This window comes from Aquimarina acroporae (assembly GCF_023195925.1).
Taxonomy (GTDB): Bacteria; Bacteroidota; Bacteroidia; order Flavobacteriales; family Flavobacteriaceae; genus Aquimarina; species Aquimarina acroporae.
In genome coordinates this window covers 115343-230685 of the sequence record NZ_JALPRE010000006.1, presented here as the reverse complement: position 1 = coordinate 230685, position 115343 = coordinate 115343, and the positions used below count along the sequence as shown (strand labels likewise).

The following is a 115343-nucleotide window of genomic DNA, read 5'->3' as shown; positions in this document are numbered from 1 at the left end:
CTAGAACTACAATCAATTCTTAATAGTATCTTCATTTTTATCATATTTTATCTTCACTTATTAGACAAAACCAAGGATAAAAATGTGACCGATATTATCAAAAAATCAATTTAAAAAAACAAAAAATGGAATCTAAAAACATGTTATCTACGATACAACGTTTTTTAATTTGACAGGATCAATAACAGAATTAATGCTGTAAATTTTTCCCTCTTCATCAAAGGAAAATATCTGACAAGCCATAACTTTAGACTTGTTTAAATAAAGTAATGCTGGGTGATGATTTACTTCTATAAACTTAATACTCTGTTTCCTTTGAAACTTTTTATACACTTCTAACATAAGTAAAATACAATTTTTCACCCCTGTAGTTACATTGCTAATAACTTTAACTTTCTCTCCTCCATCTGCTACTACCTTAATATCTTCACAAAACAATTCTTCTAATTTTTCTGTATCTCCATTTCGTATAGCCTCAACATACTTTTTCAAGTATGCACTTGCTTCTTTATTAGATATTTTTGAGGTATCTCTAACCGTTGGATTAATTTTTGCTTTTGCTCTACTCAATAACTTTCTAGAGTTTTCACTAGTACTCGAAATGACTTGTGCAATTTCTTCATGAGAATAATGAAACGCCTCTTTTAAAACAAATACTGCTCTTTCTTTTACATTAAGTTGCTCCAACAAAACCAACAGAGAATATTTTACAATATCTTTCAAATGCGTTTCAATATCAGATTCTTCGGTGGCAATAGGTTCTGGTAATCGTTCCACATCGGAGGAAAATTTATTTTTTCGTTTTTTACTATTTATAGAGTGATTAACTACACTGGTGATCAAGTAGTTTTTTTGATTTACAATTTCTGTTGTAGATACATTCAGTGTAAAGTGCTTACTCAAAACGTCTTGGACTATATCTTTGGCTTCTTCTACCGATCCTATGATATTGTATGCATAAGGAAATAAAACAGAGCTAAAGTTTTGTATTTGTTCATTAATTTTTTCCATCTCCAACAACGATTAAAATTGAATTGCATTTTCTTGATCTTGTTACGGCTTATTATTTTTTTTGATTAACTGCTTTATACTCGCTAGCAGAGCTATTAAAACTAAAGGCACTATAACAGATGGTAACCAAACAAATGGGAAGTAGGTCACTCCAATATTAGGTTGTTCAAAAGCCATTTGCTGAAAAGGAGTTCGCGCACTTAAAATTGCGATGATCAATATATTTATAAGAAGTCCCAGACTAATAAAATTCCATAGCAACAACAACTTTCTTTTCATTGTGTTATTTCTGAAAACTATCACATAAATGAGTGGTGCAGTTATTCCTGATATAATATCCAGGTTTTTGCCTTCATATGTCATATCTATAGGAACCAGTGTAGCTACAAATAAAAAGTATAGCACAATCTCAACAGGTACTCTTACTGTATGCAATAAAGTCAACCATTTTATATCCAAAGCCTCAATAAAACTCCTTCCTCTTTTTGTAAAAAATAATACTGCTGTAACAAGAAAACCAGGTCCTAATAAAAATATAAATCTTGGCGGAATAGCTTCAAAATTACTGTAAAACCCAGTTAAGCCAATAACGGCTTGAATTGCCATCCATCCGAAGAGGAAATATAATACCTTATTATTTTTTCTGGTAGCCAACCAAAAAACTACAATAGTAATAATAGTAGTTAGAATAAATAAAACCTGAGTAAAGAATGATACGTTGTCCATAGTTTTTATAAATTGGTTTTAAGGTATATATAATACGACAAAATACCATCTCAAAATGTGACATTCTTACTGCATTTTTTTAAAAACTATTCTAAAACAGCATTCTTTGATTTTACTATTTATTGTTTTTGGTATACTCGAATATAATCTATAATTAAGTAAGCAGGATATTCTGAAGATATAGGAGCTACCGGGAGGTTCCCCCCTACAGATAGATTCATTATAAGAAAGAATTCATCATTAAATGGATATGGTTCACCGCTGGTATCTGATGGAGTTATAGAATGATAAGGGTTATCATTTACTAACCATGTTATTTTATCTTCTTCCCAGATAATAGAAAAAACATAATATATCTTATCAAAATTTTCTCCGGTAGCCTGATATTTCACAGAATTGAATCTATGGCTTCCCAAGTTTCTCCCATAATGCGCTGTACCAAATACCTTTGACTTATCTTCTCCTAAATACTCCATAATGTCGATTTCTCCACCTTTTGGCCACCATTCTGCAGGGTTTTGAACTTCGTAGTTCTTATTTAACAACCATAACGCTACCCAGGTACCAGTCGCAGATGGCATACTGGCTCGAATATCTATTCTCCCATATTTAAACTCAAACTTATTATCGGTATGAATTCTTGAGGATGAATATTCTTTACCAGAAATATTTTCATTTCTTGCTTCAATAATTAAATTACCTTCTTTAAAATATAGATTCTCATTTTTCTCTGTGTAATACTGAAGTTCGTTATTTCCCCAACCACATAAATTTGGGCAACCATCTTTGAGATGAAAATCCCATTTGTCGCTAGAAAGATTCTCACCATCAAACTCATCGCTCCAGATCAGGTTGTACCCGTCATAAGAACGAGGGGCATCATATCCAGAAGTTGGTAGTATAACAGATTGTTGAGGACATTCAGGACATTGATCTCCTCCACAATCTACTCCGGTTTCGTTTCCGTTTCTCAAGCCATCACTACAAGTTGGTAATGGAAGAGGTTCGCCTATAAGTATTGGTTCTTCGTCTTGTGGAGAAGAACATGCATAGAACATACTTAAAACTAATCCTATATAAATTAGCCTATTCATCTTTCGTTTTTTTATTGTAAACCATATCATTCCCTACATATTCAAACCAATCAAACAGGGCATAATTCTCAGTTTTATTCCTTAAAGAGGTTGTATACATTCCATAAATACATCCTACAAAACCGCCTGCAACTTTTGTACTTAAAAATCTTGCATCTACATTATCTATTAATGTTTTCCAAGGTTTATTTTGTTCTGCATATAAAAAATTATAAGTAGTATTATTTGCTCGAATTTTAAGCTTAATCGGGGTATTAGAAGAAAGGTATTGTGAAGCTAATTCTTCAAGGGATTTACCCGAAGATTTGAAAACTTGAATAACGGGTTTGTTATTCTTAATTGATGTACATAGGTAGTAATAGTGAGATTCATTCTGAAAAACTATTAATCCAGACTTTTCTGACTCTTGAGTAGCTTTAAATTCCATTTTAACACTTACACTACCTTTTGAATGTTGTTGCCTGTGACCAATAAAGCTTGGATTACCAGTACCTGAGCAACTTGGAACTCTGGTTTTCATTTTTAATTTGCCTTTATCAAGGCTATACCATTTTTCCTTGGGAGTACGCAAAAAGAGCCAATTGAAACCTAATACAGTATCTTCAAATTGGTCTCTAAAAATAAAATTATTACTATAGAATATATTGCCTTTTTCCAATTTTACATTACCCGGAGTAGGATACTTATATTTTACCTCTTTTGTACCTAAATCAAATCTCGGCCAACCATTCTCCCAGGTAACCGGTGCCATAAAAGTTTCTCTACCTGTATTGTAAAAATTACCCTCATATGGTCTACAGCCCAAAAAAACACCATACCATTCTCCATTTTTCGTTTCTATGATATCTGCATGCCCCGTCGAGGTTATAGGATGTTGTCTATTTGAATCTAGATCACGTTGAGTAAGTATAGGGTTTTCGTCATAGCTTTTATACGGCCCCCAAATATTTTTACTTCTAAATACAACTTCAGAATGTTCTTCGCTAGTACCTCCTTCAGCTGCTATAAGATAATAATACTCATTGCGATGATATATATGTGGTCCTTCTATCCAAACTGGTTTTTTCGAAATATCTGTTCCTCCATTTATTAATATTTTTTCTTCTCCAATTACATGCATTTTTTCTATGCCGAATTCATACATTTTTATGGTTCGATGCCCATCATATAAAGATTCATTATTAGGAGGACCGCTATTATATATGATATATGATTTTCCATTGGCATCAAAAAACATTGAGGGATCAATACCTTCAACTTCGGGAATCCAAATAGGGTTAGACCAAGGTCCTTCGGGATTAGTTGAAGTCACTACAAAATTATTTTTACCATCAACAATGGTGCATGTCACATAAAATAATCCTTGATGATAATGAATGGTTGGAGCAAAAATACCCCTAGAAACTCCTAGTCCTTCTAAATCTAACTGCTCAGGACGATCCAGTACATTTCCTATTTGTTTCCAATTCACCAAATCTTTGCTTCTAAAAACAGGGATACCAGGAAAATAAGCAAACGTTGAGTTTACCATGTAGTAATAACCATTTGCTTTACATATACTAGGATCAGGATAAAATCCAGCTAAAATCGGATTTGTGTATGTATGTTGTCCTTTAACAACAAAGCATACTACGATGAAGCATAGAAAAAACACCTTTTTAAACTTCATAGACTCATTAATTTAGTGCTTCTTTAAAAGCGTAATATGCGGGTTTAGGTTCCAGATTATCATCAAAAAGGCAAGGCCAATCATCTATATTAAAAAAACTACGTACCCAAGTATCACGATCTGTAAACCCCCAAAAAGTAATACCATATTGCTGATTTTTTGGCACAATTTCTTTGTACATTTTTACTAGGTTTTTATATTTCTCGGCTTGAGCTATTTTCATTTCTTCGGTTAACTCCTGGTATTTTTGTACTCCTCCATTTTTTGAATCATCATGTTTGTTGAAGATGATATCAACTTCAGATAGATGTATCTGCAATCCTGTTTCTACAGCTTTTTTAAGTGAATACTCAATAATCTCATCAGGAACATCTACCCTTATGTGCATCTGAAATCCAATTCCTGAAATAGGTACATTATCATTTTTTAGATCATTGACCATCTTAAGCATTGCATGCAGCTTTGCCGTATCTCTTTCTATATTAAAATCGTTATAAAAAAGTTTTGCAGCCGGATCTGCCTCATGAGCATATGAAAATGCCTTTGCGATATATTCTTTTCCCAGTACATCGTACCATAGTGTTTTTCGGTAATTACCACCTTTGGTGTCGAAAGCTTCATTTACTACATCCCATCCGTCTACCTTACCCTTATAGCGTGATACGTATTCGAAAATGTACGTTTTTAAAAAATTATCCAACCATAATGTATCTTTTCTCCCCTTTTTCTCCACCCAATCTGGTGTACCACTATGCCAAATAAGCGTATGTCCAAAAATTCTCTGTTCATTGGTATCTCCATAGGCTATAACCTTATCTACTTTTTCCCAGTTATACTCTTCTTCATTAGGTTTCACATTATACATTTTCATATCATTCTCTGCGGTAATGCTATTGAAATTATGAATTTGTAATTCTTTTAATTTGGCATCAGATTGTAGTTGATCTACCCTTACCGCCGTACCTATAGGAAAAGTGGTAAGTTCTTTTAAACCTTTATTTTCAACATTGAGATTCTCAAAAGAGAATAAAACAGATAGGATTACACATCCTAACAACGTATATAAAAAGTATTTTTTCATTTTGAAGTGGTGTAAAGAGATTATACTAAAGAAGTAATCTAGAGATAAAAAACCCTGTAAATCTTGATGTTTACAGGGTTAAAACTGATTTTCAAGAACACTAAATAGTTTTATTGTAACCCTTCTAAGAAACCTTGACGTGCTTCTTTAGGATTAAAACTTGCATCAAAAAGTAGAGGCCAATCGGGAACTCCCCAGAAATCTAACAACCATGATTCATCATCCTTTATACCCCAAATGGTAAGAGCAAACTTATTGGCTTGAGGTATAGCATCATAAATTTCTGCTACTTCCTTAAATTTATCACTTTGAGCGATCGCTCTTTGAGAACTTAATGCGCTTACATTAGTATCACCTTCTGGGTTGGCTCTAATGTCAAGTTCTGCAAAATGCATTAGTAAACCTCTTGATACGGTACCATCGACGACACTTTGTATTTGCTCTTTTGTTGGGCCATTATAGGAGATATGCATTTGTGCTCCAACTCCATCAATTAGTCCTTGAGCTTTGAGGTTATCTACAATAGCGAACATTGCAGCTTGTTTACCAGTGTCAAAAGTTAAATTGTAATCATTATAAAATAGTAACACATCGGGATCGGCATTTCTGGCAAACTGGTAACATTTTTCGATATAGTTATCACCCATTTTCTGCCTGAACACACTATTTCTCAACTCATTACTCCCATCTTCTATAGCTTCATTTACGACATCCCATGACCTTACTTTACCTTTATATCTGGTTAAAGTAGTAGTTATATAATCTTCTACCATAGCTTCAAACTCTGCATCGGTACCCGAAAAATTCTCTACCCAATCGGGTGTAGCATTATGCCATATTAGTGCATGACCGTGAATATTCATATCATTACTCAGACCGTAATTGACAATTTCGTCTGCCGGGCCAAAATCATAATTCCCTTGTGAAGGATACATGATATTCATTTTCATTTGATACTCTGCAGTAAGATTATTAAAATCTGCTCTCATGATTTCGTCGTATTTCCCAGAAAGTCTTCCTGCTTGTACAGCAGTACCAATAGCAAAACCGTTTGCCGCTCCTTTAAGGCTCGCTACATCGCCACCTGGATCACTTCCGCAGATATTATTTAGACAAATACCATTACTATCAACTTTAATAACCTCTTCTGCGATGGTAAATCCCGCTGAGTTTGTTACAATAAGACGTACTCTATATTCTCCTGCATTATCATATTCAACCATATCTAATCCTGGTTGATCTACTACAAATGCTTCTCCTTTCCCGAAATCCCATTCACTTTTATACTCTCCCTCTCCTTGGGTAGTATTTTCCAGAACTAATATATTGGGATTACTTTCAGAAATTGAATATTTGAATGCGGCCTGAACCTTGGTTACTGTATTTCCTCCTTCGTCTGGACCTCCTTCATCTGTGTCATCACTGCTACAAGCATAAAAAACGACAATCATGAATAAAGCCAGAAGTTTAGCAATTTTAATAGTTTTCATTTAAAAGAATTTAAATTAGTTATTCGGGGTTTGCATTAGTATTTAAATGGTTTGTCTTAATCTTTTACAACCTTAATATCATCTACATAAAATATACCTCCAGTGGTTCCCATATCTAAAGCGATGAGGGTGGTGTCTGAATTTGCTGTAAATGTCCAGGAATACTTCGTCCAATCTGCTGTTACGGTATAATCACCTGCATATTGATCTCCTCCAACTCCAGGATTTGTAGAAAAACGAACCACTACAGGATCTCCTTTCATCCACATTGAAACTGTATAGCTATCTCCATTTACGGTATCAAAAGCGTCGCTTACAAATTGTGTTTCCCAAGGGTTCCCATCTGCAGGGTTTTCTACTTTCAGTGCGCGTGATCCTCCTAAAACTTCAACTGTTTCTTCGGTAATTCTATCTTCTCCATTAAACTTTCCCCAGTTTGTAAAATCATTACCGGTTCCTTCTTCTAATCCACCATTAAGTAATTCGCTATTATTTGATGGTAAAGGAAGAGCACTCTCACCAGGCACCAATTCTACGGCATCTATAAAGAAATCTCCCGCTGTAGTTCCCATATCTAGTGCTAATAGCGTTGTTGCAGAATTTGCTGTAAATGTCCATGAATATTGAGTCCAATCACCTGTGACCGTATAATCACCGGCATATTGATCTCCACCAACTCCCGGATTTGTAGAGAAACGAACCACAACTGGATCTCCTTTTATCCATACAGAAGCTGTATATTTTTCTCCATCTGTAGTCGGTACTTCGTCTGCTACGAATTGAGTTTCCCAAGGGTTTCCATCTACAGGATTACTTATTTTGGCTGCTCTAAACCCTACTTGCACCTCGCTGGTTTCTTCGGTAATTCTATCTTCACCGTTAAATTTTCCCCAATTGGAAAAATCGTCCCCGCTACCTTCGGCGAAATACCCATTATGTAATAAATTTTCAGGATTCAATAAAAACCTAGTATCGTCTGGTAACGGCAAAGTCACCGTTATATCTTCAGTAGCAAATGCAGAACCATTTCTTCCCACAACGGTAAGCACAACGCGTCTAAAACCTTCTTCTTCAAATTTACGTTCTATTGGTCCATTAGCATCTGCAAATTTGGGCCCACCAATATCGAATTGCCAGAAGTTGTAAAAGTTTTCTTTTCCAGGGGTTGTATTTTCAAAAAAATACACGCTACTATCATCTGGAGATTGTTGTACCGTAAATGATGGTTCAATAATTTCTGTTACCGAGTCATCATCACTGCAAGACCATAACAGAACGCAAAAAAAAGACGCAAATAAAACTCTTAGTTTTTTCATCGTAATAGTATTAAAAATAGTTACTTATTAAATTTTAAAGCTTTTAATAGTAATCTTGAGAATCTTGTTCAAAACTTATTTTTCCCTAATTATCAAAACACTTAAACCTTAACACTTTATTTATGTTAATCTCAAAATTAGGTTTTACCTATTACGAAAGATGTAAAAAATGTGTCGTTTGATAGTACAAATGAAGCTTTTTGGCAGATTTGCAAGGCGATACCGGCAGATGATAAAAATTAAGCCGTTTACTTGGATAACAACACCGTAATTTTAGTCATAATTGTTTATAAACCTTTTATACCTAATATAATCCGACGCCATTCTAGCACTTATCAAGGGAGGATAATCATAATTTTCTATTTCTACTGTATTATATTGTAAACCTGCTACCGAAGCAAAAGAAAAAAGTCGTTTAAAATCTATTTTACCACTGGCTCCTAGTTCTTTTATGTCTTTTACATGCCAGCTAAGAAATCTACTAGGGTATTTTTCAAAGTAATAGACAGGATCGACTTTGGCGGTATACATCCAAAACAAATCTGATTGAAAGTATACTACTTCTGGATCTGTATGATCAAGAAGGTAATCATAGATGATCTGGTTACCAATTTTTTTAAATTCATCTGTATGGTTATGGTACAAAAACTTTAAACCATTGGCATTACATTTTCTACCAATTTTGTTAAAGTATGAAGCGTATCTTTTTAGTCCATCCTCTTGTTTAAGAAGTTCCAGATTGATATTTGTGGTGGTGAGATAACTTACTTTTATTTTTAAGTGATCCTCGATACACCTATCCCACCATTTCATTGACTGGTCTGGATTATCAAAGTCTAAATCTTTAAATACCATTGACCCTGCTAGATGAAGATTATTTTTCTCTAATACCATATGAAATTGTTCGGGTGTTAACCCATAAAACTTACCATTATCATATCTATGCGTTTCTACATAAGAATACCCCATTTTTCCTATTTTATCGATAGTTCCTAAAGGATCTTTTCTCATTTCAGAATCTACAGAGACCAAATGAATTCCAAAGTTTTTATTGTGGGTTTTAGTTTTAAAAAAAACACCTTCCCAATCATATTCATCATCTGGAGCATCTCCAGTTAGCAATAATCTCCCATCTTCCTCAAAATGAAATCTAACTTCCTGAACAAAATCCCCCTTAAAATCATGATCTCGCATGGTAAGTTTATCGTATGAAGAGAAAAAACCTTTACCTATAAAGTTTTCGGCTTCTGGGTTAGTTCCCAATGCTACAATTTCATTGGTATTGGCATCATAACTTATCATTTCGGTCAGGATCACAGCCCATTGATTTACTTTTTTTTGAGATACTTCAACCCAAAAAGAAACTCCATCCATTTTGGGTGTAACCAAAATCCTGGTATTAGGATCTTTACTAACCTCTTTCGCATTTATGTTATCACCATTTAACCATTCACCAACATATTGCCAAAGAAGGAATTCTTGGTTTTCTGCTTTCCCATTAGTTTGACTAAAAGACAATTGTGTGATCACACAACATAACATGAGCATATATTTCATTGATAAAATTTTTATTGATTTAAACTGAAACTATCAGAATTGAAAAAATTCAACATATTTATTAGTTCTTAAGATGCACTATATATTGAAGGCTATCGTTGTTTTTTGCTGCAATGATGTATGACGTATCTTTCACCTTTATCATCTTCATATCTTTTACATCCCCTGGAACATAAAAACCACTTTCTGTTGTACTTATGGGAGAAAAATTTCCTTTCCCATTTCCTTTTAGAAATAATCCATACCCGGCATCATTACGAGGGGTCTCCACTTCTGAAGAAAACAGATTACCGGCTATTAGTACGTCTAAATGCTTATCCTTATCGTAGTCATCTACCAAAATCTGATTAATACTAGAAATTTGTGCCAGTTTGGGAAGTTCATGCATAACAAATTTACCACCAGTGTTTTCTAAAAAAACACTGGCAAAAGAACGAACACTATAGTGTAAAGAGGAGTTCAAGGTTTTTTGGGAATATACATCGGTTAAGGTAGCGTTGGCAAAGCTTTCATAATTCTGGAATTTTTGTTTGATTCCAGGTACTTGTTGTGAAGAACATTCTCTACCTCTTACTGGATATTGTTTACCCTCATTATAATAGCTTAAAACAATATCATTATGATCATTATTATCAAAATCATTAAAAAAGATATCAAAAGTTTCCTCCTCGCTAGCCTTATATTTATAGTTTAATCCGTTATTTCCAACTATATAATCCATATCACCATCATTATCAAAATCTCCTTCTTCTATACTCCACCACCATGAAGTGGTTTTTTCTAGTCCTAGCTCTTTGGTGACTTCCTTAAATTTACCTTTTGTATTTTGAAATGCCCGAATCTGCATCCACTCTCCTACCACAATTACATCTGGCCAATTATCATTATTAAAATCTGTGATTACAGCATCTGTTGCCATTCCCAAACCAGTAAATTCTTCGGGTTGCATTTCATGAGAAAAATCAAATTTTATTTGATTGTGACTACTTCTGTTTTTTAATATAAATGTGTTTGCGGGCATCGGATATTTTCCAGGAACCTGTCGTCCTAAAACCAATACATCTTTTTTACCGTCTTTATCAAAATCTGCTGTATCTACTTTTGATCCGCTTGTTCGCATTTTTGGCAACGCATCTATAGATTCAGAAAAATTACCATTTCCATGATTTATATAAAGTCTATCTTGTAAGTTTTCAGAATCTTGAGCAAATTCGTACCCTCCGCTAACTACATAAAGATCATTATCTCCATCGTTATCTGCATCAAAAATTGTCGCCCCTATGTCTTCACTATTTTTATTTTGCTCTAAGACCGGAAGTAACATCTTTTTAAAACCTCCTTCATGCTGTAAAAATATACTTCCAGCATATCCCTTTGCCCCTCCAACAAAGTAATCTTCTAATCCATCCCCATTTAAATCCCCAATAGCCAATGCTGGACCAAAAGAAGACATTTTATGAGGTAATAATATTTGTTTTGAAAAGTCGTCGAACTGATTTTCTACATGGGCATGGTGGGGAAAGATCATATTAGTTGTAGCAAAAAGATGCGTATTCAATTTGATCTTTTCATTTTTTTCTTTAGCCGCATCTTTAGACTTAACTACAATACTTTGATTTGCTTTTATGTTTTGAAGTATTTGTGTATCACCATTTGGCCAAATAATATTAAGTTCATCAACTACATCGTATTTACCTAAACCAAAGATCATTTCTGGGGCTACCGAAGATTGAAACCCTCTGGTCATTGTTAATTCTTGTAATTGTGTTTTTTTGCCGGTTACAACGTTTACTCTGGTACCGATGCCGAATTTATTATCATTTACATCTTCAAATTTAATTTTTAGATAGTTATTTACCTTTGAACTTGTATTTTCAAAGAAAGAGGCAACATCATCAATATTGTTGGTAATAATCTCTAAATCTCCATCATTATCAAAATCGGCATAAACCGCTCCATTAGAAAAGCCCTTATCTCTTATGCCCCATTGATCATTGACTTGTTCAAAACTTAGGTCACCTTGATTCTTGAACATAAAGTTATCTATTGGCTCTGAAGGAATTTTGAGACTTAATGGTAATAACGAATCTTTGCTAACACTATTGAATTCATCTAATTTATTAAAATAGTCATTATTGTTTATTTCACGTCGCGTTCCATTGGATACGAACAAGTCTTTTAATCCATCATTATCAAAATCGGCAATGAGAGGAGCCCAACTCCAATCGGTTGAAGAGGTACCTGTGATTCGAGAAATGTTTGAAAATTTTGGAATTCCTTTTTCTATGACACCTGTATGAAGTTGTAGACAGTTTTGCATATATTGATAGTGAAAACCTGCATTAACCACGTTCCTAAATAACGGAATATTCATACTGGCCATATTTGCTTTTTTTCTGCGATTACTTTTTGCATCCATATCTACCTGAAAAATATCTAAGTACCCATCATTATTAAAATCTGCTATATCTACACCCATTCCATAGAATGCAGTTTGCGAGGTTGCATTCTTAAGTACTTCTCTAAAAGTTCCATCCTGATTATTGAGGTACATATAATCTGGAGAGCTAAAATCATTTGACACATATATATCAGGCCAGGAATCATTATTAATATCACCAACAGTGGCGCTTAGTGAAAGTCCGAAGCTTTTTACTCCCGCTTTTTGTGTCACATCGATAAAGATTCCGTTTTGATTTTCATATAGATGATCAGACTCATGATCTTTCACATTTTTCATTTTGTTTTGATATACAAATACCGGGGAGTTAAATTTTGTAGGCGGATAATTTGCTACATAAACATCTAAATCTCCATCTTTATCATAATCAAAAAAAGTAGCTTGAGTACTATTTCCTGAATCGGCAAGACCAAGTTCTACAGCTTTTTCAGAAAACGTTGCGTCGCCATTATTTATAAACAATTGGTTTTGTTTTGGTTCAAATTTCCCTCCTACTGAACAATAGATATCCAAAAAACCGTCTCCGTTAACATCAGACATTGTAACTCCTGTATACCATCGCCTATCTCCACCTACTCCTGCACTTTCTGTAATATCTTCAAATTCAAGATTTCCTTTATTTAAATACAATTTGTTGGATACCTGGTTTCCAGTGAAATAAATATCCAAAAGCCCATCATTATTTATATCTCCAACGGCTATTCCTCCACCCATGTAGATATATGGATACGTAAAATAATTTAAGGTATCATTTTCGGTTAACCGATTGGTAAACGTTATTCCTGTCTTTTTTGAATCTAACTTCAAGAATACTTCCGAAGTCTTCTCTTTTTCTGGTGAAGAGCAACCTACGAGAAAAAGAAAAACTACTACAAAATATATCACAACTACTTTCATAAATTCTTTCTTACTTCAAAATCTACTTTTTAAATATGGATAGCATATCATTATTATTTCCTACCAAAAAACAGGTATCATCTCCTATTTTTATTTTGTTGATTGCTTTTGAATTTTTACCCACATAAAAATTAACATCTTTGAATGGTTGTAACTCGCCAGTTGGGTTTCCTAGAAGGATATAACCATTATTTGCATCATAACGTATTGTTTCTACTTCTGCTTCATATATTGCACCGACACCTACGACATCAGGAAAACCATCATTATTTATATCTGTTATTTCAAAATCCATTGTTGGGCCCAATTGAGCAATAGAAGGCATTTTTTTGAATTCAAAGGTATTATCTCCATTATTGATGATATAGGCAGTGCCTAATTCGTAGGCTACTTTATGGTAGGATGTTTTCAGTTCTTCCTTCCCATAAATATCATTCATTGTAGATAAAGCAAAATCTTTATAGGTGGCTATTTTTTCAGCTATAAAAGGATTTTGTTCTGAAGAGCATTCTTTTCCTCTTAGCGGAACTAAATTTCCTTTATAACTCTTACTCAACACCATATCATAAGTATTATTGGCATCAAAGTTTTTACTATAAATATGCAGGGGGTGTTCTTGGGTGGGATGAAATTTATTATTGTCTCCCAAGTTACCTATGATATAATCTTTATCGCCATCTTTATCGATATCGATCTCCTTAACGGTGTTCCACCAACCTTCTGTGTCCTTGAGACCAGGAATATTTACTTTATGATAAGTCCCTCCATTATTTTTGAATATGGTTATAGGTATCCAATCTCCAACCACTATTAAATCAAGGTCATTATCATTATCAAAATCTGAACATATGATATCATTAACTATTCCAATTTCGGAAAACTCAGGAGCTATTTTTTGAGTTACATCTTCAAAAACACCATTATTATTTTTTAGAATGTAAGATGTCGAAGCCAAAGGGTACATTCCTGGTTTAACATGTCCTCCAATAATTAGATCCAGATCTCCATCTTTATCTAAATCAGCCGCTACTACTCTTTTTGTATTATTCTTTAATTTGGGTAATCTATGATTACTTCTTTTAAAATTACCTTTACCGTCGTTTATATATAATCTATCAATAAGCATACGGTTATTGTCTGAAACTTCATACCCCCCGCTCGACACATACAGATCCAGGTCATTATCTTGATCGGCGTCAAAAAGTAACACTCCATTATCTTCATATTGTGCATCTTTGGTAAAAGCTTCTTGGGTATTCTCCTCAAATTTTTTTCGCTTTTTTTGAATATATAAGGCTGCTTTTTGGTTTTTGGCTCCTCCGATAAAAAAATCGTCCAGACCATCACCATTAACATCACCAACAGCTATAGCTGGACCTTGTTGGGATAATTTCTGTGGTAATAAAACCTGATTCTCAAAATCATTATATTCATTTTCTTTATGACTATAAGTAATCCCTAGCGATATGGGATTAATTGGTGTAAGAATTCGGTGTGTTTTTTTCTTTATTGGAGTCCCGCTCTTGGCTTCTTCAAAATTTATATGTATTCGCTGGTTTGCCTCGACATTTTCCAGAACCGAAATCACTCCATTTGGCCAAACAACCTCTATCTTATCCACTTTTTTATGCTCTCCAATACCAAAATTCACAATATTAGATACCGATGATTGGAATCCCCTACTAACATATAATTCCTGGTATTGTTCATTATCTTTGGTAACTACTTTTATCTTTGCTCCTATACCGGACGTATTTTGAGAGCCTCCTTTCAGTTTTATTGTAATGTAATTTCCCGTTGTATTATTCCTGTAAATAGTTGCTTTATCAGACATGTTATTAAAGACTATGTCTAAATCTCCATCATTATCTAAATCTCCATAAGCAAATCCGTTAGAGTTATATTTTTGATCTAACCCCCATGCTATCGTAGTATTAGAAAATGTCAAATCTCCATTATTTCTAAACGCATAGTTTGCTATTTTTTCTGATGGCATCATCTCGATTACCTGCATGAAGGTCATTTCAACATTCTGATCTATATTCTTCTTTACTTCTCTTATGTAGTCCTGGTTGCCAAAATTCCGCTCTATTCCGTTGGTAATTATCAAATCTTTACATCCGTCATTATCAAAATCTGCGATTAGCGGACTCCAACTCCAGTCTGTTTTTGAGATGCCTGCTAACTGCCCCATATCACTAAAAGCCCCATTCCCATTATTGAGTTGAAGTACATTGGTCATATATGGGTAATGATACCCTGAATTCACTATTTTATCAAAACCATCAACGTTCATCGTAGGCATGTTTTCTTTGCTACGAATATGATCCTCTGCCGACATTTCTAAAACGACTAGATCTGGTAAAAAATCGTTATTAATATCTGCATAATCAGACCCCATACTATTATATGATATGTGTTTAAAACGAGTATTAATTTGATTTGAAAATGTGCCATCTCTGTTATTGATATACATAAAATCTGGAGCGATATAATCATTCGCCACATATATATCTGGCCAATTATCATTATTATAATCTCCTATTGAAGCACTTAATCCCCATGCGTTATTTATCACTTTTGAAGGTAATGTTACGTTGGTGAAAAAAAATCCATCGTTTCTGTATAAATGATCAGAAGTTTCAGGATAAAACTTCTGATTTTCTTTTTTCTCTATTCTGAGCGTATTCTTGAAATCGACTCTATGATTTACCAAATACATATCAAGATCTCCATCTCTGTCATAATCAAAAAAATAAGACTGCACCGAAAACCCATCATTGTCTAACCCCCAGGATTTTGCATCTTCCTTAAAAGAGCCATCCTGTTGATTGATAAATAACTTATTTCTTCTGTGCTCGTTGTTGCTTAATGAAGCCGATTTACAAACATAGATATCTAGCCAACCATCGTTATTTATATCTATCATAGATACACCCGTGGTCCATCCTTGTTCATCACTAACTCCTGCAGATTTGGTAATATCTTCAAATTTAAAATCTCCTTTGTTAAGATAAAGTTTGTTTGAAGTTTGATTAGCAGTAAAATAAACATCATCGAGTTGATCATTATTTATATCCCCAATGGCAACTCCCCCTCCATTAAAGGCGTAGGTATACTTTAGACAATTAAAATAATTATCCTGTTCCACCTTATTGATAAAATCAATACCCGTTTCTAAATCTGGAACCAACGTAAACAGCGTTTCTGCTTTTTGTTCTTTTTTAGGTGACCGATGGTCCTTACAACTGCATGAAACAAGCACAAACAAAACCAGAGATAGTATACTTTTTGAAGATCTTATTTTCATATTTACATTGAGCAAAAAACAGCTTGTATCGGTTTTACAAGCTGTTTTTGCTAATTCAAACTAATCTAATCTACTTTATCATTATAACTTCTAATATCCAGGATTTTGATCTGCCGGTCCTATATTGGCATTGGTACTAATCTCATTATCTGGTATTGGCCACAATATATGTTTAGAGGCATCAAATCTATTATCTGATAACCCTGGTAAAACAGAACCTGCAAGTCCCCAACGTAATAAATCGTCAAATCTAACTTGCTCACCCGCCAACTCTACTTTTCTTTCATGAATAATCGCTTGAAACACCTGATCTTTTGAAAGCGTTGTTGCCAAATCTGCCAAGCCAGCTCTGGCCCTTACCTGGTTAATTAGACCAACCGCAGCAGACTGGCTTCCTACTTCATTTTCACATTCTGCCATCATCAGTAATACATCTGAATACCTTATTATTTTTGCATTAATCCCTGATTCTTCATTCTCAGAGGTTTGCTTGTAGTAATTCTGATATTTCTTCCAGGCAGCAGGACGAATGTTTCCTCCATTTTCGGCAAAATCACCTTCTACAAACGTATTATTACCGTTATTGTAGGTGTCACCTACCACATAAAAACTCCCTTGAAATCTATTATCTCCAGCTTCAAATTCATTTCTTAAATCATCAGACGGATATACATTGAACCAGTTGAGTACACCATAATCCTGGCCTCTAAATGTAGCATGATTTGCTCCCGTTGCTTGATTGGGATTATCCCATTTGTTTCCTGTTCCTAAATTGATATTGTATTCTACTTCAAAAACTGATTCTATTCCGTGCTCTGTTTCTTCTCTGAAATTATCGAAATAATCGGTCTCTAAACCATATCCAGACATTTGGCGGAAAGACGTTAACGCTTCTCCATATCTTCTTTCATAAAGTAACACTTTACCCAAGAATGCTTGAGCAGCACCTAAATTGGCTCTTCCTTTTTGTTCTTGAGCTTTAGGCAATAAATTAGCTGCAGCAAACTGCAAATCTTCGATAATTAAATCTATAATTTCTGACTTTGGGCTTCTGGGAAGCCCTTCCGGAGTCGATCCATCAATTCTTTTTGGTATGTCTCCAAATCTATTCACCAACAACCAATAATAATATGCTCTCAGAAAATGAGCCTCACCCAAAAACTTTCTTTTTCGTTGAGGAGTAATTATAGCATCAGATATTTCATTGATTCTATCCTCATTATTTAATACAAAATTGGCTTTATTTACCCCTCGGTAACAACTATCCCAATAATCTGCAATAAACTGATTTGTAGAATCATAGGTGTATTCTGCAAAAGTTCTTTTATCTGCTTCTTGCTGTCCATTACCCGCATTCTCCTGAGACATATTATCTAACATATACCAAACTAATCTTCCATATAAAGAATGTGGTTGCATATTGGCATATGCTGCATTCACAGCAGATTGCACTTGCTCTTCGGTAGAGAAAAACGTATCTGGAGATAACGTGTTCGGATTTACAAGCCCCAGATCTTCTTCGGAACAGGAATTTATAGATAAAAACCCCAGCAGCACTGTTGTAATTAATATTATTTTTTTCATCTGTTTATGTTTTTTCTTTTCTTTTCAGATGTAATTCGCATACATAACAATTTCAAATTACACTTCATTAGTTATTAAAATGAAACCTGCAGTCCTAGCAAAAATGATCTCGGCTGCGGATAAGCTCCTCTATCTATTCCTTGATCACCATCAAGTCTAAGTTCTGGGTCTAAACCTGAATAATTGGTAAATGTGTATACGTTCTGCCCACTTAAATATATTCTTAGCTTTGAGAAATATTCATTGAATATATCATTTGGTATAGTATACCCCAATGTGACATTTCTAATTCTGGTAAAACTACCATCCTCTACATATCTGTCTGATATCACATAATTCTGTTCTGCACCATTTACTCTTGGTTCTGTACCATTGGTATTGGTTGGGGTCCACCGGTTATCGAAATAATCTTGACTAACGTTGAACGGACGACGCGTTCCTCCATTAAGGTCTACTAGATTCGTATTGAATATTTCATTACCATAAAAACCTGAAACCAATATCCCGAAGTCAAAATTCTTATAATTAGCATCAATACTTAGACCGGCAATGAGATCTGGATATGGATTCCCGATATCTACCCTATCATCTGCATTTATAACTCCATCATTATTTTGATCTACATATCGTACATCTCCAGGTTGTACACCTGCAAAACCATCGGCATCTACCTCAGCCTGATTGCTATAAATCCCATTACTTTCTAAACCATAGAAATAAAATAGAGGATCTCCTTCGGTAACTCTACTAATATTACCTCCTATTCCTCCTCCTCGTATTCCAAACCCATAGAATGGAATCTCATCTTGACCGGCAATAGAAATCATTTTGGCCTTACTATGCGATAGGTTTAGGTTTGCAGACCAAGTAAAGGCACCTTCTCTATCATTATATCCTAAAGTAATTTCGAAACCTTTTACCTCAGATTCTCCAAGATTTACGGCTTGTCCATTGTTTTGGTTACCGTTAGATAAAGGTGTTGGGATGTTTATTAATAAGTCTTCACTATTGTTTTTGAAATATTCAAACGTTGTAGTAAACTTTTCATTAAAAATTCCTAGGTCAAAACCAACATTTAAAATTTTCTTTGTCTCCCATTGTAGATCTGGGTTTTCGTTTCCTTCTTGAGTAACTCCTACTCCTACTACATTGTCAAAAGGGTATTGAAAACCGCCTGTAAGAGCAGGAGCAAATCTGTAATCTCCGATATTATCGCTTCCGGTGGTACCATAACTACCTCTTAGTTTTAAGGTGCTGAATGCAGTATTTTCCATGAATTTTTCTCTGGCTATGTTCCAACCAGCAGAAGCCGAATAGAAATTACCCCACCTTTTGTTTTCTCCAAATCGTGAAGAAGCATCACGCCTGTAAGATGCAGAAAAGATATATCTATTATCATAGTCATAGTTAATTCTGGTCATGAATCCTAATTTGTTGGTTTCACCAGAACCACTACCCGCTACCAAAAACTCATTGTCTACAATTTGATCTACTTCATCGGTTACAAGGTTTCTGCTACCAGCTCCAAAATTCTCTGATTTGGATTCAAATTTCTCAGCAAGTGCCAATACCTCAATATCATGATAATTATTAATTGTAGTTTTATACTTCAAACTATTGGTAAACATGATGGTTTGCCCCTGTTGCGTAAACCTTCCTATTTCAGCAAAATTACGTGCATGCGTAGTACTACCTGGAACGCTATCATCGTCATATGAAGGGATAAAAGATCTATTATTAAACTGGAAATAGTCTAAACTTACTTGCGATCTGAAACTTAATCCAGGAAGAAACTCATACTCTCCGTAAATATTTCCTATAATACCCAAAGACCTATTTATAGCATCACCATGTGTCTGAACCCGAACAGGGTTTTCTGCATCCTGACCATCTGCCGAAGATGATGGTCCTTGAAATCCTCCGAGATTATTAGGATTAAAAACTGATAGATATGGAGCAGCTTTAATAGCATGTTCTATCAAAGTTCTTCCTCCTCCTTGTCGTTCTGGTCGCTGCTTAGAAAAAGCTATAGACATGGTTTGACCAACTTTAAGCTTTCCGAATGTTTTTGATCCTGATCCTCTGAAAGAATATCTTTCAAAGCCCGTTTCAATAATAACACCTTCTTGTTTTTGATAACCACCTGAAAACAAATAATTACCTGTTTCTCCACCACCCGAATAACTTACATTATAATCCTGTATAAATGCTGTTCTAAAGATTTCATCCTGCCAATCTGTATTGGTTCTGAATGTTTCAACAGGTCTATTAGGAAAAACTCCGTATTCAGATACATAATTTAAGTAATCGACCGTTTCTAGAACATCATAACGTTTTGCAATACTTTGTACACCGGTATATGTATTAAACGACAATGTTCCCACCCCTTTTTTACCCTTCTTGGTAGTAACCACTATTACACCATTGGATCCTTGTGCTCCATATACGGCCGTAGTAGAGGCATCTTTTAACACAGAAATAGATGCTATATCACTTGGGTTAAGTCCAGATAGGTTCCCTGTGATCACACCATCTATCACGAATAAAGGTGTATTGGCACTCAACGTAGATAATCCTCTAATCTGTACAGAAGGAGTACTCCCAGGAACCCCAGCATTTGCAATTGTTAAACCAGCTGCTCTTCCTTGAAGCGCAGATTCTGCATTTGTCACTGGTGGAATTTCATTTAGATCGGTTAATTCTACGGTTGAAATTGCACCTGTTACATCTACTCTACTTTGTGTTCCATATCCAACTACAATGATCTCATCTAAGGACTCTGCTGAAGATTCCATAGATACATCTATCGTACTCTTACTTTCTACAACAATTTCTTGCGTTGTCATACCCAAATAAGTAAATACAAGAACATCTGTAGTTTTTACATTATTTAGGGTATACATCCCATCAAAATCAGTTGAAGCTCCATTGGTAGTTCCTTTTACCAGTACTGACACTCCGGGAAGAGGAACTCCTGAATCATCGGTTACGGTTCCACGTACACTGACTTGAGAGAAAACTTGCTGTGTCCCAATTATAATCAATCCAATAATTGCGATTTTAAGCTTAATCATATAATATTGTTTTTGTTTGTTAATAAATTGTTTTGTAGCAACTTTTATTTACTATCCATCAAAGTTTTATTCTAAAACTTCAGGAAGTATCAGCGTTATTTCGTTACGTTTTTTTGTTTTCATTTGGCTATTATTTAATTGTAATTGTTTTCGTTAAAACCTGAGTTGTCTCTGCATCAACTGCTTTGTTTAAATTGGGTTGCTTTCCACCTGTAAAAACCTGAATTGATTCGGGGACAATATTATTATGTCCTTCGTTGTCAAAAAATGAATATTGTTTTGGAGTAATCTTAAACTTCACTGTTCTTGCTTGCCCGGGGTCAAGATTGATTCTCTTAAAACCAACAAGTACATGTTTTGGGTCTCCTTCAGCTTTAGTTTCTTTAGAGATGTATAGTTGAATCACCTCATCTCCATTCACTTTCCCAGAATTTGTTACCTCAACAGAAACTTGAATTTCTTCACCCTTTTCTATTTCATCAGATATCTCAAGTTTTGAGTATGAAAAATTTGTATAGGATAATCCATGACCAAACGGAAATAAAGGCTCCCCTGTAAAATACTTATAGGTACGGTTAGTCATGTCATAAGACTTAAAATCGGGTAAATCTTCTACCGATTTGTAGAAAGTCACGGGTAATCTTCCTCCTGGATTGTAGTCTCCAAATAGAATATCTGCAATTGCTTTTCCTCCAAACTCCCCTGGATACCAGGATTCTAAAATTGCAGGAACATTATCATTGGCCCAATTTACTGCCAATGCACTACCGTTCATTAAAACCAAAACTACCGGTTTACCAAGTGCATGAATTTCTTTCATTAATGTAAGTTGTGATTGAGGAAGAGAAATCTTCGATCTATCTCCTTTATCGAAACCATCCAATAATACAGGCATTTCTTCACCTTCAATGTCTGGAGAAAGTCCTAAACATAACACTACAACATCAGATTTTTGGGCGGCCTCAATTGCAGGGCTTAGTAAATCTTCATCTAATCTTGCCCATAATAATTGTGCTTGTGGATCAGTGTGATAGTTGTAATACTCTATTTTGATATCATATGTTTTTTCTTTGGCAAGATCAATATCGAAGTATCTCATTTTGGGTTCATGATCATCACTAAATTTAAATTTCAATTCATTATTGAGGTAAAATTTGGCCGCACTGCTCGCTCTTAAACCAATACGATACTTCCCTGCTTTGTTAGGTATCAATGTACCTGTCCATCTTACCGAAAACGAATCTGAAATCAAGCTATCTATTGGCTTTTTAGGCATCCAGACAAAATTGACAACACTATCGTTTCGAATGAATTTAGGTTCACCTTTCCATTGTTGATTATCGAAGTATTCTCCCTTAAGTCCTATATCATTTCCGTTTTTAAGTACTGAAGAAGGAATCATTTCCATTAGCGGCCAACCATTGGCTATATCACTTCCCTTTGCATAATGAACTTTTGCATTGGGAAGTTTTTGTTGTATAGCCTTTAATGGGGTAATACTATTATGAGGCGTACCGTGGTAATTACCTAATAATACTTGTTTGGCATTTGCATTGGGGCCAATAATAGCAATTGACGAAATATCTTTCTGCAAAGGAAGGAGTTGGTTTTCATTCTTTAATAATACCATAGATTCCTTTGCGGTTTTTTCTGAAAGTTGGTAATGCTTTTCACTAGCCACCACATCATAAGGTATAGACGACCAAGAAACCTGTTCCTCATCATCAAACATACCCAGCTTAAATCTGGCTGCCATAAGTCTAGATAGAGCTCTATCTATTTCACCTTCATTAATAAGTTCTTTTAATACTGCTTCATTCAAATTTGGATCAAAAGCATTCCCACAATTCAAATCGGTTCCTCTATTTACTGCCAAAGCCGATGCTTCTGCTGCAGTTTCTACTAACTCATGCTTGTTGGGCTCCCAGAAATCGTTAATTGCCCAGCAATCGGAAACCACATATCCATCAAATCCCCATTCTTTTCTCAAAATATCATTAAGTAACAAGTTACTTCCGCAACAGGCCTCATCTCTATATCTATTATAGGCACACATTACAGACTGCACGTTGGCTTCTTTGATTGCAGCTTCAAAAGCGGGTAAATAGGTTTCTCTTAAATCTTTATTTGATGTTTGATAATTATCTTCGTGTCTGGATTTTTCTGGCCCGCTATGTACTGCAAAATGTTTAGCAGTGGCGATCACCTTAAGGTATTTGGGATCATTTCCTTGAAGTCCTTTTATAAAGTTGACCCCCATTCGGGAAGTAAGGTATGGATCCTCTCCATAGGTTTCTTGTCCTCTTCCCCATCTAGGGTCTCTAAAAATATTGATGTTTGGAGTCCAAAAGGTTAACCCTTGATATATTCCTCTTTTATTTTCTTTGACAAATCGATGGTGTTTTGCACGAGCTTCATCAGAAATAACCGTACCAACTTCATTAATTAAAGACTCATTAAAGGTAGCTCCTATTCCTATTGCCTGAGGAAAAACTGTAGCTTCACCAGCTCTGGCCACCCCATGCAAACATTCATTCCACCAATTATATGCAGGAACTCCTAAACGCTCTATGGCAGGAGCATCATACCTCATCTGAGATACTTTCTCTGCAAGTGTCATTTGATTAACCAAATCTGTAGCTCTCTCCTCAACAGATAACTTAGGGTCCTGAAATTTATACTCATATTCTCTTTTGGCCATACACCCTGTGTTTAGCTGTAATACCATTGATATGATTACCAAGCTACTTAAACCTGAACGTCTTTTCATCGATCTTAATTCGTTTCGTATTATTGTTAGTATTGCTGTTAAGAATTGCTATGACATGATATTGAGGATGAGAACAAATAATCCTAATACGACCCCTATTAAAATTATCTCTGCTAAAATTTTTAATTTAGAATACCTCTTTCCTGCCATTAACAAATCTTGAATTTTTTAACAATTTAGAAACAGGAATAACAAATAAGTGCAACAAAAAAAGCATTTACTATAATATATGTAGCATCTACCTCTAAAACACTGTACACAACACATTTGAGCTATTTGAAGCAACATTATTTCTAAGTAAAATCCAATTTAAAGCCGTAAAACCCTTGAATAATTGGCTCTGAAGTATAAATGAGAATCTAAAAAAGTAAGAATACCGGAACTCCTACTAGACCTGCAAAAAACAATAACTCTTTTACTGCTTATGAATTGATAAAGTAGACTAGTACTCTCTAGAGTAACAAAATCATTTACTAGGAGTTTAATATTCTAAACACTGTTGGATTTTTATGAGTCTTCTGACTCGATTTCGGTTGGTAGTACACCAAAATGACTTTTGAAGCACTTTGTAAAATAAGAAGGAGAAGAAAAACCAACTTGATAGCAAACATCACTAATGTTGTTATATCCTTTTTCTAAGATTTGTTTTGCTCGTTGTAGTCTAATATTTCTCAGAAATTGATTCGCGGTTTGTCCCGTGAGTGTTTTTACTTTTCTATAAAATTGACTTCTACTTAAATGAAGTTGAGAAGCCAGAATTTCGACACTTAAGTTAGGATCGCTAATACTTTCATTGATGTATTTTAAAACCTTTTCTATAAACTCCTTGTCTAGTGAAGTTGTATTTTCATTTATTTCTGATTCGCTTATAGCACTAAAATATTTATTGAACAGAACCTGTCTGCTCGATAATAGTTGTGCCAATCTAGATTTTAGCACCCTAAGATCAAATGGTTTGCTCATATAAGCATCAGCCCCAGATTCTATCCCCGTAAGTCTATCATCATGCTGCGTTTTTGCGGTAAGCATAAGCAACGGAATATGACTTGTTCTTATATCATCCTTGATCTTTGCACAAAAATCAAAACCATTCATTTCTGGCATTATAACATCTGTGATGATGATATCTGGAATTTCTTCTTTGGCTTTAATTAATCCTTCACGCCCATTTGAAGCGGTGAACACTCTATAGGTATCGACTAATTCATTTTTTAGATAATTTCTTAGTTCTACATTATCTTCAACAAGAAGTAATCTATTCTTTTTTGATTCTTCTTCTACATGTTTTCTTTTGCTCTCTATCTGAGCTGGCAACTCAACTTTGGTTTTTAAAACAGTATTTAGATTTTCTTGCGTAACTATAATTTCATCATCATTGAAATGTGCAGCCCCTAACGGTAATAAAATCTTAAATGTAGTTCCTTTATTGAGTTCGCTATCTACCGTTACCGTTCCTTTATGTAATTCTACAAAACTTCTTACCACTTCTAGACCTATACCAGTTCCTCCATAATACCATTGGTTTAGATTATTCACCTGGTAAAACCTCTCGAAGATTTTCGACAACTGTTCTTTTTTTAATCCTGGGCCTGTATCACCCACCTGAATTTCAAAATTATTTCGAGTTTCTCTTTTATATCCGTCTAAAGAATGAGAAGGAACATCTGAATTAATTCTTACGACAATTTCACCCTTCTCGGGCGTAACTTTAAATGCATTAGATAATAGATTAAATATAATTTTTTCAATCATACTTTTATCTACCCAAGCCATTATTTGAGATACATCGCATACTACTCGTAAATCTATTTTTTTATTTAACGCCTCTTCATCAAAGTAACTTACAATATCCTTTACAAAATCTACAATGTTTATTTCTTGAGCTTTTATCTTTAATTTATTCCCTTCCAATTTCCTGAAGTCCATTAACTCATTAATCAACCTTGAAAGTCTATTGGTATTTTTATATATGATGTAATGTTTTTCTTTAATTTCTTCTGGAAGGGTATATGTTTTGTTTTTAATAATATCTATCAACGGATTGATAATTAAAGTAAGTGGCGTTCTAAACTCATGAGAAATATTAGTAAAAAACTGAAGTTTCTTTTTGTGAAGCTCTTCTTCTTTCAGTCTTTGCTCTCTTTCATTTTTCACCAATTCTTTCTCCTTAATTCTTTCTTTGGTAATTTTATTTAACAGATAAATACTTAAGAAAAATAACAGAACATACATAAAAATTGCACTATTTGTTTTCCACCAAGGAGGTAGGATATTTATTTTGAGGCTTAGGGAATCTTCACTCCAAATTCCGTCATTATTTGCAGCTTTCAGTTTAAAAGTATAATTCCCATAATCTAGGTTTGTGTATGTAGCACTTCTAGTATTTCCAACATAATTCCAGGATTTCTCAAGTCCTTCAAGATAATATGCATATTGATTTTTCTCTGGTCTTGTGTAGTTTATTCCAGTAAACTCTATTGTAAAAACAGATTGTTTATGGGTTAACGAAATACTATCTGTTTCAGAAATCACCTTTTTGAAAGGGGAATCCTCAACATTTGGAAGTACTTTTTTATTAAATAACCTGAATCCGGTAAGATATAGTGATGGTAAGGCTTTGTTTATGCTAATATCTTTTGGGTCGAAATAATCTACTCCCTGATATCCTCCAAAATAAATATTCCCTTGTTTATCTTTATGAACAGCATTGAAATTAAAATCATTAGACAGCAAACCGTCATTAACATTATAGTTTACAATATTATCGCCCTCAAATTCTATTTTATGTAAACCTTGATTTCCACTAATCCAAATGTTATGGTTTTCGCTTTCTATGATAGCTGTAACATTTTCCTCTTGCAATCCATACAATTCGTTATACCATACGAAGGTATCTTTATTTTTATCATATCTACATAAACCAGCACCTCTGGTTCCCACCCATAAAGATTTATCGGAACTCTCGTAGATCGATAAAATGTGATTTGCATTTAAAGGATTCTGATATTTACCTGTTAATTTATCCCACATAGAAGTAACTCTAAAACTCTCATCATCGGTAGTAGTAAGCTTAAATAATCCTATAGTGGAACCAATCCATATATTGTTTTCAGAATCGACCAAAACTTTTCTAACTGCACTGGTATGAATCCCGTAGTTTACAAATTCTTTAGATTTATGATGCCTAATTTTACCTTCCTGAGGATCATAAGAAGCTACACCTCCGTAAAAGGTCCCTATCCAAATTCTTCCATGAGCATCTTCGGCAAAGCTCAATACACTATTGGTTATAAGTTCTCCATTGGTATTTTCAATATTAAAATTTACGAATTTGCTCTGCCCATTCCTGAGTAAGTAAATTCCATTATTCCAACTACCTGCCCATATATTTTGTTTACTATCAATAAAAACTGTTTGTATATCTCTGGCCGACAAACCACTATAGAGTTTACTATTTTCATTGATATGCGTAAAGGTATTGGCTTTAGGGTCATAAATATCTATACCACCTCCATCCATTCCCATCCACAATTTCCCAGATTGATCCTGAGCTATAGCAGTTACAGAACTCACTTCCAATGAGTTTACGTTATTCGGAAGACTTTCAATATTATTAAACTTATCGTATAACTTGTCATAAACACCTATTCCGCTATTATAATATCCCATCCAAATCCTTTCATTCTTATCTAAATACAGAGACCAAATAGAGTTTGAACGTATACTATTTTTATTGGTTTTATCGAAAGTATATTTTTTTATTAGTGTTCCCAGTTTATCTAAGTGAATAAGACCATCATTTTCTGTTCCACATAAAATAGTTCCATCTGGGATTTCGAGTAGTGATAAAATACGTTTTGATGTAATTGGAAAATGTGAAACAATTGCATTGTTTCCATCTACATTATCAATCTTGAATAAACCGGCAGCTAATCCTCCTATCCAGATGTTATTTTCTTTATCTATATATAAAGATTGGATAGGCTCATTTATGGTTATTAGTTTATTTTTAGATTGAAATTCATAGGGTTCTAGAGATTTTGATACGGGACTGTAGCGCTTAAGACCAATATTTGTTCCCGCATAAATATTACCTTTTTTATCAACTTTTAAGCTATTTATATTGAGAATCCCTGAAGAAGCACTAGAACCAACATTAGGCACATGATGAGCAACTAGTGTTTTCATATCTAATCTAAACAGTCCTTTTTCGAAAACTCCTACAAATAAATTCCCTTCGTTATCTTCGGTAATACTACTTACCGATATATCTGAGTTACAATCACCTTTGTTATTACCATTTAAGCATATTCTATTAAACTGATCCTGTTCTCTATCGTACAGATTTAATCCGTTTTCGGTTCCAACCCATAGTCGGTTCTTTTTATCCATATAAGAACAAAAAATCATACTGCTACTTAGCGATAGAGAATCTTTTAACTCGTGTTTATAAGATATATATTCCATCCCATCATATCGATGTAGACCTGCTCCATTGGTACCTATCCAAACAAAGCCATAATGATCTTGAAAAATGGTAGATACTGCAGTTTTTGAGATCCCGTCTTTTATGTTTACAAAGTTGAATTCTTTGAATTGACCCTGAGACCACAGATCATTCTGTATTCCAAAAAAAATGATCAATACTAGTATGTATTCTTTTATTTTCATTACATCAATTCTCTTATTCCGGAACAAAATTAGCATCAGTAGTCATCAACCACTTATCCATTTCAAATCCGTCTTCTCTCATAGAAAACATCACAATATGTTCTCCTGGAGTTTCAATATCTAAATATATAGTATTGTTAGTTCCACAATGATTTTCGGGAACCCTTTGAGCTGAAGACCAGGTCCATTCATTTTTCCCTTCACACCATTGTAAACGAGCTCCACTTTCTGGCCAAACACCATCTATACCAACATGAACTCCATTATCTTCGGTACCCATCGAAAATGCTCTTGCCCAAACAAAATATCTTCCTGGAGTTGTAATATTAACTTTATATCCAACTATCCCTCCTTCCCCAGGAACCGGATAAAAATTCTCACCCTGTACAAGAGGATCATCATGGGTTATTCTAGTATCTGGAAGAACCTCTATATATGCTCTAGCTCCGGCATCATGATAATGTGATTCTTCTTTATAGTCTTCCAACTTCAAAACATGGTGCTCTGATCTAATATACCAATTTCTTTTTTTACCATTTGAAAAATTGTAATGATACTCTTCTGCTTCTACACTTACTAGACCATTTGCTTCATTAAAAGGAATCGTTCCTTTCATTTGTACGTCGATAGACAGATCTACAGGAATAAATTCTATTTGGCTCCATCTGCCTCTTGACCAAGCTGTACCTCCTTTTTCGGGAATGCGTTTATTGGTATCTGCTACTGAAGATATCTCTATGATATCGCCCTTATTTAAAAACCAGGTATTTAAATTGAAATGTAAAGCTTTAAAGCTTTTATTAATTTCAGGATTTGTAAGCGAATCTCGAATAGTTCCATTGACCTTTAGTGTATATTTTGATTCACCATCATTTTCTGCAATTGAGGTAAAAATGGTATTATACATTCCTTTGTCTCCCTGAAAAATAGCAACTGCACTTGCAAATTCATTTCTTTGATCTTTATCCTCAGTATTAATAGCAACTGCATTATTCTGTTCATCGTGGTAGTATTTGGCTTTACTTTGTGAAAATTCAGTGTCAAAATCATTCAAAGCTTGCAGGACCACCTTATTAAATGTCATTTTTTCAGAAGGCTTTTCAGTTTTTAAGGCTTTTATTAAGGCTACCCAATCTCCTGTGTTATCTGGAGGCAAACCGATTGAAGTCATACCCCCTCCTTTAATTATTTTTTGTGTCCCCACTTGTAAATCTCCTCCATTTTTAGGGTCATACCAATGCACCGTAAATGTTTTGGTATTTCCGTATAAATTGATGAAAGTTTCTACTACTTCAGGTACATAGACGGCATAGATACTCGCATTTTGAGCAAATACATAATCGTCTTTATTTTTGGTAAGTTCATCTGCCGATTCCATTTCATAAAAAGGGAGATGTTTTTGAAAAAAATCTAACGCAAAGTGAGTTTGCTCCCATAACTTATCTCTTGATCTCCAATCCTCACAATTAAGATCATTATGATCATATTTATACCCAAAATACCATTCTACTCCTGCTCCTCCCGCCATTAAATTTGCCCAAAGTACTTTTGATCGCATTTCAAAATGATCTTCGTCTTCCGAATCAGGTATAGCACCAGTATCTGCAGGACCAATCTCATCCTGACATATCACCCATTTCCTACCATGTTCTCTAGATTTACTGACCCAATGTTTTGTAACCTCATGAACCTCATTTGGATGATGAATTTGCATTGATGGACCGTCTAGATTTGTGTTCCCTAACATAGGAGTCAAGAACTGTTTTTGCTCTTGTTGAATTGAATGGGTATGAAGTGCTATAAAGTTCTTATAAGGATCGGTCTTTTTAATATAGGCAGCCATTGTTTTTCTATCTTCATCGCTTTGCCCCTTCGGCGACCAATGCACAGGCCCATTTTCTTCTCCCAAATTCCAGGTAAGGGCAAGATGGTGTGAAAATCGAGCTATTAGTTCTCGGTAATATAACTTACGTTGAATACCTAATGATCCTATGTCAAGTAGCAATTCATTTTCTGTTTCTTGAGTTACGATATGTAACATAAGCCCTAGTCGATCCATATGATCAAATACAATTTCCCACTGATCTAATTTGCTACAGTCAAAACGATATCTTTCATTGTTATCATTCCATGGCCAAACATCTTTACCATCTCCCTGAACGTTCATAGTTAAAAAATACACCGAGTTCATTTTTTTGGAAGCAAGGTAATTGAGTGCTCCAATAATATTCTTTCCTTTCCCTCCTTGCCAGGAAGGATCCCCAAGATTCCAATCTTTTTGGTGAGGTTCGAATTTATGAGAGGCAGGAGTATTGTCAAACTCATAATACCCTAAAAAATTTTCTGGGCTATCTGCTCCTCCTTTTAAAAAATATTGTTTGGTCCCTATAAATTGTAAATAACCATTTGGAGTATATTGCAACCTACCTTTGGCTCTAAAATCTTCTCCCTCTTTATAAGAAGGTTCAACAACAAAACTCCCTTTTAGACCATCAAAATCAACTACATTTCCTGCAGTAGGATCATCATTGACCGCAATGTCGCGTCCTTTTCTAAAAGAAACTTCATATTTCCATTCTCCAATCTCATCTGGTCTAAACCGAACCTGCCAGACATTTCCTGATTGAGCACTAGTTTCCGCAGCATTACCATCGGCAGCATAAAACCCAGGTACTACATATACCTTTTTTTTATGCGTAAATGTAACATTAAGCCGATAGTTCAAAAAAGGATTTTCTTCATCATACTCTCCTAAGTCCTTACCATAAAAATGCAAGGTAATTTTATGCCATTTCTTTACTTCTCCTTCAACTTTCACTTGCGATTTCTGAGCAAATGATACGTTTAAAGAGAGTACAAAAAAAGATATTTGAACTAGTATACTTTTCATCCTGTAAAATAGGTTAATACAGCAATGACCACTACTACTAACAAAACAGATAATATTACATCTGCCCAGGTAAAACTATCTTTGGCTTCTTGTTTCTGAACATCGGTTAATGTTCCAAAAGCTAAACCTTTAATCGTTTGATAATTTGGTGGAGCTGTTAAAAGACTCGTAGAGACACAAACAATGATCGAAAATACAAACATAAATATGGCCATGTGGGCAAAATTGATAGTCGCAAATTCATGAGCAAAGCCTGATAAACTACCCTTTCCTATTTCTGCTGCTATACGTAAAGCTGCTACTACAAGGCCCGAAAAAAGAGTAACGATAGCCGCCTTAGAATTTACACGTTTCCAAATTATTCCTAAGATAAATACCGCAGTAATTGGAGGTGCAATGTATGATTGAACACTTTGTAAATATTGGTATAATACTCCTCCGCCAATTTTGTTCATAATCGGAATCCATATGATACCTAAAACCACCACCAAAGCCGTAGCAACACGTCCTATATTCAATAGCTTTTTCTCTGGGGTCTCTGGTTTCAGTTTCTTATATATGTCAATAGTAAAAATGGTAGAACAAGAATTAAAAACAGAGGCCAAAGAACTCATGAGTGCAGCCATAAGACCTCCTGCAACCAGTCCTTTTAATCCGGTTGGTAATAGTGTTTTTACTAATACTGGAAATACTTCATCTGCTTTTTCATAACTCAAAACTCCTTGTTTTGCCAAAGCAAAAGCGATAATTCCTGGTATAAGAAATATGAATATAGGTAATATCTTAAGGTATGCGCCAAAAATAGCCCCACGTCTTCCTATTTTTATATTATTTGCAGCTAGTGTTCGTTGCACGATGTATTGATCAGTACACCAGTACCAAATTCCTACTATCGTTCCTCCAAACAATAAACCTGTCCAAGGAAAATCAGGATCAGACATTGGACGCCACATATTAAAATGATCAGAACCTGCAGTAGCTCTTAAATTCTCCCATCCCCCAATTTCCTGTAGCCCTAGGTAGGTAATTATAATTGATCCTGCAATCAACACAATGGTTTGTAATGTTTCGGTATATATAACTGCTTTCATACCCCCTACGATAGTATAGGCTCCAGTAAAAACAACAATCCCTATGGCTCCATACCAAAACGGTATACCTAATAATTCTGAAACCACAATACCTCCAGCATAAATTGTTACAGATACCTTGGTTATAACATAACCAGCCAAAGAGAAAACAGATAAAAACCAGCGTGATTTGCTATCAAAACGTTTTTCTAAAAATTCGGGCATGGTAAACACTTTACTTCTCATATAAAATGGCAAAAAGAGCCAACCTAGAAGCAATACAATCCAAGCATGTAATTCATAATGCGCCATTGGCATACCAGATTCAGCTCCTGTACCTGCTAGACCAACAACGTGTTCAGAACCAATATTAGAAGCAAAAATAGAAGCTCCAATAACAAACCACCCTACATTTCGACCTGCTAAAAAATAATCTGCTGTATCCTTGTTTTTTTGAAGTATTACCCAAACTGCTACTCCTATTAGTGCCAAAAAATAAGTTCCTAACACTACCCAATCTAATTGTCCTAAGACTGATTCCATAATCTATTTTTAGTTGTTTATATTTCTATAGTATTGATGTAATTTTTTGAATGTTTTATCACTAACTCTTTTCTACTAATAATGAACAGTATATCTAGTTTACGTTTAGAAAAACGATATCCCAAAGCAGTAAAAATCAATAATCAACAGTTATTCGAAAGTCTACCTATAGAATCACTGTATTTTTTCTTAAAATTTTATTAAAAGTTAAAAGTATCGCAAGACACGGCAATCGCATGGAAAATTTGAAGCAAATTCTATCACATATGAAGCATACTATAAAATATGGTCATTAATCACAAGCATGGGCTATTTTGGGCTATATCAAACTTTGAAGAGGGCTAAACCAAAAAAGGAGTATATTAATAGATTCTTTGTCTTAATAAAGGTTTATCAATTTTTGACAGTTAACATCAAATTATTTTCTTATTACATTTAAATTTCGATATTAACAATATCCTAATGTATTTAACAAAAATCTGAATAATGTTTATTTTAAATGTATAAATATTGATAAAACAAAAACACCAAAATCTAAACAACTATTTTTTCTATAGAAACCTTATCAAATTTGAAACATTTGAAGCAAATACTATTACATATGTAGCATTTGTAAGTTTGCTAAAGGATTACTAAAAATTTTGGAATATCTTCATTAAAAACACTACAAAAAACATGTTCATATTAGAGTAGAAGACTGTAAATCAATAGTCTGAAAAAGGATATTCTATTACATTGTTCTGTAGCTTTTAATGCCCCTCTTTTTACAAGGTGTATTTTTTTAATGATATAGAATTAGATATGAAAAGAAAAAGAATAACACTCAAGGATATAGCCAAAGAATTTGATGTTTCTATTGCTACGGTTTCAAAATCTCTTAGTGATAGTTACGAAATAAGCACTAAGACCAAAGAAAAGATTCAGAAGTATGCGAAGGAACATCACTATAAACCAAACTACAGTATATTTTTAGACGACAAAACCAAAAACACCAAAACAATCGGGGTCATTATACCCAATATGCTCAATCATTTTTTTACCAAAGTTTTTGTTGGAATAGAAAAGATAGCTACTGCAAATGGGTATAATTTAATTACCTGTATTTCTAATGAATCCCGAGAAAAAGAAGCCAGTGTGATGGAGCTCCTAAAAAACTCATCCTTAGATGGTTTCATTTTATCTGTTGCAGAGGAAACTCAGGTTAAACAAGATTTTAGTCATTTACAAAACGCTATTAACCAAGGAATTCCAATCGTTATGATAGATAGAATTACTGAAGAAATTGAATGTGACAAAGTGATTGTAAATGATAAAGAAGGAGCATACCACGCCACTAACCATTTTATTGAAACTGGATGTAAAAACATTGCTATCGTCTCCAATATTCATAGATTAAGCGTAGGTAAATTAAGATTAGAAGGCTATAAGAAAGCTTTAACAGAGGCTAATATGCCTGTAGACGAAGCTTTAATTTTGAAAATTGATGAGTTTCACGACATCGAAACATTGTTAAAAATTGTATTAGGTTCGAAAAAAGTGGATGCCATTTTGTGTCTAGAAGAAGATTCTGCTATCGACACTTTAAAATTAGTTAAGTCTAAAGGTTTCCGAGTTCCTGAGGATATTTCGATTATAGGTTTCACCAATGGTATTTTACCCCGTTATGTAACTCCCGCTATTACAACCATAAGCCAGCATAGTACTTATTTGGGAGAGATTGCGACAAAAATGCTAATTGATAAAATTGAAAACAAAAACGTAGAAGCTTCTTATACTACCAAAGTTATTAAAACGAATTTAATAGAACGGCAGAGCACAAAACCACTACCTACATATTGTTAAACCTTTAAGTTTTTATCTCGGTTTTTAGATATAGTAAGTTTTACTTTAATCTTTATTTCGACAAATGCGAAACCCCTGATCTGGCCCTACACCATTTGCCTCAAAATAATCTCTATCGCTTACTTTCATGTAATTTTCAACTCCGATCCAACCTCCTCCTCTTTGTGAACGAAATTGACCAGAAGGAACCTCATAACTCTCAAACCAATCTTCGCACCATTCTCTCACATTACCGGTCATATCATATAAACCAATTTCGTTTGGTTTTTTGGTTCCAACGGGCCTGGTTCTACCATTATTATTTTCAAGAATTTTGTAATTCCAGTTCTCAGTCAGAATAGTGTCTCCGCAATTACGCCAATACCACGCCACATACTCAATAGTATTACTTCCGCTGTACAAATTACTTTTGCTCAATTGCCCACCTCCGGCAGCATATTCCCACTCAGCTTCGGTAGGAAGACGATAACCATTGGCTTTAGGTATTATTCTTACTGCCAACTTAAGACTATCGAATTGAGATGTGTTAAATACATCAACAGAATCTGTATAGATCTCGTAGTAGGGTTCTAATCCGTCTAATAAGCTCTTTTTAATACAAAACTCAATACAATCATACCAACTTACCATCTCTACTGGAAGATCTTTTCCTTTGAATCTAGATAAATTCGTAGGCATAACTTTTTCCCATTCTTCTTGAGTAACCTCTGTTTTAGCCATATAAAAGTCATTTATAAATGCGTTTTTTCCGAATAAATTAGAATTTTCATTTATAAAAACTCCTCCTTTAACCATAACAAAACCTTCCAATTGCGAAGTATCACTATTCTTAAAACATGAACTAAAGATGAGTAGATTTATAAGTACAAGGGCTCTTTTTATATTCATTTAAAATTGCATTTGTAGTATTCAAAAGGAAAAGATCGTTAAAGTATAACGATCTTCTTCTTTTCGATTTTTGTCATTGATTCTTTCTACCAAACAGTAGCATTAATTTTCCCCCAACCTCTACTAAAAGACTCTATTCCAAAAACTTGATAATCAAAGTTTCTTAAATTACCCCATTGTGGTCTAAGTCCTCCATGTTGATTCCAATGGTTAATATGAGCTTGCATACTTACCTGTTGGTTTCTTCCTACCGGAGCATCACCTCTGTTCTTACTGATGTATTGATAAAATGTTTTAGTACCTAGTATAGATGGTGCATTTTCACGCACTTGTCTTCTAAATTGATAGTTTTTACCATTGGCACTAAAATTTTTATTTAGATTTTGGCTGGGAATATTACCTCTTTCAACTACATAATATTCTACAAGAGGAGTTCTTGTCCATCCATAAACCCCTACAAAATCATATGACCCCTGTAGAAGCCCTATATTATAATTCACGGTTCTTCCACTACCGGTTCTCCAACCTTTACCTCCTACTATATCTTTATTATTATTGTATTCTATTTGAAAATTCCCTGCGTATTGATTAGCATACGGAAAGGTGAGTCTCCCCCAACCCCCTTCTTTATAGATGGTCCAAAAATACCCTCTATTATTTCCATCGGTACGATCATCACTTATATACCCATTGGCATCAATTGATTTTTGTACTACTTGTTCATCCCGAAGCAAATTGTCATTATCCAAATCATCAGAACAACTGATGCCTAACAACATGACAATTACTGAAATACTTACTACTTTTCTCATAATTAGGTGATTTAAATTAGAATAATTCAAAAATTCAGCATCGGTAATTAATATTTATGCAATGCAGATAAAAAATTACCAATACCGTTATGTTTGTGTTAAAAAATTAGTTTAACATCAAAATTAGGGTTCAAAAACTAAATACTTGATAACCAAAGAGTTTTAAAGGCAGAAATCACGAAAAACATTTCGTAAATACACAAAAAAATAAGTTTCTGGTTATCAATACCGTACATCTCATTTTAAATTATCTTGGCATATAATCAAAAATAAACTGCCACCACTTTTAGATGATGGCAGTTTATGCGAAAAACAATCATTATCTGTATAACAAATAGTGATTATTGCACTATGAGTTTACTTAACATAGTTTCATTAGAAGTTACAACCTCAACGATATACATTCCTTTTGCTATACCCGTAAGAAGAATAGTATTATTATCAAATTTGGTGATTTTTTTAATCGTTCTTCCACTAAGATCATATAATCTCAATCTTTCAAGTTTAGATATACTCGGAAGTATTATATTAACCTCACCAGTACTAGGATTCGGAAACATTTTAAAAGTACCTTTTGTGTGTTTCAAAGAGCTATTTACTCTTGCATTAAACGTACCGCTATATTCTATGTATCCATTACAATGTAACATTTCGCTGTTAGTCCCGCCGCAGGAACTATTTTGCCATACTCCTGTATTATTTGATTGGTTTTCCGACTGAAAGCGTGTTCCATTTTTATCGAGATAATCTATTTCGACATCGCGTCCTCCAGCGTCATTTATGAATTCGATTCTGGCATTACCATTCGCAGAACTCGAAGCCGTGTAGGTTTGAAAGGCATTGGTTAAAGCAAATGTTTGCACCAAAGTTCCATTTACTGTTAGTTGAACCTGTTCTAAACCTGATGTTCCTCTAGCACGAAATGCATAATTATCATTCCCAGAAGGTGGATTTGTTGTATTCTCTGAAAAACGTATCCAATTCACATTAAAACTACCACCAGAGAAATTTAATCTAAGTACTTTATTCGCACCACCTGATACATCCACATTATTTATACTTAACGTGGTCCAACTTTGCCAACCTCCAGTATTACCAATAGATACCGAACCCAGGTTTTGATTATCTAATAATACGTTTACTCCTTTGGTATTGCCATTATTTGCTGCAACTCTTATTTCGATATCATAATTTCCCGAGTTCACATTGCCTATAGTATATTCTAACCATTCTCCATTAGCAATCCATCCCACATTGGTTCCTCCACCATTATCAGTTGTATTTTGGATGTCTACTCCTTGATCTGTTCTTCCCTGGCCTCCATTATTGTTGGTGTTTGTGTCATTGTATGCGATGCCTTGTCCGCCATTATCATAATTCTCTACTTGAATGGTTCCTGGGATTTGGTGAGTAACATACGCAGTCTGTTCTGTAGGGTTTGGCACAACACTCCCTTCTTGTACTGTAACTATCCCTAAATCTATAGGGCAACTATTATCACCCCAACGTACCCAAACATCATAACTTCCAGGTGACAAACTTGAGAAAGTTGCAGAACCAGAATCATCTGCTACGTTGAGAGGGAAGGTACTTCCTCCATCATTACTAAATTCTATAGCACTCCTTCCAGAAACATCAGAGAAAGTAAATACAATGCTTCCATCGTTTTCACCTTGCAGAGTTTCATTATTTACAGTAACCGTAGCACTAGGAAAAGGAGTTCCATTACAATTATCGGGCGGAGTAACACCTCCTTGCGATAATGCTTTAAACTGACCTGCCAAATGCATGAAGCTCATCATGTATAATAAGCCATCGTAATACCTATATTGTCCCGATGGAATAGGAGTATCGAATAATTCATCTACAAATGGCCATACCTTCGCATCTGCCAAAGCCAGAGCCCCAACCGCATTACATGCTACCAAACCTGGTGAATGATCACTGTTTCGGCTACTTGTTCCATCTAGAGTCCATAAAGACGAATATCCTGGTTTGTCTTTAAAGAAGTCTATCTGCTTATTAATTAAAGGCTGAATACTATTTGTGTTTTTTTGAAACCAAGCAAAATCAAATCCCATATTCATAATATTCCTCCATGCATCAAACTCAAAATTACCATGATTTCCTTGATTCACAGGTCTTCCGTCAAACTCAGAATAATCAGGCATTAATCCAGTGATGGGGTGCGCCGCTCGTGGCAATAAATAGGTTCTACTGGTTGTGGCCATATCACGCCAAAGCTGATTATTGTTTGCTGCTTCTCTTGCCCATATTTCATAAAAAGCAGGTAAATGATACGACGGATCAGTAAAGGAAGCCGAATTACCACATATTCCAAATACTATTTGTTTTTCATTTTTATCAACCAAACCTGTTGGACAAGCCCCAGTACTAGGCTCTGGTTTATTAATCATATTATCCAGTATATAATCTGCTTCAGCCCGATAATTTATTTCACCGTTACTGCCCCAAATTGCATCAGCAAAAAACAATGCGGTAACAAAGTACTCTTCCCCATCAGGAGCAGAATTCTGATCTATCATAGAAAAATTCGTCCTGTTCAATTGCCAAGAAAATAAACCTTGTCGATCAGTACCTATTGGGTGTTGACTGTATTGCTTTGCAAAACGCCATAATTTATCAAATTGTGTTTTTTTTCCGAGCTGTACACAGATCATCATTCCATATGACATTCCTTCAGATCTGATATCATTATTTCCAGTATCTAAAATATAAGCCATATTACTCCCCACTTCATAATACAACCTTTCATTATTTATATCTCCATTCACAAAATATTGATTCCAAATAGCATCTACCTTTTGCTGTACCTCAGATACAGATTTCCCTGATTCTACAAACATATTTCTATAAATTCCCGATTCAAAAGACGGAACAGAAGGAATAACAGGAGCTTGCCTAGGTGGTGCTGGCGCACCTAAATAGGTAAAGGTTATTTGATCTATAAAAGTATCGTTAGATCCATTATCGGTTTGTAACTCCAATTTTACCATAACTGGATTGGTGTCGTTTATGGTAATTTCTTTTGAACTTATTGAACCTGAACTTCCGGAAAAACCAAATGTTCCAACATTAGAACTACCAACCTCAAGGTTAATTTTAGCTTCACTGGTATCACTAGATGCCCCTCTAATATCAACTGCATATCTCCCGGGTATTGTAGGTAAATTAACCGTTCCTGTTACTAGATCAGAATTGCCATAAAATGCAACTCCATTAAAAGGTGAATTGATTGGCCCGGCATACGGACCACTAATGTTCAGATTTTCCGCTTGCAATGTTACTTGCCCTAAAACTAGTACTGTATGTAGTAATAGTATTTTTAAAAAGATGATGGTTTTCATGAGTAAAATTTGTGTTAAATCCCATGTAAATTATCAAATTTTTAAATCCAGTTCATCTAACACATATAATATTCAAAAACACTGTTAAATTTTAAACAATTTAATAATCATAAACAAAACAAATAACCCCTAAAAAGACACCATAAATAACTGACTCATAATAAATTAACTTAATTCTCAAATTTAAGCTTTCTACGAAATGTTTTTCGTAAAAAGCTACTCGCAATTTTGGTTAATTCGGATAAAAAGTACTCAAACGTTTTCGTTTTAAGTATTTCATCTGTTTACACCGCTATTTTTAATAATTCTTCATGTATTTTTCGATGTAAGATGTAATAAATCAAAATTACCGAAGTTCTACATTTCTTTTCACTTTGTTAATAATTTATTAATTTGAGATATTCATAATTAAGGAAATGAAACCCCACTGTAGTCTAATGGAAGGACCACCATCTAAAATATTATCTTTTTGTATACTAACAATTTGTTTCTTAAATGTATTCCACATTCCGAATATTTTTTCTCAAGGGAAATGGAAAAAAGTGACAGAAGTAACCAACTATACTAACGAAGATATTGGCAAGGCTGCTACCAAAACCTATGATATTGTTCAAGACGATAAAGAACGATTATATTTTGCCAATGAGTATGGTTTAATAGAATACACAGGTAATTCATGGAAGGTTTTATTACAACCAAAAAATAGATCTTCTATTAATGCTTTATTATCTTTTGAAGATCGAATCTATATCGGAGGAAACAATGAAATAGGTTATGCAGCAAAAAATACATTTGATCAAACGTACTACACTAAAATAGATCATGCAACTTCTAGTAATTGCAAGGAGTTTTTTCTAGTTTGGGAAATAATCGAAGTGCAAAATACGGTTTATTTTTTCACTAATAATCAGATTATAAGTTACAAAAGCGCTGAAAATAAAACGCAATGTATTAGAAACCAAAATGACATACGATTTGCTACCAAAATTAATGGAATTATATATTTTGTAGATCAAACTAATACCATATTTACACTAGATGAAAACGGCATTAAAACTTTATTCAAACCAGAAATACCGGAAAACGGTGGAATCAAATTGATATTACCTCATAGCAAAGATTCATTTTTAATTTTCACTACTGATAACAGAATCTATAAGATTAAAGACGATCAATTATTTTCCTGGGGTACCTTTCAAAACTCAGAAATGTTCGATTCAGATATTTCAACGGCTGTTCTTCTCAACAATGGTGGGTATTGCATAGGGACTACAAATAAAGGAATATTATTTGTGGACAAAGAAGGGAACTTGCTTCAACAATTAGATCGCAACAATGAATTACTTAGTAATACCATATTAGATCTTTATGTCGATAAATCGAATAATTTATGGGTTGCACTAGACGGGAGTATAAGTTATATCGAACTAAAAGCTCCTTTTTACACAATATCAGAAAATGAAGGCGTTTTTGGCTCCACCTATGCTATAAAAATGTTGGATGATATTTTGTATATAGGAACTTCAGATGGAGTATATTATAGTAAATGGCCTCTCGATGATTACAATAAGAAATTTAATCGGTTACCTGGTATAGAAGGTCAAATATGGGATCTTTCAGTAATAGATAAAAAGTTATTTATAGGAGGGCATAACGGATCATTCCTGGTAGAAAATGATGAAATTATTCCTTTAAGTCAAATTAATGGAGGATGGAACTTCGTTCAATTTCCTGAAAACGATAAACTTATTCTCCAAGGAACTTATACCGGCTTGGTAGTCTATGAAAAAATTAATGAAGCCTGGGTATATCGAAATAAAATAGAAGGTTTTGAGGAAACCGCACGAGAGGTTTTAATTCGAGATAATGAAGTTTGGATTTCACATGGGTACAAAGGTGTATATCGATTAAAATTAAGTACCGACTACAAAAATGTTATCGAACAAAGGCTTTATGATCAAAAAAACGGATTTCCAGGAAACTTGTTTATCAGTTTATTAGATGTTGATGAGAATGAACTACATTTTGGGACACAATTAGGTGCGTATAGTTATAGTAAAGCATTGGATTCAATGATCATTAACAGAAGATTTACCAACACTTTAACCAATCACAATCTAATAAGAAAAGTAACAAATCTCTCAGATAACAAAACGTTATTTATACAAGGTTACGACCGGGATGACGATATCGGAATCATTCATTATGCTCCTAACGGAGATGAAACCATACAAAGAATTCCATTCCAAAGATTAAAAACCAAGCTTATTCCTGCATTCGAAGAAGTCTTGATTTTCGATAACAATGATATAGGTTTCACCTCAAAAAAAGGAGTAATTATATATACAAATAACACAAACACACCACGTAACACGCCTTTCAACACATTGTTGAAGAATGTAAAAATTAAAGATTCTATTATCTACGGAAATGTAAAAGATTATGTCATTAATATTAGAAAAGATTCTACAATTGATCCCATTCCTTTTAATTTAAACAAGTTAAGTTTTCAGTATTCTACACCATTTTTTGAGCAGCCTGAGTCTATTACATACAAAACCTATCTAGAAGGCTTAGACGAAGACTGGTCAGACTGGAGCAAAGAATCTCAAAAAGAATATAATTTTTTACCAGCAGGCTCCTATACTTTTAGAGTAAAAGCCAAAAATATTTACGATAACATTGGCAATGAAGCTATTTTTAAATTTGAAATAAAGCCACCATGGTACAAGTCTTTACCAATGTATGCCGTTTATCTTATATTACTTATACTCATTATATATCTCTTTATTAAAGTTAAGAATAGGCAACGCAGAAAAAGTCTTGAAAACTTAAAGACTGCTCATAGAAAGGAGATCGAACTTCAACAAATAAAGTTTGAAGAAAAAAGACTGAAGGCTAAAAATGAAAAAATAAAGAAAGACAATAAGTTTTTAAAAGAGAATCTTGAGGCTAGAAATAAAGAACTTGCTTCTTCAGCCATGCAAATGGTGCAGGTAGATAATCAACTTTTACAATTGAAAAAAGCTCTTGATGAGATCTATCAGGAATCTGATGGAGTACTCAGAAAAAAAATAAGACAATCGGTTAAATTGCTCGAAAACCAAATAAAAGGGGATAACAACTGGAAGCACTTTGAAACTCATTTCAACCAAATTCATGATAATTCATTAGAACGTCTTAGAGAACAATATCCAGATCTTAACCACAGAGAAATAAGGCTTTGCGCCTATCTTAAACTTAATCTTTCAAGCAAAGAAATTGCTCCTCTTATGGGAATTTCATATAGAGGAATTGAATCCTTACGCTTTAGAGTGCGTAAAAAAATGAACTTAGATACCACAGTTAATCTTACCGATTATATCATTAGATTTTAGGTGAGTACACCATTATTAAAAGACCAATTTTACAATTAATAAGATTTGCGTAGTAAAACTGTAGTCTTTTAGTATCGCTACAGTAGTATGGTTTAACATTTTACAAAATACACATCATAATTTTGATATATCGCCAATGATACTACTAATTTTTTGCATTGGCTTTAATCAAAAACACAATTATCATGCTCACATTTAACACAAACCGAATACTACTATTGCTGCTAACTTGCATAGGGTATACATCACTATTTTCACAAAACACCATCCCAGGTAAATTTGCTCCTGTTGACGGAAAAACTATGTTAATTATTGGTCAGGATTTAGGCTCTGTTGCAGGTTACGTAAATTCAGGCCAATTTCCTACTCCTGCCGGAGTAACTATGTATACCGATTTGTACACCATGGCAGGCTTAAATGATATTACCAATTATGACGCTGGAGATATTGGTCTTCAAGAAGCTATGAATCGATATCCTAATTCTGGACTTTCTGTTGGCTTTTGGATGCGTGAAGAAGCAGATGGTCAAGGAGAAGATCATCCTAACGGGCTTACCGAATTGGTAAATGGATTACATAATGACGAATTGGACAAATTCGTAGACTTCGCCAATAGAAATAGTCCTCGTCCCATATACTTGAGAATAGGATATGAATTTGATGGTCCCTGGAATGGTTATGACCAAAACAGATATAAAACAGGTTACCGATATATTGTAGACTACCTTAATGGGAAAGGAGTTACCAATGTAGCATATGTATGGCAATCTGCTACTTGGGGAGATAACGCCCCAAATATTATTGACGGGTATTACCCTGGAGATGATTATGTAGATTATGTAGGGCTATCTTTTTTCTTTTATTCACAAGATTTCAATGCTGAAAACTTGGAATATGCATTACAATTTGCCAGAAATAAAAACAAACCTATGATGGTAGCTGAAGCCTCAGCACAATACTATGAATTTGATCAAGGAACCTATCATTTTAATGGTGTTACAACACTAGGGAGTCAAGGGATATGGAATCAGTTTTTCAGAGACCAGTTGATCCCGTTTATTGATGATAATAGAGATGTGATTAGAGCCGTTGCTTGGATTAATGCCGATTGGCAATCACAACCTTTGTGGGCAAATTCGGGAGTGCATTGGGGAGATACGAGAATTGAAACGGATCAATTGATTACCACAAACTGGAATAACTATATTAATAATGGAAATTTCCTTCATGGAGGACCTAATTTATTAAACGATTTAGGTATTACCAATACTCCTCCCCCTCCTGCTACGTGTAATGATGGTGAACAAAATGGAGATGAAACAGGCATCGATTGTGGTGGAAGCTGCGCTCCTTGCGATACCGGAGGTGGAGAAACAACTACTAAAATTGAAGCCGAAGCTGCAAGTCTTTCTGGGCAAGCACAGTTTTATACTGATGGATCTGCAAGTGGAGGTCAAGGTGTAGCCTATCTTGACCAACAAGGAAATGGCTTTACTATTAATAATGCACCCGCAGCCACCAAAGTTGAGCTGATCTATGCTTCTCAAAATTCTGGAAGTATTTCAATCATCGTGAATGGGCAGGATCAAGGAAACCTAAATTTTAACTCTAATGGAGCTTGGACCGGATCATATATTACAGCGTCTATCGATGTCAATATATCTGCTGGAGCCTCGTTTCAGGTAGTAAACCAAAATGGTGACCAGGCACTTAATGTTGACTATCTAAATTTTATAAATAATAGTGATCCTGGAGGAAATCATCCTTGTACTGGTGATGATATTCCAACAGCATCTGTAAGCAGTACTAAAGAAAATACTCCAGGTGCTAATGACGGAAGCATAACCTTTACATTCTCAGACAATGCTGGAAGATCTAATATAGAATTTAGTATCGATGGAGGAAACACTTATCCCTATAATGTTCCAGATAATAGCGGATCTACAACTGTATCTAATTTGGAGCCGGGCAACTACTCAACTTATGTAAGATGGGGTAATAATGAATGTGCACGAAGCCTACAACAAATTAGCATAGAGGCTGCATCAGGTGGTTCCGACTGTACAGATTGTATAAATTTTAACCAAACTGGAACTTCTTCATTTAGTAATCAAGATGGAGCGGCAAATATTAATATTCAAGATAACGGACTTACAGCATTTTTAAGCGACAATACCTGGAGAAGAACCAATACTACCTATAACGTAACAGCAAATACTGTCTTAGAATTCGAATTTCAGAGTGCATCTCAAGGAGAAATTCACGGTATAGGCTTTGACAGTGATGAGAATTTATCTGCTACTCAAATCTTTCAATTATATGGAACCCAAAACTGGGGGAACAGAGATTTTGACTATACACAATCAGGATATCAGTCATTTAGCATACGTGTAGCAGATTATTATACTGGAAACAATATGTATTTGGTTTTGATCAATGACAAAGACCAAAATCCGACAGGTAACACTAGTTATTTCAGAAATGTTAGAATCTATGAAGATGGAACTGGAAATCAACCTTGTGGACCAGGAGATGTACCATCAGCTACTGTATCGTCAACAAACGAAACTCAACAGGGAGCTAACGATGGTAGTATCACCTTTAATTTTAATGATAACACAGGTAGAGGTAATATCGAATTCAGTATAGATGGAGGAAATACGTATCCATACAATGTGCCTGACAACACTGGTTCTACCACAATTTCTAACTTATCCCCAGGCACTTATAATCTTTTTGTAAGATGGGGTAATGATGAGTGTGCGCAGAGTCTTAACTCCGTTACCATTGCCGCAGGAAATTCTAACCCACCTGGTGGTACAACAGGGAGCTACTTGGAGCCAAGTACTGGTGAAAAAATGATTTTTATTGGTCAAGATTTATTATCTGTATCAGATTATATTAGTGACTGTTCAAATTGCCCTACTCCGACTGGAATAGCTACTTATGTAAACCTAGCGAATGTTTTATTGTCTGGAAACAATGGTGCTCTTGGTTGGGCGCAAAACGAGCAACCTCTCGGAATTGATATAGATTGGGGAGGTGGACCCTTAAATGCTCATAGCGCAGCTATAGGTTTTCCTAACTCTGCAGTACAGATAGGATTATATCTAGTTGGTGAAACCGATAATATAGCTGGTGGTGGTAGAGATACCGAAATCAGACATATGGCAAGTTTCTTTAACGCTTTGAGCGATACTGCTTTCTACCTGAGAGTAGGGTATGAATTTGACGGACAGTGGAACGGCTATAGCGGTCCAAGTTACATCAATGCATATAGAAGAATAGTAGATATTCTAAGACAAGAAGGAGTATCAAATGTTGCATATGTATGGCAATCTTGTACTTCTCCAATAGATGATATCCTAGACGGAGGTAGAGAGAATCTTTTGAATTATTACCCAGGAGATGATTATGTAGATTGGTTCGGAATGTCATGGTTCTTGAGACCTAATGAAACAGCTACTGTTAATAATAATACTCCTTCAACCCAATTATTTCTGGCTAATGAGCTAGTGAGTCTTGCGAGAGAAAGAGGAAAAGCTGTAATGATTGCTGAAGCTGCCAACCAAGGATATGACAATGAGCAATTGACCAATTCTAATATAAGTAGTGTTTGGGACGGGCAAGAAGCTCAAGGAACTGTTAGTAAATCTGGTACTCAAATATGGAATGAATGGTTTGTCCCATATTTCGATTTCATTAACTCTAACGATGATGTCATTAAAGCCATTACTTATATTAATGCGGATTGGGATTCTCAAGGTCTCTGGGATGCACCATATGAGCAAGGTTATTGGGGAGATACAAGAGTTCAAGTGAATAGTACTCTTGAAAATAATTGGGTAAATCAAATCACTCAATCAGGCTGGATACATGGAAGTAGCAATCTAAATTCTATTATCGGTTTAAGCTCTAAACAATCTCCTGATGTAAATGATTTATCATCTAATAAGATTCTTGCATATCCTAACCCAAGTACTGGTATACTCTACGTAAGAAATCAAGGTATAGTTAAATTACAAGTATCAGATACAAACGGAAGAGTGGTTAAAGATCTTGATATTGAAAGTAACAAAAACCTTCCTGAAATCACATTAAGATTAAATGACTTACAAAAAGGCATGTATATTATTAGCACTTGGAATAAAAACCATCATAAAAGCTATCAGAAGATAATCATTGAATAAATGAATAATTTGTAGAGTAATTAAAAAAAGAGTCCGGAAACATCTGGGCTCTTTTGTTTTTAATATAGCCTTACATTTATATTTTGGATTTAAGATAGGGTGCTAGTTTTTCATACATAGGAATAAATACCTTCTCTTTGATATTTTCTGCATCTTGGGGGTAATATACTTTATGCACAGCATAGCGCTCTTTACCTAAGAGTTGATGCATGTGTAACATTTTAAAATCGACTACTTCCATTATGTTACTCCCCAAATTATCACAACCAAAAACACCTGGTGTATTGGGTACAGAAAGTAAAATATTTCTCAACTGTTCATCCTCCTGTGCCAAATCATGTAACACCATAAGAAAAATTTGCTCATACAAATCACCGGCACCAAGACTCCAATCGGTCTTAGGAGTCTCTTCCTTGGCCAATGTACCTAAGGAAAAAGATTCTTCAGGATCTATTTCTAGCATATCGAAAATATCATGTAGTTTTCCATCTTTTCCACCAAGTCTAGAAACCAGAGTAGTTATTCTTTCTTTGTCAGACCTACTTAAAATACCATTTATCATATACTCATAGCCTAATAACAAAAGTGTTTCCCTTATTTGTTTATAAACAATCGTATTTCCTTTTTTCATTCTTATAAAAACCCCTCTTGCTGTTGCCGTACCCATGGCCATATTCGAGACCAACAATTCTGCTCCAAAAGCATGATTCGCAATTCGTCGTATTCCTCCCGAAGTTAGTTTTTGGTCTGACCATTCCAAAAAATCAAATCGATCAGAAAATGTTTTCCCTTCCTTTATCTCATTCATTCTTTCAGCATGTCTGAACGATAACGCCTCTCCATTGGGGCCTGCAGCTTCATTATCGCCAAATACACCTGGCCAATCCATATTAGTTCCCCAAACAGGCCTAGGATTATCACCATGACAACGAATACAGGATTCTGGCTTAACATGTAGTTTGGGAGTACTCCCAGTAAAATCAAATTGAGAAAAGTCCCAAGTACCATCATTTTCACTAAGTATTGCAAAATCTAACAAGTCATGCTTTGGGTCATCTGGTTTCGTGCTTATATTCATTAAAAAGGTACCATCAGAACCAAATAATACTATTCTGGGGTACTTCAAATTAGATTCCCCCTCTCCTTTGGTATGTTCTACCAATGAAAAATTATTTCTGTGATGTTTTGGCATTGCATTTAGTAATCCTGTGATGGTGGTAATATTATTTTTCTTCATAAAAATCATCATCCCGCGAGCAGTCATTTCTGGTTCCTTATTTCCTGTATCAAGTTTCAAACTATCCAATTCAACAATAACATCATTCACCGCCATTGGGCACAAAATTTTTCCTTGCAGATTTCCTCCACTACTGATATAACTTTCGCGAGAAATAGTCACGTACTCCTCCTTTTTATCCTTTGCTAAAAAATCACAATTACTAAAAAAGCTGAATATTAAGACCAAACTTAAGGCATTATATAGAGATTTCATTTTATGTAGTTTTTTTGCAAAAAAAACGAATTATATACAAATAAATGACCTCCTAATTGCATTTAGCCTAAAATGCGTGGTAAAAGTGTAGGAACAAAGAACTACTGAAGTAACCGGATTATCTATATTCGCTACGATTTTATTGAAATTAGCGAAAACGATTGAGGTCGTTTAAATGACACAAACTAAAAGCAAAATTTAAAACTAATTAACATGAAACGTTTATCGATTTTATCCATCTTATTAATATTGTTTTTCGGTCTGTTTGCAGCTTGCGAAACCGAAGAATTTGTACAAGATGGTTCTGTATCTAAAATAATAACTCCTGATGGGAAGGCAAGTTGTCCAAATTCTCATCCTTACGAAGCATGTGGAGCATGTTGGACAGATGCTAACCAAGCACAATCTGGAGGGTGTAATGATTCAAGTGGAGGAACAGATACTGGTGATAATAATTCTGGCGGAAATAATCAAAGTAACGACTGTCCTTCGTCTCACCCTTATTCTGCCTGTGGTCAATGTTGGACTGATGCTAATCAGGCACAAGCTGGAGGATGTGCTGATACCGGAGGGAATAATGGAGACGGAAACAACGGTGATGGAAACAATGATGGCGGTACCCCATGTGGAAGTTTCAACTACAACCCTAATAACACAGCGTGTGTAACCTCTGTTGCCAATGGAAGTGGTTGTATTAATAGCGATGGCCTGTTTGTAAGTTCAAGAGGGGTAGTGAGTAATCCTTGCAATACTAAGGAAGCAGTATTAGATATCGAAAGAAACCTCGGAATCGAAATTGATGATAATTTTATAGCACAGAGTGGTTATCAAGGTGCTGTACCTTCTATCAATCCTACTATGACCAAAAGCGATTTCTTAATTTATATGAAAGAACTACTTAAAGGGATTAACATTAATGGTAAGACTGGTGATGAATTTGCTGTAGAATTCACAAACCTACTAGATACCAATAATGATGGTATTTTAACAAGAAATGAAGCTAGTCAGGCAAAAGGTTCAGACCCAAGACAAGTTTTAAACCTAGAACCTATCTTCACCATCAATGGAGGGCTTGCAACGGATGATGTTTTGGCATATGTAGGATTATATCTTGGTGATGGTGCCTTAGACAAATATGCTGGTGATCTTCCGCAAGTTGTACAGGACAATATGGCGAGCTTCACCAGAACTTGGCAGCCCGGTGTAAATGCGGCTTCTAGAAGATACAATACAGGTAAATAAATTGCCGATTTAATATTTAAAGAATACTAAATTTAACAATAGGTAAAGGGTTTGGTTTTAACACCAAACCCTTGTGTATTTTTCAACTTTTTGTTAAGATTTTTCAATTCTTTCTTATAAATTGAACCTTAGATTTTATACAATGCCACGAAAGAAAAGAATAACATTAAAAGATATTGCGACCGAGTTTAATGTTTCTATCGCTACCGTCTCTAAAGCACTAAACGACAGTCATGAGATTAGCACCAAAACGAAGTCTAAAATTCAGCAATATGCAGAGGAGCATCATTACAAACCCAATAGTATTGCCCTTAATCTACAGAACAAAAAAACCAAAACAATAGGTGTAATCATTCCCAATATTCTTAATCACTTTTTTACCAAAGTATTTGTGGGAATCGAAAAAATAGCTACCGAGAAAGGATATAACCTTATTACCTGTATTTCTAATGAATCCCACGAAAAGGAAGTAAGTGCTATGGAGCTGCTCAAAAATTCTGCTCTTGATGGTTTTATACTATCTATTGCAGAAGAAACTCAGATTAAACAAGAGTTTAGTCATTTTCAAAATACCATAAATCAAGGTATTCCTATCGTGATGTTTGACAGAGTCACCGAAGAAATCGAATGCGATAAAGTTATAGTTAACGATAAAGAGGGTGCTTACAACGCTACTAATCATTTTATTGAAACGGGTTGTAAACAAATTGCCATTGTTTCAACCATTCATAATTTAAGCGTTGGTAAGCTTAGATTAGAAGGATACAAAAAGGCTCTACAAGAGGCTAACATTCCTATTGATGAAGCTCTTATTTTAAAAGTTGATGAATTTAATGATATAGATACTTCCCTCAAGATTTTACTCGGGTCGAAAAAAGTCGATGCTATGCTTTGTCTTGAAGAAGACTCCGCAGTTAATACCCTACGATTGTTGTCTTCAAAAGGGTATAAAGTACCAGAAGACATTTCTATTATTGGTTTTACAAATGGTGTATTACCAAGACATGTAACACCAGCCATAACCACAATTAGCCAGCACGGAATCTATCTTGGTGAGACCGCCACAAAAATGCTAATTGACAAACTAGAAAATGAAGAAAGTGAGACTTCATATACCACCAAAGTCATCAAAACCAATTTAATCGAAAGAGAAACTACCAAACCTCTTCCTTATTGATCATCAGCAGTCTTGAACTTTAAAGACGTATAATTTTCATAGTGCTCATTTGCTTTCAAAACACTTGATGGGAAATTTAAATGATTAGGTGCATCGGGGTAATTTTGAGTTTCAAAACATATGGCAGGAAATTTACCATAGGTGGTATCGTTTTTGAACTTCCAATCTTCAAATTTTTTAGGAGTAAATATCACCACTGATGGTTGATTTGTTTGCACTGCCATACTAATCCCAGTTTTTGGTGAAAAAATCACAGCATTATTGCCATTAATTCTATCTTCAAAAACCAAAGTATCATCAATAATCCCAGTTTCTGAGAGCTTTTTCAATTCTTTTGGTTTTCTATAATCGAACCTAGTGTTTTCAACATTTTTCAAACTACCCGTAGGGATCTGTTTTTCATCAACTTCTAAATAGTTTGAACAATTTAATTGTAATACATGATCCAAAACAGAACCTTCTCCATTTAGATTATAATAGGCGTGATTGGTCAAATTAATTACCGTATCCTGATCTGAAACCGCCCTATAGGTTATTCTAAGCTCATCGTCATCCGTTAATTGATAGATTACTTTCACCCATAAATTTCCAGGGTAGCCTTCTTCAAGGTGTTCACTAAAATAAGAGAAGGTCACAGCTTGATTATCTTCATCTATATATTCGATATCCCAAACTCTTTCATCAAATCCATGCTTACCGCCATGCAAATGTACCCTTTGTTCATTATAAATAGGGTAATGCACATTATTTACAGTAATACCATCTCCTGAAATTCGACCAGAATATCTTCCTATAGAGGCTCCTAGAAATCTGGAGACCTTATCTACTGATTTTTCTACGTAGTCATTCAAATCATCAAAACCTACAACAACATTAGTAAAACCCCCACTTTTATTTTTAACCTCCATACTCATAATGGATGCAGCGAAATTAGTTAGTGAGAGCTTTGACCCCTTATTGTTACTTACAGAAATAGCAAACAATTCTTTATTTGCGTGAAATCCTAATGATTTCTGTTTTATACTTTGTGATTTGGTTTTCAAGAGTATTAGATTTTAGTTTTTCGAGTTCCAGAGATTATCATAAAGATCGGGAGAAGATTTGATATATTTTGGTTTTGAAGTCTCTTTTCTCCAACGCTTACTTATCGTATCACTTAGGTGTAGTCTAGCATCAACTCTTTTAAAAGTTGGGTTATCAAACCACATTCTATGAGAATCCCAGTGACAATTTATGTAATGTACCGCTTTTATCACATCGGGATTATCATCAATAGTTTTAAAGAAAGGCACAAACCATTCGTTCCAGGCTTCTTCCGCTTGAGCAGGATTATCAAGTTGTATTTCTTTTGTATTTCCGGTGTTTTTATCAAAATCTGGATGTGTAATGGTTGGAGAAGCTTCAGCTATAAAGACTGGTTTTCCCTTTTTTCGCGCAAAATCTATCATTTTTTGTTCTGCCCATCTATTAAAGAAAGAAAAACCTAGCCAATCTACATATTCATCTCCCGGATACCATGACTCTAAATCTCCTTCATTGGGCGACATAAACCCTGTAGATTGCCACACATATGCTGTATTTTTTACCCCTCTTTCTCTGAGTATGTTTACCATTCGGATATATGCTTTTTTAGTACTCTCTTTATCATAATGATTCCAAGGTTCTCCATCGAACTCATAAGCAATACGTAAAAACACTGGTCTTTTACCAAGTGATAATAAAAAATCTGCCAATTTGTGAATGTATTGATCATGAGTGCCATCGGCTACTTTTTCTTCGTGATTTACAAATTGAAGACCTATGGCAAGAGCCATATTATCATAATCTTTATCTGCCAACTGTAGACTTGCATTGTAGTCATTATCTCCCCAGTCATGGGTATCGTAGATTCCATCTAAACCTTCTTGTATTCTACCAAAAGAGTTCTCCCCTGGATTAATATTGGTATAGGTTGTCCATCCTGCAGGTTTCTCAAAATGATCCAAATACCCATCATTATATTTTTCAAGCCCCCCAACCGCTTCTAATTCCTGTCCAACAAATAATAATACCTCCCCTTTTTTAGGTTCAAATTTTGCCAGTGCCCTTGTCGGGGTCTCTGTCGATTCCTGTACCTCTACTTCTACTGATTTATCTTTTTCAGAATCAATTTTTTTACAGCTCCATATCAGTGTTGAAGCCAGTATTAAAGCCCATATTTTTTTATCCATCTTTTTTGTTTTTAGTGTATTTCTTTATACTCGAACCAATCGAAATCTGCATGCTTTTTGTTTTGTGATAAATCCTGACAACACATACCTACAAACATTCCGGTAAATGCTGGTCTGTATCTTTCATCCCGCTCTCTTACGTAGTCATCAGATAATATACTTGCGTCCAGAGTTTGCCCTATTGATTTGAATGTCTTTCCTTGATCAATACTGTAATAGAACTGAAGTTTACTATGATCTAAAACTCCTTTCAAAACAGGGTGTACATCTTGCGGTATTTCTATTTCCCGTTCCTGTTCATACATTTCAAAGTGATCTGAAGATATAACCCGAAGTAACCTCTTTGTACCTTCATAGTCTGAGGTTACATGAAGGTAGTGGTAATGCCCTGTATTATAATAAAACACAAGGCCTGCCATTTCCAAAATCGTCTCAGGTTGAAACTCTAATGAGGTACTGGCTTCAATTTTAAAGTGTTGTACTCGTCTCGCCACCAAAGCCTGAGTATGAGTAGAAGTAAGGCTTTCTTTTCCTTTTAACCTTAAAAACCCAGCTCTTTCAGTCAAGGAGCACCACGTATTTGTTCTTGGAATTCGTAAGGATTGAAAATCTGAACTCAATATATCATCATCAAATTCATATCGTTTATTGTTATTATTTGGCTGGATATCTTCCGTTAGTAATCCTGGAATTTCCAATCTAGGTAATTTAGATTCATTTTTTAAATACGGCCAATCATTCTTCCAAAAGATTTCTTCTATAGCTGTTTCTCTACCAAGTATACATCTACCCCTTTCTTTAATTGGCCTACCCACTAAAAACACGGCAAACCAACGACCATCTTCAGTTTCAACAAAGTCCCCATGCCCAGATTTTTGAAGCTTATAAGGCACATTATGAGCACTAGTAATAACTGCAGTATTGGGATGAGTTTCATAAGGACCATGTAATGATCTTGAACGTGCAATAGATAGAGCATGCCCATATTCTGTACCTCCCTCGGCTAGTATTAAATAATAATAATCTCCTCTTCTAAATATATGTGGTCCTTCTGTACAACCTAAATAAGTTCCTTTATGAAGGTACTTCACTTCTCCAATCAATTCTTGTTTAACCGGATCGTATTCTTGTATTTCGATACCTCCAAAAAGCTTATTACTTCGATGATCGAGTAACATATTTAAATAGTACTTTTTACCGTCAAGATCATGAAACATAGAACCATCAAACCCTCTTGAAGACAAATAAACTGGATTTGACCATTCACCCTTTATATCATTTGTACTCACTAAGTAATTAGGAGTGTCTTTCCACACTCCATCAAAAGATTTAACATTAGAATACACCAAATAAAAAACTCCGTCATGATATGATAAGCATGGTGCCCATACCCCGCAGGAATCGGGAACTCCTTTCATATCTAACTGCGACAATCTATTTAGAGGTTGAGCAATCACTTTCCAATTCTTAAGATCTTTGGAATGGTGTATTTGCACTCCCGGAAACCACTCAAACGTAGAAGTAGCAATATAATAATCGTCCCCTACTCTTATTATAGAAGGATCGGGGTTAAAACCTCTCAATATCGGATTTTGAATCAAATTCATATAATTTTCTAAGCTTTTACCAATTCTTTTTCTAGTTCTTCCAACGATTTACCTTTGGTCTCTGGCAAAATTTTAAGAAGCACAAAAAATCCTACCAAAGCTATAACTCCAAAAATCAGAAAACTCATCGCATTACCTAAGTTTGAAAGTTCCCAAGGAAATACCTGCTGCACCAACCAACTTGCAAAGGAGTTAACAAACCCTATAAAACCAATGGCTAAACCTCTATAATTATTGGGATACATTTCTGAAAGCATAACCCACATTACTGGTCCCAATGAAAAAGCAAAACATGCTATAAAACCTAAAATTCCTATGAGTACTAAACTGGCATTCATATCTATTGCTGCTTCCAAAATCGCACCTTCCTTTTTCGCATATTCCTGATTCCCCAGCGCTAATTTCATTTCGTTTTTGAAATCCACGTCAGAATCAAAAGTAACTCCAACGATATGGCTTAATTTAGTTTGATCTACTTCTTCAAAAGCGCTAATATCTTTTGAAGTAAGCTGATAAGTTGCATTATTAAACCCATAGGCACATAACAGAAGACTAACGGCTATTCCTCCTATTCCTATGATCATTAAAGGACGCCTACCCATTTTATCAATAAGAAACATTGCTACAATCGTAAAAACAACGGTGGTAAAACTTAATAAAACTCCAGAGGTAAAGGCTGCATCAGTACCGATTCCTGTTTGTTTAAATATGGAAGTTGCATAAAAATAAATAGCATTTATACCTGTTATTTGCTGTAATACACCTATTGCAAGTCCCACGATTAGGATAAACCTCAACCCAGGCATAAAAAGTTCGGTAATTGCTACTTTTTGTTTGTTTTTTTCCTGATTAATAGACTCTAGTATAGTTTTACTTTCAGACTCTGCTAACTGTTTTCCATATAATCCTTCTAGTACTTCTACAGCCTCTTTGGTTTTATTCTTAACAAAAAGCCATCTAGGGCTCTTAGGAACAAAAAAGAGTAGTAGAAAATATAATAATGCAGGGATAAGCTCGATTCCTAACATCCACCTCCATACGTTTTCATCAGTCAAAAAGCTCTCACCATTTGAATTCAAACTATTTAAATAATTATTACAAAGGAAGGCAGCAAAAAAACCCAGTACAATATTTAATTGCTGTATAGAGACTAGTTTCCCTCTGTTTTTGGCTATTGATATTTCGGCAATGTATGTTGGTGCTAAGATTAAAGCAGCCCCAAAAGCCAAACCACCAATCATTCTTGCCAAATAGAGCATTTGATAGGAAATTGCATATGCAGAAAGTAACGCAGATAACGCGTAAAAAAAAGCCACTAATATCAAGATTTTCTTTCTTCCCACTACATCACTAATCCTTCCTGAGACAAGCATTGCAAACATCGCTGCAAATGATGGTGAACTCACTACCCATCCCCATTGTGCATCGGTTAGTGCAAATTGAGGTCCTGCATAATCCATAACCCCAGAAATAATTCCCGCATCAAAACCGAATAAAAATCCACCTAGAGACACTACAAAAGCTATGAAAATTGATTTTCCTGACATATCTGTTATTCCTTGTTATTTTAATTTTCCTGGGATGCGAACTCTAACCCAGTCTGTTTCCTTACTTCGTCTACCATCTGAATTAAATTGAGACTATCTTCATGAGACCATAAATCACTTTCTAATTTCTTCTCATGAATACATCGATGACATTCTTCAATCTCATAGGTAAACCCTTTTCCCTTAGTTGGAAAATGATAATCAACTTCATGGTTATTTTTAATTACCGTATAGGATTGAGTTTCGTGCCAAATCGAATTAATCCTGATTCTCCCTTCTGTACCACTTACTGTAGCCTTCATATCTGATGGCGACACAAAACTACTATGCAGTACTGCCTGTGCATCTTGATATTGTAAAATTATGGATGTTTGCTTATCTGCTCCAGTGGCATAAAAATTTGATGCTGCCAAAATTTCTTTAGGCTTTCCCAAAACCAAATAGCTTAAAAACAAAGGATACACTCCCATATCCATTAAAGATCCTCCTCCTAATAAAGGATCAATCATTCGTCCGGTAGCTACACCAATATTAAATGCAAAATCGGCGTTAATATATTTTATATCTCCTATTTCGTTTTGATCTACTTTAGAATACACTTCTCTGATAGATGGGTTAAATCTCGTCCAGAAAGCTTCCATAAAGAACTTACCATTAGTTTTGGAAGCTTCTACCATTTTTACAGTTTCAGAAAAATTGAGAGCTACTGGTTTTTCACACAATACATGTTTACCAGCGTTTAACGATTGAATGGTTAACTCTGCATGGGAATTATGTGGGGTAGCAATGTATATAATATCTACCTCTCCATCGTTGATAACCTGATCATAAGTATTATAGGCTCTCTGCGCTCCATACTTTTGTGCAAAATCAACTGCTTTATCCATACTTCTAGAACCTACTGCTACCAATTCTGCATCTGGTACTAAAGCCATATCTTTTGCGAACTGGTTAGCAATATTTCCCAGCCCTAATATTCCCCACCGAACTTTATGTAATCCCATTCTCTTCTGAATTAATTTTTTACTAAAAAAGGAATATTTCCTCCTCCGACTTTGCCTTTACCATCATATATGTATACAAAAATTCTATATTCTCCTTCTTTAGGAGCAGTAAATGTGAAGGTTCCATTTTCCTCTTCAATCACTGTTACCGATACAATTGGCGGTTCTATTTCCTTTTCTCCTCCTTTACTACGAACAACAACTTCTTTTGAAATTTCCCAACGATATTTTAATTCATCATCATTAGGATCATGAGCATATACTTTTGCGGTGTATTCCTTATCGGGTTTCAGTTGTATACTTTGAATTGCATTTTTCCCATCTAAACTTAAAGAGTCTACTCTAGGAGCTCTATTTTCTGGGTATTTGCCTGTCCATAACTTTGTAAGGTTATCTATAGTTTCAGTTTGGCTTCCATCTTTATGAAACATTCCGTACCAAGTGGGTGTACGTTCTTGTTTTTGTCCCCATTCGAAGGCAAAACCTCCCAAACATTTTCCAGATTTATTGTTGAGAATACCTTTTTCTATTCTATGTAGAATACCATCTGCTTTAGGCCCGCTTACCTCTTCTATTTCCCTGTTCCACGAAGTTTTGGGCATTTCCCAAAAACCCTTTGGTCCAAATTCTGTAATTAAGTATGGTTTGTTAATTCCTGTATTTCTCATTTTCTCCTCTACCGTGGCCAGGTCACCATAAACTTGTACAGAAACAAAATCTAGTTGCGGACAACGTTCTATAGCCGTTTTTAAATGTGCATCAATCACTCCGGCAAATGTCGTTGTTACCGGGTGATTGGGGTCTTCTTTATGAATAAAGTCAACAATATCGGCTACCGCATCATAAACTTTAGGATTTACCATCTTTAAATTTCCTTGCTCATCAAATAATAAATTGAGTTCATTACCCACTACCCAACATAAGAGATTAGGGTGATTTTTGTACTTCTTTATAATCCCTTTTACGCGTTCCACCTGCTTTGCTACAGCTTTGTCATCAGAATAATCAAACCCCCATAATTCTTTTCCAATATTAAGCCCCATAGCAACCATAAATCCATACTTTTTGGCTGCTATTAATTCTTCATCTGCATGATAAGTTCCCCATGTTCGAAAAGCATTACCTCCGGCTTCTTTAAGAGCTTTAAAGTTATGACCGTCTGCGTAATTTATTCCTACTCCTCTAATTTCAAATTTTGTATTATCTATGTAGAAATTGTATTGCCCATTAACTTCTTTCACCTTTACTTTTGATACTTCCTGAGCATAACTATTCGATTCTTTACTAAAAAAGAATACACAAACTAAAAGAATCAAATTCATACAACTCCTCATAATACCTTATCTTTCTTCTAGTACCTCACTTGTTGAAAACTTGTATAACATATTTCTATACACACAGATATCTGTTATATCTTCTGGTGTATTCTTTGGAACGGCTCTAAAATTTGAGGATATTCTATCTTTCTTTACAGGTAAAACTTTATGCCAGCAATGTCCATGTAAAAAAATTACGGTTCCCTTTTTAGGTTTAAAAACCAGTTGCCCTTCTAGATCTTCTGAAGGAAGTCCTGCAGATAATCTTCCTTCGATGTGTGTTTTAGGAAAAATAGCAATTGCTCCTCCTGTTTCCTCAGTAATATCATGAGTATATACCAATCTATTCAGATTATATCTTTTTTTATCGTCTGGAATACAGTCCTGATGCCAAGCCTGCCCTTTACTTCCTGCCTTAGAGAACATCATCATACAATACAAATTCTGCCAACCTTCCTTTAAAATATGATCGGTTATTGTATTAAAGGTTTGATGTTTATCTATGCCATCAAAATAATTTTTCCCTTCTCGATAGGGAAACCAAGGTATTACCTCAACCGATGATTTTGAAATAAACTCTTTGGTATGTTCCCAATTGGGGTTTACACCGTAGTGTTCGAGTATTTTTTCATTATACTCATCCATCATAGTATTTTCAAAGAAATTTTCGAAAATGACAAAGCCATTTTCCCAAAAATCTTTTGCTATTTTTTCATAATCCATAGCCAACTATTGTTATTTATATTCCTAAAGATTGAGCATCTTCTAAAAACTTTTGTAAACCATTATCAGTAAGTGGATGTTTTAGCAATCCTTCTATAGAGGATAATGGTCCGGTCATAACATCTGCTCCTATCTTAGCGCAATTTACTACATGCATAGTGTGCCTAACAGAAGCAGCAAGTATCTCTGTCTTAAAATTAAAATTGTCATAAATCTGTCTAATCTCCTGAATAAGAGAAAGTCCATCTGTAGACACATCATCTAATCGCCCTATAAATGGCGATACATATGTTGCTCCTGCTTTGGCAGCGAGTAAAGCCTGCCCACTAGAAAAAACTAACGTACAATTTGTTTTTATTCCTTTATCTGTAAAATATTTGATAGCTTTTACACCATCTTTTATCATTGGTATTTTCACCACAATTTGAGGGTGTAACTTGGCCAATTCTTCACCTTCTTTAATCATATCTTCAAACTGGGTGCCTATCACCTCTGCAGATACGTCTCCTTCTACAATTTCACATATGTTTTGATAATGCTTTAGAATACTATCTCTTCCTGTGATTCCCTCCTTTGCCATTAATGATGGATTTGTAGTTACTCCATCTAAGACTCCTAAATGCTGAGCTTCCTGTATTTGTTTAAGATTGGCTGTGTCTATGAAAAATTTCATATTATATTTTTTTTGTTATCCTACAAAATAGGATAGTATAATGATTACAATGAGTACTAACACTACAGACAACATAATATCTATAGTGGTAAAACTCTTCTTATCTTCTAATTTTTGTTCATCTGTTAACGTCCCAAAAGACAAACCAGTAATAGCGGCATAATTTGGTGGGTTCGTGATTAAACTTACCCCTATACAGAGCATAACTGAAAATATGAACATAAAAATGGCCATATGTGCAAAGTTTATTGTTGCAAATGCATACAAGATACCAGTGAGATCATCTCTGAAAATTTCGGCTATAATTCTCAGTGTAGCTATTCCTAATCCAGAAAACAGGGTTATAATGGCTGCTTTTGCATTTACTCGTTTCCATAATACTCCTAACAAAAATATTGCAGTTATAGGGGGTGCTATATATGACTGCACACTTTGCAAATATTGATACAATACTCCTCCTCCTATTTTTTGCATTATAGGTATCCAAAGTATGCCTAAAACAACCATAACCACAGTAGCTAGCTTTCCCACGTTTAGCAATTTCTTTTCTGGAGTATCGGGTTTTAACTTTTTATAAATATCTATGGTGAAAATTGTAGAACAGGAATTGAACACAGATGCCAAAGAGCTCATTAAGGCTGCCATAAGACCACCCGCAACTAGTCCTTTAAGTCCTACAGGTAATAATGTTTTAACTAATAATGGAAATACTTCATCGGCTTTTTCATAGGTCAAGACACCTTGTTTTGCCAAGGCAAAAGCAATTATACCCGGAATTAAAAAAATAAAAATGGGTAAAATCTTTAAATAGGCACCAAAAATGGCTCCTCGTCTCCCAATTTTAATATTGTTAGCCGCTAAGGCTCTTTGCACAATATATTGGTCTGTACACCAGTACCAAATTCCGACTATAGTTCCTCCAAAGAGCAAGCCTGTCCAAGGAAAGTCAGGATCAGACACAGGTCTCCACATATTAAAATGATCAGAACCTACGGTTTCTTTTAAAGTAGTCCAACCACCAACTTCCTGTAATCCCAGTACTGTTATAATTACAGAACCAGCAATGAGTATTATTGTTTGCAAGGTTTCTGTATAAATTACAGCTTTCATGCCTCCCACAACAGTATACAAACCTGTAAATAAGACAATTCCGATTGCTCCATACCAAAACGGAATCCCTATTAATTCGGAAACCACGATACCACCTGCGTAAATAGTTACAGATACTTTAGTAATTACATATCCAACCAAGGAAAAAAGTGATAAAAACCATCTGGATCTACTATCAAACCTTTTCTCTAAAAATTCAGGCATTGTAAATACTTTACTTCGCACATAAAAAGGAAGAAAAAGCCATCCTAAAACCAGAACTATCCATGCATGCAATTCGTAATGCGCCATTGGCATTCCTGATTCTGCACCAGTACCTGCAAGACCTACAACATGTTCAGAGCCAATATTGGAAGCAAAAATTGATGCACCTATTACGAACCATCCTACATTTCTTCCTGCAAGAAAATAATCCTCAGTATTCTTATTTTTCTGAAGTACAACCCATACTGCTACTCCTATTAAAGCTAAAAAATATAGCCCCAGTACGATCCAATCTTCAAATACCAATATTGACTCCATTCACTTATATGTATTGATTAACGATATTCTCAAACAGCTCTTGTTTGCCACTTTGCAGTGCTAATTCACCATTTTCCAGAGCGATATCATACAAATTTTTAAGGTCTAATTTTCCGTCTTCAAAATCTTTCCCTTTACCACTATCAAAAGATTCATAACGTTTTGCAAGTAACTTTTCATAAGGCGAAGTAGCGATGATACTATTTGCAGTAAGTAATGCTCTTGCAAACGTATCTGCACCTCCTATATGGGCTAGAAAAACATCATCTAAATCTGTTGAATTTCTTCTGATTTTAGCATCAAAATTTACACCTCCACCTTGTAGACCTCCTGCTTTTAAAAAGACTAACATAGCTTCTGTAACCTCTAGAATATTATTAGGAAACTGATCTGTATCCCAACCATTTTGGTAATCACCTCTATTTGCATCTATACTCCCCAGCATTCCTGCTCCTGCAGCCACTTCTAATTCATGCTGAAATGTGTGCTGTGCTAGTGTAGCATGGTTTACTTCTATATTAATTTTAAAGTCTTTATCTAACCCATACTCTTTTAAAAATCCTATTGACGTTGCTGTATCAAAGTCGTATTGATGTTTTGATGGCTCCATGGGTTTGGGCTCAATAAAAAACGTTCCTTTAAACCCTTGGCTTCTTGCGTAATCTTTTGCCATGGTTAAAAAACGTGCCATATGATCCAACTCCCTTTTCATATCGGTATTGAGCAATGACATATACCCTTCTCTTCCTCCCCAGAAAACGTAGTTTTCTCCATCTAGAGCAATAGTTGCATCTAATGCCAATTTCACCTGTCCTCCTGCTCTTGCAAGAACGTTAAAATCAGGATTGGTCGCTGCTCCATTCATATACCTTGGATTTGAAAAGCAATTTGCAGTTCCCCAAAGTAGTTTAACTCCCGACTCCTTCTTCTTTTGCTTGATATAGTCTACAATTGTTGCGAGTCTTTTTTCTGATTCACCAAAAGTCGATGCTTCCTGAATTAAATCATAGTCATGAAAACAGAAATAATCAAACCCCATTTTTGTAATGAATTCAAAAGCTGCATCTGCTTTATCTTTCGCTGCTTGAATAGGGTTTGTAGCTTGATCCCACTCAAATTTTTGAGTTCCGGGACCAAAAGGATCTGCTCCCAACCCACAGAAAGTGTGCCAATAGGCAATGGCAAACTTAAAATGCTCTCGCATTGTTTTACCAGCAACAACTTGATCTGGGTTATAATATTTAAATGCTAATGGATTATCTGATTCTTTTCCTTCAAACTTAATATCACTAATACCTTTAAAGTATTCTTTGTTTCCTAATATGGCCATTCGTTTATCTATTTAATATTCTATTTAATTCTCTTTTCCAGTTTTTGTACGCTTCTTTATAGTCTTCTTGATTTTGAAGGGGGTGATAGGTCATAACATGATCATTTTTGGTAATCATTGTTCCTAAATCCTTAAATGTCCCATCACTTAATCCGGCAGCCCTTGCAGCACCTACTGCTCCTGTAGTATTATAAATCTCAATCTCCTGATTTATTAATGTAGCTACCGTGTTCGAAAAAATCTCAGATCTAAAGAGGTTATCATTTCCAGCTCGTATCACATTAATCTTCGTGTTGTCTTTTCTCAGTATTTCCATTCCATAGACAAAAGAAAAGGCAATACCTTCTAGAGCCCCTCTAAAGATGTGGGATCTATTGTGTTTGTTCAAATTCAAATTGCATATATGAGTACCAAGAGTTCTATTATCAAACATTCTTTCTGCTCCATTACCAAATGGAATGAGCTGTAAATTATTTGATCCTACAGCCACCTTTGAGGCATGAGAATTCATTGTTTGATATGAATTGGTCTCCAGATTAAGATTATTTTTCAACCAGCGATATTGAATTCCTGCTCCATTTATGCATAACAACTTACCAATACGAGGTGTTTTACTATCATGATTTACATGCGCAAAGTTGTTAAGCTTTACTCCTTCTGTAGCTACAAGACTATCTGTCACTGCATAAATCACCCCAGAAGTTCCTCCTGTAGCAGCAACTTCTCCTTCATTTAAAACATTTAAAGACAATGCATTATTTGGTTGATCTCCGGCTCTGTACAAAACGGGAGTCCCCGCTTTTAGGCCACTTTGCTCTGCACCTTTTTGGGATAGTATACCTTGATTTGAAAACGTAGGCACTATATCTGGAATTAATCGATCGTCAATTCCGTAATGTTCTAACAACCAACTCGCAGGTTGATCTGAGTTAAAATCCCATAAGGTCCCTTCTGAAAGTCCAGATTTTGTGGTATTCATAATACCGGTAAATCTATAGGCTATATAATCTCCTGGTAATAAAAACTTATAAACTTTTGCATAGTTTTCTGGCTCATTATCTTTTACCCATTTAAGTTTAGATGCTGTAAAATTAGCTGGAGAGTTTAACAATTGACTCATACAACGTTGCTCTCCCAAATCTTCAAATGCTTTTTCTCCAATAGTTATAGCTCGGCTATCGCACCAAATAATTGAATTTCTAATGAGCTCTCCCTCTTCATCGACAACCACTAAGCCATGCATCTGGTAGGATATTCCTATTCCCTTTACCTGCTCAGCCAAAACAGCTTGTTCTCTTAATAATCGTTTTGAGGCATTACAAACATTTTCCCACCACAATTGAGGGTTTTGTTCTGCCCAATCCTTTTTCGGGGAAATAATATTCATCTCTTCGTTAGGCTCATTGACCGATGCAATACTTTTACCTGTTTCTGCATCTACCAAAGCCGCTTTAATCGAGGAGCTACCTATATCGAATCCTATATAATACATGAAATAATTTCTTTGGAGGTAAAATTTCTACTTATTCTTCGGAAATGGAATTAGTTTTTAAAAAATCCCCGAAACTTAGCTTTATAATTTTCGTAATTCAAGATAATCACTTTATTTCTAGCATCATAACTCACATCTAAAAAGGAGTATTTCTTTGAAATTTCATAGAAATAACTCCTTTTTTAAAATTTACTGAATGACCTAAGCTAATTCAATAATTCTAGTTGTATCCAGGGTTTTGTTGTAAAATCTCCGGACCAACCTGATCAATTTCAGATTGAGGTATTGGTAGCAATTCATCTCTACCGATTACAAATACTTTTTGAAATTGAGTACCTACTCCAATATTATTAAGAACACTCTCTGCATCTCCCCATCTTACCAAGTCGGTATATCGATCCCATCCTTCGGTGGCAAGTTCTCTTCTTCTTTCATCCTTTATTCCTTGTAAAGTATATGCAGGTGCAGCTGGATTACCGGGCCCATATGCTCTATCAATTACTTGTTGGAACGAAGAGTTTCCATCTCCTCCACCTCCCATGATAGAAGCTTCGGCATGCATTAATAATACATCTGCATATCTTATTATCTTTTCATTTAATGGAGAATCAGCAAAGTTTAATGTGTTTTCCTGAACAGAAACAGGAATATGATATTTTCTCATCGTGGCTTTTGAAATCCAAGAAGGCAATACATTGCCAGTGTTATCACAAACTTGCCAAAAGAATCCATAAGTATCTGTACCAAATAACCAATCTCCAGAATTACTTTGGTCTGGAAGTAAGCACTGATCAGATTGATCTATCTGGCAACCACAACTTATCGGTCCTCTTACTCCTCCAGATAAGTCTGTTGCTAAATCTACCGTTTCAGGTGTAATGAATGTTGCATTTTTTCTTTGATCAGAATCGTCATAAAAATCTATTAATTCTTGTCTAGGTACAGCGTTACCAAAGGCGCTATTACCTACTCCACTATTAAATAAAAATCCAAAAAGCTGATGCGTTCCAGAACCTTGGTTAAATATACCTCCCGGAGACTCCCAGTTGTTATAAATTATATTGGCTTCATACCCTACTTCGAATATTGACTCTTTACCGTACTCATTATTCAGGCTAAAGTTATCTGCAAAGTTTTCCTCTAAACTATATCCCAGAGCCATAACTTCTTCAGTATATTCTACTGTCTGATTATACTCTCCTTGGTATAAGTGCGCCTTAGCCAAAAATGCATAAGCCGCTCCACTCGTAGCTCTACCAGGTTGTTCTGGAGAAGCAGGAAGTACTTGTGCTGCAGCTAATAAATCTGGTTCTATTACCTGATCATATACCTCTTGAGCTGTACTTCTTGGGATTTTAAAATCAAAATTAGCATCGGTTATACGTTCAGTGATAATTGGAACACCCCCGAAGTTTTTAACCAATTCAAAATATGCTAATCCTCTTAAAAAACGCGCTTCTGCAATTAATTGTGCTTTGGTAGCTACTGGATCTTCATAGATCTCATCTGGAGACTCTTCAATCACACCAATTGCGGTATTTGCTCTAGAAACAATTGCATACCATTTTCTCCACCATCCTAAAACACTTGGGTTATTTGGTGGTATTGGGTTTTGGTCGAATACTCTACCAGCTACCCAAAAATTGGCCCATTGTGAAAATACGTCATCTGCACGAATTCCTTGAAACATAACAGGAAAGTGGTGCCCTAAATTATTGTTAATCACCTGCCAACGTAAAGGATCATATGTAGCTATTACCAAAGAGGCAATATCATCTTCAGATTGAATTGCGTCTGAGGTTAATGATGTTATCGGTTCTTTCTCCAGGAAATCATCTTCACAGGAAATAGTCATAAAAGTTATAAGCGCTAAACCTAAGATGACTCTTATCGATATATTTTTAAAATTGAAATTGTTATTTTTCATGACGTATTTTTTAGAATTCTAATTGAAAACCGAATAAAAATGTTCTCGGTTGAGGATTGAAGCCTCTATCTATCCCCAGATCTAGAGAGTTTCCAGAAACTTGTTCTCCAATTTCGGGATCTGTTCCATCGTAATCTGTGATTAAGAATAAGTTTTGAGCGGTTCCATATATTCTAAATCTATTTAACCCAATACTCTCTACCCAATTATCCTTTAAGGTATATCCCAGTGTCAATGTTTTCATTTTCAAAAATGAACCATCCTGAACAAAAAAGTCTGACACCTCTGGTGTTACTGCTGCCCCAAGTTGGTTTACAACCCCATTCGTTAGAAATGATTCTTTTCTATTGGTAAAAGCTCCATCTGGTCTTAAAGTAGCATCATAAATGTCATTTCCTTGAGATCCATATAAGAAAGTACTCAAGTCGAACCCTTTATACTCAAAATCCAATGTAATACCATAAGTGAAATCTGGAAGTGGACTACCTATAAATGTTTTATCCGGATTACCATCATTGTCAAAATCTCTGAATACCAAATTTCCATCAGCATCAATACTTTCTACCTCAAAGCCAAAGAAACTTGAAATTGCTTCACCCTCTGTAGTTAATGTAATGGGGTCATTAAAAACGAAAGTGTTTCCTCCTTGTAAAGGCTGACCATTATTCCCAATACTAGTTACTTCATTTTCGTTTAGTGCAAGGTTTGCTCCAATTTGCCATTTGAAACCACTGGCATATTGTTGTCTATATGAAACCAAAAATTCAAAACCTTTGTTTTCTACATCAGCAATGTTGGTTGCTGGAGCAGGAAAACCTGAGAAAACTGGAATTCCTATAGGAATCAATACATCTGAAGATTTCTTAACGTAATAATCGATAGTAACTCCAAGTGCATTGTTAAATGCATTAATATCTAAACCTAAGTTAGTCTGAGCCACTTCTTCCCATTTTACATCTGGATTTTGTAAAAATGCAGGAGTAAGTCCAGGATTTAAGCTCCCTCCAAAATTGGTTCCTGAACCTGCATTTAAAATAGCTGAAAACTGATACGGAGCAATAAAATCACTACCATTAATACCCCAACTACCTCTCAATTTAAGTAAGTCAATAACTTCAGAATCTTGAAGGAAATTTTCTTCAGAAATTACCCATCCTGCAGAGAAAGATGGAAAAATCCCGGTACGATTATCATCTCCAAAATTTGAAGACGAATCTGCTCTTAATGTAGCTTCGAAATTATATTTTTGAGCATAACTATATTGTACTTTCCCGTAAATACCTAACAAATTGTTTTCGGTTTGCACTGGAGGTGCTACCGTGATATTAGATGGATTAGTAATTAGAGCAAAATTTGCTTCATCTAATGTATTAACGAAGAAACCTACACCAGACATTGAGGTGTTTGAAAAGTCCGACTCATATGTTGAAAAACCTGCTAAAGCATTAAGTTTATGATCAGAACTTTCAAAGAAATCGTATCGTATATTGGCATCAAACTGACGTAATACGGTTTCTGTTTGTGTCTCAATTAATGTTCCATTTGGCGAAGCTATTGCTTGCGTTGGAAAGTTAAACGCTGGGAAAAACTGTTTTGTAAATGCATCAGCTTTATAGTGATAATAGGTCCCTTGTAAATTAAATCTATCAAAAATTTCCCAATCTCCTTTTATACTAGCATTGGTTACAGAGGTAGCCGTATTATTATTGTTTAATAAAAGTGCTAATTGTGGGTTTGCCACCGCTCCAAGCGTTGGTAACGTTACTCCATTTACTACGACTGGATTAGTTTGGTTACCAGGGTTAAAGGGAACCGATGGATCATTGGGGTCTGTAACTGGATAAATCGCAGGCATTGCATTTATAAAGTTAATTATTGAAGTTCCTGTTACACCAGCGTTTTCAAGTAAAAAATTACGATCGATATCTGCTAAGTTTGCATTTACCTCTACATTAAAATTATCTCTTATATCAGTTTCAAAATTTAACCTGATGTTCTTTCTCTTGAAGTTAGATTTATTATCTCTTCCTCCTAACATACCATCTTGCTGGAAAACCCCTCCAGAAACTGCATAAGAATATTTCTCTCCTCCGCCTACAACAGAAGCAGCAAGATTACTTATAGGTGTGGTGTCAAATAACTCATCATACCAATCTGTATCTGGTAATGCTGCTATTTCAGCATCGGTAAGAGGTGTTCCTCCATTTAATGTCTGAAACTCATTAAAATATTGAACGTATTGATTCTTATCCATTAAATCCGGCTTTCTTAATAAGGATTGAAAACCCGTATACCCATCAATCGAAACCTTAGGCGAAGCCAAGTTTCTTTTTCCCGACTTTGTTTCAATTAATACTACTCCATTACCTCCTCTAGCACCAAAAATCGAAGCCGAGGCCGCATCTTTCAGTACGCTGAAGCTTTCAATATCGCTAGCATTAATATGATTTAAATTAGGTACTTGCTGCCCATCGATCAAGAATAGAGGTGTCGAAGCTCCTGTAGAACTTGTACCCCTAAGTCTTACAGTCAATGCCGCTCCAGGAGCACCAGAAGTTTGTGTTACTGCTATACCTGGTGCAGTACCTTGAAGTGCAGATTCTGGTAATGCCACTGGAAGCCGTTCAATTTGTTCTGTCGAAATTGTGCTTACAGCAGAAGTTACAGATTTTTTGTTTTGTACCTGTCCATAACCCAAAACGACTACCTCCCCCAAGGCTTCCGTATCCGATAACAATACTACATCGATTACTGTTCTCTCCCCGATTCTTATTTCTTGAGTTTTAAAACTCAAAGAGCTAAAAATCAAAACAGCATCAGCGACAACATCTTCAATGATATATTTACCATCAAAATCTGTTGAAGTTCCGTTCGTGGTTCCCTTAACGATTATGTTTACTCCAGGAATGGGTGTCCCATTTTCCTCAGTAACCGTACCTGAAACACTTTGTGAATACATACTGCTACTCACAACCAAGAAGATTCCGATATAAAGAATCCTTAGTATGGTATTTTTCATACTGACTTTTTTTTGATTATTAAAATTGATTTAGTTTGTTCGTGAAAATTCCGGAATCTAAATTAGACCTTAGGAAAGGCCGTTCAAAAAAACTAGTGCCAATTAGAGACAAATGACATCTTACAAAAAAAGTCTTAAAAATGTTATTTTCTAAAAAAAACACAATCTAAAAACCTTATTATCAAGGTTTTAATGTTTATCTAAAAAAAACAGCTGTAGTTTTCGCAAACGTTTAAGTAAATAGTTTCGTGTTTTCGAATTATAGGATCCAAATTTTGTAAATAGCAAGAATTTGACCTGAAATTTAACATCTATTAATTTATTTAAGAATAATTTGAGGAATATGGTATTGACATCACTTCATAAAGTATCTAAATTCGGATATATTTCATTCATCAATCCAAAAAGCAATGTCAAAAGAGATTCATATTCATAATGTAAGGGAGCCCCAAATTATAATAGAAGATCCAATTCAGCTCAAATTTGCATCTGTCTACGAATTTTTATCATTAACCGTTTGGGGGCGTTTGCCAGGCCAAATACAACGGTGGATTTCAAAATTTTATGCCAAAGTTTTTAATTTGAGTATTTCCAAATACATTATTAAACCCTATTGTAAAATCCATTACAAAGAGTCTAATTATCTAGATCAGTTTGTTCCACCATCGGGAAAAGTGGAATATCAGAACTTTCAGGATTTTTTTATTCGTAAGTTTAAAACGCTACCAAAAGTAAATGCTAAACAAGCCTGGCCATGCGAAGGATTATTATGTGATATCGGATATGTACACGACATTGAACAAACCAATGTGAAAGGAGATATAAGAGAAGTACATCAAATCTTCGGATTATCTAAAAACGAATTTCACAAAGAATACATATTTACGAATGTCTTTTTGCATAATAAGAATTATCACCGAATTCACTCTCCAGTAGATGGAACCATTTCTCGTATACAGCATATCAAAGGGGATTTAGTAATCTTACGCCCATGGTTTTATAAGAACAACCCATCTATACCAGCATTCAGAAACGAACGTATTAATATTGATATAAAAGATAGAAAAAACAGAACCTGGCATTTATCAATAGTTGGAGGACCTGCGGTTGGAACCATAGAACTTCCAAAAGATATAAAGTTAGGTGCTAAAATATCGCTGCTCGATGAACTTGCTCTATTTTATTTAGGTTCTACCTGCTGTATGGTATCCCCCGAAAAGCCAAGGTATCATGTTAAAAATAGTTTGGTTTCTGTGGGCGATATATATTAACTCAAAAGAAGTGCGAACAAACAGAATAAAAAAACCTAAAACTAATTGATTGTCAGAGATTTAAAACATTGACACCTCTGGCTATTAGAAAATTTTAACATTTAAAATTTTGAATAACTAGACGGGTGGTCATATTTTTGCCTGAAAAAGAAAAAGATGTCAAAAACCCTAAAGCACGAAATTAAAGCAGATTACCTTTTAGAAAAAGGTTTGCCTATTATTTGGTCGAAAGGGTATAATGGTACCAGTGTGAATGACATTGTAAAAGCTGCCGAGGTACCTAAAGGTTCTTTTTACTTTTATTTTGATAGTAAAGAAGATTTTGCAATAAAGGCTCTGGAAAAGTATTTTACTATGCAGTGCAGTTCTGCGCTAAAGTTACTACACGATCCTACTGTTTCTTCTCCTAAAGAACGCCTGTTGAACTTTTATGAACACCGTATCGAAGTTTTAAAGGAAGAACTTGAATGTAAAATGGGATGTTTAGGATGTAATTTGAGTAATGAAATGTCTGAACATAACGAAAATATACGAGAAGCGATCCTTTCATTGCATAATAAAGTTAAGAATGAAATTATTGCTGTAGGTTTAGAAGCACAACAACTCAATGAAATTGATCCTAATATTGATATAGAAAGTATGGTATCGTTTCTTGAAGACGCGGGAAAAGGCGCAATGACAACTATGAAGGAGATGAAAAGTGCCGAACCTATTGATAATGTAATGAAAATGACTCGATTATTATTTCTTAAATAATTTTTTTTAGATTTTCATAGACGACTGGTCAATTATTAACAAACTAATAACATAAACCTATTCCACAAATTTTATTTTTGACATATATTTTTCATAGACGACTGGTCAACTTTTAAAAAAGTTAAATACCGTGTCCAAATTATTTTAACCCAAACGTTAAATCACAAATAACTCTAACAACGAAGATCAGAAAGATTATAAATTATTTATAATCGACTGGTCAACTAATAACTCTAAATTATGAATGCACTTAAAAAAGCAAGCAACGTCACTAACGGATTTGCTAAAAAATGGGCTCAATTTGTAATCAGGTACAAATGGCCCGTACTCATTGCGACGATCATTCTATCGATGGGACTTGGCTCTAAAGGAGCAATGGAATTCGATGGTGATTATCATGTATTTTTTAGTAAATCGAACCCTGAACTGGAAGCATTTGATGCTTTACAGGAAAAATACACAAAAGATGATAACATTGTATTGGTATTATCTCCGTCGAACGGAAATATATTTACCAAAGAAAATTTAGTAGCTATAGAAGAACTCACAGCCGAAGCCTGGAATACTCCTTATTCTTCGCGTGTTGATGCTATTACTAATTTTCAACACACCAGTGCTCAAGGTGATGATCTTTACGTAGATGATCTTTCCTATGAATCTTCCTTAAAGACTACATCGGAGATTGAAGAAATCAAGAAAAAAGCACTAAAAGAGCCCTTATTGGTTAATCGCCTTTTGAATGAAAAAGGTAGTGTAACTGCTATTAATGTTACCGTTCGTCTTCCTGGAGAAGATAGCGCCAAAGAAATACCTGAAGTTACAGCCTTTATTAGAAACACAATTTCAGAGTTTCAAGAAAAACACCCAAATTTTCAGGTTCACTCTTCTGGCCTAGTACCATTGAATACGGCGTTTTTTGAATCTTCGATGAGAGATCTTATGCTTACCATGATTATGATGATTATAGTAATCATAACCACTCTTATATTAACCAGAAACTTCTTTAGTACACTAGCAACCCTTGTAGTTGTGATGTTCTCTATTATGAGTGCGGTTGGATTTGTAGGTATCATGGGGATAAAACTTACTCCTCCCTCTTCGGTATTTCCTACTATGATTCTAACACTGGCCGTGGCAGATAGTATTCATATACTAATTACCATGCTACAAAAAATGAGAAAGGACGGTTACACCAAAAAAGAGGCATTAATCGAATCGATGAGACTTAATTTTATGCCAGTTTTTATCACAAGTCTTACTACTGTGATTGGTTTCTTAACTATGAATTTCGGAGATGTTCCCCCATTTTGGGATTTAGGAAACATCACAGCTTTTGGTATGACGATGGCTTTTCTATATTCCACTACCACTTTACCTGCCCTTATGGCAATCCTTCCGGTAAAAACGAAACAGAAAGAAGAAAAGGTACAGGAGAAACTAGACTGGTATACAAATTTAGGTCTTTTTGTAGCGAAACAACCAGCTAGGTTAACTCTAATCTCTTTGGTTGTGATTGGTGGATTAACTTTTTTAGCAACAAAAAACCAGTTTAACGATGAGTTCATCAACTACTTTGATGAAACGGTTCAGTTTAGAAGTGATACCGACTATATTAGTGAAAACTTAACCGGTATTTACAATGTTGAATTTTCTGTTGGAAGCGGCGAAAGTGGAGGTATTAATAATCCCGAATATTTACAAAATCTTAATGATTTTGAAGACTGGTTAAACGAGCAACCCGAAGTGGTACATGTGAATGCATTTAGTGAAGTTGCAAGACGTGTTAACCGCTCTATGCACGGAGATGATGAAACTTATTATCGAGTTCCTAATAACCGAGAAGAGGCTGCACAATATCTCCTCCTATATGAATTATCCCTTCCTTTCGGTCTGGATTTGAACAATCAAATAAATGTAGATAAATCTGAAACTAGAGTTACGGCTACGATTGAAAACGTTTCAAGCGCCGAGATGATCGATTTTTCTAAAAGAGCGGAACTGTGGTTAAAAAATAACACTCCAGAGCCCATGCATGCTATTGGTGTAAGCCCGACACTCATGTTCTCTAAACTAGGTTTTAGACAAGCAGATAGCATGTTCAAAGGAAATATTATCGCACTAATTCTCATTTCACTTGTTCTTATGCTTGCGCTTCGCAATTTTAAACTAGGACTATTGAGTATCATTCCTAATGTAACACCAGTATTGGTAGGCTTTGGATTTTGGGCAATGTATAAAGCACAAATAAATACAGGAATGGTTATCGTATTTGGTATGACTCTGGGGATTATCGTAGACGACACAGTACATTTTATGAGTAAGTTTCTAAGAGCAAAAAGAGAATTAAACTACAATGCAAAACAAGCAGTTATCTATGCTTTTGAGACTGTTGGTAAAGCATTGGTAACTACTACAATAGTGTTGCTTACCGGTTTTGCTGTACTGTCAACCTCTTCATTTGCTTTAAATAGCTACATGGCACGTATTACAGTAATTATAATTCTTGCCGCATTAATCATAGATTTCATCTTGCTACCATCATTACTCATTTTGATTAGTAAGAAAAGTGACAGCAAAGCAAAGGTCACCACATTTCAACCACAAGTACAATTAGATAAATAAACCAAAACTTAAACAAGACAGCAAGGTCCAGATAGATTGGCCCGAGACGAATCGTTTGAATCTTGCTGTTGTTTTTACATTAACATCATAAACATAAAAAAATGAAAAAAGTATTTTTTGCCATTATGGCCATAGCCGGAATTTCATCTCTAGCAGCTCAAAGTGCTGCAGAAAAAGGGTTGCAAATTGCTAAGGCAGCAGAGCAAGCCGATTTAGGATTTGGCAGTTCTACAGTTAAATTAAAAATGACCTTAAAAAATAAAAATGGTCAGACCAGTGAACGCTATCTTGAAACCAGAACTCTGGAACTTACAGAAGACGGAGATAAATCTTTGATTGTTTTTAATAGCCCAAAGGATGTAAAAGGAACTTCAACGCTTACTTTTACACATAAAACCGGATCTGATGATCAATGGTTATTTCTTCCTTCTATTAAACGTGTAAAAAGAATTTCATCCAACAATAAATCAGGCCCATTTGTAGGCAGTGAATTTGCCTACGAGGATCTTTCATCTCAAGAAGTAGAAAAATACACCTACAAGTTTCTAGAGGAAAAAGGGAATTTATTAGTGGTAGAACAAGACCCTGTTGATCCAAAATCAGGGTATACACGTAGAGTTGTAACCTATAATAAAGACAAAGGATATCGATTTGAAAAAGTTGAGTTTTATGACCGTAAAAATGCACTTCTAAAAACACTTACTTACAGCGATTATAAACTATACCAAGGTAAATACTGGAGAGCATTGACCTTTAATATGGTAAATCACCAGAGTAATAAAGAAACCTTACTAAAATTTGAAGAATACAACTTTAATGTAGCATTATCTGATGAAGATTTTACTCAAGTTGCACTTCAAAGGGCGGGTCAGTAGCTCTTAAATTATTCATTATGAAATACACAAGGCTTAGCTTATTATATCCTATTGTTGTTCTATTAGTAAGTGGATTAGTATTACTTATACAGCCTAGCCTTGTGTTTTCAATTTTAAAAAGTAACACAACCTATCGCCCCGAAATAGCAAATTTACTAGGCATGATGTTTATAGGACTAGGGATTATTATACTACTAATATTTTGGTACAAAGCCCAGAATATTTATAAATGGACCATCCCTGTTCGGATATTCTTTTGTATCTGTTCTATCGGTTTTTATTTTTTGTATCAAAATCCTTTTTTCATTATGCTTCTCTTTATTATTCTAATCGGGATATTTATCACAATTCTAGGGATGGTAAAAGATCAAAGGTTGAAAAATACGAATACATGAAAATTGTACACATCTCCTTATTGGTTATTCTTGTACTATCTGGTTTAAACACGTATGCACAAGAAGACAATTCTAAAAAAACTACTCATGATTTTGAAATGGAACTTGAGGCCGAATATCGATACTTTTATGACGATGCTTTATTTGAAGAACAAAAGGATCATTTCCCCTCATTTGCCATACGACCAGAATATGCAATAAGCTGGAATAAAGGTTATGAAAGCATCAATTTTAAAGGTTTTTTTCGCCTTGATGTAGATGAGGAACGTACCCATTGGGACATTAGAGAATTATATTATCAAAAAGCCAAAAACAATTGGGAATTTAGTCTAGGACTTAAAAAAGTATATTGGGGAGTTACAGAAAGTAACCATCTGGTAGACATTATTAATCAAACCGATGCCGTAGAGACTTTCGACGGAGAAGAAAAGTTAGGGCAACCAATGGCTCAATTCACCTGGATCACCCAAAAATTTGGAACATTCGATTTCTTTTATCTCCCTTATCATCGCAAAAGAACGTTTGCAGGAGATAAAGGACGATTGCGCTTTCCTGTGGTTATTGACAAAGAGGATTTAGAATATGAAAGTAGTGCCAAAGAATGGAGGCAAGACTTGGCATTTCGCTGGAAACATTATTTCAATATTCTTGACATAGGGCTATCTTATTTCTATGGAAATGGGAGAGAACCTCTTTTTGCTTTTGATTCTCTAGGAAACATTAATGCATTCTATCCTGTCATTCATCAAGCCGGACTGGATCTACAGATTACCCATGATGCATTTTTATGGAAATTAGAATCTATTTACCGTCATGCTAGTGCACAGGAATTTGTTGCCTTGGTAGCAGGGTTAGAATATACGTTTTCTAATATTGACGGAAACGGATTAGATATAGGATTATTAGGAGAATATCTTTATGACGAACGGGACGAATTAGCGTTGAATGCACTACAAAACGACATTTTCTTAGGGAGTCGTATTGCTTTTAACGACACTCAAGACACTTCCATCCTTATAGGGGGTATTAAAGATTTAGAATCAGATAGCACCATTTTTAGTCTTGAAGCTTCCAGACGTTTTGGAAGTAGTTGGACCGCAGAAATTGAAGCTCGTATTTTTGATAATATTGATGATAACGAAATTATACTTTCAAACTTTAGAGAAGACAGTTTTTTCAGAATTTCGATATCCAAATACTTTTAAAAAGCAACTTCAGTTAACCTTATAAATTCATAGGATTCAAAGCCAAGCTATTAAAAAGTTTGGCTTTTGCTGTAAAAAATTTGTTCTGTACCTCAACTCCCTTTAATTGTGCATTTATAAGACTACGCTCCCTGGAGTTTATCAGAAACAACGAACTCTCTCCAAAACTAAACTTACGCTCCTCTGCGGCCAGCAATGTATTGTAGTCCCTTACAATATCATCGATCAATGCATTTTGTGTTTCAAAAGACTCTAATTCCGCATAAATGGCATTAATCTTATTTTGAATATTCACCTCAGTTGTTTTTCTTTCAAATTCTGCATCTTGCACTTTAAACTTAGCAAGTTTTAAATCTCCTCTTTCTTTTCTTAAAAACAAAGGAAATCTAAATGTTACTCCTCCTTTATATTCTTGAGCAGCAAAAGAATTAGCTATATCTGGGGTTTCTGTCAGGAAATTATACTCCAAATCTATTTTAGGCAATAACTTATTCGCTTTCAACCTTCTATCTACCTCTAGACCTTCGATTTTATATTCCAATGACTTTAATTTAGGATGATTCTCTATGGTAAAATCGCTCAGTGGATTTCCCTGTATTTCGAGAGTGATATCAATGATTTCTCCTAAATTATTATCTGGAATTACGTTTGGTTGTAACTCTATGGGTACATCTCCTTCCAACCATAAAAAATTAGATAACTCTAATGAAGCTTTCACAAGTTTTACTTTAGACTGCTCTAAGCTCAATTTTCGATTATCAACCGTAATTTTGGCCTCTACTGTGTCTATAGCAGCTTTATCTCTAGCTAAAACGCTTTTCTTAATACCTTCAAATCTTATTTCTGCATTATTTAAAAAATTATCATAAATCTCTTTCTCGTTATACGCCTTTAACCAATTGAAATACGCCAAGGATGCATCATAAAGAATATCATTTACAAGCAAATCTCTGTCTGCCTTAGTTTGTTCTCTAAAAAATTTGGCTTTTTTCAAAGTGGCCATCCGTTCATTTATCCATAAACCTCGTGCAACCGATACCGAAATTCCAGCATTAAACAGTCCGTCTTCAGGAACAAAATTTTGAGGGTTCAAAAATATCCCATCATTTTGTTCAAAACCTCCTTTAAACTCTACGCCATACCAAGTAGGAATTTTGAACGTAGCATTTAGTAAATCATAATACTCGCTACCTTTAAATTTTTTACGATCATAATCTACCTCAAGTTTGGGATCAAAACCACCCCTAGCCTTCATAAGATTGGCCTCTCCAATATTTATGTTTAATTCGGCTTGCCTGGCAACTGGGTGATATTTTTTCACATAGCCAAGGTATTCCTCAAACTTAAGTACCAGCGGTTCTGTTTCCTGAGCATACATTAACATACTACAAAACAGTAATAGATATAAAACGGGGTTCTTCATTTTACTTTTTTTCGGCTTTTGCAGTTTGTCCAGCAGGTTGATAATAATTTGGAGGGAAACCATTTAGCTTTCTCCATAACTCAAACCAAATAGGTACATCTTCGAGAAGTGCTAGAGAATTTGCTCCAGACCCAACTCTTATGTCTTTTGGCCACTCATAATCTTCTTTATCAGGAGCAATGAGCACTCTATATTTACCGTTATCACTTATGAAAGTTTCTATGGCTACAACCTTTCCTCCATACGTACCATAAGATACATTAGGCCACCCACTAAATATAATCGCTGGCCAACCATCAAACTGTATTCTTACTTTCTCTCCTATATGAATTAACGGTAAGTCAATAGGTTTTACAAAAGTTTCTACAGCAAGATCATAGTCTGAAGGCATTATATTCACCAATCGATCCCCTTCTTTAAAGGTTTCCCCTACTCCTGATCGTATAGCTTTATTTATAAACCCATTTTGCGGGGCTAGAATGTAATACAACTTGTTTCTAATCTCATAGTTGGTATATGCATTTTCTAATTTTGTTACTTGCGCTTCGGCATCAAACTGACTAGATTGAGCAGTAAACTTATCACTTCTCGCTTTTGAAATCTTATCGGTATACTCGGCGTTAATACGACTTATCTCTACCTCAGCATTAATTACATCGTTCTTACTCGCCAAAAGTTTATTTTCTTGAGAAATCAATTTAGCCTGTGTTTCTTGAAGTTTTAATCTTTTCTCTTCTACATCAGTCAAAGCTTTTAAACCTTCGCTTTCTAATTGTACTGTACGATCGTATTGTCGTTGAGCAATAGTAATATTGGTTTTGGCTGCTTCCAAATCAATACTATCACTCTGCACTTTCAATCGAGACTGCATTAGTTTGTTTTTTGCTTGCTGTAGTTTTAGCCCCCTTTCATTTGCCAAAGCACCCGCTTGCACCTCTAGAGCTTTTACTTTTTCCTGATATGAAGTAACCGACATAGATTTCGCTTTAATCTGCTGTCCTGTTCGCTCTACCAAATTGGGATCAAAATATTCGTTTTTGACTTCGGAAATATGCAAAATCGTATCTCCTTTTCTAACAAAATCTCCCTCTTTTACATACCATTGTTCTATTCTCCCAGGTATTGGTGATTGAATAGTTTGTGGTCTTTGATCCGGCTTAAGAGTCGTTACACTACCAGCTCCTGAAATATTTTGTGTCCATGGTAGAAACATGATAATCACAGCTATCAAGGCAAAAACCAACAAAAACTGATTAAAATATTTGTAGTGCCTTCTATGAAACACTTTTTTTATAGCTTTATATTCAGAAAGATCTACCTTCTTATTTAATGTATTATGAGAAATATTCAACATAAGACTTTATTTTTCACTAACAATTTTTCCGTTTTCAATTTGTATGATGCGACCGCATCTTGTAGCCCACTTATTATTTTGACTTACAACAACCAATGCCCATGGCCTTTCTGGAGCTGTTAGAAAATCCATAATACGAGCAACTTCACTTTCATCAAACTGATCTAATGGATCTTTTAAGATCAGAAGTTTTGGTTTTCTTACAATACTTCTTGCTAACACTATCTTTTTAGAAATTGTGTAAGATATCTGTTTCCCTTCGGGATGAATAATAGTGCTAAGTCCTCCTGGTTGCTCTTTGACATACTGTGTTAGCCCTACTTGTTCTAGTGCCCAATACACATCTTCATGAGGTATCGATGTATCGCCAAACGTAATATTTTCAAGAATAGTACCTTCAAACGGTGATTCCTCTGTTAAAGACTGTCCCAAATATGCTCTGTAATAATTTAGGTTAATACCTCTTAGATCTACATTATTTACATATACCTTACCGGTATCTGGCTGAATTAACCCAGCAATAAGTCGAAGTAATGTAGATTTCCCAGACCCATTTGACCCCTGCACCAAAATGGTACAATCTTTAGTAATAGTTAATGAAATATCATCCAGAATCCTTTTCCCAGCCTCTGGCGTAGCAAAGGATACATGATCAAGCTCTACTGTAAATCCTTCATCTTCTTTAAATGGCTTCTCGCCTGTTTGTGGCTCTAAATCTTTGTCTACAACCTGACCTAATTTCTCAAGAGAGGTTAGTACATCATAAAACGACTCTAAACCTGTAATTAACTTTTCAACAGAACCAATTACTAAAACGATAATAATTTCTGCTGCTACGAATTGACCAATATTCATTTCCTGATTTAATACCAGTATTCCTCCGATAAGTAATAGACCTGCGGTTACTAATACCTTGAATCCAATCATTTGTATGAACTGAATCACTAAAATCTTAAAATGGCTTTCACGAGCTGCGAGATATTCAGTCACTAAATTGTCATTTTTTTGTAAGGCCAAACTTGTTTTTCCAGAAAGCTTAAAACTAACAATAGATCTGGCAATTTCCTGAATCCAATGTGCAACCTTATATTTACTTTTAGACTCTTTAAGACTGGTCTCTAACCCTCTTTTTGCCGTGTATTTAAACACAACATATACAAGCAGTAATAAAAGAATTCCATAAATAATGAAGAATGGATGATAGAAAGACAGCAGCATCAAACCAAAAATGATCTGAAGCAAAGCCGCAGGAAAATCAACCAGAATTTTGGCTAACCCTTTTTGAGTAGTTAATGTATCGAAAAACCGATTAGCTAACTCTGGTGGGTAATAATTGCGTAACTCGCTCATTTTTATTTTCGGAAAGCGATATGTAAACTCAAAAGATGCCCTTGTAAATATTTTTTGCTGTACATTTTCAATAATTCTAATTTGCATTAATTGAAGCATTCCAGCAAAAACTACTCCCAGCGTAACAAGAATCACCAAAATAACCCATGATGTACTTATTTGTGCACCTTGCACAAGGTTAATAATCGCTTGTATTCCCAAAGGAAGAGATAAATTAACTAACCCTGCAAAAATTGCGTAATAGAATGTTTGTAAGATGTCTTTTTTATCAAGCTGTAAAAGACCAACAAGCCTTTGCCAAGCAGTTAATACGGTTTTGGCCATATGTAGATTACTTTAAAGATTTAAAAACTAAGTCGATGAAATATGTAGACGGGGAAACATCTTCACTACAATCTGTAATTGTAGCAAAATGTTCTTTAAGGAAATGCTGATGAAGCGCGCCTTCTATTATAGTACTAGCTAAACTAGAGGGATATTTGTACTTTTTATCAACCTCATGAATCATCTCCTTTAACCGTGTAACCAAACGCTTATAAATTAAAAAATAACCTTCTTTATTTTCATGGTCTACCTCTTTGGTTAAATATGATTTGGAATACTCATTAATAACGATCTTGTTTAAAAGCACTTCATTAATGTGAGAAAATGAAGAATCTTCCTTAATCGTTTGCGTAATGATCTCTATGGCTCTTTTTAACTTTTCTTCCGGATTAGAAATACTGTTGGTGGCAAACACCAATTGATACTCCAACCAACCCCAATACCACGATGTAAGATATAACAATAGTTTATGCTTATTCTCAAAATATCGGTATATAGAACTTTCATTCGAACCAATTTTCTCTCCAAGTTTTTTAAATGTAAAACTTTCAAAACCTATCTCCTGTATCATTAGAATACTATGCTCTATAATACGTTTTCCTAAATCTGACGATTCTGGATCTTTAATGTAAATCTTATCATTAATGTTAACCTTAAGATCCTGAAGTAAATGTTTCATTTATTCGCAATATTAAAAATAAACAGTGCAAATATAATAGTATTACTATCATAGTATAACAGATTAACTTTTATTTAACCTATGTACAATGTTATAAAAGCCATGTATATTTATTAAATTTGTAAAAAAACTAACTCAAAATCATCAATAAATAAATTAAGACATGAAAAAAATACTATTTATTGCGCTTTTAGCAATTTCAGGCATATTTGCCCAACAAAACAACACAGACGCACAAACTTCTATAGAAGTAGGAAATGAACTTATCATTGGACAACCTTCAAACCAGGAATTTGAACATTTTCATTTTCCTAAAACCAACTTTATCATAAAAAAGGGAGGCATTGCAAATTACAAGGCATTAGCTGGTAAAAAGGTAATTGTTACCGCTGTTGAGAGTAATAGGGAAGGTAAAAAAGTAGTGACTGTAAAAAGAAAAGACGGACTTAAATTTTTTAAATCCATTGCTACTGTAAAAATTGATTTAGAACAGGCAATAAGTTCTGGAGAGATAAAATCTTAAAATAAAAAAACCATCCCGAAACTCACCGGGATGGTTGCAATATTGTTCAAAGCTATTTGTTATTTGTTTGTTTATTGACTCTTAGTATAAGAACTCTAGCGCTCTAATATCTGCAGCACTAAATTCTCCATCCTCGCTTCCGTCGAAACAAGAAATCATTAATGATCCAGAGTCTAAACCAGCTTGTCCCCATCTGTTTGCAGTTGGAGTTCCTGGGATATGCACTGCTCCAATGCTTCCAGCAGTACCTTCGTTACTACCATCACATCTTCTTTGTGCGTAATCTGTATGTCTGAAACCAAGTGCATGACCCATTTCGTGCCCAATAACGTGCTCATTTACGTTGTTGTTTTGGTTAGCCATACCACCTAAAATTTGGATGAATTTACCTGGTCTTCCTCCACTTGGGAATTCAGCTTGTCCTCCTGCTCCTGAACCACCAGCGTTATATACGATCATATCTCCGTTAGTAGTGGCAGCAAAAGAAAGTGTGAAAGTTAAAGAAGTATTGATTCTGTTATAGTTGTTTACAGCCCACTGTAAACCAGTTCTCATACGAGAAGTTAACGCAAAACCATTACCAGTATATCCAACAACACGAATAGTACGTCCTTGACTTACTAATGCATTAGTTCTGTATTGTTTAAGATCACCATTAAGTGCTTGATTAGCAAGATCATCTAAAGCAATAAAGATATCTTGAAAACCTTTTGTTCCAGCAAGAATTCCTTTCTTTGAAGTTCCATCTGGATAATTTACAGTTTTATAAATAGCATCAAATGGATTAACTCCTGCTGCTGCAACTGCTAATTGATGTTCTTTTGAAAGTTCTACTGATGCTACCTCTGGTGCAGTTTCGTTGGCGATGTCGTCTTTTTGACAAGATGTAGCAAAACCTGCTACAATAGCGCATAGCGCTAGTACTTTGATTTTTTTCATTTTAATAAGTTGAGTTTGTGTAGTTACTTTACAAAGTAAAATTGTGACGTTTCACTTTGCGTACAATTATGTAAAAGCTTTGAACTTTTATATTTTTTGCGGGTTGAAGATATGATATTTTTTTTGAAATATGAGTTAATATTTTGAACTATTTGTTGAAAATACGGTAAAACCGTAAGATTAATGTAAAGAAAATGAAAAAACACCTCGTTTTAATCAAAATAAAAATCGATCAACTACACACAATTTTACAAGGAAAATAACACTACAAGAACTGAAAACAAGTGATAACTTGCCACTTGTTAAAGAAATCTAAAAAAAATAGCTAAAGATCGACCAATGGCTATAAAAGAAAGTTTTTTCTTACAAAATATAAAATTTAACTACAATATGTTAAAAAAATCTTAAAATAAAAATATATAACAAATTCGTAAATATTGATCTCTTAAATAACAAGAAAACAACCTTATAAAAAACAAAAAACGCCCTTTTAAAAAGAGCGTTTTTTATATAGTTTCAGATTATTCTTTACACAATCTCGGCACTTAACCCTGCCTCTAACAACTTAGAACAGCGGGGCACAAGTTCTTCATACACCCCTGTTTTCACCGTACATTTTCCTTTATAATGTACCAACCAAGCACATTGTTCTGCTTGAATAGGAGTGTGCTCACATGAATAAATTAAGGTATCAATGACATGATCAAAGGTATTTACATCATCATTATATAAAACAATCTCGTTATTACCCTGATCAACAGACTTTTCGAGAACTTCTTCTAATACTTTTTCATTGGTATTCATGAGATACTATTTTGGTAGTACAAATATAATAACTTACTTATTTATTATGTATAAAAATAAGATCATTTTAACTCATAAGATGCTGCAATCCAATTATTTCTCTCTAGGTTGTTTACAAAAAACAAATTTCTTGTTTTACACTCTTCTGTAATTAGATCAAGATCTTCACTATAGAAGCCACTTAAAAAAAGTAATCCTCCAGTATTTAATGATTGTGCATAGTACTGAATATCATTGAGTAAAATATTTCTATTAATATTTGCTATGATTATATCATACCTTCTACCTTCAAGCAAAGCGACATCTCCCTCATATGCCTGAATGTGGTTGCAATTATTGCGCTCTACATTTTCAATAGTATTTAGATAACACCAATTATCGATATCTATCGCATCTAAGGAAGTAGCACCTCTCATTTCAGCTAAAATTGCCAACACTCCTGTCCCACATCCCATATCTAAAACTTTTTTACCCTCTAGATCTGCCTTTAGCAGATGCTGTATCATCATATGCGTGGTTTCATGATGACCAGTCCCGAATGACATCTTAGGCTCTATAATGATATCATATTCTGTATTTGGTTTATCATGAAATGGTGCACGAACACTACATCTTTCATCGACTACAATAGGATTGAAGTTTTTTTCCCACTCTTCATTCCAATTTATCTGCTCAATTTCTTCAAAAGTATACTCAATTTTAAATTCATCAGAATTCAAAACATGAATATCTACAAGAATATTTTCATTCCAATCTTCTTTTTGAATATATGCATTCACACCATCCTCCGTTTCTACGAAACTTTCAAAACCTGCATACCCCAATTCGGCAATTAATATTTCAGAAGCAGGTTGGGTTGGAGAAATTTTAAAATAATACCCCAGATATATTGGATTCGTCATCTTTTATATTTTATGTACAACGTATTTTATCATCATTAAAAAAGCACCTCTGATCAAGTCATGAGATGCTTTTTTACTATTTCATTTCGTAATTATATTGCTGCGGCAATGGCCGAAAAACTTTCTGAATCTAGTGACGCCCCACCAATAAGTCCTCCATCTACATCTTCTTTAGAAAAGATTTCTTTAGCATTATTAGGTTTTACACTACCTCCATATAGTATTGTCACATTGTCTGCAACATCTTGACCAAATGCCCCTGCTATAGTCTTACGAATAAAAGCATGCATTTCTTGAGCTTGCTCTGGAGAAGCAGTTTCTCCTGTGCCTATAGCCCATACGGGTTCATAGGCTAAAACAATATTTTTCCAACTTGAAGTATCTACATGAAAAAGACCATTTTTTAGTTGATTTTCTACAACAGTAAAATGATTATCATTTCTACGATCTTGCAATTCTTCACCAAAACAGAAAATTATAGACATTTCATGTTTCAAGGCAGCATTCACCTTTTTAGATAGTAATTCATCGGTTTCTCCAAAATATGCTCTGCGTTCGCTATGGCCTAAAATAACAGTATCAACATCAATATTCTTTAACATATCTGCAGAAATTTCTCCCGTATATGCTCCACTATCTTCCTGATGCATATTTTGCGCTGCAACTTTTATTTTTGAAGTTTGTAAACTTTCAGAAGCAGTTGATAAATTCACAAAAGTAGGAGCTACTATAATTTCGGCTGTTGTATCATCCCCAATTTTGCTTTTAAGCTCTTCTAGTAGGCTCTTGGTATCAACCAGATTTTTATTCATTTTCCAATTTCCGGCTACAATCTTTTTTCTCATGTATTAAACTTTATTATGTGGTTAAAAGTGTGGTTACTATTTTATATAATGGTTACAACCTAATTCTTGGGTCTAACCATCCGTAAATAATGTCGACAAATATATTGATTAGTATAAACATAGTAGCAATTACCAACACAGATCCCATAATAACGGGAAGATCTAATGTATTAAGGGCGTCAACTATCTCTTTTCCTAATCCATTCCAGCCAAAGATATATTCTACAAATACTGCTCCAGCTAGCATTGAAGCAAACCATCCTGAAATTGCAGTCACAACAGGGTTAAGTGCATTTTTTAACGCATGTTTTCTTATGATTTGCACCATTGACAATCCTTTGGCTTTTGCTGTTCTTATGTAGTCTTGACTCATTACTTCGAGCAGTGAATTTCTCATAAGTTGAGTCACTACTGCCAGAGGACGAATACCAAGTACTATTGCCGGGAGTATAAGGTTTTTCCATTGTATATAACTACCTTCTCCAAAATCATCAACTTCATATAAACTACCAGTCATATTAAGGTTAGTAAATTCGTGTAATACATAGCCAAATAACCAGGCAAAAATTATTGCACTAAAAAAAGAGGGAACGCTCATCCCCAACGTACTTAGCAATTGTATAGCCCTATCTATCCAACCATCTTTGGTAATGGCACTAATTATTCCCAATACAATACCAAGGAGCATAGCGATACAAATAGCAGATATAGCTAAGATCGCCGTATTAGGTAAGGTTTCCCTTATTACTTCACTTACTCTTTTACCATCTTTTTGAAAAGAAGCTCTTAAATACGGAAGTTTAAATACGGTCACTGTTTCTCCAATAGTGAATAGCGATGTGTATGAATACTTGTCTGGTGCTAAATAAGAAAAATTTTCTTTGTCTAAACTATGAAAAGAAATTGGAGAAAGGTCATTAATATAGTATAGGTACTGTTTTGAAATCGGTTGATCAAAACCGTATTTCTTTCGCACTGTTTGTATCTGCTCTTCTGTTTCGTTTTGTCCCAACATCATTTGAGCAGGATCACCGGGAAGCAATGTAAAAAGTAAAAAAATAACTGTTACCACTCCTAGCAAAGTAAGTAATGCATATCCTATTTTACTAAAGAAGTACCTAAGCATAATTTTTACAAATCAGTTTTATAACGACAATTTATCAGCATCATTCCAATGAAGCTTATCTACTATAGTTCCTTTTTTTAATTGTACTATCCCAGGGTTTGAACGCAATATGGTCTTTAAAGCAGTTTCATCTGTTGCGTAAAACTCAAACTTGAGATCGTATCTACTTTTAATTTCAGAAATATCCTTAGCACCAGAAGCGGTTAGACCAATTACTTCATAACCGTTGGCCATAGCATTATCTGTTAGTGTTTTAATCGCATTCAACCCTTCTGCTTCACTTTTCGAAAGATTGTACATGACTATCAAAATTAAATTCTCTTTTTGAAGAAATTCTGATGTATAGTCTCCCCCATCCTTTTCTATGGCGAAATCATGAATTGGTGGTTCATATCCCTCATTAATCGTTTCGGTTTCTACTCCAATAAATTTCCCACTAACTTGAGGATAATCCCCACTTGTGGTCACTATTTGCTCTTCTCCGTTTACATTAAATTTCCAGTGATAAGCAAATTCGGCTTTAGGTGCGCCTTCAGGAATTTCCATCCCTTGCTGAATATTGGTTCCTATTTTATAAGCTCTAAAATCAAAAGCTGGCAAATGCATTAAAACGTGATAAGCAAATGCTAAGCAAGCAGTAAAACCACCAAAAACTACGTATTTATGAATAGCCTCTTTACCAATTGGGTTAATATATTGTCTCCCAAAAAACAACACCAAAACTAACACCAACAAAATCACATCCTTAGTAAAAGATTCCCACGGGGTTAATGGCAACGCATCTCCAAAGCAACCACAATCTGTTACCTTATTAAAATAGGCAGAATAAAAGGTTAGAAACGTGAAAAAGACAATCATTAAAAGTAATGACCAAACTGTAAACTTTGGAAGGTAACCCAATATAAGTGTGATCCCTAGGATAATTTCAAAAATAACTAAGAACACGGCAATCAATAGTGCAAATGGAATTAAAAACTCCAAGTTCAATACTCCTTCACCAAAATACTCCTGTAGTTTATATGAAAAACCTAAAGGGTCATTTAACTTTATAAATCCCGAGAATAAGAAAAGTGCTGCTACAAATATTCGGGAAAAAGTGACTAATATCTTCATTTTCTATTTAATAATTATGATAATCTGCACACAAGATAATGTGGTTTGAGAATTGTTATTTTCTATTTAACAGTATTTTAATCTAAATCACTATTTAGCACTTTCCAGATGAATCATAGCAAAAACTGCATAATTTATCATATCCTGATAATTTGCATCGATTCCTTCACTAACCAGAGTTTTTCCTTTGTTATCTTCAATTTGCTTAACTCTCAACAATTTTTGAATAATAAGATCAGTAAGAGAACTCACGCGCATGTCCCTCCACGCCTCGCCATAATCATGATTTTTATTCATCATGAGTTCTTTGGTAACTAGACTGTGCTTATCATATAGTGCTGTTGCCTCTTCTAAAGATAGATCGGGTTGATCTGCAATTCCTTTTTCAATCTGAATCAGAGCCATAATGCTATAATTTACAATTCCTATAAATTCTGGCAACTCTCCCTCGTCTACTTTACGCACTTCATTCTCTTGAAGACTTCTGATTCGTTGAGCTTTTATAAATATCTGATCGGTCAAAGATGGTAATCTCAAGATTCTCCAGGCGCTACCGTAATCTTTCATTTTTTTTATAAACAAATCACGACACCTCGTAATTACCTCGTCATATTGTACAGACGTATCTTGCATAAAACTGTTGAATTTTGCGTAAATTTCGCTTTAATATGGGAATTATCCAATTTAAGCCCTAGTTTAAACCTAAAAAACGCGAAAACGCAGTAATGACAATAAATTGCAAAGGTTCTTTAATCGACTTATCTATCCCTAAAGTAATGGGGATTTTAAATATCACTCCAGATTCTTTTTACGACGGCGGAAAATATAAAGATGAAGATGAGATTATAAAACAAACTGAAAAAATGCTTAAAGAAGGAGCTTCGTTTATAGATATAGGAGCTTATTCATCTCGCCCAGGAGCAGATCATATTTCTCAAGAAGAAGAGAAAGCAAGAATACTCCCCATTGTAGAATTACTCATCAAACGTTTCCCCGAAATTCTAATTTCTATCGACACATTTAGAAGTTCAATCGCCAAAGCATGTATTGAGAGTGGCGCCGCAATAATCAACGATATCTCTGCCGGAAACCTAGATGATCAAATGATAGCTTGTGTTGGAACGCTGCAAGTACCATATATCATGATGCATATGAGAGGAACCCCACAAACTATGAAATCTCTTGATCAATACAACGATCTTTTCAACGATATAAATCTATATTTTTCACAAAAGATCGCTACAGCAAGAAAACATGGAATTAATGATATTATTATCGATCCTGGATTTGGATTTGCCAAAAACAGTGCTCAGAATTTCGAGTTACTCAAAAACATGAGTCTTATAGCTATTCATGAGGTCCCTATATTAGCAGGGTTATCAAGAAAATCGATGATTTACAAAACTCTTGACACCAAACCATCTGAAGCTTTAAATGGCACTACAGTTCTTAATACCATTGCTTTACTAAACAATGCATCAATACTTAGAGTGCATGACGTAAAAGAAGCCTTAGAATGTATTACTCTAGTACAACAGCTCAAACATTAATTTTTTTCTATTTTTACAAAAACAGCAAACTTTTGGATTTAATCAACCTTAGAATACTTGATATATTAGATATTGTACTCGTTGCTTTTCTTCTGTACTATATCTATAAGCTGGTTAAAGGAACTGCGGCTATCAATATTTTTATAGGTATTGTTATTATTTATTTGGTTTGGAAACTTACTCAGTTTCTTGCCATGGAAATGCTTAGTAGTGTTTTAGGTGAATTTATTGGAGTGGGAATGTTTGCTTTGATTGTTGTATTTCAACAAGAAATTAGAAAATTTCTCTTGATGATAGGATCTACCAACTTTGGAAGAAGAAGAAAATTTCTTAGGCAACTTAAATTCATTCGAGATACCCCAGAAGATAGTGTAACCAATATTAAAGCTATAGTAGAAGCCTGCAATAGTATGGGAACCACACATACGGGAGCTCTTATCGTGATAAAAAGAAACACTTCTTTAGATTTTGTAAAAACCACTGGGGATTCAATGGATGTTTTAGTAAACACACCAATTATAGAAAGTATTTTTTACAAAAACAGCCCCCTTCACGATGGGGCAATGATTATTGAAGATAATCATATTCTGGCAACTCGGGTAATACTACCTGTTACCAATGATAGCACCATGCCTTTACGGTTTGGACTTCGTCATAGAGCTGCTGTTGGTATTACCGAAAAGACCGACGCATTGGCTTTGGTAGTAAGTGAAGAAACAGGCAAACTATCGTATATAAAAAATGGAGAGTTTGTTATGTTTAAAACAAAAGAAGAATTGGAAGAAAAAATAAAAAGAGACCTTACTTAATGGGGGATAAAATTACCATCACACACTGTAAAAATTGCGGAACACAAATTACCGGGTATAATTTTTGCCCTAACTGTGGAGCTAAAAAAATTACCAGAAGAATTACCTTCAAAAATCTTGTAAATGAGCTTGTAGAACGATTTTTCAATCTTGACAATTCCATAGTCAAAACTTTTATTCACTTATTTACAAAGCCCGAAGAGGTCATCGATGGATATATTCATGGAATGCGTAAAAGATATATCAATGCTTTTGGATATTTTGCCATTTCACTTACTATACTAGGACTTTACTCTTTTTTTCTTGAAGACACCTTAAGAGAATTTTCTACTAGTGGTTCTCCTACAGAAGCTGCCATAAAAGCTAATAAAGCAGTAATGGACTTCATTTTTAAATACCAGACGATTCTCAATTTTTCATCTATACCATTACTTGCTATAGTTTCGAAAGTTGTTTTTTTAAATTATAAAAAATACAATTTTACTGAGCACTTGGTTATTTACCTATACGCCTACTCACATATTGTTACTATAGTAACTTTAGTATTAATACCTATCACATTGCTGGAGGTAAGCATGGAAGCTACCTTATTACAATTCCCGGTATACATAATATATATAGCGTATGTCCTAAAAAGACTTTACAACCTTAGTTGGAAGAAAATTATACTGAAAACACTACTATTCTTTTTGGTAAGCGGAGTTTTCTATATTATTGTCTCAATCATTTTAAGTGTATTGATTGTCTTAACAGGGATAATTGATCTAAAAGATTTGCAGGAACTAAATGCCCAAAATTAATCGACCGCGGTAGCAAATTGTACTTCGTATAAGTTTCTATAATACCCATCGGTAATTTTAAGTAATTCCTGATGATTTCCTTCTTCGACAATCTGACCTTTGTCCATGACAATAATTTTGTCGGCATTTTTTATGGTTGCTAATCTATGAGCTATTACAATTGAAGTTCTCCCTTGAGTAATCTTGTTAGTCGCATCTTGTATTAACTGTTCACTATGAGAATCTATTGATGATGTAGCTTCATCTAGCACCAAAATTCCAGGGTTTGTAACATAAGCTCTCAGAAAAGATATTAGTTGCCGTTGTCCCGAAGAGAGCATTACTCCTCTCTCCTTTACATTGTAATGATAACCTTCTGGCAAACTTTCTATAAATTCATGAATCCCTATTTCTTTGGCTGCGTTTTTCACCTCTTCTTCAGTAATATCTGGATTATTCAAGGTTATATTATTAAGAATTGTATCTGCAAACAAGAACACATCCTGAAGTACTACAGCAATATGACTTCTTAAAGATTTCAAACGTACTTCTTCTATATTTTGATCATCAATAGAAATGACACCGCTATCTATTTCATAAAATCTACTCAATAGATTAATAATAGTAGATTTTCCAGCACCAGTAGCTCCAACAATAGCAACCGTTTCTCCTGCATTTACCTGAAAGGAAATTCCTCTCAAAACCTCTTCATCTTTAAGATAGCTAAATCTTACATTTTCAAAGCCTATTTTACCTTTTACTTCATCTAATACTAGTTGCCCATTATCCTTTATTTTAGAATCTGTATCGAGAACAGCAAAAACACGATTGGCTGCAACCATTCCCATTTGTAAAGTATTAAATTTATCTGCTATTTGGCGTAAAGGCCTGAAAAGCATTTGAGATAATTCAATGAAAGCAATCACAACTCCCAGAGTAATAACATCTCCTTGAGCTGCTTTCAACCCACCAAACCAAACAATTAAACCAATAGTCACCGAACTAGACATTTCAGCGATCGGAAAGAAGATAGAGTTATACCAAACGGTCTTTATCCAACCCTTCTTATGTTTCTCGTTAATTTCTTTAAAATTGGCATACTCTGTTTTCTCACGGGTAAACAATTGTACGATTTTCATACCCGTAATACGCTCCTGTACAAACGAATTTAGATTCGAAACTTGAGTTCTAACCTCTTCAAAAGCAGCTTTCATTTTCTTTTGAAATACCCTTGTTGCATATACGATTAATGGAAGAACCAATAATACTAGTAAAGTAAGCTGCCAACTTTGGTAAAACATATACCCCAAGATCACCAACATCTTTAATAAGTCACTTATGATCATAAACAGTCCCTGACTAAAAATACTAGCAATCGTTTCTATATCGCTTACAGCTCTTGTAACCAATCTTCCTACCGCCGACTTATCATAATACTGCTTTTTGAAGCCAAGCATATGATCAAACAACTTCACCCTTAAATCCAGGATTACTTGTTGCCCTAACCAATTCGCGAAGTAAATAAATAGAAATTGAAATATCACCTCGAGTAATAAAACTCCTCCCATTAAAGAAATAAAAACGACCAATAACTCATTATCTCTGGAAATTATACTTTTATCGATAACTTGTTGTAAAAAGTAAGGTCTTAACACAGCAAACACTGATAACAAAATAGCCGAAAGCGCAACAAAATAAAAAGTAAGCCTATAAGGGTTTGTATAAGTCACCAATCGTCTAAACAATTTGAAATCAAATGCTTTTCCTGTCTTTTCTGCCATTTATTTATAGGTATATGTGTTCTGGGTACTCAACTTGTGTTAAATATAAACCATGTGCGGGTACAGAATAACCTGCTTCACCACGGTCTTCGCTCTCTACAATTCTCTGTATATCTTCTTTTGTTAACTTATGTTCGCCTATTTCTATTAATGTTCCAACAATTGCTCTTACCATATTTCTCAAAAAGCGATTAGCCGAAATTTTAAAAACAAAACCATTTTCTATCTCCTCCCACATCGCATTGGTTATAGTACAATTATACGTTTTTACATCGGTTTTTGACTTACTAAAGCATTTAAAATTGGTATAGTTTAACAGTAATTTAGCAGCTTCATTCATTTGATCAAGATCCAATGTTTTTTTATAATAATACGCTTGATCTAAAGAAAAAGGGTCTTTCGCAGTAACCACATAATACTCATAAGATCTGCTTAATGCATCAAAGCGAGCATGTGTTTCGGGGCGAACTCTCCTTACATTTTTAACCGCAACTTCAGGTGGTAAAATAGAATTAAGTTTATATGTCAATTGAGAACAATCTATCCTTTTTTCGAAATCAAAATGAGCCATGATTTGTTTAGCATGAACACCAGTATCTGTTCTTCCCGCTCCAACCACTGCAAGCTCTTCCCTCAACAACGTAGACAAACTATTTTCTACCACCTCCTGAACAGAAATAGCATTGGGTTGTCGTTGCCATCCGTGATAAGGAGTTCCTTTATAGGAAAGTTCTAAAAAATATCGCAAAGTATTCTATTTTTGTACAAAACTGAACGCAAATATAATTCATATATAAGGATAATACACCAATCACATGTTTGTGTTTTCTTATTCATCTATAAATCATTTTTATTACACTAAATTGTGAAAAAAATTCTTCTTCTAAGTGACACACACAGCCATATCGATGATCGTATTTTACATTACGTGCAAGAAGCAGACGAAGTTTGGCACGCAGGAGACATTGGCGACCTTAAAGTAACCGATGCAATAGAAGCCATTACACCTTTAAGAGCTGTTTATGGAAATATCGATAACGACAAAGCAAGAGCTTCTTTTCCTTTACATCAAAGATTTGTTTGCGAAGGAGTTTCTGTTTGGATCACTCATATTGGAGGTTACCCCCCTAAATATAATATCGCTACCCGGGACGAAATAAGGACAAATCCTCCCAAACTATTTATCTGTGGGCATTCTCATATTCTAAAGGTTATACCTGACCCAAAAAATGAATTACTACATATGAATCCTGGAGCAGCGGGAAAGCATGGTTTTCATAAAGTAAGAACTATGCTTCGCTTTACGGTAGAGAAAGGAAAAATAGATAATCTAGAAGTTATAGAACTTGGAAAAAAATAATAAAACCCGGAGTTGGCATACTCCGGGTTTTAACGCACTAATACTACTAAGATGTTAGGTTTATCGTAATCGATCAACCGATTTTACAAGATTTTCATCCTTTTTAATAGCTCTATTAGCCATTACAAGTAAAACGATAGAAATAATAGGAATCATCATCCCAATACCTTTCTCAGAAACAAAAGTTTCTCCAGATATAGTTGGTGACCAATAAACAAATACTCCTAGTAAAATAAAGTTTAATAAGATATTGATTCGCCCCAACACAAATTGAAGCTGTCTATTTTTAAATAAAAAAATTGTTAGAAGTGATAAAATTGCTGATACAACAAATAAACTCAGAAGCAAATAATCTGTATTTGCAAACAACTCCACACCTTGCGCATCAAAACCATATGGTAAGATAAAGCTAAGCCCCCCAGAAACTCCGGCAGCCAATAATAGGTATACAGATTGAATTCGTTGAATCATTACAATTTTTTTCTTACAGAAATGCAAAAATAAGAGTTTCTTTTTATAAATAGCGGTAAAAATTAAAAATAAAGTCGTATACTTGCAGCACAAAATCTGTAACCCGTTCAATTAAGGTTACTTACCTTCTAAATAAAATTTTCCTAGAATCTTCTTTCGAAAATTTATACCAAAACGAAATAAATTATATAACAAATTAAATGTTAGAGATTTCTGAATTAAAAGCAAAAAAGCTTCCTGAATTGCAGGAGATTGCAAAAACCCTTAATGTACCTAAATATCGTACACTAAAAAAGCTTGACTTAGTTTACCAAATACTAGATTACCAAGCGGCGAATCCAGAAAAATTAGCTGGATCATCTTCAGAAAAAACTTCTGAACCAAAAGAAGCTCCCAAAAAAGCTTCAAACCAACGTCAAAGAAGACCAAGAACAAAAAGAACTGATACAGCAGCTGGTAAGACACAAGGTGGAGACAAGACTAATGCAGCCGATACTAAAGTTGAAGCTCCTGCTCCTGCTCCTCAAGCTGAAACCAATACCAAACCTAAAGAGGGTAAGGAAAACAATAAATCTCATCAGAATCAGAATCAGGAGGACAAAAAAGATAATCGAGGAAAAAACCCCGATAACAAATCTCAACAAAATAAAAACAGAAACAAGAAAGATAACGGAAACAGAGATAACCGTAATAGATACAAAGAACCAGATTTTGAGTTCGATGCCATTATTGAAAGTGAAGGTGTACTAGACATTATGCAAGATGGATATGGTTTCCTTCGTTCAAGTGACTACAACTATCTATCGTCTCCTGATGACATCTATGTATCTCAATCTCAAATTAGGCTTTTTGGACTTAAAACAGGAGACACTGTATTAGGGCAAGTTAGACCTCCTAAAGAAGGTGAGAAATATTTCCCTCTTATTAAGGTAAATAAAATTAACGGACTTGATCCTCAAGTTGTTCGAGACAGAGTTTCATTTGAACACCTCACACCATTATTTCCTCAAGAAAAATTTAAGCTTGCAGAAAAACAAAGCACAATATCTACCAGGATTATGGATTTGTTTGCTCCTATAGGAAAAGGACAACGTGGTATGATTGTATCACAACCAAAAACTGGTAAGACTATGTTGCTTAAAGATGTAGCAAATGCTATCGCTGCTAACCACCCTGAGGTATACCAAATGATTCTTTTAATAGACGAGAGACCAGAAGAGGTTACCGATATGCAACGCAATGTTAAAGGAGAAGTGATTGCTTCTACCTTTGATAAAGAAGCTAACGAGCATGTAAAAGTTGCCAACATTGTTTTGGAAAAAGCCAAGCGTTTAGTTGAATGTGGACATGATGTTGTTATCCTTTTAGATTCTATAACCAGGTTAGCCAGAGCCTATAACACAGTTCAGCCTGCAAGTGGAAAAATCTTAAGTGGTGGTGTAGATGCAAATGCATTACATAAACCGAAGCGTTTCTTTGGTGCTGCCCGTAATATTGAAGGAGGAGGATCATTATCTATTATTGCAACCGCTTTAACAGAAACTGGTTCTAAAATGGACGAAGTAATCTTTGAAGAATTCAAAGGAACAGGTAACATGGAACTTCAATTAGACAGACGAATTGCAAACAAACGCATATTCCCTGCGATTGACCTTATTTCTAGTAGCACGCGAAGAGATGACCTTTTACTAGATGACGCTACTATCCAACGCATGTGGATCATGAGAAAGTATCTAGCCGACATGAATCCAGTAGAAGCTATGGAATTTATTAATGAGCGCTTCAAACAAACTAAAAACAATGATGAGTTTCTTATATCTATGAACGGATAGACAACACTCTTCATCATAATATAAAGTGCGACCTCTAAAAGTCGCACTTTTTTATTTCTATTTTAAGAAGTGTTCATTTCTAATCATCTTAACTTTACAAATTAGAAATGAAAGTTTTTAATTGAAAAGGAGACCAAGTGTTAAATTAATTATTTATGAAAAAGTATACCGTAATATTTTGCAGCCTTATTTTCTTCTTAACGAGTTGTAATGGCAATGGACAATCAACAAATCCACAAAACAGCGTAACTTCTAAGCAAGAAGTAAAACCTATTCAAGTTCCAGCAGTAGAAGGATATGAACGCGCTTATTTTGCAAGTGGATGCTTTTGGTGTGTTGAAGCAATTTATGAAAGCATAAAAGGTGTAAAAGAGTCTATCTCAGGATACTCTGGAGGGCATACTTCTAATCCAACTTATGAAGCCAGTAACACAGGAAGAACAGGCCATGCAGAAGCTGTAGAAATTTATTATGACCCCAACATCGTATCTTTTAGCACTCTGGTAGATGTGTATTTTGGATCGCAAAACCCAACTCAAGTAAATGGACAAGGTCCAGATCATGGATCGCAATACCGTTCTATTATTTTTTATCAAAACGAGGAACAGAAAAAAATAATAGAAGAAAAGAAAAAAGCCTTGAGCAAAAAACTAAATAGAAAAATCGCTGCTGAAATACTTCCCTTTCAAAAATTCTGGATAGGCGAAGGATACCATCAGGATTTTGAAAAAAGAAACCCTAATCATAGATACATATTAAATGTATCTATTCCAAGGTTAAAAAGATTTCAATCTAAATTCCCCGATTTAATTAAAACATCACATTAACAAACACATAGCCTTTAATTGTTAAACTCTGTTAAAAATCATTCCATTACGGTTTATTTATTTTTAGGCACTTCAAAAACCTCATAACCCCCAATTTTACTATCAAAAAGCGGTTAAAACACAAAACCGACAAAACAAACTTAAATAAGCTACTAAATCGGTTGTAATACACAAAAAAATCGTTGAAAAACACAAAACAACTGAAAAAATTTATTATTTTTACACAAATAAAATGGAAACGAGTTGTGTTTTTCAGATTAAAACATTACTTTTGATTCTGATTTAATGGTTTTCTTTTCAGTTATTTAATCATAATAATTGAAGTTTTACTAAAGAAAAAACAATGTAAAAAACTGAAAATCAATAAATTAAATTAAAAACGTTCTTTAAGAAATCGGGGAATATTACAACAATAAGTAATATAGAAGATAAGAAGAAAACGAGGTGAAAATAGTTTTGGCACCTTTTTTGAAGAGCGATTTTTTGACGTTTATTCTAACATTTTGTTTAGAAATTATGATGAAAAAATTAAATAAAAGTTAATAATAACCCAATCTACTTAAAAACAAGAGATATGAAATCTATTTTTACATTTATTCTACTTTTGGTGATTACGTTCTCGACAGCTCATGCACAAGATGGGCAATATCTAATGTCAGCTCAGAAATTAGAGGTACGAAGTGGTCCAGGTCTACAGTTTAATACGATTGCTGAAGTTCCTCAAGGAACTCAAGTATATGTAATGAGTTCTAACTATGGAGACTGGAGTGCTATTCAGTACAAAAAGATGAACGGATTCGTTGTCACCAAACTATTAACAAGTGATAGTCGAATTGCTGATGCAGAAAGAGCAGCGGCAGAAGCGGCAGCAAAAAGAGAAGCGGCTAAAGCAGCAGCAGCAGCAGCAATTGCGCAAGCAGAAGCTGCGAAAAGAGCAGCCGAAGAAGCTGCAAGAAAAGCTATTGCTAATGCAGAGCGATTAAAAAGAGAAGCTGAAGCTAATGCAGCTAAGGCGATTGCTGACGCAGAAGCAGCAAAAAGATCTAAAGACGCTGCGGCTAGAAAAGCGCTTGCAGATACTGAAGAAACAAGAAAAGCATTGGAAGAAGCTCGTAAAAGAGCAGCTCAAGGTGGTAGCTTAACGGCTTCTGCTCCAATAGAGTCTACTACTCCTTCTTACGGTTCTAGTTCTAACACTAGTACTCCAAAAGCAGCAGCTATAGAGGTAACTAGAGAAGACAAGTATGCAGACTGGGAGAAAAAGACATATAAGTCTGGAGCTACTCCAAAATCATTTAACTTTAAAGGTAAGTTTGACTATAAATTAGACAACTATCTAAAAATTAAAGTAGGAAAAAACACAGAAGTTGTTGTTAAGATGTACAAAATGGGTCAAACTGAAAAAGATGATCAGTTAATGCGTGTAACATATATCAATAGCAACACCACTCAGTTTATTAGAAACATCCCTGAAGGTGAATACTACCTTAAAATCGCTTACGGTAGAGAATGGAAAGAGACTGAAAAGAATGGTAAGAAGTTCGGTACATTTACTAAAAACGCATTATACGAAAGAGGTCAACAAATCTTAAACTATAACACGGTTAAGACATCTAAAGGTATTAATGTTCCTTCTTACAACTTATCGTTGGATCTTCTTCCTAGTAGTGGAGGTTATACAACCGGAAGTGATGATAATATTAGCGCTTCTAAGTTTAACGATGACAATAACTAGAAAATAAATCTTCGTAAAAAACATACATATATAATCACCAAAATATAAATGTAACAAAATGTTAGGGCTAAGTAGCTCCTAACATTTTTGTTTTATAATACTTACTTACATATTGATTGTGAACTATGCTCTGCATTAGTTTTTAACAACAATTGCCCTTGTAGATTAGGCAATAAAAACAAAACCCGGTAAACTTTTAGGTTACCGGGTTTTGTTTTTATTTATGAAAATTAACTGTCTTTCCTTCTACAGTTACTTCAAACACTTGCTAATTAAGCATTACTACGATGTCTCTCTCTTGCTAATAGTGTATTTTTTAATAGCATTGCAATAGTCATAGGTCCTACCCCTCCAGGAACAGGAGTAATATAAGATGCTTTCTTACTTACATTCTCAAAATCTACGTCACCTACAATTTTATAACCTTTTGTAGTCGATTCATCAGGAACTCGAGTAATACCTACATCGATAATCACCGCATCATCCTTCACCATTTCTGCCTTTAAAAAATTAGGAACACCTAATGCAGAAATTACGATATCAGCTTGAGAGATAATTTGAGTAATATTCTTAGTATGACTATGGGTAAGTGTTACTGTAGAGTTACCTGGCCATCCTTTTCTTCCCATCAAAATACTCATAGGTCGCCCTACAATATGACTTCTACCAATTACCACGGTATGTTTTCCTTTGGTATCAACATCATATCGTTCTAATAATTCTAAAATACCAAATGGTGTTGCAGGGATAAAAGTAGACATATCTAATGCCATTTTACCAAAGTTCATAGGATGAAAACCATCTACGTCCTTATCAGGATCAACAGCTAATAACACTTTTTGCGTATCAATTTGAGGAGGAAGAGGTAATTGAACGATAAAACCGTCGATATTATCATCTTCATTAAGTTCCTTAATTTTAGCTAGCAATTCTACTTCACTAGTTGTACTAGGCATTTTAACCAAGGTAGATTCAAATCCAATTCTCTCGCAAGCCCTAACTTTACTGCCTACATAGGTTAAACTTGCTCCGTCATTACCTACTAAAACTGCAGCTAAGTGTGGAACCTTCTCACCACGTTCTTTCATTTTTTGAACTTCAGCCGCTATTTCATCTTTAATATCGTTACTGACTTTTTTTCCGTCTAATATTTCCATTTCCCCTAATTTGTTGTCTAAGAAAGTTTATGTTCGTTTGTGTTTTTTATCTCATTTTGCCCATCATCTGCATCATTCGCTTTCCGCCGCCCCCTTGCATCATTTTCATCATCTTGCTCATTTGATCAAATTGCTTAAGCAACTGATTTACTTGTTGAATAGAAGTTCCGGAACCTTTTCCAATTCGTTTTTTTCTACTAGCATTGATAATTTGTGGTTTAGCTCTTTCTGCTGGAGTCATAGAATGAATAATCGCTTCGATATGTTTGAACGCATCGTCATCTATATCCATGTTTTTCATCATTTTACCAGCTCCAGGGATCATTCCTACAAGATCCTTCATATTCCCCATCTTTTTAATTTGCTGAATCTGCTTTAAGAAATCATCAAATCCGAATTGATTTTTAGCAATTTTTTTCTGAAGTTTTCTAGCTTCTTCTTCATCAAACTGTTCTTGGGCTCTTTCAACTAACGAAACCACATCACCCATACCCAGAATTCGATCGGCCATACGTGAAGGATAGAATACATCGATAGCCTCCATTTTTTCTCCGGTACCAATAAATTTGATCGGTTTATTTACCACCGATTTAATTGATATGGCCGCACCACCTCTGGTATCACCATCGAGCTTTGTTAAGATAACTCCATCAAAATTCAATACATCATTAAAGGCTTTGGCTGTATTCACAGCATCCTGACCCGTCATAGAATCTACAACAAACAAGGTTTCTTGAGGAGTAATTGCTTTATGAATGTTAGCAATCTCGGTCATCATTGCCTCATCTACTGCCAAACGACCTGCGGTATCTATGATCACCACATTAAATCCATTTGCCTTAGCATGAGCTACACCTGCTTTAGCAATAGCAACAGGATCATTGTTTCCTCTATCACTAAAAACCTCAACATTAATTTGCTCACCAACTACGTGAAGCTGATCTATCGCAGCAGGCCTGTATACATCACAAGCAACTAATAAAGGTTTTTTTGTTTTTTTGTTTTTTAGAAAGTTTGCAAGCTTACCAGAAAAAGTTGTCTTACCTGAACCTTGTAATCCTGACATTAAGATTACAGAGGGAGTAGCAGAAAGGTTAACCCCAGCAGCATCTCCTCCCATTAATTCTGTAAGTTCATCTTTTACCAGTTTTACCATAAGCTGGCCTGGTTTAAGACTCTTCAATACATCTTGACCTAATGCCTTTTCTTTTACTCTAGCTGTAAATTCTTTGGCAATTTTGTAGTTTACATCGGCATCTACCAAGGCACGACGTACCTCTTTCAGAGTTTCGGCAACATTTATTTCTGTAATCTGACCATGACCCTTTAAAATATGTAAAGCCTTGTCTAATTTATCACTTAAATTATCAAACATATTCTTTCTGTTTATTTGCAAATTCTATCTTCTTAGATAGAGAGGTGCAAATTTAAGGATTTGAAGCATATAAATAAAGAATGCTATTGTAGAATTATGCTGGTAGCTGTAGAATTAAAAAATAAGTAGATAAAAGTCAATTTTGACTGTATTTTAAGCAAAAAACTACCCGAAATACCTAAATTTTGGTGCTTTCGGGTAGTCATTGTGCCAATCAATAAATGAGAACTATTGATTTATTATTGTTTTTAATGTATTGCTGCGGGTACAAGAACACCGTCGATGACATGGATAATACCATTTGAAGCTTCAATATTTGCCATTTTCACTTCTATTTCTCCATTCAATAGCACAATACCATTAGACATTTCGATAGTTACTTCTTCTCCTTGCAACGTTGTGACTACTTCTTTAGCTAAAAGGTCTTCAGCTCCAAATTTACCTGAGGCTACATGATATAACAATACTTCTTTTAGCGCATCTCCAGAAGGTATAGCACTTAAAGCATCAAAAGCTGCATTTGTTGGAGCGAACACGGTAAAAGGCCCCTCTCCACTTAAAGCTTCAACTAATTCTGCTGCTTGCAAAGCACCTACCAATGTAGATAGTTCAGGAGTATCTAAAGCAATTTCAACAATACTCGGTAATTCTACTGGAGGAAGAAGCACTCCTTTGATTATATGAATAATTCCATTTGAAGCCTCAATATCTGCCATCATAACTTCTATCGAACCATTAAGCACTACATTTCCACTATCATTAAGTTCAATGGTTACCTCATCTCCTTGCACAGTTGTTACTGTTTGTTTTTCCAGAAGATCTGCAGCTGCAAATTTCCCCGCAGCTACATGATATAGTAGCACTTCTGTTAATGCATCACCAGAAGGGATAGCATCAAGTGCTGCAAAAGCAGCATTAGTTGGAGCAAATACGGTAAACGGTCCTTCTCCATTCAAAGTATCGACCAGTTCAGCACTTTGCAATGCTCCTACAAGTGTCGATAAATCTGGCGTGTTTACCGCTATTTCGACAATACTCTGCAACTCGGAAGGAGGAAGCAACACTCCCTTTATGACATGAACGATTCCGTTGGAAGCCTCAATATCTGCCATCATAACTTCAATTGAGCCGTTAAGAATTACATTTCCTTCATCATTTAACTCAATAGTAACGTCATCACCTTGAAGAGTTGTAACCGTTTGTTTTTCCAGAAGATCTGCTGCCGTAAATTTCCCAGAAGCTACATGGTATAACAATACTTCTTTTAACGCATCTCCAGAAGGAATTGCATCAAGAGCTTCAAAAGCGGCATTGGTTGGTGCAAAAACTGTGAAAGGTCCTTCTCCGCTAAGCGCTTCAACCAATTCTGCCGCCTGCAAAGCACCAACAAGAGTGGAAAGTTCTGGAGTATCAACTGCAATTTCTACAATACTGGGTAAAGTTTCAAAAGAAGGGGGGATTAGAACTGCATCGATAACTTGAATCACTCCGTTTGATCCACCTATGTTTGCTGAAAGTAGTTTTACCGTATCGTTTATAACTATTTCATTGTTTTCATTGAGACTTACTTTTATATCCTCACCTTGTAAGGTGGTTGTTAGCTCTTGGGCTAATAACTCTGAGGTATTCAATCGTCCACTTGCAACATGATATAACAAAATCTCTTTCAATATGTCTAACGGTGGTACTGCATCAAGAGCCGCAAAGGCTTCATCAGTTGGTGCAAAAACGGTAAACGGTCCTTCTCCGGTAAGTGGATCTACAAGATCTGCTGCCTGCAATGCTCCTACCAGCGATGTAAATCTTCCGTCTTCAACTATTAATTCTACTATATTTTTATCTGGAAAAGTAGTTTCTTTCAACTCGGCGTTCCAAAGACCTCTTCCTATTCCTCCATTTGTAAATAGTCTAAAACCTCCTATGATATCACCATTGTCTTGAACACGCCCTATACCAAAAATTAAATCACGTCCAGGGGGGTTGATTATTATATAGACTACTCCATCACTAATGATAGCTCCTCTAGCCCTAGCTTTGGTACCATCTGGTAATTCAAGGTTACCTCTAACTATTGTAAAACTAGCATGATACAATGTAAAGTTAAGTGATAACTCTCCTTCTATCGTGGCTCCTGTGCCCGCCCCAACACTTACCAAAGCAGAAAAATCATAAACTCTTTTTTCTCTACTGATATCAAAGAATTTGCCTTCGGTTAATTTAGCATCATCTTCAACTGTTAATTCACCTTCAATAAGATCTTTGGTCATTTCTTCGATCTCATCGAATCCAATAATTTTTGATTCTTCGAATTCTGCAAGTTCTGGTTCGTTTCCATTGGTTTCATCATCGTTTTGACATGAAACCAAAACATTCAACAAAAACAAACATAAAAAAGGAATCGTCAGTTTTTTGGCTAGACTTTTCATAGCGTTTTAATTTTATGAGTTAATAATTAATTAATATTTGTGTGGAAAAGAAAAGGGCATTTAGAAGGTGATAAGAAATAAATGAGGGAATACTTCCAAATGCCCTTTTAAGGGGTATGTGATGTGTTATATATTAACACATATTAGTTCATAGTATCAGGAATCAATACTTTATTAATTACGTGTATTACTCCGTTACTTGCCTGTACATCTACAGCGATTATTTCTGTATCTGAAGTTCCAGAACCATCTGTTAAATTAGCTACTGCACCATTAGTACCAGGTATCACAATAGTTAATGTATCTCCTTCTAGTGTTGCTGGAGTCACTAAACCATCTGAAAGATCTCCAGAGCGTACATTTCCACCTGCTATAACATGATGCTGTAAAATTGGAATTAAATCATTTTCTGCTGGTAGCATTCCTACCGCCGTAAATGCATCATTAGTAGGTGCAAACACAGTAAATGGTGCTGGATCGGTTCCCAGGCCAGTACTTAATACATCAACAAAATCTACACTTGGCGTTCCTGTAGTCAATGCTTCTACAAGAGAAGAAAAGTTAGAGTCTGCCACCGCAAAGGTGACTACTGTTGGTAATCCAATAACGGCATCAACAATATGAATTACTCCATTTCTGGTTTCAACGTTTGCATCTGTTACAGTAGCACCATTGTTTGCAGAACCTCCATTTAGGACAACACCGCTTGCAGTATTTATATAAATACTTAAGTTATTATCTGTGTCCCCGTATGTAGCTAAGGTATTTGCATAGGTGGTAGATAAGTCTGTCGATAATAATTTTCCGGTGATTACATGATTCAATAATATCTGTGTTACCGTTTCAACTGGTAAATCTGTAAGATTAGCTCCATCTAGAAGCGCATCAAAAGCAGTATTTGTTGGTGCAAAAACTGTACGCATCATGTTATTATCAAGCGCATCGTTAAGACCTGTATATCTCAATGCTGCATATAAAGAAGAGAAATCACTTGCTTCGCCATTATTGTATGCTACAGCAGTAAAGCTTCTTCCTAAAGCATCAAGAGCAGCCGAAGGTAATAATACCTTATCTATTGCGTGAATAACACCATTTGTCGCTTTAACATCAGTAGCTATAATTTCTGAATCTACCCCAGATTTATCTCTAAGAAAACTACCTCCTTCTAAATTCAGAGTTAATGTTTCTCCTTGTAATGTTGCCGGAGTTACTCCGTCTGTAATACCTGGTAAATCAGCCGCTAGAACATTTGCCCCAGCGATCACATGATATTCTAGTACAATAGCAAGCTGAGCTGGTGTAATTCCACCTATCGCTGTATCTGAAATGTCGCCTTCTGCTATCCCAAATCTAGCGGCTAAATCTAAGAATGCGTCGTTGGTAGGAGCGAATACTGTAAAAGGAGAAGAGGTTGTTCCACTGAAAGTACCGGCATAGTCTGTATCTGGAGTACGAGTGGTTAGTGATAATGCCAATTGACTAAAGTTCGGATCTGCCACTGCAAATGTAGCTATCGTTGGTAAAGCAATTACTGCATCAACTGCATGGATTACTCCATTTGATTGATCAATATCCGCAGTAGTAACAGCAACACCTCCATTAATCACAACACCACCTGAAGTATTGACATAAGTACTAAACCCTGCTAAATTATCTTGATATCCCGTTTGTAATTGAGTAGAGGTAAGTTCTTGCCCAAGAACATGATTTAACAATATAGGCTCTAATTGTTCTTTGGTAGCAGTTTCTAAGGTCAAATTGTTTGCCGTCAAAAATGCGTCGAACGCAGCATTATTAGGTGCAAAAACTGTAAAGCTTCCACTACCTGATAATGTTTCTACCAACTCTGCTTTTTCCAAAGCGGCTAAAAGAGAACTATAATCTGCATTTTCTGCTACGAATTCTGCAATAGTAGTAGTATCTCCAGGAAATGTAGTATCATCATCGTCACTACAAGAATAGGTTGCCACAAGCAAAAAGGTTATAAAGATTGTTTTAAAAAGATTTTTCGTTTTCATGGTGTTTAATATTATTGTTTGGTGATTAAACAACTCAATAGACTAAACTCTAACCCATGAATTTGGTTTTAGCATTATTTTAACTTTTTGTTTAACTTTTATACAATAAATGTTAAACAAAAAACCACTCTTAAAAACAAGAGTGGCTTTTATAAAATATTGTCTTTCAGAAACTAATTATCATTTTCATCACACGCAGAAATCATTCCTATGATGGCGTTGCGCAAATCTGTATTATGTTGAACAGAAGTGCTACTCCCATCATGTAGCAGTAAATTAATTGGGTAATCGATACTAAATACCGTATTCTGATCTGTGTTTGTTATAAACTCGAACATTTCAGAGTCATGAATCAATTGTTTAGTTTCAAGCCTATTTGTTCTACTATCAAATGAAGAAAACACAATGGGATACTCAAAATCGATACATTCTATGTCATCATCGTTTACACTACAAGCATTTGTTAGCGTTTGTAGCTCTTGTTCATTAGATACTGCAATTTCAGAATAATCAAATAAAGTAACGATAATCGGATACTCTATCTCTATATTATCTGTGGCAGATATCCCTAAGTAGTCTGAAGTATGAGTAACAGTGTAACTTTCACCATTTCGTATTATTTTGTAGGGTATATTTATACTCAAACAATTTCCCTGATCTACGATATCATCAAAAGAGCCATCATGAGTAGCTACATTTTTCATAAGAACAGAAAGTTGTGAATCTACAGGATCATCTGGCTCTATCACTTCTCTTTCTTCTTCTTGACATGCTGTAATAACAAAAAAGGCTAAAACTAAAATGTGTATGATCTTATTCTTCATATTCGCTATAACTTTTCCTAAACTTCATAATAATAACAACATACTTATGATAATTCCTACGCAAGAATTCTATTTTTTATAATTTTAACAAAAATATAAAGAATGTCTAAGGATTTACACGATCACGTTTGTGAGGAGAAATTGTTTTCAGAGCTTTTTAGAAGACATTCTCAGGACCTGCATAATTTTATCTACTACAAATACGGCGAGCATATTGACCCCAAAGATAAAGTTCAAGAGGCATTTATGAAATTATGGGATAATTGTAAAAAAACCCCGCTTTCTAAAGCTAAAAGTTTTCTTTTTACTGTGGCTAACAATCTATCATTGAACCAAATCAAACATAATAAAGTAAAATTAAAGTTCCAGCAACTTCCGCAAAAAGAAAAGACAAATGAAAGTCCCGAATTTGTTCTAGAAGAAAAAGAGTATCTCCAGAAATACCAAAAGGCATTATCTAATCTTACTGAACCACAAAGAGTTGCCTTCTTGTTAAATAGAATCGAAGGCAAAAAACATCAAGAGATTGCTGATCTATTAGGTATTTCCAGAAAAGCCGTCGAAAAGAGAATTTATGGCGCTCTAGAGAAGCTTAGAAAAGAAATTGATGGAATTTAAAGACATAAGGGTAGGAATTTTTAATTGATAATTGTTATATACATAGAAATCTTGCTATGAAAAAGAAAGATCTCATAAGAAAATGGTTAGATAATGAGCCATTAAATGCGCAGGAATCGAAGGCGTTTAAGGATTTAGACGCCTATGATTCTTTTATGAAAATAGCTGAAACTGCTAAAAGATTTAAAGCGCCTGATTACAATACTGAAAAAAACTTAGAAGCTCTTCAAACAAACTTATCAAATCCCAAAAGCGCATCTAAAAAATCTTCATACATTACAATTATTTCAAGGATAGCCGCAGTTTTTATTTTGGCTATTGGCCTTTACACGTTTTTGAAGCCATCGCAAAAAGAAGTAAGTACTCTTGTAACTGAAAAGACCTCGGTAATACTGCCTGATGAAAGTGAAGTGATATTAAACGCATTATCTGCCATTAAATATTCGGAAAAAGACTGGCAGGACAATCGAACAATAGCTCTTGACGGCGAAGCATATTTCAAAGTAGCTAAAGGGAAAAAATTTGAGGTACAGACTACTTTGGGCAACGTACAAGTACTTGGAACACAATTTAATGTAAAACAACGCAACCAGTATTTTGAAGTTGTTTGCTATGAAGGATTGGTAAGTGTAAGTTACAACAACAACGTTACCCAACTTTCTAAGGGACAAGGGATAGAAATCTACGAAAATCAAGTACGTAAAACCAATACTTCGATTGCAAAACCTTCCTGGACCGAAAACAGAAGCATTTTTATTAGTAAACCTTTTTCTTTTATTCTTAGAGAATTTGAACGACAGTACAATGTTACTATTGTAACAAAAAACTTTGATCAAAATCAGCTTTTTACTGGTAATTTTGTACATTCAAATATTCAAACGGCATTACAATCTATTACTATACCTATGCGTTTGAAGTATGAAATCAATGACAACCTAATAACCCTTTATCGAGAGTGATCAAAACCCAAATTGTAGTTTTACTTACTCTTTTAAATTTTAGTTTCGCTTCGTCCTTTGCACAAAAACAACAGGATGTGGTACCCCTTATCGAGCTCTTAAACACCTTACAAGAAAAGTTTGATTGTAGGTTTTCTTATGCCGATCAAGAACTTGAGGATGTTTATACACAAATACCTTCAGTAGATTTAGAATTAAAGGAAACTATCGACTTTCTTCAGAATAGTACTCCTTTTGACTATACTGTTTTAGAGAACAAAAATATTCTATTAAGTTTAAAGAAGAAGAAATTTGAAATCTGCGGAGTTCTCCATTCTATTGCAGATGACACGAAAATATATGGAGCATCTATCCAAATAGGAAACAGAGCTACAATTAGTGACGAGAACGGTTTCTTTACATTGAACCTGGAAAAAGAACAAGGACTAATCAAAATTAAATACCTGGGTTTTAAAACAATTCTTATTCCTGCCAAAGAGCTACGGAATTCTCGATGTAAAAAATTAGTAATGATTCCTGAAATACAATACCTGAATGAAATTATCTTAAATGATTATTTGGTACAGGGAATCAACAAAAAATCAGATGGATCAGTATTTATCGATTATGATAATTTTGGCATCTTACCTGGATTAATAGAACCTGACCTGTTACAAACAATTCAAGCCTTACCCGGTATTTTAAGTGTTGAAGAAACAGTATCAGACATAAATGTTCGCGGCGGAACCAACGATCAAAATCTTATCCTATGGGATGGTGTTAAAATGTACCAATCTGGTCACTTTTTTGGTTTAATATCTGCCTTTAACCCCTACCTTACCAAAGATGTTCAAATCATAAAAAATGGTGCCAGTTCTAGTTATGGAGATGGTGTTTCCAGTGTCATTGCTATGAATACCGATAATACTATAAATAAAGACACAAACGGCAGTCTTGGCCTTAATATGATAAGTGCAGATGGCTATGTTGACTTAAATCTTGGTAAAAAGTCTTCTGTACAACTTTCGGTTCGTAAATCTATTAGTGAAGTTTTTGAAACTCCTACCTATAGGCAATTCTTCAAAAAAGCCTTTCAAGATTCTGAAGTAGTAAATAGTAGCACAAACCTCTCTAATGCCGATGAGGAGTTTTCTTTTTATGATTTGAGTTTACGTTGGTTATATCAATTATCACCAAAAGACCTCATCAAAGTCAATATGCTGGTGATGCGTAATGATTTAACTTTTCAAGAGAGTGCAGAAATTAATAATGTAAATATCTCTAGAGAAAGTAGTGCAAAACAAAACAATAGTGCTCTTGGGGTATCCTATCATAGAAATTGGAGCTCCACTTTTAGGAGTGAACTATTATTATATGGCACCAATTACAACTTAGAAGCTACAAACTCGGATGTATTAAACAATCAGCGTTTACTTCAGGAAAATAAAGTTCTTGAAAGCGGATTGAAACTAAAAACACTCTTCAGCTTAACACCTCAATTACATCTTTATTCTGGATATCAGTTTAACGAAACGGGAATATCCAATCTTAGAGATGTCAACAATCCTACGTTTAGAGATTTTGTAAAGGAAGTGATTCGCACTAATAGTCTTTTTTCTGAAATTGAATATAAGTCTGACACCAACAAAACACATATTAATCTGGGTGTACGAATAAATCATTTTGATAAGTTCAACTCCTATACCCTCGAACCAAGATTTAGTTTCAATTATAGTTTTGATAATCGTTTTACCATTGAGGCCCTGGGAGAGATAAAAAGTCAAGTTACTTCTCAGGAAATAGAATCACAAAATGATTTTTTGGGTATAGAAAACCGCAAATGGGTACTCTCAAATGAGGAAGATATCCCGATCATCAAAAGTCTCCAGGGGTCTTTAGGTTTAACATACAGTCACAAAAATTGGCTGGTAAGCACAGATGTTTTTTATAAAAATGTTGACGGTATCACCTCTGCCAGTCAAGGGTTTCAAAATCAATTTGAATTTCTTTCTGATCATGGTAGTTACACGGTTAAAGGTTTGGATTTTCTAATTAATAAACGATTTAAATCCTTTAACACGTGGTTGAGCTATTCGTATGCAGAAAACAAATACACCTTCTCCAGGTTATTTGCTGAAGATTTTCACAACAATATCGATATTAGAAATAATATCAATTTTGCAATTTCATATGCTATCAAAAATTTAAAGCTTTCTAGTGGTCTTAATTGGCACAGTGGTAAACCAACCACAAGTCCAATATCTGGCAGCGAGATATTACCAAATGGTGAAATCAATTATGAAAACCCAAACACGAATACCTTAGACGATTATTTTAGATGGGACGCTTCTGCTACATACAGTTTTCGTCTCTCACCAAAAACAAATGGCTTCATAGGATTGTCTTTATGGAATATTCTGGATCAAAAAAATGTAGTAAACAACTACTATCGTATTAATCCAAGTTCTAATGAAGTTGAAGAGATTGAGCAACTTGGTTTACGTTTTACCCCTAATGCCGTGGTTAGGGTAAATTTTTAACCCCAGAGTAGCTTATCACTTCTTCTCCTCCAACAACATTAACCGCACTTTTAATAATTTCAAAACCGTTCTTTTGAAAAAAACCTTTGGTAAGAATACTTATTTGAGTAGTAAGTGTTTTTATATTGGCTTCTCTAGCCACTTCTTCAAGCGTAGCAAATAATGCCTTTGCAATTCCTTGTCCGTGATAATTCATATGAACAAAGATATACTCAAGATTTCCTTTCTTATCCATACAAAAAGATCCAATTATCTCTCCATTAAGCTTTGCATTATAAATATAGTCATCTTTGAACTTCTTTTGCCAATAGGACTTATTGGTAGCTAACCTAGAATAGATTTTAATTTCGGCTTTCGTAAATATCAAAGAACCATATGACGTAACTGTTTGATAAAACAAACGTTGCATTAACGGTAAATCACTATCTATAGCTCTTGATATTCTGTACTTCATATTCTCTAAAATAAAAAAAGAGATTACTTATGCAATAAAACAATTATATTTTTGTCCTTTCAAAATAGATGAAATAGAAAAAATATCGATGTCTTACATAGTTGTCTTACAATATGTAGACGTAATTGTGTGAAGAGTTAAGTTTTGTTTACATTCTTTCCGGAACATTAATTCCTAAAAGACCAAATGCCGATTTAATTGTAGCACCTACAAATTGCGAAAGTTGAACTCTAAAAAGTTTTTCTGTATCGGTATCTGCTCCAAATATAGAAACATTTTGGAAAAAAGAGTTATAATTTTTAACTAAATCGTAAGTATAATTCGCAATTATTGCGGGACTTAGGTCTTTTGCAGCATTTTGTATTACCTCGGGAAACAGTTCTAACTGTTTTATAAGTTCTTTTTCTTTTTGGTGTAGTTTTAGATTCTCTACTGTAGTATCTAATACAAAATCTGCTTTTCGCAAAATTGCTTGAATTCTAGCATAGGTATACTGAATAAATGGACCTGTATTCCCTTGAAAATCTACAGATTCTTCGGGATTAAAAAGGATTCTCTTTTTAGGATCAACCTTTAAAATATAATACTTCAAAGCTCCCAGACCAATAGTTTTATACACCTCCCCTTTCTCTTTATCTGTATATCCTTCTAACTTACCTAAGTCTTTGGAGATATTTTCGGCAGTATCAGCCATTTCTGTAATTAAATCGTCTGCATCGACCACAGTACCCTCTCTACTCTTCATTTTACCACTTGGTAAGTCTACCATCCCATAGCTTAAATGATGAAGGTGTTCTGCCCAATCATACCCTAATTTTTTAAGAATAAGAAACAATACCTTAAAATGATAATCCTGTTCATTTCCTACCGTATAAATCATTCCTCCTACATCAGGTTTATCTTTGGCTCTTTGAATGGCTGTTCCAATATCTTGAGTCATATAAACCGCTGTACCGTCTTTCCTTAACACCAATTTTTCATCCAGGCCTTCATCAGTTAAATCACACCAAACTGACCCATCTTCTTTTGTAAAGAAAACTCCTTTGGCTAACCCTTCTTCGATATTATCTTTACCCAATAAATAGGTATTACTTTCATAATAATAGCTATCAAAATCTACTCCAATGGCCTTGTAGGTTTGCTCAAAACCGTCGTATACCCAACTATTCATCATTTCCCAAAGTGCAACCACATCTTTATCTCCTGCTTCCCATTTACGAAGCATTTCTTGAGCTTCTAATAAAAATGGGGCCTCTGCTTTTGCTTCCACTTCGGTTTTTCCATTTTGGATCAATTCTGCTATCTGGTCTTTGTATATCTGATCAAACTTCACATAGTAGTTTCCAACTAGCTTATCTCCTTTTAAACCTGTTGATTCTGGGGTTTCTCCATTACCATACTTTTTCCAGGCCAACATTGATTTACAAATGTGTATTCCTCTATCATTAATAATCTGGGTTTTATACACCTTTTTCCCACTAGCCTTGATAATTTCTGCAACCGAAAATCCTAAAAGGATATTTCTTACGTGCCCTAAATGCAAAGGTTTGTTAGTATTTGGTGAAGAATATTCTACCATTACAGACTTCTTACTTTCTGAATGCTCTACAAAACCAAACTTTTGATTATTCTTTATAGAATTAAAGAAGTTCAGATAATAAGAATCGGAAATTACCAAATTCAAAAAACCCTTCACTACATTAAAATCCAGGACTTCAGATACATTTTCTTTAAGATAATTCCCAACAGCTTCACCAATTTGAACAGGATTCCCCTTCACCACTCTTAGCATTGGAAAAACCACTACGGTAATATCTCCTTCGAACTCTTTTCGGGTAGCCTGCAATTCTACAGATTCAAGATTAGCACCAAATAATTCTTTGATAGTCACCTTTACTTTTTCTGAAATGATCTGCTGTAAATTCATCTTCTAAAAATTAAGCTGCAAAGATAATAGAAATAATAGAGTGACACTATCTGTTTTTGCACCTTTTACCGTTCTTCATACAAAATGAAACATTAGTAAAAATCAAGCTGCAATACCAAGCAGGAAATTAAAACCAAAAAAAGTAGTCTATACTATATACAGGAACTATTGACATATAAGAATTAACTATTTCGTTGCATGTAAATTCTTCGTAACTTATACAGAAAAATGCGGATTCTTCTTACTGGCACCAATGGTTACATTGGAATGCGGCTTTTACCACTATTAATCGATCAAGGGCACGATGTTATTTGTTGTGTAAGAGACAAAGACAGACTCTCGATTGATCAGGAAATTAAGAATAAGGTTACGATTGTAGAAATTGATTTTCTCAAGCCTCCAGACCTTTCAATATTGCCAAAAAACATTGATGTAGCCTACTACCTTATTCACTCAATGAGTTCGTCTACCACAGATTTTGATAAAAAAGAAGAAGAATCGGCTTTAAACTTTAATACCTATGTTGAGCATACAAACATTGAACAAGTTATATATCTCAGCGGTATAGTAAATGAAAAAAACCTGTCTAAGCACCTGTGGTCAAGAAAAAATGTAGAAGAAACGCTATATAAGGGAAACTACAACCTTACTGTTCTAAGATCTGGAATTATTGTGGGTTCTGGGAGTTCTTCGTTCGAGATCATAAGAGATTTATGCGAAAAACTGCCAGTTATGGTAACTCCAAAATGGGTAAACACAAAAACACAACCCATAGCTATACGCGATGTACTTAATTTTATGATAGGCGTACTTAATAATAAAGAATGCTACAATCAATCTTTTGATATTAGTGGGCCAGATGTTTTATCATATAAAGAAATGTTGTATGGATATGCCAAAGCTAGAAACATCAAGATATTTATATTCACTTTACCGGTAATGACTCCCAGACTTTCTTCATACTGGTTGTACTTTGTTACATCAACCTCGTACAAGCTTGCTTTAAATTTGGTTGATAGTATGAGTGTTCCAGTAATCGCAAATGATAAAAGACTTAATCATATTTTGAATATATCCCCAATAAGCTATGAAAGAGCACTAGAACTAGCTTTTATAAAAATTGAACAAAACCAGGTAGTATCTAGTTGGAAAGATTCTATGGTTAGCGGGCGTTTTAATCTCAACATTCAAAAATATGTTACCGTACCTAGAAGAGGGTGCTTTAAGGACATTAAGAAACTTAAACTTAATAATCAAGAAAAAGCTTTGGAACGTATTTGGGCCATTGGAGGAGAAACCGGTTGGTATTACGGAAATTGGATGTGGAAAATTAG

At 34.7% G+C, this 115343-nt stretch carries 77 protein-coding genes (2 of these 77 running past the window's edge); 22 read left to right on the top strand and 55 right to left on the bottom strand.

All coding sequences use genetic code 11. From position 1 onward, the window contains the following. From M0D21_RS09350 to M0D21_RS09270, 17 genes are all read right to left on the bottom strand, one after another. Nucleotides 1-35: the 5' portion of an FMN-dependent NADH-azoreductase gene (locus M0D21_RS09350; protein ID WP_248328734.1), read on the bottom strand. The gene continues 589 nt to the left of window position 1, outside the view; the window shows 35 of its 624 coding nt (coding positions 1-35); the start codon lies at nucleotides 33-35; its stop codon lies off the left edge, out of view. Nucleotides 36-147: 112 nt separating this feature from the next. Then, entirely contained in the window at nucleotides 148-1011 is an 864-nt protein-coding gene (locus M0D21_RS09345; protein WP_248328732.1) for a sigma-70 family RNA polymerase sigma factor, read from the bottom strand. A 42-nt stretch (nucleotides 1012-1053) separates the two neighbouring features. Further along, nucleotides 1054-1737: a hypothetical protein gene (locus M0D21_RS09340; RefSeq protein WP_248328730.1), complete on the bottom strand. Its 684-nt coding sequence runs from the start codon at nucleotides 1735-1737 to the stop codon at nucleotides 1054-1056. Nucleotides 1738-1856: 119 nt separating this feature from the next. Next, on the bottom strand, nucleotides 1857-2831 hold the full coding sequence (locus M0D21_RS09335; RefSeq protein WP_248328728.1) for a glycoside hydrolase family 16 protein: 975 nt from the start codon (nucleotides 2829-2831) through the stop codon (nucleotides 1857-1859). After that, nucleotides 2824-4500 carry a glycoside hydrolase family 43 protein gene (locus M0D21_RS09330; protein WP_248328726.1) on the bottom strand — a complete coding sequence of 559 codons (1677 nt, stop codon included), beginning with the start codon at nucleotides 4498-4500 and terminating at the stop codon, nucleotides 2824-2826. Before M0D21_RS09330 ends, M0D21_RS09335 begins: the two co-directional genes overlap by 8 nt. A 7-nt stretch (nucleotides 4501-4507) precedes the next feature. After that, on the bottom strand, nucleotides 4508-5581 hold the full coding sequence (locus M0D21_RS09325) for an endo-1,4-beta-xylanase (protein ID WP_248328724.1): 1074 nt from the start codon (nucleotides 5579-5581) through the stop codon (nucleotides 4508-4510). A gap of 110 nt (nucleotides 5582-5691) precedes the next feature. Next, on the bottom strand, nucleotides 5692-7071 hold the full coding sequence (locus M0D21_RS09320) for an endo-1,4-beta-xylanase (RefSeq protein WP_248328722.1): 1380 nt from the start codon (nucleotides 7069-7071) through the stop codon (nucleotides 5692-5694). A gap of 56 nt (nucleotides 7072-7127) precedes the next feature. After that, a complete protein-coding gene (locus M0D21_RS09315) occupies nucleotides 7128-8387 on the bottom strand; it encodes a carbohydrate binding domain-containing protein (RefSeq protein ID WP_248328720.1) in 1260 nt (419 codons plus the stop codon). A 273-nt stretch (nucleotides 8388-8660) separates the two neighbouring features. After that, nucleotides 8661-9944 (bottom strand): sugar phosphate isomerase/epimerase family protein, encoded by a 1284-nt coding sequence (locus M0D21_RS09310; RefSeq protein ID WP_248328718.1) that lies wholly within the window; start codon nucleotides 9942-9944, stop codon nucleotides 8661-8663. A 61-nt stretch (nucleotides 9945-10005) separates the two neighbouring features. Further along, nucleotides 10006-13302 carry a VCBS repeat-containing protein gene (locus tag M0D21_RS09305; RefSeq protein WP_248328716.1) on the bottom strand — a complete coding sequence of 1099 codons (3297 nt, stop codon included), beginning with the start codon at nucleotides 13300-13302 and terminating at the stop codon, nucleotides 10006-10008. A gap of 22 nt (nucleotides 13303-13324) precedes the next feature. Continuing rightward, entirely contained in the window at nucleotides 13325-16612 is a 3288-nt protein-coding gene (locus tag M0D21_RS09300) for a VCBS repeat-containing protein (protein ID WP_248328714.1), read from the bottom strand. 90 nt (nucleotides 16613-16702) lie between these two features. Continuing rightward, complete coding sequence (locus tag M0D21_RS09295; RefSeq protein WP_248328712.1) at nucleotides 16703-18196, bottom strand: RagB/SusD family nutrient uptake outer membrane protein; 1494 nt, start codon at nucleotides 18194-18196, stop codon at nucleotides 16703-16705. A 74-nt stretch (nucleotides 18197-18270) separates the two neighbouring features. Further along, a complete protein-coding gene (locus tag M0D21_RS09290) occupies nucleotides 18271-21270 on the bottom strand; it encodes a SusC/RagA family TonB-linked outer membrane protein (protein ID WP_248328710.1) in 3000 nt (999 codons plus the stop codon). Between the two features lie 130 nt (nucleotides 21271-21400). Beyond that, entirely contained in the window at nucleotides 21401-24040 is a 2640-nt protein-coding gene (locus M0D21_RS09285) for a glycoside hydrolase family 3 protein (RefSeq protein ID WP_248328708.1), read from the bottom strand. A gap of 507 nt (nucleotides 24041-24547) precedes the next feature. After that, a complete protein-coding gene (locus M0D21_RS09280) occupies nucleotides 24548-28711 on the bottom strand; it encodes a hybrid sensor histidine kinase/response regulator transcription factor (protein ID WP_248328706.1) in 4164 nt (1387 codons plus the stop codon). A 13-nt stretch (nucleotides 28712-28724) separates the two neighbouring features. Continuing rightward, nucleotides 28725-31601: a DUF5060 domain-containing protein gene (locus tag M0D21_RS09275; RefSeq protein ID WP_248328704.1), complete on the bottom strand. Its 2877-nt coding sequence runs from the start codon at nucleotides 31599-31601 to the stop codon at nucleotides 28725-28727. After that, entirely contained in the window at nucleotides 31598-33214 is a 1617-nt protein-coding gene (locus M0D21_RS09270; protein ID WP_248328702.1) for a sodium:solute symporter, read from the bottom strand. Before M0D21_RS09270 ends, M0D21_RS09275 begins: the two co-directional genes overlap by 4 nt. Nucleotides 33215-34015: 801 nt before the next feature. Between M0D21_RS09270 and M0D21_RS09265 the strand changes: the two genes are divergently transcribed. After that, nucleotides 34016-35056, top strand: coding sequence for a LacI family DNA-binding transcriptional regulator (locus M0D21_RS09265; RefSeq protein ID WP_248328700.1), 1041 nt, complete (start codon nucleotides 34016-34018; stop codon nucleotides 35054-35056). A gap of 45 nt (nucleotides 35057-35101) precedes the next feature. Here the strand turns inward: M0D21_RS09265 and M0D21_RS09260 are convergent, their stop codons facing one another. From M0D21_RS09260 to M0D21_RS09250, 3 genes are all read right to left on the bottom strand, one after another. After that, nucleotides 35102-35944: a formylglycine-generating enzyme family protein gene (locus M0D21_RS09260; RefSeq protein WP_248328698.1), complete on the bottom strand. Its 843-nt coding sequence runs from the start codon at nucleotides 35942-35944 to the stop codon at nucleotides 35102-35104. Between the two features lie 86 nt (nucleotides 35945-36030). Next, entirely contained in the window at nucleotides 36031-36756 is a 726-nt protein-coding gene (locus M0D21_RS09255; RefSeq protein WP_248328696.1) for a glycoside hydrolase family 11 protein, read from the bottom strand. A gap of 341 nt (nucleotides 36757-37097) precedes the next feature. Beyond that, nucleotides 37098-40124 (bottom strand): glycosyl hydrolase family 8, encoded by a 3027-nt coding sequence (locus M0D21_RS09250; protein WP_248328693.1) that lies wholly within the window; start codon nucleotides 40122-40124, stop codon nucleotides 37098-37100. 542 nt (nucleotides 40125-40666) lie between these two features. Here M0D21_RS09250 and M0D21_RS23055 point away from each other — a divergent pair. Together M0D21_RS23055 and M0D21_RS09240 are read left to right on the top strand one after the other, a co-directional pair. Next, nucleotides 40667-43501 (top strand): triple tyrosine motif-containing protein, encoded by a 2835-nt coding sequence (locus tag M0D21_RS23055; RefSeq protein WP_248328691.1) that lies wholly within the window; start codon nucleotides 40667-40669, stop codon nucleotides 43499-43501. 185 nt (nucleotides 43502-43686) lie between these two features. Next, nucleotides 43687-47691: a glycosyl hydrolase gene (locus M0D21_RS09240; RefSeq protein ID WP_248328689.1), complete on the top strand. Its 4005-nt coding sequence runs from the start codon at nucleotides 43687-43689 to the stop codon at nucleotides 47689-47691. Between the two features lie 76 nt (nucleotides 47692-47767). Here the strand turns inward: M0D21_RS09240 and M0D21_RS09235 are convergent, their stop codons facing one another. Continuing rightward, on the bottom strand, nucleotides 47768-49183 hold the full coding sequence (locus M0D21_RS09235; protein ID WP_248328687.1) for a hypothetical protein: 1416 nt from the start codon (nucleotides 49181-49183) through the stop codon (nucleotides 47768-47770). A 213-nt stretch (nucleotides 49184-49396) separates the two neighbouring features. Between M0D21_RS09235 and M0D21_RS09230 the strand changes: the two genes are divergently transcribed. Then, the gene (locus M0D21_RS09230) at nucleotides 49397-50425 is read left to right on the top strand and encodes a hypothetical protein (protein ID WP_248328685.1); all 1029 of its coding nucleotides are present in this window, start codon (nucleotides 49397-49399) and stop codon (nucleotides 50423-50425) included. Nucleotides 50426-50567: 142 nt separating this feature from the next. Continuing rightward, complete coding sequence (locus tag M0D21_RS09225; protein ID WP_248328683.1) at nucleotides 50568-51602, top strand: LacI family DNA-binding transcriptional regulator; 1035 nt, start codon at nucleotides 50568-50570, stop codon at nucleotides 51600-51602. On the opposite strand, the gene M0D21_RS09220 is transcribed toward M0D21_RS09225, so the two are convergent. The 13 genes from M0D21_RS09220 to M0D21_RS09160 form a co-directional block, all read right to left on the bottom strand. Further along, nucleotides 51596-52645: an aldose epimerase family protein gene (locus tag M0D21_RS09220; protein WP_248328681.1), complete on the bottom strand. Its 1050-nt coding sequence runs from the start codon at nucleotides 52643-52645 to the stop codon at nucleotides 51596-51598. The genes M0D21_RS09225 and M0D21_RS09220 overlap by 7 nt on opposite strands. A gap of 12 nt (nucleotides 52646-52657) precedes the next feature. After that, the gene (locus tag M0D21_RS09215) at nucleotides 52658-53812 is read right to left on the bottom strand and encodes a glycoside hydrolase family 26 protein (protein ID WP_248328679.1); all 1155 of its coding nucleotides are present in this window, start codon (nucleotides 53810-53812) and stop codon (nucleotides 52658-52660) included. A gap of 11 nt (nucleotides 53813-53823) precedes the next feature. After that, a complete protein-coding gene (locus tag M0D21_RS09210; protein ID WP_248328677.1) occupies nucleotides 53824-55419 on the bottom strand; it encodes a glycoside hydrolase family 43 protein in 1596 nt (531 codons plus the stop codon). Nucleotides 55420-55427: 8 nt separating this feature from the next. Continuing rightward, nucleotides 55428-56966, bottom strand: a complete 1539-nt coding sequence (locus M0D21_RS09205; protein WP_248328676.1) for a sugar porter family MFS transporter — start codon at nucleotides 56964-56966, stop codon at nucleotides 55428-55430. 20 nt (nucleotides 56967-56986) lie between these two features. Beyond that, nucleotides 56987-57970, bottom strand: coding sequence for a Gfo/Idh/MocA family protein (locus M0D21_RS09200; protein ID WP_248328674.1), 984 nt, complete (start codon nucleotides 57968-57970; stop codon nucleotides 56987-56989). An 11-nt stretch (nucleotides 57971-57981) separates the two neighbouring features. Continuing rightward, nucleotides 57982-59292: a glycoside hydrolase family 2 TIM barrel-domain containing protein gene (locus M0D21_RS09195; protein ID WP_248328672.1), complete on the bottom strand. Its 1311-nt coding sequence runs from the start codon at nucleotides 59290-59292 to the stop codon at nucleotides 57982-57984. An 18-nt stretch (nucleotides 59293-59310) separates the two neighbouring features. After that, a complete protein-coding gene (locus M0D21_RS09190) occupies nucleotides 59311-60009 on the bottom strand; it encodes a phytanoyl-CoA dioxygenase family protein (protein WP_248328670.1) in 699 nt (232 codons plus the stop codon). A 16-nt stretch (nucleotides 60010-60025) separates the two neighbouring features. Beyond that, nucleotides 60026-60682, bottom strand: coding sequence for a fructose-6-phosphate aldolase (gene fsa, locus M0D21_RS09185; RefSeq protein ID WP_248328668.1), 657 nt, complete (start codon nucleotides 60680-60682; stop codon nucleotides 60026-60028). Between the two features lie 15 nt (nucleotides 60683-60697). After that, entirely contained in the window at nucleotides 60698-62314 is a 1617-nt protein-coding gene (locus M0D21_RS09180; protein ID WP_248328666.1) for a sodium:solute symporter, read from the bottom strand. 4 nt (nucleotides 62315-62318) lie between these two features. Further along, a complete protein-coding gene (gene xylA / locus M0D21_RS09175; RefSeq protein ID WP_248328664.1) occupies nucleotides 62319-63644 on the bottom strand; it encodes a xylose isomerase in 1326 nt (441 codons plus the stop codon). A gap of 4 nt (nucleotides 63645-63648) precedes the next feature. Further along, entirely contained in the window at nucleotides 63649-65136 is a 1488-nt protein-coding gene (locus M0D21_RS09170) for a xylulokinase (protein WP_248328662.1), read from the bottom strand. Between the two features lie 220 nt (nucleotides 65137-65356). After that, a complete protein-coding gene (locus M0D21_RS09165) occupies nucleotides 65357-67063 on the bottom strand; it encodes a RagB/SusD family nutrient uptake outer membrane protein (RefSeq protein WP_248328660.1) in 1707 nt (568 codons plus the stop codon). A gap of 10 nt (nucleotides 67064-67073) precedes the next feature. Continuing rightward, nucleotides 67074-70082 carry a SusC/RagA family TonB-linked outer membrane protein gene (locus tag M0D21_RS09160; RefSeq protein WP_248328658.1) on the bottom strand — a complete coding sequence of 1003 codons (3009 nt, stop codon included), beginning with the start codon at nucleotides 70080-70082 and terminating at the stop codon, nucleotides 67074-67076. 410 nt (nucleotides 70083-70492) lie between these two features. Between M0D21_RS09160 and M0D21_RS09155 the strand changes: the two genes are divergently transcribed. From M0D21_RS09155 to M0D21_RS09135, 5 genes are all read left to right on the top strand, one after another. Beyond that, nucleotides 70493-71353, top strand: a complete 861-nt coding sequence (locus M0D21_RS09155) for a phosphatidylserine decarboxylase (RefSeq protein WP_248328656.1) — start codon at nucleotides 70493-70495, stop codon at nucleotides 71351-71353. A 156-nt stretch (nucleotides 71354-71509) separates the two neighbouring features. After that, entirely contained in the window at nucleotides 71510-72109 is a 600-nt protein-coding gene (locus M0D21_RS09150) for a TetR/AcrR family transcriptional regulator (RefSeq protein WP_248328654.1), read from the top strand. A gap of 240 nt (nucleotides 72110-72349) precedes the next feature. Beyond that, nucleotides 72350-74731: an efflux RND transporter permease subunit gene (locus tag M0D21_RS09145; RefSeq protein WP_248328652.1), complete on the top strand. Its 2382-nt coding sequence runs from the start codon at nucleotides 72350-72352 to the stop codon at nucleotides 74729-74731. 101 nt (nucleotides 74732-74832) lie between these two features. After that, complete coding sequence (locus tag M0D21_RS09140) at nucleotides 74833-75606, top strand: outer membrane lipoprotein-sorting protein (protein ID WP_248328650.1); 774 nt, start codon at nucleotides 74833-74835, stop codon at nucleotides 75604-75606. A 391-nt stretch (nucleotides 75607-75997) separates the two neighbouring features. Further along, the gene (locus tag M0D21_RS09135; RefSeq protein ID WP_248328648.1) at nucleotides 75998-77206 is read left to right on the top strand and encodes a hypothetical protein; all 1209 of its coding nucleotides are present in this window, start codon (nucleotides 75998-76000) and stop codon (nucleotides 77204-77206) included. Nucleotides 77207-77225: 19 nt separating this feature from the next. Here M0D21_RS09135 and M0D21_RS09130 read toward each other — a convergent pair whose 3' ends face one another. The 4 genes from M0D21_RS09130 to M0D21_RS09115 are packed head-to-tail and all read right to left on the bottom strand — an operon-like array spanning nucleotide 77226 to nucleotide 82336. After that, the gene (locus M0D21_RS09130) at nucleotides 77226-78629 is read right to left on the bottom strand and encodes a TolC family protein (protein WP_248328646.1); all 1404 of its coding nucleotides are present in this window, start codon (nucleotides 78627-78629) and stop codon (nucleotides 77226-77228) included. A gap of 1 nt (nucleotide 78630) precedes the next feature. Beyond that, nucleotides 78631-79983, bottom strand: a complete 1353-nt coding sequence (locus M0D21_RS09125; RefSeq protein ID WP_248328644.1) for an HlyD family secretion protein — start codon at nucleotides 79981-79983, stop codon at nucleotides 78631-78633. Between the two features lie 6 nt (nucleotides 79984-79989). Next, nucleotides 79990-81657, bottom strand: coding sequence for a peptidase domain-containing ABC transporter (locus tag M0D21_RS09120; protein ID WP_248328642.1), 1668 nt, complete (start codon nucleotides 81655-81657; stop codon nucleotides 79990-79992). A gap of 7 nt (nucleotides 81658-81664) precedes the next feature. Next, nucleotides 81665-82336, bottom strand: a complete 672-nt coding sequence (locus M0D21_RS09115) for a TetR/AcrR family transcriptional regulator (protein WP_248328640.1) — start codon at nucleotides 82334-82336, stop codon at nucleotides 81665-81667. Between the two features lie 163 nt (nucleotides 82337-82499). Here M0D21_RS09115 and M0D21_RS09110 point away from each other — a divergent pair, with 163 nt between their 5' ends. After that, nucleotides 82500-82859, top strand: coding sequence for a hypothetical protein (locus M0D21_RS09110; protein ID WP_248328638.1), 360 nt, complete (start codon nucleotides 82500-82502; stop codon nucleotides 82857-82859). 81 nt (nucleotides 82860-82940) lie between these two features. Here the strand turns inward: M0D21_RS09110 and M0D21_RS09105 are convergent, their stop codons facing one another. The 7 genes from M0D21_RS09105 to M0D21_RS09075 form a co-directional block, all read right to left on the bottom strand. Beyond that, nucleotides 82941-83798 carry a M57 family metalloprotease gene (locus M0D21_RS09105; RefSeq protein ID WP_248328636.1) on the bottom strand — a complete coding sequence of 286 codons (858 nt, stop codon included), beginning with the start codon at nucleotides 83796-83798 and terminating at the stop codon, nucleotides 82941-82943. 528 nt (nucleotides 83799-84326) lie between these two features. Then, nucleotides 84327-84602: an ATP-dependent Clp protease adaptor ClpS gene (locus M0D21_RS09100; RefSeq protein WP_248328634.1), complete on the bottom strand. Its 276-nt coding sequence runs from the start codon at nucleotides 84600-84602 to the stop codon at nucleotides 84327-84329. A 62-nt stretch (nucleotides 84603-84664) separates the two neighbouring features. Next, the gene (prmA, locus tag M0D21_RS09095; protein WP_248328632.1) at nucleotides 84665-85504 is read right to left on the bottom strand and encodes a 50S ribosomal protein L11 methyltransferase; all 840 of its coding nucleotides are present in this window, start codon (nucleotides 85502-85504) and stop codon (nucleotides 84665-84667) included. A 92-nt stretch (nucleotides 85505-85596) separates the two neighbouring features. Beyond that, nucleotides 85597-86349: a triose-phosphate isomerase gene (gene tpiA, locus M0D21_RS09090; RefSeq protein WP_248328630.1), complete on the bottom strand. Its 753-nt coding sequence runs from the start codon at nucleotides 86347-86349 to the stop codon at nucleotides 85597-85599. A 52-nt stretch (nucleotides 86350-86401) separates the two neighbouring features. Beyond that, nucleotides 86402-87475, bottom strand: a complete 1074-nt coding sequence (locus M0D21_RS09085; protein WP_248328628.1) for an ABC transporter permease — start codon at nucleotides 87473-87475, stop codon at nucleotides 86402-86404. Nucleotides 87476-87493: 18 nt separating this feature from the next. Continuing rightward, nucleotides 87494-88588, bottom strand: coding sequence for a BT_3928 family protein (locus M0D21_RS09080; RefSeq protein ID WP_248328626.1), 1095 nt, complete (start codon nucleotides 88586-88588; stop codon nucleotides 87494-87496). Between the two features lie 90 nt (nucleotides 88589-88678). Then, on the bottom strand, nucleotides 88679-89221 hold the full coding sequence (locus tag M0D21_RS09075; protein ID WP_248328624.1) for a DUF1599 domain-containing protein: 543 nt from the start codon (nucleotides 89219-89221) through the stop codon (nucleotides 88679-88681). Nucleotides 89222-89313: 92 nt separating this feature from the next. Between M0D21_RS09075 and folP the strand changes: the two genes are divergently transcribed. The 3 genes from folP to M0D21_RS09060 are packed head-to-tail and all read left to right on the top strand — an operon-like array spanning nucleotide 89314 to nucleotide 91747. Continuing rightward, nucleotides 89314-90138, top strand: coding sequence for a dihydropteroate synthase (folP, locus tag M0D21_RS09070; protein ID WP_248328622.1), 825 nt, complete (start codon nucleotides 89314-89316; stop codon nucleotides 90136-90138). 32 nt (nucleotides 90139-90170) lie between these two features. Further along, nucleotides 90171-90947 carry a diadenylate cyclase CdaA gene (gene cdaA, locus M0D21_RS09065; RefSeq protein ID WP_248328620.1) on the top strand — a complete coding sequence of 259 codons (777 nt, stop codon included), beginning with the start codon at nucleotides 90171-90173 and terminating at the stop codon, nucleotides 90945-90947. Continuing rightward, nucleotides 90947-91747: a DUF3667 domain-containing protein gene (locus M0D21_RS09060; RefSeq protein ID WP_248328618.1), complete on the top strand. Its 801-nt coding sequence runs from the start codon at nucleotides 90947-90949 to the stop codon at nucleotides 91745-91747. The genes cdaA and M0D21_RS09060 overlap by 1 nt, the downstream gene beginning before the upstream one ends. On the opposite strand, the gene M0D21_RS09055 is transcribed toward M0D21_RS09060, so the two are convergent. Both M0D21_RS09055 and truA read right to left on the bottom strand, forming a co-directional pair. Then, nucleotides 91744-93507 (bottom strand): ABC transporter ATP-binding protein, encoded by a 1764-nt coding sequence (locus M0D21_RS09055; RefSeq protein WP_248328616.1) that lies wholly within the window; start codon nucleotides 93505-93507, stop codon nucleotides 91744-91746. The genes M0D21_RS09060 and M0D21_RS09055 overlap by 4 nt on opposite strands. Before the next feature lie 4 nt (nucleotides 93508-93511). Then, nucleotides 93512-94255 carry a tRNA pseudouridine(38-40) synthase TruA gene (truA, locus tag M0D21_RS09050; RefSeq protein WP_248328614.1) on the bottom strand — a complete coding sequence of 248 codons (744 nt, stop codon included), beginning with the start codon at nucleotides 94253-94255 and terminating at the stop codon, nucleotides 93512-93514. Nucleotides 94256-94372: 117 nt separating this feature from the next. Here truA and M0D21_RS09045 point away from each other — a divergent pair, with 117 nt between their 5' ends. Continuing rightward, on the top strand, nucleotides 94373-94867 hold the full coding sequence (locus M0D21_RS09045) for a metallophosphoesterase family protein (protein WP_248328612.1): 495 nt from the start codon (nucleotides 94373-94375) through the stop codon (nucleotides 94865-94867). 60 nt (nucleotides 94868-94927) lie between these two features. Here the strand turns inward: M0D21_RS09045 and M0D21_RS09040 are convergent, their stop codons facing one another. Then, nucleotides 94928-95338, bottom strand: coding sequence for a DUF4293 domain-containing protein (locus M0D21_RS09040; protein ID WP_248328610.1), 411 nt, complete (start codon nucleotides 95336-95338; stop codon nucleotides 94928-94930). A 200-nt stretch (nucleotides 95339-95538) separates the two neighbouring features. Here M0D21_RS09040 and rho point away from each other — a divergent pair, with 200 nt between their 5' ends. From rho to M0D21_RS09025, 3 genes are all read left to right on the top strand, one after another. Further along, nucleotides 95539-97170, top strand: coding sequence for a transcription termination factor Rho (gene rho / locus M0D21_RS09035; protein WP_248328608.1), 1632 nt, complete (start codon nucleotides 95539-95541; stop codon nucleotides 97168-97170). 155 nt (nucleotides 97171-97325) lie between these two features. Next, nucleotides 97326-97997: a peptide-methionine (S)-S-oxide reductase MsrA gene (msrA, locus tag M0D21_RS09030; RefSeq protein ID WP_248328606.1), complete on the top strand. Its 672-nt coding sequence runs from the start codon at nucleotides 97326-97328 to the stop codon at nucleotides 97995-97997. Between the two features lie 574 nt (nucleotides 97998-98571). Beyond that, complete coding sequence (locus M0D21_RS09025) at nucleotides 98572-99732, top strand: SH3 domain-containing protein (protein WP_248328604.1); 1161 nt, start codon at nucleotides 98572-98574, stop codon at nucleotides 99730-99732. A gap of 272 nt (nucleotides 99733-100004) precedes the next feature. Here M0D21_RS09025 and M0D21_RS09020 read toward each other — a convergent pair whose 3' ends face one another. The 5 genes from M0D21_RS09020 to M0D21_RS09000 form a co-directional block, all read right to left on the bottom strand. Next, the gene (locus tag M0D21_RS09020; RefSeq protein ID WP_248328602.1) at nucleotides 100005-100889 is read right to left on the bottom strand and encodes a bifunctional 5,10-methylenetetrahydrofolate dehydrogenase/5,10-methenyltetrahydrofolate cyclohydrolase; all 885 of its coding nucleotides are present in this window, start codon (nucleotides 100887-100889) and stop codon (nucleotides 100005-100007) included. A 46-nt stretch (nucleotides 100890-100935) separates the two neighbouring features. Beyond that, on the bottom strand, nucleotides 100936-102264 hold the full coding sequence (gene ffh / locus M0D21_RS09015; protein ID WP_248328600.1) for a signal recognition particle protein: 1329 nt from the start codon (nucleotides 102262-102264) through the stop codon (nucleotides 100936-100938). Nucleotides 102265-102512: 248 nt separating this feature from the next. Further along, a complete protein-coding gene (locus M0D21_RS09010) occupies nucleotides 102513-104690 on the bottom strand; it encodes a fasciclin domain-containing protein (protein WP_248328598.1) in 2178 nt (725 codons plus the stop codon). 143 nt (nucleotides 104691-104833) lie between these two features. Next, complete coding sequence (locus M0D21_RS09005) at nucleotides 104834-106708, bottom strand: fasciclin domain-containing protein (RefSeq protein ID WP_248328596.1); 1875 nt, start codon at nucleotides 106706-106708, stop codon at nucleotides 104834-104836. A gap of 173 nt (nucleotides 106709-106881) precedes the next feature. Next, entirely contained in the window at nucleotides 106882-107532 is a 651-nt protein-coding gene (locus tag M0D21_RS09000; protein WP_248328594.1) for a hypothetical protein, read from the bottom strand. A gap of 102 nt (nucleotides 107533-107634) precedes the next feature. Here M0D21_RS09000 and M0D21_RS08995 point away from each other — a divergent pair, with 102 nt between their 5' ends. From M0D21_RS08995 to M0D21_RS08985, 3 genes are read left to right on the top strand one after another with little or no spacing between them, the layout of a single operon-like run. Further along, nucleotides 107635-108150, top strand: coding sequence for an RNA polymerase sigma factor (locus M0D21_RS08995; protein WP_248328592.1), 516 nt, complete (start codon nucleotides 107635-107637; stop codon nucleotides 108148-108150). Nucleotides 108151-108206: 56 nt separating this feature from the next. Next, on the top strand, nucleotides 108207-109109 hold the full coding sequence (locus M0D21_RS08990; protein ID WP_248328590.1) for a FecR family protein: 903 nt from the start codon (nucleotides 108207-108209) through the stop codon (nucleotides 109107-109109). After that, on the top strand, nucleotides 109106-111628 hold the full coding sequence (locus tag M0D21_RS08985) for a TonB-dependent receptor plug domain-containing protein (RefSeq protein ID WP_248328588.1): 2523 nt from the start codon (nucleotides 109106-109108) through the stop codon (nucleotides 111626-111628). The genes M0D21_RS08990 and M0D21_RS08985 overlap by 4 nt, the downstream gene beginning before the upstream one ends. Here the strand turns inward: M0D21_RS08985 and M0D21_RS08980 are convergent. Together M0D21_RS08980 and argS are read right to left on the bottom strand one after the other, a co-directional pair. Beyond that, on the bottom strand, nucleotides 111612-112082 hold the full coding sequence (locus M0D21_RS08980) for a GNAT family N-acetyltransferase (RefSeq protein ID WP_248328586.1): 471 nt from the start codon (nucleotides 112080-112082) through the stop codon (nucleotides 111612-111614). The two genes, M0D21_RS08985 and M0D21_RS08980, sit on opposite strands and share 17 nt — an antisense overlap. A 148-nt stretch (nucleotides 112083-112230) precedes the next feature. Beyond that, nucleotides 112231-114009, bottom strand: coding sequence for an arginine--tRNA ligase (gene argS / locus M0D21_RS08975; protein WP_248328584.1), 1779 nt, complete (start codon nucleotides 114007-114009; stop codon nucleotides 112231-112233). A gap of 228 nt (nucleotides 114010-114237) precedes the next feature. Between argS and M0D21_RS08970 the strand changes: the two genes are divergently transcribed. Then, on the top strand, nucleotides 114238-115343 hold the 5' portion of the coding sequence (locus tag M0D21_RS08970) for an SDR family oxidoreductase (protein ID WP_248328582.1). It continues 322 nt past the right edge of the window; 1106 of the gene's 1428 nt are visible here — the first part of the coding sequence; its start codon is at nucleotides 114238-114240; the stop codon falls past the right edge of the window.

Excerpts from the sequence above, each read along its gene's own strand:
- M0D21_RS09345 (WP_248328732.1), bottom strand. The coding sequence starts at position 1,011 with ATGGAAAAAATTAATGAACAAATACAAAACTTTAGCTCTGTTTTATTT.
- M0D21_RS09340 (WP_248328730.1), bottom strand. The coding sequence starts at position 1,737 with ATGGACAACGTATCATTCTTTACTCAGGTTTTATTTATTCTAACTACT.
- M0D21_RS09335 (WP_248328728.1), bottom strand. The coding sequence starts at position 2,831 with ATGAATAGGCTAATTTATATAGGATTAGTTTTAAGTATGTTCTATGCA.
- M0D21_RS09330 (WP_248328726.1), bottom strand. The coding sequence starts at position 4,500 with ATGAAGTTTAAAAAGGTGTTTTTTCTATGCTTCATCGTAGTATGCTTT.
- M0D21_RS09325 (WP_248328724.1), bottom strand. The coding sequence starts at position 5,581 with ATGAAAAAATACTTTTTATATACGTTGTTAGGATGTGTAATCCTATCT.
- M0D21_RS09320 (WP_248328722.1), bottom strand. The coding sequence starts at position 7,071 with ATGAAAACTATTAAAATTGCTAAACTTCTGGCTTTATTCATGATTGTC.
- M0D21_RS09315 (WP_248328720.1), bottom strand. The coding sequence starts at position 8,387 with ATGAAAAAACTAAGAGTTTTATTTGCGTCTTTTTTTTGCGTTCTGTTA.
- M0D21_RS09310 (WP_248328718.1), bottom strand. The coding sequence starts at position 9,944 with ATGAAATATATGCTCATGTTATGTTGTGTGATCACACAATTGTCTTTT.
- M0D21_RS09305 (WP_248328716.1), bottom strand. The coding sequence starts at position 13,302 with ATGAAAGTAGTTGTGATATATTTTGTAGTAGTTTTTCTTTTTCTCGTA.
- M0D21_RS09300 (WP_248328714.1), bottom strand. The coding sequence starts at position 16,612 with ATGAAAATAAGATCTTCAAAAAGTATACTATCTCTGGTTTTGTTTGTG.
- M0D21_RS09295 (WP_248328712.1), bottom strand. The coding sequence starts at position 18,196 with ATGAAAAAAATAATATTAATTACAACAGTGCTGCTGGGGTTTTTATCT.
- M0D21_RS09290 (WP_248328710.1), bottom strand. The coding sequence starts at position 21,270 with ATGATTAAGCTTAAAATCGCAATTATTGGATTGATTATAATTGGGACA.
- M0D21_RS09285 (WP_248328708.1), bottom strand. The coding sequence starts at position 24,040 with ATGAAAAGACGTTCAGGTTTAAGTAGCTTGGTAATCATATCAATGGTA.
- M0D21_RS09280 (WP_248328706.1), bottom strand. The coding sequence starts at position 28,711 with ATGAAAATAAAAGAATACATACTAGTATTGATCATTTTTTTTGGAATA.
- M0D21_RS09275 (WP_248328704.1), bottom strand. The coding sequence starts at position 31,601 with ATGAAAAGTATACTAGTTCAAATATCTTTTTTTGTACTCTCTTTAAAC.
- M0D21_RS09270 (WP_248328702.1), bottom strand. The coding sequence starts at position 33,214 with ATGGAATCAGTCTTAGGACAATTAGATTGGGTAGTGTTAGGAACTTAT.
- M0D21_RS09265 (WP_248328700.1), top strand. The coding sequence starts at position 34,016 with ATGAAAAGAAAAAGAATAACACTCAAGGATATAGCCAAAGAATTTGAT.
- M0D21_RS09260 (WP_248328698.1), bottom strand. The coding sequence starts at position 35,944 with ATGAATATAAAAAGAGCCCTTGTACTTATAAATCTACTCATCTTTAGT.
- M0D21_RS09255 (WP_248328696.1), bottom strand. The coding sequence starts at position 36,756 with ATGAGAAAAGTAGTAAGTATTTCAGTAATTGTCATGTTGTTAGGCATC.
- M0D21_RS09250 (WP_248328693.1), bottom strand. The coding sequence starts at position 40,124 with ATGAAAACCATCATCTTTTTAAAAATACTATTACTACATACAGTACTA.
- M0D21_RS09240 (WP_248328689.1), top strand. The coding sequence starts at position 43,687 with ATGCTCACATTTAACACAAACCGAATACTACTATTGCTGCTAACTTGC.
- M0D21_RS09235 (WP_248328687.1), bottom strand. The coding sequence starts at position 49,183 with ATGAAATCTCTATATAATGCCTTAAGTTTGGTCTTAATATTCAGCTTT.
- M0D21_RS09230 (WP_248328685.1), top strand. The coding sequence starts at position 49,397 with ATGAAACGTTTATCGATTTTATCCATCTTATTAATATTGTTTTTCGGT.
- M0D21_RS09225 (WP_248328683.1), top strand. The coding sequence starts at position 50,568 with ATGCCACGAAAGAAAAGAATAACATTAAAAGATATTGCGACCGAGTTT.
- M0D21_RS09215 (WP_248328679.1), bottom strand. The coding sequence starts at position 53,812 with ATGGATAAAAAAATATGGGCTTTAATACTGGCTTCAACACTGATATGG.
- M0D21_RS09210 (WP_248328677.1), bottom strand. The coding sequence starts at position 55,419 with ATGAATTTGATTCAAAATCCGATATTGAGAGGTTTTAACCCCGATCCT.
- M0D21_RS09205 (WP_248328676.1), bottom strand. The coding sequence starts at position 56,966 with ATGTCAGGAAAATCAATTTTCATAGCTTTTGTAGTGTCTCTAGGTGGA.
- M0D21_RS09200 (WP_248328674.1), bottom strand. The coding sequence starts at position 57,970 with ATGGGATTACATAAAGTTCGGTGGGGAATATTAGGGCTGGGAAATATT.
- M0D21_RS09195 (WP_248328672.1), bottom strand. The coding sequence starts at position 59,292 with ATGAATTTGATTCTTTTAGTTTGTGTATTCTTTTTTAGTAAAGAATCG.
- M0D21_RS09190 (WP_248328670.1), bottom strand. The coding sequence starts at position 60,009 with ATGGATTATGAAAAAATAGCAAAAGATTTTTGGGAAAATGGCTTTGTC.
- fsa (WP_248328668.1), bottom strand. The coding sequence starts at position 60,682 with ATGAAATTTTTCATAGACACAGCCAATCTTAAACAAATACAGGAAGCT.
- M0D21_RS09180 (WP_248328666.1), bottom strand. The coding sequence starts at position 62,314 with ATGGAGTCAATATTGGTATTTGAAGATTGGATCGTACTGGGGCTATAT.
- xylA (WP_248328664.1), bottom strand. The coding sequence starts at position 63,644 with ATGGCCATATTAGGAAACAAAGAATACTTTAAAGGTATTAGTGATATT.
- M0D21_RS09170 (WP_248328662.1), bottom strand. The coding sequence starts at position 65,136 with ATGTATTATATAGGATTCGATATAGGTAGCTCCTCGATTAAAGCGGCT.
- M0D21_RS09165 (WP_248328660.1), bottom strand. The coding sequence starts at position 67,063 with ATGAAAAATAACAATTTCAATTTTAAAAATATATCGATAAGAGTCATC.
- M0D21_RS09160 (WP_248328658.1), bottom strand. The coding sequence starts at position 70,082 with ATGAAAAATACCATACTAAGGATTCTTTATATCGGAATCTTCTTGGTT.
- M0D21_RS09155 (WP_248328656.1), top strand. The coding sequence starts at position 70,493 with ATGTCAAAAGAGATTCATATTCATAATGTAAGGGAGCCCCAAATTATA.
- M0D21_RS09150 (WP_248328654.1), top strand. The coding sequence starts at position 71,510 with ATGTCAAAAACCCTAAAGCACGAAATTAAAGCAGATTACCTTTTAGAA.
- M0D21_RS09145 (WP_248328652.1), top strand. The coding sequence starts at position 72,350 with ATGAATGCACTTAAAAAAGCAAGCAACGTCACTAACGGATTTGCTAAA.
- M0D21_RS09140 (WP_248328650.1), top strand. The coding sequence starts at position 74,833 with ATGAAAAAAGTATTTTTTGCCATTATGGCCATAGCCGGAATTTCATCT.
- M0D21_RS09135 (WP_248328648.1), top strand. The coding sequence starts at position 75,998 with ATGAAAATTGTACACATCTCCTTATTGGTTATTCTTGTACTATCTGGT.
- M0D21_RS09130 (WP_248328646.1), bottom strand. The coding sequence starts at position 78,629 with ATGAAGAACCCCGTTTTATATCTATTACTGTTTTGTAGTATGTTAATG.
- M0D21_RS09125 (WP_248328644.1), bottom strand. The coding sequence starts at position 79,983 with ATGTTGAATATTTCTCATAATACATTAAATAAGAAGGTAGATCTTTCT.
- M0D21_RS09120 (WP_248328642.1), bottom strand. The coding sequence starts at position 81,657 with ATGGCCAAAACCGTATTAACTGCTTGGCAAAGGCTTGTTGGTCTTTTA.
- M0D21_RS09115 (WP_248328640.1), bottom strand. The coding sequence starts at position 82,336 with ATGAAACATTTACTTCAGGATCTTAAGGTTAACATTAATGATAAGATT.
- M0D21_RS09110 (WP_248328638.1), top strand. The coding sequence starts at position 82,500 with ATGAAAAAAATACTATTTATTGCGCTTTTAGCAATTTCAGGCATATTT.
- M0D21_RS09105 (WP_248328636.1), bottom strand. The coding sequence starts at position 83,798 with ATGAAAAAAATCAAAGTACTAGCGCTATGCGCTATTGTAGCAGGTTTT.
- M0D21_RS09100 (WP_248328634.1), bottom strand. The coding sequence starts at position 84,602 with ATGAATACCAATGAAAAAGTATTAGAAGAAGTTCTCGAAAAGTCTGTT.
- prmA (WP_248328632.1), bottom strand. The coding sequence starts at position 85,504 with ATGACGAATCCAATATATCTGGGGTATTATTTTAAAATTTCTCCAACC.
- tpiA (WP_248328630.1), bottom strand. The coding sequence starts at position 86,349 with ATGAGAAAAAAGATTGTAGCCGGAAATTGGAAAATGAATAAAAATCTG.
- M0D21_RS09085 (WP_248328628.1), bottom strand. The coding sequence starts at position 87,475 with ATGCTTAGGTACTTCTTTAGTAAAATAGGATATGCATTACTTACTTTG.
- M0D21_RS09080 (WP_248328626.1), bottom strand. The coding sequence starts at position 88,588 with ATGAAGATATTAGTCACTTTTTCCCGAATATTTGTAGCAGCACTTTTC.
- M0D21_RS09075 (WP_248328624.1), bottom strand. The coding sequence starts at position 89,221 with ATGCAAGATACGTCTGTACAATATGACGAGGTAATTACGAGGTGTCGT.
- folP (WP_248328622.1), top strand. The coding sequence starts at position 89,314 with ATGACAATAAATTGCAAAGGTTCTTTAATCGACTTATCTATCCCTAAA.
- M0D21_RS09060 (WP_248328618.1), top strand. The coding sequence starts at position 90,947 with ATGGGGGATAAAATTACCATCACACACTGTAAAAATTGCGGAACACAA.
- M0D21_RS09055 (WP_248328616.1), bottom strand. The coding sequence starts at position 93,507 with ATGGCAGAAAAGACAGGAAAAGCATTTGATTTCAAATTGTTTAGACGA.
- M0D21_RS09040 (WP_248328610.1), bottom strand. The coding sequence starts at position 95,338 with ATGATTCAACGAATTCAATCTGTATACCTATTATTGGCTGCCGGAGTT.
- rho (WP_248328608.1), top strand. The coding sequence starts at position 95,539 with ATGTTAGAGATTTCTGAATTAAAAGCAAAAAAGCTTCCTGAATTGCAG.
- msrA (WP_248328606.1), top strand. The coding sequence starts at position 97,326 with ATGAAAAAGTATACCGTAATATTTTGCAGCCTTATTTTCTTCTTAACG.
- M0D21_RS09025 (WP_248328604.1), top strand. The coding sequence starts at position 98,572 with ATGAAATCTATTTTTACATTTATTCTACTTTTGGTGATTACGTTCTCG.
- M0D21_RS09020 (WP_248328602.1), bottom strand. The coding sequence starts at position 100,889 with ATGGAAATATTAGACGGAAAAAAAGTCAGTAACGATATTAAAGATGAA.
- ffh (WP_248328600.1), bottom strand. The coding sequence starts at position 102,264 with ATGTTTGATAATTTAAGTGATAAATTAGACAAGGCTTTACATATTTTA.
- M0D21_RS09010 (WP_248328598.1), bottom strand. The coding sequence starts at position 104,690 with ATGAAAAGTCTAGCCAAAAAACTGACGATTCCTTTTTTATGTTTGTTT.
- M0D21_RS09005 (WP_248328596.1), bottom strand. The coding sequence starts at position 106,708 with ATGAAAACGAAAAATCTTTTTAAAACAATCTTTATAACCTTTTTGCTT.
- M0D21_RS09000 (WP_248328594.1), bottom strand. The coding sequence starts at position 107,532 with ATGAAGAATAAGATCATACACATTTTAGTTTTAGCCTTTTTTGTTATT.
- M0D21_RS08995 (WP_248328592.1), top strand. The coding sequence starts at position 107,635 with ATGTCTAAGGATTTACACGATCACGTTTGTGAGGAGAAATTGTTTTCA.
- M0D21_RS08990 (WP_248328590.1), top strand. The coding sequence starts at position 108,207 with ATGAAAAAGAAAGATCTCATAAGAAAATGGTTAGATAATGAGCCATTA.
- M0D21_RS08980 (WP_248328586.1), bottom strand. The coding sequence starts at position 112,082 with ATGAAGTACAGAATATCAAGAGCTATAGATAGTGATTTACCGTTAATG.
- argS (WP_248328584.1), bottom strand. The coding sequence starts at position 114,009 with ATGAATTTACAGCAGATCATTTCAGAAAAAGTAAAGGTGACTATCAAA.